At 58.4% G+C, this 115343-nt stretch carries 105 protein-coding genes, 3 tRNA genes and 1 pseudogene (1 of these 109 running past the window's edge); 74 read left to right on the top strand and 35 right to left on the bottom strand.

Features of this window, described 5'->3' with window-relative positions:
- The 7 genes and pseudogenes from DY251_RS17790 to DY251_RS21985 all read left to right on the top strand — a co-directional run.
- Positions 1-376, top strand: the 3' portion of a protein-coding gene (locus DY251_RS17790; protein WP_147307455.1) for a hypothetical protein. It extends 302 nt beyond the left edge of the window; 376 of the gene's 678 nt are visible here — the last part of the coding sequence; its start codon lies beyond the left edge, outside the window; it ends in the stop codon at positions 374-376.
- Between the two features lie 526 nt (positions 377-902).
- Positions 903-1136: a helix-turn-helix domain-containing protein gene (locus DY251_RS17785; RefSeq protein WP_137113829.1), complete on the top strand. Its 234-nt coding sequence runs from the start codon at positions 903-905 to the stop codon at positions 1134-1136.
- Between the two features lie 101 nt (positions 1137-1237).
- Positions 1238-2992 carry a tyrosine-type recombinase/integrase gene (locus DY251_RS17780; protein ID WP_116625237.1) on the top strand — a complete coding sequence of 585 codons (1755 nt, stop codon included), beginning with the start codon at positions 1238-1240 and terminating at the stop codon, positions 2990-2992.
- Complete coding sequence (locus DY251_RS17775; RefSeq protein WP_137113828.1) at positions 2989-4137, top strand: site-specific integrase; 1149 nt, start codon at positions 2989-2991, stop codon at positions 4135-4137. The genes DY251_RS17780 and DY251_RS17775 overlap by 4 nt, the downstream gene beginning before the upstream one ends.
- A gap of 78 nt (positions 4138-4215) precedes the next feature.
- Complete coding sequence (locus DY251_RS21330) at positions 4216-4422, top strand: hypothetical protein (protein WP_137113827.1); 207 nt, start codon at positions 4216-4218, stop codon at positions 4420-4422.
- A 10-nt stretch (positions 4423-4432) separates the two neighbouring features.
- On the top strand, positions 4433-4669 hold the full coding sequence (locus tag DY251_RS17770; protein ID WP_116625235.1) for a hypothetical protein: 237 nt from the start codon (positions 4433-4435) through the stop codon (positions 4667-4669).
- 6 nt (positions 4670-4675) lie between these two features.
- A pseudogene (locus tag DY251_RS21985) lies at positions 4676-5737 on the top strand (recombinase family protein); the annotation flags it as partial.
- 519 nt (positions 5738-6256) lie between these two features.
- Here the strand turns inward: DY251_RS21985 and DY251_RS17750 are convergent.
- The 3 genes from DY251_RS17750 to DY251_RS17740 form a co-directional block, all read right to left on the bottom strand.
- A tRNA-Glu gene (locus DY251_RS17750) sits at positions 6257-6331 on the bottom strand.
- A gap of 91 nt (positions 6332-6422) precedes the next feature.
- The gene (locus DY251_RS17745) at positions 6423-7613 is read right to left on the bottom strand and encodes a D-Ala-D-Ala carboxypeptidase family metallohydrolase (protein WP_245416023.1); all 1191 of its coding nucleotides are present in this window, start codon (positions 7611-7613) and stop codon (positions 6423-6425) included.
- Positions 7614-7862: 249 nt separating this feature from the next.
- Positions 7863-9695 carry a PHA/PHB synthase family protein gene (locus DY251_RS17740; RefSeq protein ID WP_116625232.1) on the bottom strand — a complete coding sequence of 611 codons (1833 nt, stop codon included), beginning with the start codon at positions 9693-9695 and terminating at the stop codon, positions 7863-7865.
- Positions 9696-9783: 88 nt separating this feature from the next.
- Between DY251_RS17740 and DY251_RS17735 the strand changes: the two genes are divergently transcribed.
- The 5 genes from DY251_RS17735 to recJ all read left to right on the top strand — a co-directional run bounded on the left by DY251_RS17735 (position 9784) and on the right by recJ (position 15637).
- On the top strand, positions 9784-10131 hold the full coding sequence (locus tag DY251_RS17735; protein ID WP_116625231.1) for a hypothetical protein: 348 nt from the start codon (positions 9784-9786) through the stop codon (positions 10129-10131).
- Between the two features lie 67 nt (positions 10132-10198).
- Positions 10199-11416 carry an LL-diaminopimelate aminotransferase gene (locus DY251_RS17730; RefSeq protein WP_116625267.1) on the top strand — a complete coding sequence of 406 codons (1218 nt, stop codon included), beginning with the start codon at positions 10199-10201 and terminating at the stop codon, positions 11414-11416.
- A 36-nt stretch (positions 11417-11452) separates the two neighbouring features.
- A complete protein-coding gene (locus DY251_RS17725) occupies positions 11453-12775 on the top strand; it encodes a homoserine dehydrogenase (protein WP_116625230.1) in 1323 nt (440 codons plus the stop codon).
- A gap of 94 nt (positions 12776-12869) precedes the next feature.
- A complete protein-coding gene (gene glpX, locus DY251_RS17720) occupies positions 12870-13847 on the top strand; it encodes a class II fructose-bisphosphatase (RefSeq protein WP_116625229.1) in 978 nt (325 codons plus the stop codon).
- Entirely contained in the window at positions 13844-15637 is a 1794-nt protein-coding gene (gene recJ, locus DY251_RS17715) for a single-stranded-DNA-specific exonuclease RecJ (protein ID WP_116625228.1), read from the top strand. Before glpX ends, recJ begins: the two co-directional genes overlap by 4 nt.
- On the opposite strand, the gene DY251_RS17710 is transcribed toward recJ, so the two are convergent.
- The 4 genes from DY251_RS17710 to folE form a co-directional block, all read right to left on the bottom strand.
- On the bottom strand, positions 15634-16860 hold the full coding sequence (locus DY251_RS17710; RefSeq protein WP_116625227.1) for a tetratricopeptide repeat protein: 1227 nt from the start codon (positions 16858-16860) through the stop codon (positions 15634-15636). The genes recJ and DY251_RS17710 overlap by 4 nt on opposite strands.
- 92 nt (positions 16861-16952) lie before the next feature.
- Complete coding sequence (locus DY251_RS17705) at positions 16953-17909, bottom strand: patatin family protein (protein WP_116625266.1); 957 nt, start codon at positions 17907-17909, stop codon at positions 16953-16955.
- Between the two features lie 106 nt (positions 17910-18015).
- Entirely contained in the window at positions 18016-18429 is a 414-nt protein-coding gene (gene hisI, locus DY251_RS17700; protein WP_116625226.1) for a phosphoribosyl-AMP cyclohydrolase, read from the bottom strand.
- Positions 18430-18433: 4 nt separating this feature from the next.
- A complete protein-coding gene (gene folE / locus DY251_RS17695) occupies positions 18434-19072 on the bottom strand; it encodes a GTP cyclohydrolase I FolE (protein WP_116625225.1) in 639 nt (212 codons plus the stop codon).
- A gap of 234 nt (positions 19073-19306) precedes the next feature.
- On the opposite strand from folE, the gene DY251_RS17690 reads away from it, so the two are divergent.
- The 3 genes from DY251_RS17690 (at position 19307) to thrS (ending at position 22184) form a co-directional block, all read left to right on the top strand.
- Positions 19307-19753: an iron-sulfur cluster assembly scaffold protein gene (locus DY251_RS17690; protein WP_116625224.1), complete on the top strand. Its 447-nt coding sequence runs from the start codon at positions 19307-19309 to the stop codon at positions 19751-19753.
- 3 nt (positions 19754-19756) lie between these two features.
- Positions 19757-20107 carry a membrane protein insertion efficiency factor YidD gene (gene yidD / locus DY251_RS17685; RefSeq protein ID WP_116625223.1) on the top strand — a complete coding sequence of 117 codons (351 nt, stop codon included), beginning with the start codon at positions 19757-19759 and terminating at the stop codon, positions 20105-20107.
- A 112-nt stretch (positions 20108-20219) separates the two neighbouring features.
- Positions 20220-22184 (top strand): threonine--tRNA ligase, encoded by a 1965-nt coding sequence (gene thrS, locus DY251_RS17680; protein ID WP_170971401.1) that lies wholly within the window; start codon positions 20220-20222, stop codon positions 22182-22184.
- 56 nt (positions 22185-22240) lie between these two features.
- On the opposite strand, the gene DY251_RS17675 is transcribed toward thrS, so the two are convergent.
- A complete protein-coding gene (locus DY251_RS17675; RefSeq protein WP_425373317.1) occupies positions 22241-23536 on the bottom strand; it encodes a peptidoglycan DD-metalloendopeptidase family protein in 1296 nt (431 codons plus the stop codon).
- Between the two features lie 280 nt (positions 23537-23816).
- Here DY251_RS17675 and gor point away from each other — a divergent pair, with 280 nt between their 5' ends.
- The 4 genes from gor (at position 23817) to DY251_RS17655 (ending at position 28666) form a co-directional block, all read left to right on the top strand.
- A complete protein-coding gene (gene gor, locus DY251_RS17670) occupies positions 23817-25211 on the top strand; it encodes a glutathione-disulfide reductase (RefSeq protein ID WP_116625220.1) in 1395 nt (464 codons plus the stop codon).
- On the top strand, positions 25208-26344 hold the full coding sequence (locus tag DY251_RS17665) for a gluconeogenesis factor YvcK family protein (RefSeq protein WP_116625219.1): 1137 nt from the start codon (positions 25208-25210) through the stop codon (positions 26342-26344). Before gor ends, DY251_RS17665 begins: the two co-directional genes overlap by 4 nt.
- A gap of 173 nt (positions 26345-26517) precedes the next feature.
- Positions 26518-27891 carry a class II 3-deoxy-7-phosphoheptulonate synthase gene (locus DY251_RS17660; RefSeq protein ID WP_116625265.1) on the top strand — a complete coding sequence of 458 codons (1374 nt, stop codon included), beginning with the start codon at positions 26518-26520 and terminating at the stop codon, positions 27889-27891.
- Positions 27892-27949: 58 nt separating this feature from the next.
- Positions 27950-28666, top strand: coding sequence for a DUF502 domain-containing protein (locus DY251_RS17655; RefSeq protein ID WP_425373315.1), 717 nt, complete (start codon positions 27950-27952; stop codon positions 28664-28666).
- 179 nt (positions 28667-28845) lie between these two features.
- On the opposite strand, the gene recG is transcribed toward DY251_RS17655, so the two are convergent.
- Positions 28846-30954 (bottom strand): ATP-dependent DNA helicase RecG, encoded by a 2109-nt coding sequence (gene recG / locus DY251_RS17650; RefSeq protein ID WP_116625218.1) that lies wholly within the window; start codon positions 30952-30954, stop codon positions 28846-28848.
- A gap of 97 nt (positions 30955-31051) precedes the next feature.
- On the opposite strand from recG, the gene DY251_RS17645 reads away from it, so the two are divergent.
- Positions 31052-31339 (top strand): FAD assembly factor SdhE, encoded by a 288-nt coding sequence (locus tag DY251_RS17645; RefSeq protein ID WP_116625217.1) that lies wholly within the window; start codon positions 31052-31054, stop codon positions 31337-31339.
- Positions 31336-34824: a transcription-repair coupling factor gene (gene mfd / locus DY251_RS17640; RefSeq protein ID WP_116625216.1), complete on the top strand. Its 3489-nt coding sequence runs from the start codon at positions 31336-31338 to the stop codon at positions 34822-34824. The genes DY251_RS17645 and mfd overlap by 4 nt, the downstream gene beginning before the upstream one ends.
- A gap of 66 nt (positions 34825-34890) precedes the next feature.
- On the opposite strand, the gene DY251_RS17635 is transcribed toward mfd, so the two are convergent.
- Positions 34891-35553 carry a DsbA family oxidoreductase gene (locus DY251_RS17635; RefSeq protein WP_116625215.1) on the bottom strand — a complete coding sequence of 221 codons (663 nt, stop codon included), beginning with the start codon at positions 35551-35553 and terminating at the stop codon, positions 34891-34893.
- Between the two features lie 9 nt (positions 35554-35562).
- Positions 35563-37365, bottom strand: a complete 1803-nt coding sequence (locus DY251_RS17630; RefSeq protein WP_116625263.1) for an extracellular solute-binding protein — start codon at positions 37363-37365, stop codon at positions 35563-35565.
- A 213-nt stretch (positions 37366-37578) separates the two neighbouring features.
- Here DY251_RS17630 and DY251_RS17625 point away from each other — a divergent pair, with 213 nt between their 5' ends.
- Positions 37579-38205 (top strand): invasion associated locus B family protein, encoded by a 627-nt coding sequence (locus DY251_RS17625; RefSeq protein WP_116625262.1) that lies wholly within the window; start codon positions 37579-37581, stop codon positions 38203-38205.
- 157 nt (positions 38206-38362) lie between these two features.
- Here the strand turns inward: DY251_RS17625 and hspQ are convergent, their stop codons facing one another.
- Entirely contained in the window at positions 38363-38695 is a 333-nt protein-coding gene (gene hspQ, locus DY251_RS17620) for a heat shock protein HspQ (protein WP_116625214.1), read from the bottom strand.
- 73 nt (positions 38696-38768) lie between these two features.
- Between hspQ and DY251_RS17615 the strand changes: the two genes are divergently transcribed.
- Positions 38769-39731 carry an AEC family transporter gene (locus DY251_RS17615; RefSeq protein WP_116625213.1) on the top strand — a complete coding sequence of 321 codons (963 nt, stop codon included), beginning with the start codon at positions 38769-38771 and terminating at the stop codon, positions 39729-39731.
- On the opposite strand, the gene DY251_RS17610 is transcribed toward DY251_RS17615, so the two are convergent.
- Positions 39708-40922: a UbiH/UbiF family hydroxylase gene (locus tag DY251_RS17610; RefSeq protein WP_116625212.1), complete on the bottom strand. Its 1215-nt coding sequence runs from the start codon at positions 40920-40922 to the stop codon at positions 39708-39710. The two genes, DY251_RS17615 and DY251_RS17610, sit on opposite strands and share 24 nt — an antisense overlap.
- 98 nt (positions 40923-41020) lie before the next feature.
- Between DY251_RS17610 and DY251_RS21900 the strand changes: the two genes are divergently transcribed.
- The 7 genes from DY251_RS21900 to DY251_RS17580 all read left to right on the top strand — a co-directional run bounded on the left by DY251_RS21900 (position 41021) and on the right by DY251_RS17580 (position 47853).
- Complete coding sequence (locus DY251_RS21900; RefSeq protein WP_281004480.1) at positions 41021-41152, top strand: hypothetical protein; 132 nt, start codon at positions 41021-41023, stop codon at positions 41150-41152.
- A gap of 23 nt (positions 41153-41175) precedes the next feature.
- Positions 41176-41982, top strand: coding sequence for a phosphatidylcholine synthase (pcsA, locus tag DY251_RS17605; RefSeq protein ID WP_199498875.1), 807 nt, complete (start codon positions 41176-41178; stop codon positions 41980-41982).
- Between the two features lie 18 nt (positions 41983-42000).
- Positions 42001-42978 (top strand): quinone oxidoreductase family protein, encoded by a 978-nt coding sequence (locus DY251_RS17600; RefSeq protein WP_116625210.1) that lies wholly within the window; start codon positions 42001-42003, stop codon positions 42976-42978.
- A 214-nt stretch (positions 42979-43192) separates the two neighbouring features.
- On the top strand, positions 43193-44758 hold the full coding sequence (locus DY251_RS17595; protein ID WP_116625261.1) for an ABC transporter ATP-binding protein: 1566 nt from the start codon (positions 43193-43195) through the stop codon (positions 44756-44758).
- Positions 44758-45846, top strand: a complete 1089-nt coding sequence (locus tag DY251_RS17590; protein ID WP_170971400.1) for an ABC transporter permease — start codon at positions 44758-44760, stop codon at positions 45844-45846. The genes DY251_RS17595 and DY251_RS17590 overlap by 1 nt, the downstream gene beginning before the upstream one ends.
- Positions 45846-46766, top strand: a complete 921-nt coding sequence (locus DY251_RS17585; protein ID WP_116625208.1) for an ABC transporter permease — start codon at positions 45846-45848, stop codon at positions 46764-46766. Before DY251_RS17590 ends, DY251_RS17585 begins: the two co-directional genes overlap by 1 nt.
- A 19-nt stretch (positions 46767-46785) precedes the next feature.
- On the top strand, positions 46786-47853 hold the full coding sequence (locus DY251_RS17580; RefSeq protein ID WP_116625207.1) for a BMP family ABC transporter substrate-binding protein: 1068 nt from the start codon (positions 46786-46788) through the stop codon (positions 47851-47853).
- A 280-nt stretch (positions 47854-48133) separates the two neighbouring features.
- On the opposite strand, the gene DY251_RS17575 is transcribed toward DY251_RS17580, so the two are convergent.
- Complete coding sequence (locus DY251_RS17575) at positions 48134-49327, bottom strand: DUF945 family protein (RefSeq protein ID WP_137113822.1); 1194 nt, start codon at positions 49325-49327, stop codon at positions 48134-48136.
- A 167-nt stretch (positions 49328-49494) separates the two neighbouring features.
- Between DY251_RS17575 and parC the strand changes: the two genes are divergently transcribed.
- The gene (gene parC, locus DY251_RS17570) at positions 49495-51780 is read left to right on the top strand and encodes a DNA topoisomerase IV subunit A (RefSeq protein ID WP_116625205.1); all 2286 of its coding nucleotides are present in this window, start codon (positions 49495-49497) and stop codon (positions 51778-51780) included.
- 63 nt (positions 51781-51843) lie between these two features.
- On the top strand, positions 51844-53079 hold the full coding sequence (locus DY251_RS17565) for an AI-2E family transporter (protein ID WP_116625204.1): 1236 nt from the start codon (positions 51844-51846) through the stop codon (positions 53077-53079).
- Positions 53080-53088: 9 nt separating this feature from the next.
- Here the strand turns inward: DY251_RS17565 and DY251_RS17560 are convergent, their stop codons facing one another.
- Complete coding sequence (locus DY251_RS17560; protein WP_116625260.1) at positions 53089-53988, bottom strand: DMT family transporter; 900 nt, start codon at positions 53986-53988, stop codon at positions 53089-53091.
- An 81-nt stretch (positions 53989-54069) separates the two neighbouring features.
- Positions 54070-54837 (bottom strand): arginyltransferase, encoded by a 768-nt coding sequence (locus DY251_RS17555; RefSeq protein ID WP_116625203.1) that lies wholly within the window; start codon positions 54835-54837, stop codon positions 54070-54072.
- Positions 54838-55140: 303 nt separating this feature from the next.
- Here DY251_RS17555 and sthA point away from each other — a divergent pair, with 303 nt between their 5' ends.
- A complete protein-coding gene (gene sthA / locus DY251_RS17550; RefSeq protein WP_116625259.1) occupies positions 55141-56535 on the top strand; it encodes a Si-specific NAD(P)(+) transhydrogenase in 1395 nt (464 codons plus the stop codon).
- Here sthA and DY251_RS17545 read toward each other — a convergent pair.
- Positions 56532-57008, bottom strand: a complete 477-nt coding sequence (locus DY251_RS17545; protein ID WP_116625258.1) for an RDD family protein — start codon at positions 57006-57008, stop codon at positions 56532-56534. The two genes, sthA and DY251_RS17545, sit on opposite strands and share 4 nt — an antisense overlap.
- A gap of 54 nt (positions 57009-57062) precedes the next feature.
- Positions 57063-58097, bottom strand: a complete 1035-nt coding sequence (gene hemB / locus DY251_RS17540; RefSeq protein WP_116625257.1) for a porphobilinogen synthase — start codon at positions 58095-58097, stop codon at positions 57063-57065.
- Positions 58098-58260: 163 nt separating this feature from the next.
- Here hemB and DY251_RS17535 point away from each other — a divergent pair, with 163 nt between their 5' ends.
- From DY251_RS17535 to DY251_RS17470, 14 genes are all read left to right on the top strand, one after another.
- Complete coding sequence (locus DY251_RS17535; protein WP_116625256.1) at positions 58261-59295, top strand: enoyl-CoA hydratase/isomerase family protein; 1035 nt, start codon at positions 58261-58263, stop codon at positions 59293-59295.
- Positions 59292-59717 carry a DUF6163 family protein gene (locus DY251_RS17530; RefSeq protein ID WP_116625202.1) on the top strand — a complete coding sequence of 142 codons (426 nt, stop codon included), beginning with the start codon at positions 59292-59294 and terminating at the stop codon, positions 59715-59717. Before DY251_RS17535 ends, DY251_RS17530 begins: the two co-directional genes overlap by 4 nt.
- A gap of 187 nt (positions 59718-59904) precedes the next feature.
- Positions 59905-60420: a transcriptional regulator LdtR gene (gene ldtR, locus DY251_RS17525; protein ID WP_116625201.1), complete on the top strand. Its 516-nt coding sequence runs from the start codon at positions 59905-59907 to the stop codon at positions 60418-60420.
- Positions 60421-60751: 331 nt separating this feature from the next.
- A complete protein-coding gene (locus DY251_RS17520) occupies positions 60752-62023 on the top strand; it encodes a L,D-transpeptidase family protein (RefSeq protein ID WP_116625255.1) in 1272 nt (423 codons plus the stop codon).
- 83 nt (positions 62024-62106) lie between these two features.
- The gene (locus DY251_RS17515; protein ID WP_245416022.1) at positions 62107-63180 is read left to right on the top strand and encodes a D-alanine--D-alanine ligase family protein; all 1074 of its coding nucleotides are present in this window, start codon (positions 62107-62109) and stop codon (positions 63178-63180) included.
- An 89-nt stretch (positions 63181-63269) separates the two neighbouring features.
- Positions 63270-64925, top strand: a complete 1656-nt coding sequence (locus DY251_RS17510) for a Na+/H+ antiporter (RefSeq protein ID WP_116625200.1) — start codon at positions 63270-63272, stop codon at positions 64923-64925.
- Positions 64926-65035: 110 nt separating this feature from the next.
- Positions 65036-66346, top strand: coding sequence for a serine hydroxymethyltransferase (glyA, locus tag DY251_RS17505; RefSeq protein WP_116625199.1), 1311 nt, complete (start codon positions 65036-65038; stop codon positions 66344-66346).
- Positions 66347-66532: 186 nt separating this feature from the next.
- On the top strand, positions 66533-66997 hold the full coding sequence (gene nrdR, locus DY251_RS17500) for a transcriptional regulator NrdR (protein ID WP_116625198.1): 465 nt from the start codon (positions 66533-66535) through the stop codon (positions 66995-66997).
- Between the two features lie 35 nt (positions 66998-67032).
- Positions 67033-68097 (top strand): bifunctional diaminohydroxyphosphoribosylaminopyrimidine deaminase/5-amino-6-(5-phosphoribosylamino)uracil reductase RibD, encoded by a 1065-nt coding sequence (gene ribD / locus DY251_RS17495; RefSeq protein ID WP_116625253.1) that lies wholly within the window; start codon positions 67033-67035, stop codon positions 68095-68097.
- Positions 68097-68714, top strand: coding sequence for a riboflavin synthase (locus DY251_RS17490; protein WP_116625252.1), 618 nt, complete (start codon positions 68097-68099; stop codon positions 68712-68714). The genes ribD and DY251_RS17490 overlap by 1 nt, the downstream gene beginning before the upstream one ends.
- A 71-nt stretch (positions 68715-68785) precedes the next feature.
- The gene (gene ribH / locus DY251_RS17485) at positions 68786-69280 is read left to right on the top strand and encodes a 6,7-dimethyl-8-ribityllumazine synthase (protein WP_116625197.1); all 495 of its coding nucleotides are present in this window, start codon (positions 68786-68788) and stop codon (positions 69278-69280) included.
- Positions 69277-69777, top strand: a complete 501-nt coding sequence (nusB, locus tag DY251_RS17480; RefSeq protein ID WP_116625196.1) for a transcription antitermination factor NusB — start codon at positions 69277-69279, stop codon at positions 69775-69777. The genes ribH and nusB overlap by 4 nt, the downstream gene beginning before the upstream one ends.
- Complete coding sequence (locus DY251_RS17475) at positions 69774-70976, top strand: MFS transporter (RefSeq protein ID WP_116625195.1); 1203 nt, start codon at positions 69774-69776, stop codon at positions 70974-70976. The genes nusB and DY251_RS17475 overlap by 4 nt, the downstream gene beginning before the upstream one ends.
- A gap of 215 nt (positions 70977-71191) precedes the next feature.
- A complete protein-coding gene (locus tag DY251_RS17470) occupies positions 71192-73339 on the top strand; it encodes a sodium-translocating pyrophosphatase (RefSeq protein ID WP_116625194.1) in 2148 nt (715 codons plus the stop codon).
- Positions 73340-73412: 73 nt separating this feature from the next.
- Here DY251_RS17470 and DY251_RS17465 read toward each other — a convergent pair whose 3' ends face one another.
- Positions 73413-73925 (bottom strand): outer membrane protein assembly factor BamE, encoded by a 513-nt coding sequence (locus DY251_RS17465; protein WP_170971399.1) that lies wholly within the window; start codon positions 73923-73925, stop codon positions 73413-73415.
- Between the two features lie 113 nt (positions 73926-74038).
- Here DY251_RS17465 and DY251_RS17460 point away from each other — a divergent pair, with 113 nt between their 5' ends.
- The 8 genes from DY251_RS17460 to DY251_RS17425 all read left to right on the top strand — a co-directional run bounded on the left by DY251_RS17460 (position 74039) and on the right by DY251_RS17425 (position 79643).
- A complete protein-coding gene (locus tag DY251_RS17460) occupies positions 74039-74587 on the top strand; it encodes a ubiquinol-cytochrome C chaperone family protein (protein WP_116625251.1) in 549 nt (182 codons plus the stop codon).
- The gene (locus tag DY251_RS17455; RefSeq protein WP_245416020.1) at positions 74584-75159 is read left to right on the top strand and encodes a YceD family protein; all 576 of its coding nucleotides are present in this window, start codon (positions 74584-74586) and stop codon (positions 75157-75159) included. Before DY251_RS17460 ends, DY251_RS17455 begins: the two co-directional genes overlap by 4 nt.
- Before the next feature lie 92 nt (positions 75160-75251).
- Positions 75252-76334, top strand: a complete 1083-nt coding sequence (gene plsX / locus DY251_RS17450) for a phosphate acyltransferase PlsX (protein WP_116625193.1) — start codon at positions 75252-75254, stop codon at positions 76332-76334.
- On the top strand, positions 76331-77302 hold the full coding sequence (locus DY251_RS17445; protein WP_116625192.1) for a beta-ketoacyl-ACP synthase III: 972 nt from the start codon (positions 76331-76333) through the stop codon (positions 77300-77302). The genes plsX and DY251_RS17445 overlap by 4 nt, the downstream gene beginning before the upstream one ends.
- 101 nt (positions 77303-77403) lie before the next feature.
- Positions 77404-77727, top strand: a complete 324-nt coding sequence (locus DY251_RS17440; protein WP_116625191.1) for an integration host factor subunit alpha — start codon at positions 77404-77406, stop codon at positions 77725-77727.
- Between the two features lie 103 nt (positions 77728-77830).
- The gene (locus tag DY251_RS17435) at positions 77831-78379 is read left to right on the top strand and encodes a MerR family transcriptional regulator (RefSeq protein WP_116625248.1); all 549 of its coding nucleotides are present in this window, start codon (positions 77831-77833) and stop codon (positions 78377-78379) included.
- Between the two features lie 88 nt (positions 78380-78467).
- Positions 78468-78544: transfer RNA gene (locus DY251_RS17430), tRNA-Pro, on the top strand.
- Between the two features lie 436 nt (positions 78545-78980).
- Positions 78981-79643: a glutathione S-transferase family protein gene (locus DY251_RS17425; protein WP_116625190.1), complete on the top strand. Its 663-nt coding sequence runs from the start codon at positions 78981-78983 to the stop codon at positions 79641-79643.
- A gap of 203 nt (positions 79644-79846) precedes the next feature.
- Here the strand turns inward: DY251_RS17425 and DY251_RS17420 are convergent, their stop codons facing one another.
- The 4 genes from DY251_RS17420 to DY251_RS17405 all read right to left on the bottom strand — a co-directional run bounded on the left by DY251_RS17420 (position 79847) and on the right by DY251_RS17405 (position 84442).
- A complete protein-coding gene (locus tag DY251_RS17420) occupies positions 79847-81127 on the bottom strand; it encodes an O-antigen ligase family protein (protein WP_116625189.1) in 1281 nt (426 codons plus the stop codon).
- Positions 81124-82629 carry an undecaprenyl-phosphate glucose phosphotransferase gene (locus DY251_RS17415; RefSeq protein WP_137113833.1) on the bottom strand — a complete coding sequence of 502 codons (1506 nt, stop codon included), beginning with the start codon at positions 82627-82629 and terminating at the stop codon, positions 81124-81126. Before DY251_RS17415 ends, DY251_RS17420 begins: the two co-directional genes overlap by 4 nt.
- A 117-nt stretch (positions 82630-82746) precedes the next feature.
- The gene (locus DY251_RS17410) at positions 82747-83868 is read right to left on the bottom strand and encodes a glycosyltransferase family 4 protein (protein ID WP_116625187.1); all 1122 of its coding nucleotides are present in this window, start codon (positions 83866-83868) and stop codon (positions 82747-82749) included.
- A gap of 7 nt (positions 83869-83875) precedes the next feature.
- Positions 83876-84442 carry a polysaccharide biosynthesis/export family protein gene (locus DY251_RS17405; protein WP_425373314.1) on the bottom strand — a complete coding sequence of 189 codons (567 nt, stop codon included), beginning with the start codon at positions 84440-84442 and terminating at the stop codon, positions 83876-83878.
- Between the two features lie 197 nt (positions 84443-84639).
- On the opposite strand from DY251_RS17405, the gene DY251_RS17400 reads away from it, so the two are divergent.
- Entirely contained in the window at positions 84640-86751 is a 2112-nt protein-coding gene (locus DY251_RS17400) for a GumC family protein (RefSeq protein WP_116625186.1), read from the top strand.
- Between the two features lie 15 nt (positions 86752-86766).
- Here DY251_RS17400 and DY251_RS17395 read toward each other — a convergent pair whose 3' ends face one another.
- Together DY251_RS17395 and DY251_RS17390 are read right to left on the bottom strand one after the other, a co-directional pair.
- A complete protein-coding gene (locus tag DY251_RS17395) occupies positions 86767-87960 on the bottom strand; it encodes a GNAT family N-acetyltransferase (RefSeq protein WP_116625185.1) in 1194 nt (397 codons plus the stop codon).
- Between the two features lie 114 nt (positions 87961-88074).
- Positions 88075-88284 (bottom strand): DUF2842 domain-containing protein, encoded by a 210-nt coding sequence (locus DY251_RS17390; protein WP_116625184.1) that lies wholly within the window; start codon positions 88282-88284, stop codon positions 88075-88077.
- 111 nt (positions 88285-88395) lie between these two features.
- Between DY251_RS17390 and DY251_RS17385 the strand changes: the two genes are divergently transcribed.
- Positions 88396-89487: a COX15/CtaA family protein gene (locus tag DY251_RS17385; RefSeq protein ID WP_116625183.1), complete on the top strand. Its 1092-nt coding sequence runs from the start codon at positions 88396-88398 to the stop codon at positions 89485-89487.
- 7 nt (positions 89488-89494) lie between these two features.
- Here the strand turns inward: DY251_RS17385 and argC are convergent, their stop codons facing one another.
- Together argC and speB are read right to left on the bottom strand one after the other, a co-directional pair.
- Complete coding sequence (gene argC, locus DY251_RS17380; RefSeq protein ID WP_116625182.1) at positions 89495-90433, bottom strand: N-acetyl-gamma-glutamyl-phosphate reductase; 939 nt, start codon at positions 90431-90433, stop codon at positions 89495-89497.
- Between the two features lie 27 nt (positions 90434-90460).
- Complete coding sequence (gene speB / locus DY251_RS17375) at positions 90461-91456, bottom strand: agmatinase (RefSeq protein ID WP_116625181.1); 996 nt, start codon at positions 91454-91456, stop codon at positions 90461-90463.
- Positions 91457-91547: 91 nt separating this feature from the next.
- Here speB and DY251_RS17370 point away from each other — a divergent pair, with 91 nt between their 5' ends.
- Complete coding sequence (locus DY251_RS17370) at positions 91548-91991, top strand: acyl-CoA thioesterase (protein WP_116625246.1); 444 nt, start codon at positions 91548-91550, stop codon at positions 91989-91991.
- Positions 91992-92040: 49 nt separating this feature from the next.
- Here DY251_RS17370 and DY251_RS17365 read toward each other — a convergent pair whose 3' ends face one another.
- Both DY251_RS17365 and DY251_RS17360 read right to left on the bottom strand, forming a co-directional pair.
- Positions 92041-93510 (bottom strand): DEAD/DEAH box helicase, encoded by a 1470-nt coding sequence (locus tag DY251_RS17365; RefSeq protein WP_116625245.1) that lies wholly within the window; start codon positions 93508-93510, stop codon positions 92041-92043.
- 245 nt (positions 93511-93755) lie between these two features.
- A complete protein-coding gene (locus DY251_RS17360) occupies positions 93756-94529 on the bottom strand; it encodes an NAD kinase (RefSeq protein WP_116625180.1) in 774 nt (257 codons plus the stop codon).
- 240 nt (positions 94530-94769) lie between these two features.
- Between DY251_RS17360 and DY251_RS17355 the strand changes: the two genes are divergently transcribed.
- The 4 genes from DY251_RS17355 to DY251_RS21665 all read left to right on the top strand — a co-directional run bounded on the left by DY251_RS17355 (position 94770) and on the right by DY251_RS21665 (position 96044).
- The gene (locus DY251_RS17355) at positions 94770-95003 is read left to right on the top strand and encodes a hypothetical protein (RefSeq protein WP_425373316.1); all 234 of its coding nucleotides are present in this window, start codon (positions 94770-94772) and stop codon (positions 95001-95003) included.
- Between the two features lie 11 nt (positions 95004-95014).
- Positions 95015-95368 carry an EF-hand domain-containing protein gene (locus DY251_RS17350; protein ID WP_116625178.1) on the top strand — a complete coding sequence of 118 codons (354 nt, stop codon included), beginning with the start codon at positions 95015-95017 and terminating at the stop codon, positions 95366-95368.
- Positions 95369-95659: 291 nt separating this feature from the next.
- Positions 95660-95735 (top strand) — tRNA-Thr (locus DY251_RS17345).
- Positions 95736-95876: 141 nt separating this feature from the next.
- Complete coding sequence (locus tag DY251_RS21665; RefSeq protein ID WP_170971398.1) at positions 95877-96044, top strand: hypothetical protein; 168 nt, start codon at positions 95877-95879, stop codon at positions 96042-96044.
- A 3-nt stretch (positions 96045-96047) separates the two neighbouring features.
- On the opposite strand, the gene DY251_RS17335 is transcribed toward DY251_RS21665, so the two are convergent.
- Together DY251_RS17335 and DY251_RS17330 are read right to left on the bottom strand one after the other, a co-directional pair.
- The gene (locus DY251_RS17335) at positions 96048-97205 is read right to left on the bottom strand and encodes an alpha/beta hydrolase (protein ID WP_116625176.1); all 1158 of its coding nucleotides are present in this window, start codon (positions 97203-97205) and stop codon (positions 96048-96050) included.
- Between the two features lie 15 nt (positions 97206-97220).
- On the bottom strand, positions 97221-98678 hold the full coding sequence (locus DY251_RS17330; protein ID WP_116625244.1) for a TrkH family potassium uptake protein: 1458 nt from the start codon (positions 98676-98678) through the stop codon (positions 97221-97223).
- Between the two features lie 87 nt (positions 98679-98765).
- Here DY251_RS17330 and ilvA point away from each other — a divergent pair, with 87 nt between their 5' ends.
- The 3 genes from ilvA (at position 98766) to DY251_RS17315 (ending at position 102312) form a co-directional block, all read left to right on the top strand.
- Complete coding sequence (ilvA, locus tag DY251_RS17325; RefSeq protein ID WP_116625175.1) at positions 98766-100019, top strand: threonine ammonia-lyase IlvA; 1254 nt, start codon at positions 98766-98768, stop codon at positions 100017-100019.
- Positions 100016-100549, top strand: coding sequence for a DUF1697 domain-containing protein (locus tag DY251_RS17320; RefSeq protein ID WP_116625174.1), 534 nt, complete (start codon positions 100016-100018; stop codon positions 100547-100549). Before ilvA ends, DY251_RS17320 begins: the two co-directional genes overlap by 4 nt.
- 299 nt (positions 100550-100848) lie before the next feature.
- Positions 100849-102312 (top strand): DEAD/DEAH box helicase, encoded by a 1464-nt coding sequence (locus tag DY251_RS17315; RefSeq protein WP_116625173.1) that lies wholly within the window; start codon positions 100849-100851, stop codon positions 102310-102312.
- A gap of 294 nt (positions 102313-102606) precedes the next feature.
- Here the strand turns inward: DY251_RS17315 and DY251_RS17310 are convergent, their stop codons facing one another.
- Both DY251_RS17310 and DY251_RS17305 read right to left on the bottom strand, forming a co-directional pair.
- Entirely contained in the window at positions 102607-103947 is a 1341-nt protein-coding gene (locus DY251_RS17310; protein ID WP_245416018.1) for an ATP-binding response regulator, read from the bottom strand.
- Between the two features lie 9 nt (positions 103948-103956).
- Positions 103957-105141, bottom strand: a complete 1185-nt coding sequence (locus tag DY251_RS17305) for an FIST N-terminal domain-containing protein (protein ID WP_116625172.1) — start codon at positions 105139-105141, stop codon at positions 103957-103959.
- Positions 105142-105351: 210 nt separating this feature from the next.
- Here DY251_RS17305 and DY251_RS17300 point away from each other — a divergent pair, with 210 nt between their 5' ends.
- The 3 genes from DY251_RS17300 to DY251_RS17290 are packed head-to-tail and all read left to right on the top strand — an operon-like array spanning position 105352 to position 109060.
- Positions 105352-105855: a (2Fe-2S)-binding protein gene (locus DY251_RS17300; protein ID WP_116625171.1), complete on the top strand. Its 504-nt coding sequence runs from the start codon at positions 105352-105354 to the stop codon at positions 105853-105855.
- Between the two features lie 39 nt (positions 105856-105894).
- Complete coding sequence (locus DY251_RS17295) at positions 105895-108243, top strand: xanthine dehydrogenase family protein molybdopterin-binding subunit (protein ID WP_116625170.1); 2349 nt, start codon at positions 105895-105897, stop codon at positions 108241-108243.
- A gap of 22 nt (positions 108244-108265) precedes the next feature.
- On the top strand, positions 108266-109060 hold the full coding sequence (locus DY251_RS17290) for an FAD binding domain-containing protein (RefSeq protein WP_116625169.1): 795 nt from the start codon (positions 108266-108268) through the stop codon (positions 109058-109060).
- A gap of 39 nt (positions 109061-109099) precedes the next feature.
- Here DY251_RS17290 and DY251_RS17285 read toward each other — a convergent pair whose 3' ends face one another.
- Entirely contained in the window at positions 109100-109474 is a 375-nt protein-coding gene (locus DY251_RS17285; protein WP_116625168.1) for a YciI family protein, read from the bottom strand.
- 112 nt (positions 109475-109586) lie between these two features.
- Here DY251_RS17285 and DY251_RS17280 point away from each other — a divergent pair, with 112 nt between their 5' ends.
- The gene (locus DY251_RS17280; RefSeq protein ID WP_116625167.1) at positions 109587-110198 is read left to right on the top strand and encodes a YitT family protein; all 612 of its coding nucleotides are present in this window, start codon (positions 109587-109589) and stop codon (positions 110196-110198) included.
- Positions 110199-110261: 63 nt separating this feature from the next.
- Positions 110262-111393 (top strand): peptide chain release factor 2 gene (gene prfB, locus DY251_RS17275; RefSeq protein WP_116625166.1). Its coding sequence is split into 2 segments (ribosomal slippage): positions 110262-110327 and positions 110329-111393, totalling 1131 coding nucleotides; the frame shifts between segments, so codons are not numbered across the junction.
- A 4-nt stretch (positions 111394-111397) separates the two neighbouring features.
- Here prfB and DY251_RS17270 read toward each other — a convergent pair.
- Complete coding sequence (locus tag DY251_RS17270; protein WP_116625242.1) at positions 111398-111667, bottom strand: transcriptional regulator; 270 nt, start codon at positions 111665-111667, stop codon at positions 111398-111400.
- Positions 111668-112154: 487 nt separating this feature from the next.
- On the opposite strand from DY251_RS17270, the gene rpsL reads away from it, so the two are divergent.
- The 4 genes from rpsL to DY251_RS17250 form a co-directional block, all read left to right on the top strand.
- Entirely contained in the window at positions 112155-112526 is a 372-nt protein-coding gene (gene rpsL / locus DY251_RS17265; protein ID WP_116625165.1) for a 30S ribosomal protein S12, read from the top strand.
- A 69-nt stretch (positions 112527-112595) separates the two neighbouring features.
- The gene (rpsG, locus tag DY251_RS17260; protein WP_116625164.1) at positions 112596-113066 is read left to right on the top strand and encodes a 30S ribosomal protein S7; all 471 of its coding nucleotides are present in this window, start codon (positions 112596-112598) and stop codon (positions 113064-113066) included.
- A 29-nt stretch (positions 113067-113095) separates the two neighbouring features.
- Complete coding sequence (fusA, locus tag DY251_RS17255) at positions 113096-115186, top strand: elongation factor G (protein ID WP_116625163.1); 2091 nt, start codon at positions 113096-113098, stop codon at positions 115184-115186.
- 64 nt (positions 115187-115250) lie between these two features.
- The coding region (locus tag DY251_RS17250; RefSeq protein WP_147307454.1) for a GTP-binding protein at positions 115251-115343 on the top strand (93 nt) is incomplete at its 3' end.

Below are 115343 nucleotides of genomic sequence, written 5' to 3'. Positions count from 1 at the left end.
GGTGGCTCTACTCCGCATCGGAGACCCGGGCCCGAAGACACCTCGGCATCTGGCAAATATCATGGCGAAGATTTGGAATTCCAAGTTCGGCTTCAGGCCCAGCGACGAGAACTTCGGTAAGCTGGTGGGTCTGGCAGAAGTCTGGCCGGATGGACGCCAGCTTGAAATTTTCAAGCTGGTTATCTCGAAAGAAGGTTGGCCCGAATTCATGTCAGGCGTGAAGGCCGAGATCATGGTGATGGAGGACGCCGGAAAGAAGGTCAAATTCCGGTTCTACAAGCGTCCCGTGATAGGCGTCATGAGACGGTTCGCAGCAGTCGCCGTTGAGTATTATGAGATGACCCAACAGGCCAATTGGAAGGGTTTGCCGTTCTAGAGCTCACAGCATGATCAAACACCCCTTCATATTCACAAAGTGAATATGTTTATTAAGGGGAACGCCTCTTTCCTTCCATCTTCTCTGACAGGACAAGAACATTTGATCACATGGAAGGAATGAGGGCATCGCAGTCGCTCGCTTCGCTCGCACCTCGACGCCAGTGGTTCCCAATCTTCCTATCCTCCTCGAAATATAGGGATATGGAAAAGAGATGTTTGATCATCGGGTATGAAAAGAGTACGTGCGAGGGGTACCGGACATGAGTGATCCCGCTTGGGTGTGCCTGACCAGGCGACATTCGTATCGAGCCCGACAGGGCTGTTCATCGACGGGTTGAGAACCCGGTCGTGGATGCCGGGTTGAACCGGCTGCAAAAATTCTTGTTCCCTTTTCGGAATTGATGCCGACTATCCCTGATCACGCGTGCCGCTGAATGCGCCGACACAGGTGATCCTTGAGCGATCCATCGCCGATCTCCCTGCGGCTGCCGTTCGATGCGGCCGACAACACACGGAGAACGACCATGCCGATCCGAATAGCCAGACCGAAGAACCTGCTCGACGTAGACACCGCCGAACCTTTTCCTGCTCCTGGCAATCCCACTGAACTTCTTTCGATCACGCAGGCTGCCGCCTTTGCCGGTGTCGCGCCGATCACGGTGCGCCGTTGGGTGAAGCAGCGCCTGCTGCCCGCCTATCGCGCCGGCCACCAGATCCGGATCGACAAGGCTGAACTCATCAAGTTCATGTCTCAGTAATTATCACCAATGATCATTGTTAATACCCAATATTACTTCAAGCAGGGTAATATTGACAGGGGTATTAACAAAAAATAACGTATGAATACGGATGGATAACAATGATCACGATTGTACGTAACAAGCGTCTGAAGCCCACCAAAGAAATCTCGACCCTGGGTGATCTCCATGCCTTCATTGGCAATTGCGAGCTTCCGAATACTCGGAGGGCAGAGATCAGGTCGGCGATCAAGCGGGCCGATGATCTCGTCGGGCACGGCGCGCTCGACCTCGCGGCCAACCCTGCCAAACTCCTTACTGCTCTTGAGCGGTATTCCCCGGCGATGGCAGGCATGTCGGTTGGCGGCTTTGCCAATCTCAAATCGCGTTTGCGCGCCGCCTTCAAGCTCGCCAGCCCTCACCTGATCTCGACCCGGACTGTTCGTCTGAAGGGAGAGTGGCTGAAGCTGAATGAACAGCTTGCGGAAAGGGAACAGCGCGATCTCTCGCGTTTCCTGCGTTTTGCATTTGCTGCCGGCTGGAAGCCTGGTGAGATCGGCGACGATCATGTCGAGCGCTTTGCCGTGCATCTTCGCGACGAAGCAATGATCGTGGCGTGTGATGAGGTCGTGCGCGAAACGATCCGCGCATGGAACCGCATGGTTTCCCAGATTCCGCAGACCAGTCTTCAGTCTTTGACGCCTCGCGCGCCGAAAAGGACATCATATTGGATCGATCCGGCCACATTGCCTGAGAGCATGCAGGCCGACATCAAGGCGTTTCTGGCCTATCTTTCCGAGCCCTCCATCTTCGCCAGCCGATCCCGCCAGCGCCTCAAGCCTGCCACCGTCGCGCAGTATCGCCACGGGATCGTGATGCTGATCTCGTCGCTGGTCGAAACCGGCGAGGATGTGGCGTCGATGACTTCCCTCCGTGAAGTGGTCACCGCCGAAAAAGTCGAGAAGGCGCTGTTCTACCTTCACAAGCGCTTCAACCAGCGGATCACCACCGGCATGATTTTGATGGCGGCGCGGGTGCGAAAGATTGCGGCCTGGGCCGACCTGCCCGAGGCCGAGTTCGCGGAACTCGACAAGCTGGTTGAACTCCTGGAAGAGGCGGCACCTCGCGAAAAGGGCCTGACCGCGAAGAACAAGGCGCTTCTCGACCGTCTCGACGATAGCCGGTTTCGCGACCTCGTATATCTCTTGCCGCATACGTTGATGGTGAAGGCTCGCAAGCACCGTCACCCCGGCTGGGGTGCTTGCTTCGCCCGAGCCGCGCTCGCCATCGAACTGCTCCTGACCTGCAGTATGCGGCGCGCAAACCTGATCAGCCTCGAACTGGAACGGAACATTCGCAAGATCGGTAGTGGCCGTGATGCCCATTGGATCATCGAGTTCGAGAAGGATGACGTTAAGAACGAGGAACCATTGCGCTATTCCCTTCCGCCCGAAACTGCCGAGCTGTTGGAGGAATATTTGCAGCACTGGCGTCCCGTCCTGTGCAGCGAAGCCACCTCCTGGCTGTTTCCGCTTCCCGATGGCAGCCGCATGGGCGAACGCAGTCTCTCTGAAGACATCAAGCGCAAGTCCGAAAAGGAATTGGGAGAGCCGGTGACACCGCACCAGTTTCGCCACATCAGCGCCGAGCTCTATCTGCGCGAGCACCCCGACAAACTGAGTGTGATCAGCAGCCATCTGGGTCATCGCGATCCCAACACGACCCGTACCTATTACGCACGCAAGAAGCAGCGCGAGGCGAGCCGCCTGTATCAGGAGCGCCTCGGTCTGGATCGTTCGCGCGCCGCGGAAAGGGTAGGCCAGCGCTCGCGGCGCAAGACAGGCGCGCATCGTCTTCGCAAGGGAGATATGCTGTGACGAAGCCCCTTTGCATGAAAGTCGAAAACTGGCCGGCTCTTGATCGTGAGCGTTGGGAAGCAGCAGAGAAAGCCGGGGCGTTTCTGCGGCATTCCGGTCTCGCGGCAAACTGGAGTTCGTCTCGCCGCCGCATCGCCGAACAGGCATATGGTCAGTGGCTGGCATGGCTTGATCGGGAGGGGCTGCTCAACGCGGAAATGCCGCCGCAGCATCGCGTCACGCCAGAGCGCCTGAACGCGTTCATCTCCGAACTTCAGGGTCGTCTCTCCTCCTATAGCGTCGCGATGATGGTGGGCGCGCTGAAACGCATGCTCGACGCAATTGCACCTGAGACAGATTGGTCGTGGCTCCGTCCGGCCTGCGCCAACCTGAAACGGATCGCGAGGCCCAGCCGCAACCGGCTGGCCCACATGGTTGAGCCGAAGCAGATCTTCGAGTTGGGGCTGTCGATGATGGAGGATGCTAAACGGGACCAGTCCGGGCATCCCATGCGTGTCGCCGCCCGCGCTCGTGACGGGTTGATGATCGCGATGCTGATCTGCTGTCCCATCAGAATGGCTAACCTGATTCAGATCGAGGTCGGCGTGCACCTGCTGCACGACGGAGATCGGTATCGTCTGCATTTTGGGGAGGACGAAACGAAGACCCGGAAGGAATTCGATGGTGATCTGCCACCGATCCTGACGCCTTATGTCGAATGGTATCTGCGGGAGCATCGGGCCATTTTGCTGGCGCTGGGTGAGGAACACTCCACACGCCGGCTCTGGATCGACCGCTGGGGCACGCCGATGTCCGAGCCGGCAATCCGCGCGCAGATCAAATTCCATACTGGGAACGCATTCGGTCGGAGCATCTGGCCGCACCTGTTCCGGGGGATTGCCGCCACAGGCGTTGTCGACGAGGCACCGGAACAGGTTGGCATCACGTCCGACCTTCTTGGCCACAGCAATTTCCAAACGACCGCCAAGCACTACGTCCTCGCAAGTGCCACGCGTGCGCATCAGCGTGTCCAAAGCTCATTCTTGCAGGCCCGGAAAGAAGCCCTCGAACGGCTTCGCAATCGGTCGACCGGCTCCGACAACATGGAGAGGCCGACCGTTCGCCACCGCATAAGGATCGTGCGCAAAGGCGGTAGTCATGGCTGACAAACAGTTGACATCAGCTGTGCAATTAATTGCAAATTTTAATGATCTGGTCTCCGGCATATCCGCTGGGCGGTTGATATGGCCGGCGATAGATCGCGCTTCCGTGTGCAGTCGGGCGCAGTCTTCGCACAGTCACAGGTCGGCCCGCGCCCTTTAACCTTCTGCCTTTACGGACATATTGCCGTCGTGAAGGCGACGACACGACGCCCGCTCAAGTCCATCGTGGATGCGCAGGCATACCAGTGGGTTGGTGTCCCTCTGGTTGTCAGGGCCTTCAGGCCGTAGACAATCGGAGATGGAGCATGGTCTTGGACAGGATGCCGGAAGGCCGCAGGCGCAGGAGGAAATCTCCGGCGCTGAGCCGCGCCTTCATGCCGCCCCATATCATTGCCGCCACACGCCAGACGGCTATGATGTTCTTACCGACATGTCCGAGAACCTGCCCGTTACCCACGAGGAGATCGCTCTGCTTCGCGCCTTCCTCTCCGCCGAAATCAGCGCCATCATCCATGGCGACAACGAAGCAGGATGATTTACCGTGACTGTCAACGCCGCCATCTACGTGCGCGTTTCCACCGCCCGACAGGCGGATGCCGATTTGTCATTGCCCGACCAGTTGGTTCAGTGCCGCCGCTATTGTGAGCAGCGCGGTTGGGAGGTGATTGAGGTGTTTACCGAGCCGGGCGCTTCGGCATTGGACGAAGACCGGCCGGTGTTCCAACAGATGATCGATAGGGCCAGGCAACCTGACCATCCGTTCGATCAGCTGGTCGTGCATTCGCTCAGCCGCTTTTCTCGCGACGCCCTGCATTCGGAGTTCTATGTCCGACAGTTGCGCAAGGCAGGCGTCGAACTCGTCTCGATCACCCAGGACCTCGGCCAGGATGCGAGCGGCGAGTTCATTCGCAAAGTCCTCAATGTCTTCGACGAACACCAATCCAGAGAGACAGCGAAACACGTCCACCGGTCAATGCTGGAAAACGCGCGGCAAGGCTTCTGGAACGGTTCGCGCCCGCCGTTCGGCTACGCCACGGAGATCAAGGAACGGCGTGGGCCCCGCGAAAAGAAGGTCCTGGTCATCAACGAAGAGGAAGCCGACACGATCAGGCTTCTGTTCAGGCTCGCCATTGGCGAGGACAACCGGCCGCTGGGCGTCAAGGCGATTGCGACGTACTTTAACGAACGGGGCATTACCCGGCGCGGACGTCGCTTCTCGACTGGCGGCGTCTATGACCTGCTTACTTCGACAACCTACTACGGCAAACATCACTTCAACCGCACCGACACCCGCAACGGCAGGCCGCGTCCGCCATCCGAATGGATTGAGTTTGAGGTGCCGGCCATTATCGACGAGCAGACCTTCAACACCGTTCAGGCCTTGCTTCAAAGCCGCAGCCCGAAGCGCGTAGCGCCCAGGATCGTCAACGGCCCGACACTGCTCGCCGGCGTTGCACGCTGCGGCTACTGCGGAGCAGGCCTCGTCCTCAATACAGGCAAGGGAGGAGCCTATCGGTATTATTGCTGCTCACGCAAAATGCGCGAGGGAGCGACTGCCTGCTCAGGCATGCGTATCCGCATGGACCGGCTCGACGAGATCGTGGTCGATGAGATTGCGGAGCGCGTCTTGGCGCCCGACCGGCTGGGCGGGTTGCTAGAAACCTTTACAAAGTCGAGCAGCGACCAAGTTGGGCAGATCAAGGACAGGCTGACGCAACTACGCCATTCCCATAAGAAAGCCGAGGCTGCGATCACGCGCCTGCTCGCTCTGGTGGAGAAGGGCGTGATGGACCCGGACGACCCGAACCTGCGGGAGCGCTTGGTTGGTCTGAAACTCCAGCGTGACGAACTGACGGCCGAGATCGCCGATCTGAGCAAGCGCGCCAGCAGCGGCGAGACATCGATAACCCCGGAGAAGATCGACAGGTTGTCGAATCTGCTACGGGATAAACTGCACAACGGCTCGCCCGAGTTGAAGCAAGCTTATGCTCGCCTTGTCGTTCAGCAGGTCACTGTAAGGGGAAAGGAAATTCGTATCAGAGGCTCGAAAGCCGTTCTGGCGCGGGCCGCATCGAACGGAGTTGGCAACAATCCGCCGGCAGTTCTCTCTTTTGTTCGAGGTTGGTACGCCCAAGGGGAATCGAACCCCTGTTACCGCCGTGAAAGGGCGGTGTCCTAACCGCTAGACGATGGGCGCGCTCAGGTGAAGCGCCTTATAGTCAGGTCATACCGTCTCGGCAACCCTTCAAACAGCATCAATCGATAAAAAATTGTGCGGTCTGTTTTCGTCACCGACGGCCACGGCAACGCCAGTTCCAGTCGCGCTCTGGACCCACGTCGATATGCACCGCATTCGTGTGGCAATAGGTGCCAACGCCGCCGCGCCCTTGCATCGAGCGCGCATAACTCGCCAGCTCGAATTTGCTTACGCCCGGCAAGATCACGTCCGCTGCGGCGCAATACATATGCTGCGAATTGCGCGCGCCACGGACGCTGCGGTTGTAGGTGGGGCTGCGATAGCCGGAGGTAATAACCGCGCGCTTGCCGAATCGCCGCTCGATGGTTTTCAGCACGCGCACAAGCGAGGGCTTCAAGCAGGCGACATCAACATTCTCGCGTTGCTTCAACAGGCCATTCGGCGCCAGTCGAGCCATTCCGGCAGCACTTGCCACCTCAAATCCGCCGTCAACGTCTTCGTGCACGTCCACATCGCTATCGTCGTCGATTCCCGATCGACGCTTGATTTCAAACAGCGCGCTTTGGCGAACGCCCGGCAGGCCGGTTCCCTCACCATCGTCAGAAAATGAGACTGCCGATGCTCGCATCGGCTTTTGGCTGGAAAGGTCCAGCGAGGCCAACTGAATTGAGCGATCTTTTTTCGTTGCGGTGGGCGCGGGGTTTTCCAAAATCTGCTTCGGTGCCGGATTTTCGAGAAACTGCGTTGGGGCAGGGGTCTGCTCCGCCAGCTCTGCCGTGGCTTTCACTGCGGGCGTTTGTTTGGCTTCTGCCGCTTTTGCAGGCTTGGCTCCGAAGAACGATGCCAAAAGGCCCTTCGGCTTGGCGGGCTCCACCGCAGCCTCGGCAGGGTTCGATTCCGCATCGATGGCCGCTACCTCTGCCTTTGCAGATTCGGGCTTTGCCGCCTCGACTGCTGTTTCTCCCGCTTTCGTCTCGGCGGGTGCAGCCTCGACACCCGCCGCATTCGGCGTTGTCATAGGCAGTGATGCCACTTGCTCGGGCAGTTGCGGGTCGCCCACCTCTTTCGTTTCGGCCATCGCGAGCGAATTGCTTGCCGCGGTCCCATCTGCTGAAACTTCCTCGACCGCCCCATCTTTCGGTGCTGTAGCGTTGAAGGCGGCGCCATTCGATTCAAGCGTGGAATCCAGCGTGGAAGCGCAGGATGAAATGAAGGCCGACGCCATCAGCGCGGCCATCAAGCGGCACAAAGGTCTGGCGCGTTGGCGCGTTGCTCCTTTCAACCGTATCCCCTTCTTCCAGATCGGAGGACCAGAGGTCCTATCCCCAAGAGACTATATGCGCCCTCGCACATGTCTCGCTAAACCATATGTATTTACCGGCTCAAAATGGACCGGCGCGTCCCGCAATGCTTCGGCGATTAGGCAACGAATGCGGCGAGAACTTGATTTGCACGCGAACATTTCGCCTTGTTTGACGCATCAGTCAACCTTGGCGAGCAATCTCGCACCGAAAACATCCCGATTTTCAGACTAAACCCTTACCCGAACATATGTACCGGGTGCTTCCGCAAGGCTTTTGAGCTTAGAGGCCGTCCTGCGCGCGGGCACGAGTTGCGAATCCTTGCTCTCGATCCATTTGTGCCAATGCGGCCACCATGATCCCGGTGTTTCTGTCGCATTCGCCACCCAGCTTTCAAACGTGCCTTCGGGCTTTCCGTCGGTCCAGTATTGATACTTCTTGAGGGAAGGAGGATTGACTACGCCCGCAATATGGCCAGACCCGGACATGACGTAATCCACGTCGCCGCCGAAATAGCGGCAGCCGAGAAACACTGACCTTGCTGGCGCGATATGGTCTTCCTTCGTAGCAAGGTTGTAGACCGGGATTTTGATGTCGCTGAGCTGAATATTGCGCCCGGCTATGGTCATGCGTCCTGCTGACATGTTGTTTTCGAGATAACAATTTCTCAAATAAAACGAGTGATTAGCTGCTGCCATTCGTGTGGAATCTGAATTCCAGTAAAGCAGGTCGAACGGCATCGGGTCTTTGCCGCGCATGTAGTTGTTGATGACATAGGGCCAGATCAGGTCGCCGGACCGCAGCATGTTGAACGCCATCGCCATCTTGGTTCCCTCAAGATAGCCGCGGTCAGTCATTGCCTTTTCCAGCGCCTGCACCTGCTCCTCATCCACAAACACTTTCAGGTCGCCCGCATAGGTGAAGTCCACCTGCGTGGTAAAAAAGGTCACTGACTGGATGCGGTTGTCGCCTTCCTGCGCCATCAAAGCCAGCCCGGCAGCGAGCAGCGTTCCGCCCACGCAATAGCCTATGGCATTGACCTCCGTCTCGCCGGTTTCCTGCTCAATCGTATCCAGCGCGAATTGAAGCCCTTCGCGGATGTAGGATTCCCAGTTCTTGCGGCCATGCCGTTCGTCGGGGTTTACCCAGGAAATCACGAAAACCGTGTGTCCCTGTTCCACCGCCCAGCGAATGAAGGATTTCTCCGGATTTAGGTCGAGAATATAGAACTTGTTGATCCACGGCGGGCAGATCAGCAGCGGTCGCTTGAGCACCTTGTCTGTCGTTGGCTCATACTGGATCACTTCGACCAGATCGCTTCGGGCAATCACCTTGCCTGGAGTAAGCGCAATGTTCTTGCCGATCTCGAATTTCGAATTGTCCGCCTGCCGCAGCTTGAGATCACCCTTTCCGGCCGCGATATCTTCGGCAAGCATCTTCATGCCGCGAACCAGATTCGAGCCGTTCGCCGCCACTGTCTCACGGAATAATTCCGGGTTGGTCAGAACGAAGTTGGACGGCGAGAGAGCATAGGCGATTTGCTTGACGTAAAAGCTGGCCTTGTGCCGCGTGTGTTCGTCCAGCCCGTCAGCGTGTTCCACCAGGTCGTTCGACCAGCGCGCCATCACCAGATAGGCTTGCTTGAGGAAATCGAAGAAAGCGTTTTTTCCCCATTCTTCATCCAGGAATCGCTTGTCGCCGCGTTCCGGCTTCACCACGTCCTCAACGCCTTCTACGCCGCTTACGCGGTGCGCCGCCGTCTGCCAGACGGTGATAAGTCCTGCGAAAAGTCGGGTCTGCGCCTCAAGGGCGCGGGAAGGGTCCGCAAGCCAATATTCGGTTAGCTTGGAGAATGTCTTGACCATATCCGCAACGGGTTCTGCGACGCTGTCATGCACATCGCCGTTTTCGCGCGGCGCAGCCCAGGCAGCCGCCGCCTTGCCCAGATTCTCCAGCGTGCGCGCCATATTGAGCGCGAACGTCTCCGGATCCCGGACAAGATATTGCTCAACGTCAGTCGCAACGGCAGCGTTAGTGGACACAGGATCGCTGGATTTGTTCATGTTTTGCGCTATTCCTCCCTGCGCTTTCTTGACATGTTATCATGGGAAGACTCTAAGGGTCCAACATCAATCAGGAGCCTGCGCAAAAATGACCGGCCCTTGGAAGTCCATCGCGTCGAATGGCGCACGCGCTGCCGTGATCGTCGCCATGCTTGCGACGGCGGCCTGCACGACGACGCCCGACGATCCTTCAAGCGGCGCGTCGAACACCGGCACCTATCCGAATCTCAACGTCAAGCCAGCCATCGCGACATCCCAGATTTCGCAGGAGGAGCGTGACGCTGCCGTCGCCTCGCTCAAGGGTGCATCCGCAGCGCAGGCAGCAGCGGGCAAGGGTGCCGGAACGACCGCCAGCGAAGCGCAATTGCGCCAGTTGGGTGCCACGCACAGCGACGAAACACTAAAAGAAATTTGTGCCCCTCGACCGACCTGTTGATGGGGTATATAGGCAGCGGACGGCCTGCCGGGCGCGCGGGCAAGCGACGTGAGTACGCGACATGGAAATGGAAGAATTTCATAAGGTCAGGCGGCTGCCACCCTACGTTTTCGAGCAGGTGAACAGGCTCAAGGCCAGCGCCCGTTCTCGCGGTGCCGATATCATCGATCTTGGCATGGGCAACCCCGATTTGCCGACTCCTGCTGCAATTGTCGAAAAGCTCGTCGAAGTCGTGCGCGATCCGCGCACCCATCGCTATTCCGCATCGCGGGGCATTCCCGGTCTGCGCCGCGCGCAGGCGGGTTATTATGCGCGCCGGTTCGGCGTGAAGCTTGATCCTGACACGCAGGTTGTCGCAACGCTCGGCTCCAAGGAAGGCTTTGCGAATATGGCGCAGGCCATCACCGCGCCGGGCGATGTGGTGCTGTGTCCGAACCCGACCTATCCGATTCACGCCTTCGGCTTCATCATGTCCGGCGGCGTCATTCGCTCGCTGCAGGTCGAGCCGAATGACCAGTTCATTCCGGCGCTGGAGCGTGGCGTGCGCCACTCCATTCCAAAGCCGCTCGCGCTCATTTTGAACTATCCGTCGAACCCGACCGCGATGGTAGCTTCGCTGGATTTTTACAAGGATGTCGTCGCCTTCGCGCGCAAGAATGACATCATCATCCTGTCGGACCTTGCCTATTCGGAAATCTATTTCGACGGCAATCCGCCGCCATCGGTGCTGCAGGTGCCGGGCGCGATGGATGTCACGGTGGAGTTCACCTCCATGTCGAAAACGTTTTCCATGCCGGGTTGGCGCATGGGCTTTGCCGTGGGCAATGAACGCCTCATCGCTGCGCTCACGCGCGTCAAATCCTATCTGGATTATGGTGCGTTTACGCCGATTCAGGTAGCTGCAACTTCCGCGCTGAATGGCGACGGCGGCGACATTGCCGAAATCCGCGAGGTCTATCACAAGCGCCGCGATGCGATGGTCGAGTCCTTTGGCCGTTCTGGCTGGGATATTCCGGCGCCGCCCGCGTCAATGTTTGCGTGGGCGCCCATCCCGGAGCAGTTCCGCCATCTCGGTTCGCTGGAGTTTTCCAAGCTGCTGATCGAGCATGCGGATGTTGCGGTGGCGCCGGGTGTCGGCTTTGGGGAGCATGGCGATGATTATGTGCGCCTTGCTTTCGTGGAAAATGAACATCGCATTCGCCAGGCGGCGCGCTCGATCAAGAAATTTCTTCAAGCGTCTGCCAAGCAACCAAACAACGTTGTGTCGCTCTCCGCGCGGCGCTGACGCATCCAAGTTTCATAGATACGAAGAGGACACGCCGTGGCTCGTGTTGCCAACGCATTGCATGTGGGAATAGCCGGGCTCGGCACGGTGGGCGCATCTGTCGTGCGCGTGCTTGCAACCAAGGCGGCGGAACTCACTCGCCAGTGCGGTCAGCCCATTATGGTCACTGCCGTTTCTGCGCGTGATCGTTCGCGTGATCGTGGCGTTGATCTTGGTTCGGCCAAATGGTTCGAAGATCCGATTGAACTCGCCAAATCCGCCGACATCGACGTTTTTGTCGAACTTATCGGCGGGGATGAAGGTGCTGCCCGCGCGGCCGTCACTGCGGCTCTTGAAAGCGGCAAGCATGTCGTAACCGCGAACAAGGCGCTGCTCGCGAAGCATGGTGTTGCGCTTGCCGAAATCGCTGAAGAAAAGGGCGTGCTGCTGAACTATGAAGCGGCGGTCGCCGGCGGCATACCTGTCATCAAGACTATGCGCGAGTCGATGGCGGGTAACACGGTCAGCCGCGTGTTCGGCATCCTCAACGGCACCTGCAACTATATTCTCACGCGCATGGAAGCCGAGGGCATTTCCTTCGAGGAATGCCTGAAGGATGCGCAGCGTCTTGGCTACGCCGAGGCAGACCCTACATTCGACATCGAGGGTAACGACACCGCGCACAAGCTGGCAATTCTCACCAGCCTTGCGTTTGGCTCGCGCATTGCTGCCGACGAAGTCTATATGGAAGGCATTTCGAACATCACGCAGGCGGATATTCGCGCCGCCGCTGATCTCGGCTATCGCATCAAGCTTCTGGGCGTTGCGCAGCAGACCGATAGCGGCATTGAGCAGCGCGTTCATCCCACGATGGTGCCGACGGCATCCGTCATCGCGCAGGTGCATGGCGTCACGAATGCGGTCGCAATCGAAACCGACATTCTTGGCGAATTGCTCCTGTCGGGACCGGGCGCGGGCGGTAACGCCACTGCGTCGGCTGTCGTTGGCGACATTGCCGACATCGCCAAGAGCCAGCCCGGCTTTCAGCACGGCCCCGTTTTCGGGCGCCCCGCGAAAAAGCTCACACCTTACAAGAAAGCTGAAATTCGCTCGCACGCGGGCGGCTATTTCATCCGCCTCACCGTGCATGACCGCCTCGGCGTCTTCGCAACCCTGGCCAAGCGCATGGCAGAAAACGAAATTTCGCTGGAATCCATCGTTCAGCAGGCGCATGGCGAGCCGAACGCCAAACAGAAGACGGTTATCCTCGTTACTCATGAGACAACCGAATCCTTGGTCCGCAAGGCCGTGGATGCCGTCACCAACGACGGCCTGTTGGTCGATAAGGCGCAGGTTATCCGCATTGAACGAGCGGAGTAGTTTCCTCAATCGATTCAATACGCTTGGCTGTCTTGCTCTTGTTGCTTGGCTTTGACACAAGGGCGGCGACCTAAATCATACCGGGGAAACGTAAATGGCGAAAAGCGTGATGGCGGGCCTGGACCGCGTACTGACGATGGAAATCGTGCGTGTAACTGAGCGTGCGGCTGTGGCTGCGGCGCGGTTGCGTGGCCGTGGGGATGAAAAGGCGGCCGATCAGGTTGCCGTCGATGCGATGCGCGCCGAACTCAATCGCCTGCCGATCAAGGGCACCGTCGTTATCGGTGAAGGCGAGCGCGACGAGGCTCCGATGCTTTACATCGGCGAGGAAGTCGGCACCGGCAAAGGGCCGGAGGTCGATATTGCTCTCGACCCGCTGGAAGGTACGACCATCTGCGCGAAGAACCTGCCGAACGCACTTGCCGTCATCGCGGTCGCGGAAAAGGGAAGCCTGCTCTACGCGCCGGACGTCTACATGGACAAGATCGCGATTGGGCCGGGCTATCCGGAAGGCATTATCGACATCGACGCTTCGCCACGCCAGAACATCCATAACCTCGCTGACGCCAAGCACGTGCCGGTTTCGGAAATCACGGCCTGCATTCTCGACCGTCCACGTCACGCCAAGCTCATCCAGGCTGTGCGCGAAACGGGCGTTGCAATCCGTCTCATCGGTGATGGCGATGTCGCGGGCGTCATTCACACCACCAACCCGGAAGAAACCGGCATCGACATTTATATCGGTTCCGGCGGTGCGCCTGAGGGCGTGCTTGCCGCAGCGGCGCTGCGCTGCACCGGTGGCCAGATGCAGGGCCGCTTGATCCTTGATACGTCCGAAAAAGTCGCTCGCGCGGCCAAGATGGGCATTGCCGATCCAAATCGCATCTATCAGGTTGGCGACATGGCGCGGGGCGATGTGGTGTTTGCCGCCACCGGCGTTACGGATGGCAACATGCTTTCCGGCGTGAAATTCGGTCGCAATGCGATCACGACTCACACCATAGTTCTGCGCTCGTCGTCGCGCACGGTTCGTGAGATCAAGGCGCGCCATCAGGATCTGGAGAAGTTTTGACGTCTGAACGCCGCTATTTCCTTGATGTCAGGCGCTCTGCGACCGGCTTGGTCTGGGAGCACCGCCTGACGGAAGCGCAGGAAATGGCAGCGCTCGCAATGGCGCAAGCCGATGGCGTGCCGGAAATTGTGGCGCGCGTGCTTGCGGGCAGGGGCGTGCGCAAGGGCGAGGCTCTTGCCTTTCTCGATCCCACGATCCGCGACCTTCTACCCGACCCCGAAAAGCTCGCCGACATGGAGCGGGCGGGCGAGCGTATCGCCGATGCTGTCCAGCGTGGCGAACGCGTCGCGATCTTTGGCGACTATGACGTGGACGGCGCTTGCTCATCCGCCTTGCTCAAGCGGTTTCTCGCCCATTTCGGCATTCAATCGGAAATCTACATTCCGGACCGCATATTCGAAGGCTATGGCCCGAACCCTGACGCTATGCGCGAGCTTGCAAGCCGCGCGTCGCTCATCATCACGGTTGATTGCGGAACCAACAGCGCGACCTCAATCGCTGCCGCGCGCGAGGCTGGAGCGGATGTGCTGGTCCTCGATCACCATCAGGTCGGCGGCGCGCTCCCTGAAGATACGCCTGTCGTAAATCCGAACCGCGACGACGATCTGTCAGGCCAGGGGCATCTGTGTGCCGCTGGCGTCGTGTTTCTTGCTCTCGTTCAGGTTTCCCGCGTCCTGCGTAGACGCGACGCCACGCCTGCGCCACCCGATTTGCTCACATTTCTCGATCTCGTCGCGCTCGCGACTGTCTGCGATGTCGTGCCGCTTGTCGGCGTCAATCGCGCCTTCGTGGTGAAGGGCCTCATCGCTATCCGCCAGATGCGCAATGCCGGTCTTGCTGCGCTAATCCGCGCTTCGCGAATCTCCGAGCCGGTCAACGCATTTCATCTCGGTTTTCTGCTTGGTCCGCGCATCAACGCGGGCGGGCGCATTGGGGATGCCGCGCTTGGCAGCCGCCTGCTCGCCACCGACGATCCAATCGAGGCGCGCGAAATCGCTGAAACGCTCGACCGTCTCAACCAGGAACGGCAGGCGATGGAGCAGGCGATGGTCGATGCCGCGCGCGCCGAAGCCGATGCGGAAATGGCGGGCGGCGATGGTCCCGCCATCGTCGTAACCGCGAGCGATTCATGGCATCCCGGCATTGTCGGCCTCATAGCCGCGCGCTTGAAGGAGCATACGCGTCGCCCCGCTTTTGCCGTTCACTTCAATCCGAATGGTATAGGCGTTGGTTCGGGCCGGTCTATTTCCGGTTTCGATCTTGGCGGGTTGGTTCGCGCCGCTGTCGCTGAGGGCCTTCTGGTCAAGGGCGGCGGCCATGCAATGGCCGCAGGCATCACCGTTGAGCGTACGCGTCTTGGGGATCTGCGCGCCTTCTTCGAATTGCAGGCGGCGGAGCGCGTCGCCCGGATACGCCATGAGGAAAGCTTGCAAATCGACGGCGCGCTTTCCGCCGATGGCGTCACGCAGGAATTGTACGATACGTTGGAGCGGGCTGGACCATATGGCAGCGGCCATGCCGCACCCATTTTCGTCTTGCCTCGCCATCGGCTTGTGTCTGCCCGCGAGGTTGGCAACGGCCACGTTCGCGCCGAGCTTGCATCGCTCACCGGCAAGCGCGTGCAGAGCATGGCGTTCCGCGCGGCACAATCAGACCTTGGTGCGTTCCTCTTCGCCAATCAGGGCAAGAGCGTTCACGTTGCCGGAACACTTTCCGCCAACCATTGGAATGGCAACCGCACGATCCAGCTTCGCATGATCGACGCCGCCGCTGACGTTCAGCGGTTTTAGAACCCGCTCAATTTGGCGATCCACTCGCCGCTTTCGATCTTTCGCGCATGGACGTTCGGGAAGGGGGAGTCCCACCGCTTGTTGCGAACTGGAATCACATATTCGCACACGGATTCGCCATTCTGATCTGTAATACTTAGCGTCACCGGCGTATCGTCCGGCATATCCAGTGGTCCGCCAATAATATAGGTGCTGAGATTGGCGCCAACGTGATGCCGGGCATCAAGTGAAGCGCCGGGAACATGCGGAAATGGCTCGTTGTTGAAGAATTTGAATTTGCTGTCATGAGAAAGGACGCTCTGGCGCGCGGTCGGCCAGACATGCTTCCTTAGAAAATGTTGATCGACGTACCTTTTCCCGAATAATTCTGGCGTAACGTACTTCAATATTTCTTCGCGCATACTCGGAATGGCGCCGTGGCAGCCGCCCCACATGCCTGCGAGCATCACTTCGGTGTGCGTGTGATAGTCACGCATGACATGGAACCATTTGCCGGAGTCGATCCACGCATTCACCGCCGCAGCTTCCCGCTCTCCAATCAGCGAGTCTGCATCACGCATAAGAAAGTGGGAGACGCTCGAATCATCGGCTGCAAGAAAACGCCACATCAGCGCCGGTATGGTCTTTCGGGTTTCATCGTCGACCAGAACCACCTCGCCGCCCGTCTCCGCTATCCTGCGTTGCACATGGCCCGGCACCGTTTCGTCGCAATAGAATCGGCACTGCCACTGCGGCAGCAACTGGCTCGCGGACTCGCAGTTTAGGATCGCCACCTCGCAATAGCGTGGATTGGCGCCAAACAGCGAAAAGGCGATGATCTTTTTGCCGCCGTCGGGCAGCGCCTCGGGAAGCGCATAATACGGCCCATTCCCGAATTTCCTGTCGCGCACCGCGAGAGCCGCGTTGCCATAGTCGGCCGATTCTTCGGCCTTGCCAAGCGCGCCGCAAATATCCGCCAGCAGGTCGAAATAGTCTTCATCGTCATGCGATGCTGTCACCGAGCGCGCCAGATCATAGGCTTCTTGCGCACGGCCCACTCGGGTAAGACAAAGTGCCTCTGATCGGGCAATCGCTGGAGCGTTGACAATAGTTCGCGCCTGCTTTGCGATTTTAAGCGCTTGCTCGTAATCGCCTTTGGCGAATGCAGACTGGTGCGCTTCAAACAACGCATCAATTTGAGCAGACTTGTTAGCGGTGTTTGGCTGGCGGTCGAACAACAGCATCCCTCATCGACAATTTGCAGTCGATGCCGCCACATCTTTATCCGCACGATTACTTATATAAACAACGTGCCGTAATGCACAAGCCTGAAAGCTTAGACCAATACTGCCTGAAGCCGCTTTACTTCTTCGATTCGCGCCAGCGTGCTCTCATAGCCGAGCTTGATTGCCTCGTCGGCACGGTGGAACTCCGAGAGCCCGATATGGCCGAGCTTGGGTTGCAGCGACATATCTGGCGGATCACCCGCAAGCCGCGCGCGGGAAATGCGATCCTGAATGATGTTGAACGCTTCCACCATAACGCCGGTCACGCCAAGTCTGGCCTGCGCTGGCGGCGTATCCTGCGGATGGCGTGGGTTGGTGTTTTTCTCAATCACCAATTCGCCCGCGCTGTGCTTCAGCACCGCTGAACGTCCGAAATTGTCGTAGTGCAGGTTCACTGCGATCACGAGCGGCTGCTCATACGCCCGACATACCGAAACCGGCACCGGGTTCACCAAAGCCCCATCGACCAGAATGCGTCCGTCACAATTTACTGGCTCGAATACGCCCGGCAGCGCGTAGGACGCCCGCACCGCCCGGATCAAAACACCTTCGCTCAGCCAGATTTCGTGACCTGTGCGCACTTCGGTCGCTACGGCCACAAACGGCTTCGGCAAATCCTCGATGCGGATGCCGTTCATGTGCTCCTGCATACGGGTGTCCAGCTTCATGCCGCCGAAAAGCCCGTTCGCCGCGAATTTAATGTCCAGCAGGCCGAATATGCGCCGCCGCGTCAGGCTGCGCGCGAAATCTTCAAGTTCATTGAGTTTCCCTGCGAGATAGCAGCCGCCAACCAGCGCACCGATAGACGTTCCGGCAATCATCGAAACCTCGATGCCGGCCTCGTCCAGCGCGCGCAATACGCCGATATGCGCCCACCCGCGAGCAGCACCGCCGCCCAGCGCAAGCGCAACACCTGGCTTCTTCTTGGCTCCGGCCACGCCGCCCGCAGAAACGACGCCATCGGCCTCCTTAACGTCGGCCCGCCGGAACGATGCCCATTCGAGCATCATTCAATCTCCCTGTCCCAAGCCCCGATATAGGGTAGTTGAGTATTAGAAACATAAACGCGATTAGCCAGTCGAATGAAATAGTCTGACCATCGGAGATTCAGCGTTACCGCTCGACCTTGAGAACAACCTTGCCGTCCGAAAGGCGTACGCTTCTATAGAAACATGAACGCCTTGCGGTGTGGCAGGTTGCACCATCGCCTGCCACTCGAACCTTGAGCCAAAGCGCGTCCTGGTCGCAGTCGGTGCGCAATTCGGCCACGCTTTGCAAATTGCCGGAGGTTTCGCCCTTTTTCCAAATCGATTTGCGCGACCGTGACCAATAGTGCGCTATGCCTGTCTCCAGCGTCAGCGCAAGCGCTTCGGCGTTCATATGCGCGACCATCAAAAGCTCACCGCTATCCGCATCGGTAACAACCGCCGTCAGCAACCCGCTGGCGTCGAACTTCGGCGTAAAGCTGCTGCCTTCCTCCAGCGCGCCCTTGTCAGTCGGCGGAATGTCGAATGTCAGCGATGTCATGCAATCAGCCCGTTATCGTGCCGCTCTTGATCATCGTCATAAACCGAACCTGCTCTTCCGGATTGTCGCGGAAAGCGCCGGTAAATGTCGCGGTGGTCGTCACTGATCCCTGCTTGCGAATGCCGCGCATCTCGATGCACATGTGATTTGCCTCGATCACGACAGCCACGCCGCGCGGATTGAGCACATCCTGGATCACATTTGCGATCTGTGCCGTCATTGCTTCCTGCGTTTGCAGTCGGTGCGCGAAAATTTCGACAACGCGGATGAGTTTGGAAAGCCCGACGACCTTGCCATCCGGCAAATAGCCCACATGCGCCTTGCCGATAATCGGTACCATGTGGTGCTCACAGTGTGAGTGAAAGCTTATATCGCGCATGACGACCATATCGTCATAGCCCGCGACTTCTTCGAAGGTCCGGCCAAGCTCTTCGGCGGGGCATTTGTCATAGCCTTCGAACATTTCGCGATAGGCTTTCACCACACGGCGCGGTGTATCGATCAGCCCTTCGCGCGTCGGATCATCGCCTGCCCAGCGTAGAAGTGTCAGCACCGCGGCTTCGGCTTCCTCCTGCGTGGGACGATCCGTCACCGGCTTGTCCATATAGGCAGCGGGAAGCATTTTCTTAATTGCGGCGTCCATAAAAGGTCTCCCGTAGTTCCTTTCCAGAAGGAACGAGTTGAACGGTAGCCTGTCTGCGGGTCTATTTTTAGGATATAGCGCCCGAAATCAGCACAGTTTCAGCTTCCGGCCTTTCAGACTTTTGACAGCCTTGTCCAGCAGGAACACGAAGCATTATATAAGGCTGAACGCGACGAAAGATAGGTGTCGAAGCGAGACAATCGTTTCGTCCAGTCGCGACAAACGGAAAAAATCATGATTGACGACGTCTATAACGCGAAAATTCTTGGTTTTGCCGGAAACATCGGCCGAATTGGTCGTCTCGATCATCCAGACGCTACCGCGACGGCGCATTCCAAGCTTTGCGGCTCAACTGTCACCATCGATCTTAATTTGCAGGACGGTGTCGTCACCGATTTCGCCCACATCGTAAAAGCCTGCGCGCTTGGTCAGGCGTCCTCATCCGTCATGGCGTCCCATGTCGTTGGAGCAACTGCCGAAGAACTGCGCGCTGTGCGGCAAACGATGCTGCAAATGCTCAAGGAAAACGGCCCGCCGCCCGAGGGTCGCTTTGCCGATCTGAAATATCTGGAGCCCGTACGCGATTATAAGGCTCGCCACGCTTCCACCATGCTCACCTTCGACGCCGTGGTCGATGCGATCGATCAGATCGAGCGCAAGCGGGCAGGGCAGGCCGCCTGACCGTTGCACGATCACACGCACATAGCTTCGGCCAAACATAAGAGCCGCAACTTCGACGGCGCTTGGCGCAAGACGCCGGGCCGCCTTTTCGGCACTGGTTTCGTGCGACTGTATCAGCTCACGTTGTCGAGCCTCATCGGCAATTCCTGCCGCCACCTGCCGACCTGCTCGGAATACGCCTATGAGGCAATCGCGCGCCATGGGCTCTGGGCGGGCGGCTGGATGGGCGCATTCCGCGTCATGCGCTGCGGTCCGTGGGGAACGCACGGCATCGACCGCGTTCCTGAAGCCCTCGGCCCCCGCTATCGCTGGTTCACACCGTGGCGATACTGGCACATTGGGCGCAAAGCCTAGGCTGCTACCCAGGATCGACTTTACGTCTCCGCTGCTTGCGGCTAAAGCAGCGCCGCGCACTTTTGCGCTTAACCACCCGCGTTCGTATGCGGGACTGGATAGGAGAATGGCATTGTCTAATGTTTCCCTGAAATTTCCCGATGGCTCCGTGCGCGACTACGACGCTGCAATGACAGGTGCCGAACTTGCAGAATCAATCTCGAAATCGCTGGCCAAGAAGTCGGTCGCCTATGCGATAGATGGAACCGTTCGCGATCTGTCCGATCCGCTGGGCGCATCCGGTTCGGTCGAGATTATCACGCGCAGCGATCCCCGCGCGCTGGAACTCATTCGCCATGATGCCGCTCACGTGCTGGCTGAGGCTGTGCAGGAGCTTTGGCCCGGCACGCAGGTCACCATCGGCCCGGTGATCGAGAACGGCTTTTATTATGACTTCGCGCGCAACGAGCCATTCACGCCGGAGGATTTCCCGCTCATCGAAAAGAAGATGCGAGAGATCATTGGACGCAACAAGCCGTTCACCAAGCAAGTCTGGAGCCGCGACAAGGCCAAACAGGTGTTCCGCGACAAAGGCGAGAGCTACAAGGTCGAGTTGGTCGATGCGATCCCCGAAGGTCAAGACCTCAAGATTTATTCGCAGGGCGACTGGTTTGACCTTTGCCGCGGGCCGCATATGGCGTCTACCGGGCAGATCGGCAGCGCCTTCAAGCTCATGAAAGTGGCGGGCGCCTACTGGCGCGGCGATGCCAACAATCCGATGCTGACGCGCATTTACGGTACGGCATGGGCTGAGCAGGCGGAACTCGACGCCTATCTCCACATGCTCGAAGAGGCCGAAAAGCGCGACCACCGCCGTCTTGGCCGTGAGATGGACCTGTTCCATTTTCAGGAAGAGGGGCCGGGCGTCGTGTTCTGGCATGCGAAGGGCTGGAAGATGTTCCAGAACCTCGTTGCTTATATGCGTCGCAGGCTTGCCGACGATTATCAGGAGGTCAACGCGCCGCAGGTGCTCGACCATTCGCTTTGGGAAACATCAGGCCATTGGGGTTGGTATCGCGAAAACATGTTCGCGGTGCAGTCGGCGGGCGACGAGGCGGAAGACAAGCGCATCTTTGCCTTGAAGCCGATGAACTGTCCCGGCCACGTCCAGATTTTCAAGCATGGCCTGAAGTCTTATCGTGAACTGCCTATCCGCCTTGCGGAATTTGGCATCGTGCATCGCTACGAACCGTCGGGCGCGCTGCATGGGCTTATGCGCGTGCGGGGCTTCACGCAGGATGATGCGCACATTTTCTGCACAGACGAGCAGATGGCGGCGGAATGCCTCAAGATCAACGATCTGATCCTGTCGGTCTACGAGGATTTCGGCTTCAAGGAAGTTGTGGTTAAGCTCTCCACCCGGCCGGAAAAGCGCGTCGGCTCTGATGAATTGTGGGACCGCGCCGAGGCCGTCATGATGGACGTGCTCAAGACGATCGAGGAGCAGTCCGGCGGGCGCATCAAGACCGGCGTACTTCCGGGCGAGGGTGCGTTCTACGGGCCGAAGTTCGAGTACACCTTGAAAGACGCCATCGGTCGCGAATGGCAGTGCGGCACCACGCAGGTGGACTTCAACCTGCCGGAGCGGTTCGGCGCGTTCTATATCGGCGCAGATTCTGAGAAGAAGCAGCCGGTAATGATCCACCGCGCGATCTGCGGTTCGATGGAGCGATTCCTTGGTATTCTGATCGAGAATTATTCGGGACATTTCCCGTTGTGGTTTGCGCCGGTTCAGGTCGTTGTCGCAACCATCACTTCGGATGCAGATGAATATGCCGCGTCGGTCGTGAAGAAGCTCAAAGCGGCTGGGCTGGCGGCGGAAGCTGATCTTCGTAATGAGAAGATCAACTACAAGGTCCGCGAGCATTCGCTGCAAAAGGTGCCGGTCATTCTCGTTTGCGGTCGCCGCGAAGCGGAGGAGGGCACGGTCAACATCCGCCGTCTCGGCTCCCGCGATCAGGAATCGATGGCGCTGACCGATGCACTCTCGATGCTGAAGGAAGAGGCTACTCCGCCAGACCTTCGGCGCGTGGAGTGATGTAGCTTTGCGGGCAGGCGGGTGAGGGGTGCGGATTTGATGAGCGGCAGAAAATTTTACAACTGCGCCAGATAGCGCTGTATCCGCTTGCCTGCTGCGAGAAAGTCGGATGGGTCGATCGCTTGTCCGTTACGGCGCACTTCATAGTGCATGTGCGGGCCGGTTGACCTGCCCGTGCTGCCCACTTCGCCAAGCACATCGCCCGGCTTCACCTCGTCGCCAACGCTGACATGAATCGCGCTCATATGGCCGAAGCGCGTCGTGAAGCCATTCGCGTGCTTCACCTCGACCATCTGGCCATAGCCGCCATTCCATCCGGCTTCGACCACGGTGCCATAACCGGTCGCGAGGATCGGCGTGCCGGTTGGTGCGCGAAAATCCATGCCGGAATGCATCGCCGGTGTTCCGAGCAACGGATCGGTGCGCACGCCAAATCTGCTTGAAACGGAACGCCCCGGTGCTGGATTGGAAAAGGGCATCGCGCCTGCTTCCTGCTTCAACGTGCTTACATGCTCCAGAACTTCGTCGAGTTCCTTCACCTTGGCGTCGAACATGCCCGCCTGATCGAGTGGCACGAGCGGCCCGCCGACATCATCCTTGCCGTAATCTTCTTCAACATTCACGCCTGCAGTGCGCAACGCATCGCCAAGGGCGGACGCCTCGCGATAGGCGCTTGTCGCCATCGCATCGAGCTTATGAATCTGATCTGCTTCAACGGCTTGCAGCGATTTGTTAATTGCAACGAAATTGCGGTCTGCCCGGTCGGCAGCGCTATCCGATGTCTCACCATCGCTCTGCGAGAGCAGGGGCATGACGGAGGCCAGTTTCAGCGAGGCGTCGTCGGTGTCGATCATCGCCTGCGGCTTGTCCTGACCGGGCGTTTCAATGCTCGGCGTCTCAATATCCTGCGCGTCGGAACCCTGCGCGTCGGGCTGTTCTGCCGGTGCTGGAGTAACCTTGCCATGCCGCGCGCTGAGCGCGCTTTGACGCGACAGCAGTTCGGTAACCTTGGATTCTACGAGCTGCTGATCCAGCATCTGGCGGCTGGTGATGCGGTCCACCTGTGCGCGCAACGCTGCGATTCGATCTTCGTATGATTGCTGTACTCGAGCTTGATGCGCGGACGCAGCGCTCAAAATATCGTCGCGGAAAACCAGATATGTCGTTGCCGCCAGATAGCCGACGGCAAGCGTTGCTACCGTGCCCATCAGGGCCGTTGCCAGCCAAGGTTTTATTGTGAAGTGGCTAACTTTGTCGCCGCGCGCGATAATGACCGTATGCGGTTCTTTTCGTTTGCCGAATACTGATGTCGAGGAGCTTTTGTTTTTCACGTTAGTGCTCTCATGCCGCATCATTGAAATACGGCATGATTACACTCTATTAAGGTTAACAAAGAGCTTCCGCGCGGCGCGGGAACGGCAGCTTAGTGCCAGAAAAGCCAGAGAAGAATAATAACTGGGATTGGCACGCCCAGCAGCCAGAGCAAAATACTGCGACCCATGATTTCCTCCTGCGAAATTGTTGTTCAAGGCTCAAACGAGCACCGTGGTACTTGGTTCCGCTACCTCATGGCTTCAAAGCCGCATCGTGATGCACTAAGTCTCTGTCGTTGAATCGGAATGAAGGTGCCGCATGGCGAAGTATGATTACGACCTTTTCGTCATTGGCGGCGGTTCTGGCGGCGTGCGCGCCGCGCGCGTTTCAGCGGGGCTTGGCAAGCGCGTCGCCGTTGCCGAAGAATTTCGCTTTGGTGGCACATGCGTCATTCGTGGCTGCGTGCCGAAAAAGCTGCTCGTCTATGCTTCCCAATATTCGGAGTATTTCGGGGACGCCAAGGGCTATGGCTGGTCGGTAAAGCCCGCGCATTTCGATTGGGCAACCTTGATCGCCAATAAAGACAAGGAAATTTCACGGCTGGAGGGGCTGTATCGCAAAGGCGTCGAGGGTGCCGGCGGCGAGGCCATTATGTCCCGAGCAACGCTTCTGGATCGACACACCATTCGGCTTGACGCTGAGGACCGCACGGCTACCGCGGACCAGATCCTGATTGCGACCGGCGGCAGGCCCGCGGCGCATGACGCACTACCCGGCCATGAACATTGCATCAGTTCCAACGAGGTGTTCGACCTGCCGGAATTGCCCAAGGCAATTGTCATTGAGGGCGGCGGTTATATCGCGGTGGAGTTCGCCAATATCTTCCACGGGTTGGGTGTTGAAACCACGCTGGTCTATCGCGGTATGCAGATATTGAGCCGCTTCGACAATGATCTTCGCAAGCTTCTGCATGACGCGATGGTGGACAAGGGCATCAAGATCATTCTGCAGTCCGTGCAGAAGGAGGTCGTCAAGCGCAAGGATGGGCGGCTGGAAAGCCGCCTCTCGACGGGCGAGCAACTCGTCGCGGATCAGGTTTTACTGGCAATCGGGCGCAGCCCAAACACTGACGGGCTCGGTTTCGAAAATGCCGGCGTAAACATCGGTCAAATGGGCGAAGTCATCGTGGACAGCTACTCGCGCACGAATGTCGCGAACATCTGGGCCATTGGCGACGTCACCAACCGCGTTCAGTTGACGCCCGTCGCGATCCACGAGGCCATGTGTCTTGTCGAGACGCTTTGGAAGGACAACCCCACCGAGCCGGACCTTGAAGTCATTCCGACTGCGGTTTTCTCGCAGCCGGAGGTTGGCACGGTCGGCCTGTCGGAAGAGCGCGCGGTGCAGCGCTTTGAGCATGTTGATATTTACCGCGCGCATTTCCGTCCCATGCGCAACATTCTCGCCGGTCGGGATGAGAAGATGCTGACCAAGCTCGTTGTCGATGGACAGACCGGGCTCGTTCTCGGCGCGCATATTTTGGGGCCGGATGCTGGCGAGATGGCGCAGCTGCTGGGCATTTCGCTCAAGGCTGGGCTAAGCAAGGAAGATTTCGACCGGACAATGGCCGTGCATCCCACCGCCGCCGAAGAACTCGTCACCATGTATAAGCCGAGCTACAGCTATCGCGACGGCAAGAGGCTCCAGGCTTGAGCGAAAACGCGCCTCGCATCGTTCTGTTTTCAGGCGGCACAGCCTGCCGCTCCACCAACATTGCGTTGAGCCATCGCGGTGCGTCGCTCACGCGCATCGTTCCGGCTTGGGATAGCGGCGGCAGCTCCAAGGTCATCCGCGAGACTTTCCGCATGTTGCCGGTGGGCGACATCAGGCAAGCGCTCATGACGATGGCTCACGGCGAAGGCAAGGCTGGCGATGTTGTGAAAATCTTCAACGCTCGCCTTTCCAGAGCGTTGGGGCAGGGCGAGGCGGCAGAGGAGTTTCGCTTTTTCGCGAGCGGCGATCATCCGCTGCTTCAGCGCATGGATGCCGCGCAGGCGGACACGATTCTGCACTATCTCGACCTGTTCGGCAGCGCGATCCCGGCGGGCTTCGATTTTGGAAATGGCAGTGTCGGCAATTTCATCCTGACTGGCGCTTATCTTGCCCACGACAACGATATCAACGCTGCGATTCTCGAATTTCGCCGTCTGCTCGGCATCAATGGGCACGTCTGGCCAAGTTCGATCCAGCCGGATGTGGAATTGAGCGCCAGGCTCGGCAGCGGCCATGAGGTTTTCGGTCAACATGTCGTGACCTCGTTGGATGCTGAAGAGGCTGCACTCGGCATCACCGATATTGCGCTGGCCTCAAGGAGCGTCGGCATGGTGCGCGCCAATCCGCTCATTCTGGGCGCCATCGCGCGGGCTGACGCTATCGTGTTTGGCCCCGGCAGCTTTTACAGCAGCATTCTTCCGCATTTGCTGGTGCAGGGCGTGGCGCAGGCATTGGCCTCGAATACCTCGGCGTACCGCATATTTATCGGCAATATTCTGGAATGTGCTGAAACACGCGATACGAATCTTGCCGGGCTGGTCGGGGTGTTTGAGGAACATTTTCGACGCGCCACCGGCACCAGTGCGCCATTTCTCACCCACATTCTTGCGAACCGCGAGTTGTTTCCCTTTGCGAAAACCGTTGGCCGCTTCCGCTATCTGCGAGAAGGTCGCATCGAGGCGCTTGGCGGCGAACTGGGCGCGCAAATCATTCTGTCGGAGTTCGAGGACGCGTGGAACCGCGGCCAGCACGATGGCGAGGAAGTCGCTTCCACGATCCTGCGGATTATTTAGCACTCGTGCTATTGCCCCTCATCCGCCTCCCGGCACCAACCGGATGAGGGTATTTCGAACAGATGTCCGAGCTAACGAATTTATCTGGCAAGAGGCGAGGGCTTCCTTTATAGCAGCGCCTTCCCCATATGAGCGGAGAGGCGGGAAAAAGCCCGCAAATGGCAGGTGCGACAATGAAGAAATGGTCACCGGATTCCTGGAGAGCAATGCCCATCCAGCAGGTGCCGGCCTATCCGGACGGCGAAGCTTTGGTCGAAACCGAGGCCCGTCTTGCCAGCTTTCCGCCGCTCGTTTTTGCAGGTGAGGCGCGCAAGCTGAAGAAGCAGCTCGCGACTGTCGCTGCCGGAGACGCATTCCTTTTACAAGGTGGCGATTGCGCCGAGAGCTTCGCCGAACATGGCGCGGACAACATCCGCGACTTCTTCCGCGTGTTCCTGCAAATGTCGGTCGTGCTCACCTTTGCTGGCGCGCAGCCAGTGGTGAAAGTCGGCCGCGTTGCCGGCCAGTTCGCCAAGCCGCGTTCGTCAGATACGGAAACCGTAGACGGTGTATCGCTGCCGAGCTATCGCGGCGACATCATCAACGGTACGGCGTTCGACGCCAAGTCCCGCATCCCCGACCCGGCGCGTCAGGAAATGGCATATCGCCAGTCTGCCGCAACGCTCAACCTTCTGCGCGCCTTCGCGCAGGGCGGATACGCAAACCTTGAAAACGTGCATCGTTGGATGCTCGGCTTTGTGGAGGATAGTCCGCAGGGTGACCGCTACGAGGCGCTGGCAAACCGTATCACCGAAACGCTTGGTTTCATGAAGGCCATCGGCATCACGTCCGAGTCGACCTTCGCGCTGCGTGAAACTGATTTCTACACCAGCCATGAGGCGCTGTTGCTTGGCTACGAGCAAGCGCTGACCCGCGTCGATTCCACCACTGGCGATTGGTACGCGACGTCCGGCCATATGATCTGGATCGGCGACCGCACGCGTCAGGTTGACCATGCGCATGTGGAATATTGCCGTGGTATCAAGAATCCGCTGGGCCTCAAGTGTGGTCCGTCGTTGGAGCCGGATGGGCTGATCCGTTTGATTGACCTGCTCAATCCTGATAACGAGCCGGGCCGCCTGACGCTCATCAGCCGCTTCGGTGCCGACAAAGTGGGTGATCATCTGCCGAAGCTCGTGCGCGCAGTGCAGAAAGAGGGCCGTTCGGTCGTCTGGTCCTGCGATCCGATGCACGGCAACACCGTCACTGCGGCTGGATACAAGACGCGTCCGTTTGACCGTATCTTGAAGGAAGTGCAGGCGTTCTTTGATGTTCACGGCGCCGAGGGCACCCATCCGGGCGGCATTCACATCGAAATGACGGGCAAGAACGTCACCGAATGCACGGGCGGCGCGCGCGCCATCACCGCTGAGGAATTGCACGATCGTTATCACACGCATTGCGATCCGCGCCTCAATGCGGATCAGGCGATTGAGCTTGCCTTCCTCGTGTCCGACCTTCTCAGGAAGGGTCAGCGCAAGCAGGCGCACACGGAAGCGGCGGAATAGCCGCTTCCCTTTGCAGTCAAAATCTCGATACTAGTGCGCTGCACAACCGGGGGCGGCGATGGAACCAACATTGTCAGGCATGACGCGCGTGAGGAACTACTTCCTCACAGGGCTGATTGTCTGCGCGCCCGTAGCTATAACTATCTATATCGTTTGGTCGTTTATTGGTTGGGTTGATAGCTGGGTCAAACCCTATCTCCCCGACGCTTATAACCCCGACCATTACCTGCCGTTCGCACTGCCGGGCTTTGGGCTCATCGTCGCGCTCATCGTTATCACGTTGATTGGCTTTTTGACCGCGAATTTCATTGGCCGCACCATTGTCGGCTATGGCGAACGGGTGCTGGCGCGCATGCCGCTCGTGCGTGGTATCTACAAAACGCTCAAGCAGCTTTTCGAAACGGCGCTTTCGAACAAGAATGAGATGTTCCGCACGGTCGGGCTGGTGGAGTATCCGCGCAAAGGCGTGTGGTCGCTGGTGTTCGTCGCGGGCGAAAAGGACACGGAAATCAATGCGGTACTCGATCGGCCCGGCGACCCGCTTATAGGCGTTTTCATGCCCTGCACGCCTAATCCGACGACCGGCTTTCTGATGTATGTCTACAAATCCGAGATCGTACCGCTCGAAATGACGATTGAAGACGGCGCAAAATTGATTGTCTCTGCGGGCCTTGTCGCCCCGGCATACAAGCGCAGGGTCAAAAAGGCCGACGGTTCGCTGCTCGAAGTCTCTCTGTCGAACCCGACCGTCAAGGACATGTCAAAGCGGGCGTGAATTGCCCGAACGCGGCTCGACGATCATGCTGCCGGCACCTTCCCCCTCAAGGGGAGAAGGACGAAAACTGCAACGCAGTCTTCAACCTTCGACGCTGAACAATGAGCGGGGCGCTGAGATTGTCCGCTTTCTCCTCTTGAGGGACAAGGTGCCAGCAGGCGGATGAGGGGTGCATAAAATCACCCCGCCTGCAGCAACCGCACCGCCTCGTCTCGCCCAAACACATACAACAGCAATCGCACCGCTGCGCCGCGCGCTGACGTAAGATTCGGATCGCTTGTCAGCAATACCCTTGCATCGTCGCGCGCGATTTCCAGCAAGTCGGCGTGGTCCTCGATGCGCGCCACCTGAAACCCCGGTGTGCCGGATTGGCGCGTTCCCAGCAACTCACCTTCACCGCGCAATTTCAAATCTTCCTCGGCAATAATGAAGCCATCCTCCGTGTCCCGCATCACCGTGAGCCGCTTCTTTGCCGTTTCGCCCAGCGGGTCTTTGTACAGCAGGACACAGGATGATTGCTTCGACCCGCGGCCCACGCGTCCGCGCAATTGGTGAAGCTGCGCTAACCCAAACCGCTCGGCGTGCTCGATCACCATGATTGTCGCGTCCGGCACGTCGACACCCACCTCTATCACCGTCGTTGCCACCAGCACGCGCGTTTCTCCGTCCTTGAAAGCGCGCATTGCCTCGTCTTTTTCCACGCCTTTCATGCGGCCATGCACCAGCCCGATCTTCTCGCCGAACACCGGTTTCAGCGATGCAAACCGATCCTCCGCCGACATCAGCTTGATCTCTTCGGATTCCTCTACCAGCGGGCATATCCAGTAAACCTTCTGTCCCGCCGCCACTGCCTCCGCCATGCGGTGCACCAGTTCGTCCAGCCGCTCCATCGACATTGTAACCGTGCGGATTGGCTGGCGTCCGGCAGGTTTTTCCGTCAGCCGCGAAACGTCCATATCGCCGAATGCGGTCAACACCAGCGTGCGCGGGATCGGCGTAGCTGTCATCACCAACAAGTCCGGCGCGCTGCCTTTTGCGGAAATCGCCAGCCGTTGATGCACGCCGAAACGGTGCTGCTCATCCACAACCGCCAGCGCCAGATCGCGAAACACCACCGCGTCTTGAAACAGCGCATGCGTACCGACCACAATATTGATCGTGCCGTCTTCCAGACCCGCGAGTGTTGCCGCCCGGTCACGACCTTTTTCGCGCCCTGTCAGCACGGCCACTTTCAGCCCCACGCGCTCAGCCAATGGCGCAATTGTCGCGAGATGCTGTCGCGCCAAAATCTCCGTCGGCGCCATCAGCGCGGCTTGCGCTCCGCTTTCCACAGCGCGCGCCATCGCCAGCAGTGCCACGACGGTCTTGCCTGCGCCGACGTCGCCTTGCAGCAACCGCAACATGCGTTCCGGTTTTGCCAGATCCGCATTGATCTCCGTCAGCGCCGTTTCCTGGCTCCGCGTCAGCGAATAGGGCAGGGCGTTGCGCAGCTTTTCGACGATCTGCCCGTCGCCCACTATTGGCCGTCCGGCAGCGCGGCGCACGCGTGCGCGCACCAGCGCCAGCGCGATCTGCCCGGCCAGAAACTCGTCATAGGCCAGCCTGCGCCACGCCACGCTCTCCGGCGAAGTATCAATCGGATCGGCGGGGTTGTGGATGCGCCGCAGCGCAGCCCCGAAATCCGGAAAGGTCTGGCGGCGCATCACGCTTGCGTCCTGCCATTCCGGCAACTCCGGCAGTTTCTCCAATCCAGCCTGAATCGCGCGCCGCAGTACCTTGGTGGAAAGTCCGGCGGTCAACGGGTAAACCGGCTCCACCAGCGGCAAGCCATCTGCCGCGTCGGCGCGTGCGATATGGTCGGGATGCACCATTGAGGCGCGACCGTTGAACCACTCCATTCGCCCACTGACGATCACGCGCTCGCCTTCCGGCAGCATCTTGGAAAGATATTCCGCATGGCCGCGAAAGAAGGTCAGTGTCACCTCGCCGGTGTCGTCATGTGCAAACACCCGGTACGGCACGCTGCGATTTCCGCGCGGCGGCGGTTGATGCCTGTCCACGCGCACATCCAGCGTCACGATTGTGCCTTCTTCGGCATAGGCGATGCCTGGGCGGTTGCGCCGGTCGATGATCGAATGCGGCAGCGTAAACAGCAGATCGCCGATGCGCGCCTCGCGCCCTCCGGTATCGGTCGGCACCACCTTGGTTATAAGGGCGGCAACCTTCGGCCCGATTCCGGGTATCGAAGAGATCGGGGCAAACAGTGGGTCGAGCAGTGATGGGCGCATTGTGCTCAATTGTCCTGCCTTGTGCGGCGTGTTGCAAGGCTGACACCGCGCGCTGTCCACGCTATATGCGCGGACTCTGCAATCAGGAATCCATGAAATGACGGGAACCGAGCGAACGAGCGAAGGGTTGGACGAGCGCCGCAAGCGCCTGCTATTTCGTTCGTGGCACAGGGGAATGCGCGAGCTGGACCTGATTCTGGGGCCATTTGCGGACGCCGAAATCGGCGCCTTGAACGATCAGGAACTTGACCAATATGAATATGTGCTCACCATCAACGACACGGACCTTCTGCCGTGGTTGATGGGGCAGCTTCCACCCCCGGCAGATATCGACTCAGCCATATTAGATAGAATCAGGGCTTTCCGCCCCACAGTTCGCGCATGAAACTCATACCATCCATCACGCTGCCGCAGGGCAAGCCCGGCCAATATATCGTCGATGGCGTAGCCGATGGCTACGAAGCCTTCGCCATTGCGCGCGCCGCCGCCGAGGCTGCACCAGATTCGCCGATTGTGTTCGTCGCGCGTGATGGTCAGCGCCTGCCGGAAATCGCCGAAGCGCTCGCCTTTGCCGCGCCCGGTCTGCCGGTGCTCGAACTGCCCGCGTGGGATTGCCTGCCCTATGATCGTGTTTCGCCGGGTGCAGACGCTGCCGCTCGCAGGCTGGATGCAATGGCTGCAATGGCGGCGCTCAAGAAAAAGCCGCACCGCGCCGTTGTGCTCACCACGGTCAACGCGCTGCTGCAACGCATGCCGCCCGCCGAGGCAATCGAATCGCAGACGCTGCGCGCCAAGGCCGGCAACCAGCTTGAAATGAAGGATCTTGTCGCGCGGCTGGAAATGGCTGGTTTTGATCGGGTCCCCACCGTGCGCGATGTTGGCGAATATGCCGTGCGCGGCGGCATTCTCGATCTTTACGCGCCGTCGTCCGACGAACCCATTCGCCTCGACTTCTTCGGCGACACGCTGGAATCCATCCGCTCATTCGATGTCGCAACACAGCGCACCACCGGCAATGTACCGATCTTCGCCATGCAGTCCATGAGCGAAGTGCAACTCACGCCGCCGTCCATCAGCCGCTTTCGTCGCGCCTATATCGAAGCGTTCGGCGCACCCACGCCGGGCGACGCGCTTTATACGGCTGTCAGCGAAGGCCGCCGCTTTGCGGGCATGGAGCACTGGCTTCCATTCTTCTACGAACGCCTCGAAACCCTGTTCGATTTCCTGCCCGACGCGCCGGTCATTCTCGATCATCTCGCGCGCGAAGCGCTCACCGAGCGGCACGAGCTTATCTTGGACCATTATGACGCTCGCCGAAAACAGGGCGAGCAGTCGCTGAAAGATGCCACACCTTACAAGCCGGTCCCGCCCGCCTTGCTGTTCCTGTCTCCGCAGGAGGTCGCGTCGTCTCTCGCCGACCGCGAGGCAATCGAATTCACGCCGTTCGATGCGCCATTTGCCAGTGGCCGCAGCATTCATCATGCGGGTGCGAAGGCTGGCCGCAGCTTTGCCGAGGAGCGCGCCGATCCAAAGGCTAACGTGTTCGACGTGGTCGCGCGTCATATAGCGGATGAGCGCGCGAAAAAGCGCCGCGTGCTTGTAGCGGGCTGGACGGAAGGCTCACTGGATCGCCTCGGCCAGATTCTCGAGGAGCACGGCCTTGGCAATCTGACGCGTGTCAGCTCAATCGACCAGCTTGAAAAGCTGGAAGACGGGCAGGCAGGTCTAGCCGTCCTCCCGCTCGAAAAAGGCTTTGAAACCGCCGGTCTGGTTGTCGTCGCGGAGCAGGATATTCTTGGCGACCGCCTCGTGCGCCGTACCAAAAAGCGCCGCCGCGCCGCTGATTTCATAGCAGAAGCAACCTCGCTTTCGGCGGGCGACATTGTCGTTCACGCGGACCACGGTATTGGCCGCTTTATCGGCCTGCGCACCATCGAGGCAGCGGGTGCGCCGCATGATTGCATCGAAATCCATTATGCGGGCGACGACCGCCTGTTCCTGCCCGTCGAAAACATCGAGCTTCTGTCGCGCTACGGTTCCGACAATGCCACCGCCGTTCTGGACAAGCTTGGCGGCGGTGCGTGGCAGGCGCGCAAGGCGCGCCTCAAGCGCCGCCTGCTGGATATGGCTGGCCAGCTCATCAAGCTCGCCGCCGAGCGTCAGATGCGCGCTGCCCCCGCCATCCTGCCGCCCGAAGGTGCTTACGGCGAGTTCGCCGCGCGCTTTCCATACGAGGAAACCGACGACCAGCAGAATGCCATCGATGCCGTTATTGACGATCTGTCGCTCGGCAAGCCGATGGACCGCCTGATCTGCGGCGATGTCGGTTTTGGCAAAACGGAAGTGGCGCTGCGCGCGGCATTCCTCGCCGCGATGGAAGGCTTGCAGGTTGCGGTCGTCGTGCCGACGACCTTGCTATCGCGCCAGCATTTCAAGACATTCACGCAGCGCTTTGTTGGCCTGCCTCTGCGCGTTCGACAGGCGTCGCGCATGGTCGGCACAAAGGAACTTGCTGAAACCAAAAAGGGCATTGCGGACGGCACGGTGGACATTGTCGTCGGCACGCATGCTCTGCTCGGCGCATCCATCAGCTTCAATCGTCTCGGCCTGCTGATCATCGACGAGGAACAGCACTTCGGCGTCAAGCACAAGGAGCGGCTGAAGGAACTCAAGAGCGACGTGCACGTGCTCACGCTTTCCGCCACGCCCATCCCGCGCACGCTCCAGCTTGCGTTGACCGGCGTGCGTGAGCTTTCCCTTATCGCCACACCGCCGGTTGACCGCATGGCGGTGCGCACCTTCATTTCGCCATTCGATCCGTTGGTCATCCGCGAAACGCTGCTGCGTGAGCGCTATCGTGGCGGCCAGAGTTTCTATGTCGTGCCGCGCATCGCGGACCTGCCCGAAATTCACGATTTCCTCACTGCCGAGGTGCCTGAACTCAAGGTCGCTGTCGCGCATGGCCAGATGGCGGCCGGCGAGCTCGAAGACATCATGAACGCGTTCTACGACGGCCAGTATGACGTGTTGCTTTCCACCACCATCGTGGAATCCGGCCTTGATATTCCGACTGCCAACACGCTGATCGTCCACCGTGCCGACATGTTTGGCCTTGCGCAGCTATACCAGTTGCGGGGCCGGGTAGGGCGGTCGAAACTGCGCGCCTACGCGCTGTTCACGCTACCGGCCAACCGTAAGCTGACGGACACTGCCGACCGCCGCCTGAAAGTTCTGCAATCGCTGGATACGCTCGGCGCTGGCTTCCAGCTTGCCAGCCATGACCTCGATATTCGCGGCGCTGGCAATCTGTTGGGCGAAGAACAATCCGGCCATATCAAGGAAGTCGGCTTCGAGCTTTATCAACAAATGCTCGAGGAGGCCGTTGCGGAGATCAAGGGCTCCGGCGAGGAGTTGGATAGCGGTTGGTCGCCGCAAATCACCGTCGGAACGGCGGTCATGATTCCGGAAAGCTACGTGCCCGATCTGCAATTGCGCCTTGCGCTCTATCGCCGTCTAGGCGACCTCACGTCAGCAGAAGAAATCGACGCTTTCGGCGCGGAGCTTATCGACCGCTTCGGCCCGCTGCCAGACGAGGTCGAGCATCTGTTGAAGATCGTGTTCATCAAGGCGCTTTGCCGCACGGCAAATGTTGAAAAGCTGGATGCCGGTCCGAAGGGCGTGGTCATCCACTTCCGCAAGCGCGAATTCGCCAATCCGGTCGGGCTGGTTCAATACATCGGGCAGCAGGGCTCGATGGCGAAGATCAGGCCGGATCAGAGCGTCGTCTTCATCCGCGAGTGGCCCACTGCCGAAAAGCGTCTCGCTGGTTCGGCTGTTGTCATGACGCAACTCGCGAAACTGGTGGCCTAGGCAGCTACCCTCGCCGTTGCTTGGCCCTTGCAATTGCCCCTCATCCGCCTGGCAGCCGCAAAAGACCTAAGCTTCCGCGCTCGCCTTTTCCTGCGCGACTTGCCGGATGGCATCGGCCAGAACGGCTGATTCCTGCGCGCCCATCACGGCATATTTGCCTTCCAGCAGGAAGCACGGCACGCCGGTGATGCCCATGCGCGAGGCGGTTGCAATCTCCATCTGCACGGCTTCCCGATCTGCATCGGATGGCAGCAGCGTTTCCACTACGGAAACATCCATCCCGCTCAGCTGCGCGGCCTCCAGCAAGATCGTGGGATCGCCGATATTCTGGCCCTGCTCGAAATAGGCGCTGAACAGGATCCCGACGAGCCTGTTCTGGACGTCCTCGCCAGCGCTTGCCGCCCAGCGGATCACGCGATGCGCATCCAGCGTGTTCGGCGCAACCTTGATCGCGTCGAAATCAAACGAAATGCCCTCAATTGCGCCTAGCTGCACGATGTTGGCGTGGATCTGCTTGATACGATCCTCAGAGCCGAACTTGCCGAGCATGTATTCGCGGCGGTCCTTGCCTTGCGCCGGAATGGTCGGGTCAAGCTGATACGGCCTCCAGCGCACATTGACTTTGACATCTGGTACAGACGCCATTGCGGCTTCAAGCCTGCGCTTGCCGATATAGCACCACGGGCACACCACATCTGACACAACGTCAATCGTCACGGCATCGATCATGCGCGTCTCCTATTGGGCAAACCACCAGGTGGGCAATTGCGGCCCCTGAATGGGCGTAACGCCGGGGTGGTCGATCCGTTTCCAATGCGCAACCCATCTTTCGGGCCGGAAATAGAGTGGTATCACATAAGCGCCCGATAGCAGCACACGATCATAGGCGCGCACGGCGGTCACGAAATCCTCGCGCGTCACCGCTTGCAACATCGCGCTAATCATCGCGTCCACGGCCGGGTTCGCTACCCCGGCGAAGTTGAATGTCCCCGGCTTGTCGCGCGTTTCGGAACCCCAGCGACCAACCTGCTCGACCCCCGGCGAAAGCGAACCTGCATAGTTGAACAGAAACGCGTCGTAGTCGTAATTGATCTGGCGTTGCTGGAATTGCGAAGCGTCCACGGAACGGATCACCAGTTCAATGCCGAGCTTCGCCAGCGTCTGCTGCCACGACACAGCAAGCTGCTCGCCTTCCTTGCCTTTCAGCATGATCTCGAAGCTGACCGGATGTCCGTCCGGCGCGACGAGCCGCCCGTCCTTGAGCGTATATCCCGCCGCCGTCAACGTATCGAATCCCACGCGCAGGAATTTGCGATCACGACCGCTGCCGTCGGATGCGGGTGGCGTCCAGCCATGTTCCATGATGTCCGGCGTCACCGCGTCTGGAAACGGTGCGAGCAGCGCGCGTTCTGCCTCGCTCGCCGGTATTCCGTGGCTGGAAAGCTCGGAATTATCGAAAAAACTCGTCGTGCGCCTGTAGGCCGCGGACAGCAGATTCCGGTTCACCCACTCGAAATCGAACAGTTCCGTCAGTCCGGCCCGCAATGCGCGGTCAGCAAAAATCGGGCGGCGTGTGTTCATCACAATGCCATACATACCGGAGGGCAATCGCGTCTCGAACGTCTCCTTCAGCACGTCGCCGCGCGTTGCCGCCGGAAAGCCGTATTCGTTCTTCCAGCGCCCGCTATTCTCTTCGAGAAACACGTCCACCAGCCCTTTGCGGAACGCCTCGAACATCGCGTTCTCATCGCGATAATAGGTCAGCTTGATCTCGTCGTAATTGTCGAAGCCCCGCTTGGAGGGCAGGTCTTTTGCCCAGTAATCCGGGTTGCGCTTGAAGGTAATGCTGTCGCCGGGGCGAATCTCCGCCATCGTGTATGGCCCGCTGCCGACCATCGGCTTGAGTGTTGATTTGTCGAACGTCGCCGGATCGATCAGATGTTTCGGCAGCACATGCAGCCGCGCCAGAATGAGCGGCAATTCGCGATCCGGCGCCTTGAACGTGAACCGCACGCCCTGCGCGCCAACCTTCTCCACCTTCGCAACCTTGTCGGCGCTGACTGCGTAGCGGGGATAGCCCTTGTCGCGCAGAAGCTCGAAGCTGAAAATCACGTCGTCGGCCGTCACCGGCTGGCCGTCCGAAAACTTTGCCCGCTCATCCAGCGTGAACTCCGCGAAGCTGCGCGCATCGTCTGTCTCGATGCTTTTCGCCAGCAGCGGATACATCGTGAACGGCTCGTCTGCCGACTGCACCATCAGCCGGTCGAACACCAGATCGCCGAACACCGTATCGATTGTGCCGCGTGCCGCGCTCCCCTGAACAATGAACGGGTTCACGCTGTCGAACGTGCCCGGCCACGCATAGCTTATCTTGCCGCCCTTGGGCGCATCGGGATTCGCATAAGGCAGGTGCGTGAAATCTGCGGGCAGCGCGGGCTGACCGTGCATGGCAATCGCATGCGACGGCGCGGCGAATGCCTGCACTATCGGCGCAAAAAAAAGCGCCAGCGCTGTCATCAGTGCTGCGAGTGTGGCCTGCATCGTTCCTTCCGCTGCGATTCGCGCGTAATCTAGCACGATGCGCGCATAAACCTGTCTAACTCGCGGAAAAGTGGGTTCATATTATCTGATGGGCTGGATTTGCTGGCGCATGCAGTGTAACAGGCGCGCCAAGTCATGCTGTTGCCTTATTTGGCCAACAGGTAGCGCCAGACTTTTATTTTGATCTGCGATCTATTTGAAGGAAATGCGAATATGAAGCGCGCTTCGATCACCGTTAATCGCCTGTCGGCAGTGTCCGCGGCACTCGCGACGGTTTGGCTGGTTGCCCCGGCTTCCGCGCAGCAGCAACAGCCGCAGATCCCACAGGGTTGGTTCAAGGCGTGCTCCAAGCAGCAGGATGTTGATGTCTGCAACGTTCAGAACATCACGACCGCTGACACCGGCCAGCTCGTTACCGGCATCAGCCTCATCGAGCTCAAGGGCAAGGTAAACCGCAAGGTGTTTCAGGTCACCGTGCCGACCGCGCGCCTGATTCCTCCCGGCGTCGGCCTCCAGATCGATGGCGGCAAGACGCAGAAGATCGATTACATGATCTGCTTCCCGGACCGTTGCGTGGCGGAAACCGCATTGTCCGACCAGCTCGTCGCGTCGCTCAAGAAGGGTACTTCGCTGACGCTGACCTCAGTCAATTTCCAGAACAAGCCAAATCCTGTGAAGGTTTCGCTGCAGGGCTTCACCGGCGCTTATGATGGCGAACCGCTCAAGCAGTCCGACATCGACGACCGCCAGAAAAAGCTTCAGGACTTCGTCGCCAAGAACAACGAAGACTTTGCCAAGAAGCTCAAGGAAGAGCAGGACAAGGCCAAGCAGGCGAACTGATCGCCGCATCAAATTCGCACATTCAAAGCGGGGCCTTGCGCCCCGCTTTTTGTTTTTGGCGCTGCGTGCGCGCCAACGTTCGAGAATTGGCGGGAGCGTTGAAATTACCCTCCTTCTCCCCTTGTGGGAGAAGGTGCTGGCAGGCAGATGAGGGGTTCTAATGTTTCCGCGCTTGTTTCGGCGAGTACCCGCCATCGGGCGTAATGTCGAACATCTCGTTGATCTGCGGATGGCGCACGGGGTCGCCATTGGAATCGTCGAGCAGGTTCTGCTCGGAAACATAGGCGATATATTCCGTCTCGGAATTCTCGGCGAGCAGGTGGTAGAATGGCTGATCCTTGCGCGGACGCACCTCAGCCGGAATAGACTCGTACCATTCTTCCGTATTTGCAAATTGCGGATCGACGTCAAAAATTACGCCACGAAACGGAAAAATGCGGTGGCGCACCACTTGCCCGATTCGAAATTTTGCGGTCTTGGCGTCAGTCATGGCATACCTCGCTCCTTATTTGGCGCAGTCGTGCCAAGCTTGCAAGTAACCGCCAATCGAGGCCGAAATAACAATGTCCGATCTCGTTGGCCTGGTCTTTCCCTTTTTCGGATTGATTTTTCTGGGGTTTTTCGTCGCGCGCGTGAACCGCCGGCCGCTTGAGGCACTCGGATGGATGAATTTGTTCATCATCTATGTGGCGTTGCCGGCACTGTTCTTCCAGCTCCTTTCGCAAACACCGATCGAGCAACTGACCGAGTGGCGCTATATATTTGCGTCTGTCTTTTCGACCTTCATCATATTCGCCACCATGTTCACCGGCTCGTTCCTGCTGTCTCGGGGCGAAATTGCAGAATCAACCATCAAGGGTCTGGCGTCTGCATATGGCAATATCGGCTATATGGGGCCGGGGCTTGCATTGTTGGCCTTCGGTGAAAAGGCGGCGGTTCCCGTCGCACTTATATTCTGCTTCGAGAACATCATGCATTTTGCCATCGCGCCCACCATGATGGCGCTGGCTGGCGACGAGAAGGGTAGTTTCGGCACGGTCGCCCTTGGCGTCGTCAAGAAAATCGCGCTGCATCCCTTCATCATCGCCACGGCTGCGGGTGTCCTGGGTGCATATTTCCATGTCGATCCGCCGGTGCCCATTGCGCGCCTGCTCGACATGCTGGCGCGCGCCGCGGCTCCGTGTGCGCTTTTCGCGATGGGTGTCACGCTGGCGCTTCGCCCGCTCAAACGCGTGCCGACAGAACTCGGCCCGATTGCCGCGCTCAAGCTCATCATTCACCCAGCTCTCTGCTACGTCATGATGAGCCTGCTCGGAAATTTCGACCCGACATGGGTGTTTGCCGCGGTACTGCTCGCGGGCCTGCCCACCGCGACAAATGTTTTCGTCATAGCGCAGCAATACGGCGTTTGGGTTCAGCGTGCGTCGGCCAGCATCCTGCTCACCACGGTGCTTTCTGTCGGCACTGTCACAGGGCTGCTTTATCTGATCCGCAGCGGCATCCTACCGCCGGATTTGTTCCCGTAGGTCGGAAAACAATCCAGAAAATCCGCTGCCGGGCCGCAATCCCTCGCGCATGAATATTGCGCGCAGTGGCGCAATTCCGTCCAGCGCTCCGAGCCCCACGCTCCGCGCGAACTGCGATGGCAGCATACTCGACAACAGCGATCTATTCAGCAGCGTTACCGCCGTTGTTCGTGCCATGATGTCCGGTCTGCGCTTGCGGTCAAATGCGCTCAGCTTCGGCTCGGCGCCGGGGTCGTCGGCATTATTTGTAACAATGTCAACCAGATCGCGAACATCTCTAATGCCGAGATTTAGCCCCTGCGCACCAATCGGTGGGAAAATATGCGCCGCCTCGCCAACCAGCGCCACGCGGTTTTGCGCAAACCTTCGCGGTGTTGCGTTCGATAGCGGATAGACCTGTCGTCCCGGCTCGACACTCACCCGGCCAAGCATGGACTGCATGCGTTCTTCAATGCGCGCGGCGAGCGTCGCGTCATCCAGCGCCATCAACTCGTCAGCTTGCTGCGGCTGCACCACCCACACGAGGCTGGAGCGGTCGCCCTTCAGAGGCACCAGCGTAAATGGTCCGGTCCGCGTGTGGAATTCTGTCGAAATCGAGCCATGCGGACGGCTATGCGCAAAGTTCAAAACCAGCGCAGATTGCGGCAGGCGCGTCGTTGAGATGGAAATGCCAGCCGCTTCGCGCGCTGGAGAAGACCGGCCATCGGCCGCCACAACCAGCTTCGCTGTCAACGTTTCGCCATTCGCAAGCCGTGCCGTCGCGCGGTCCGCGCCAAGCGTCCATTGCTCGACAAGTGTCTCGTGCCAGACGATCTTGCTCTCGGCGCGCACGGCGGCATCGAGCGCTGTATTCAGCGTCTTGTTGCCAATGTTCAGGCCGAAATAGGGCTCGCTGATTTCGGCTGCGCTAAAGGTCACGACCGGCGCGCGGATCAGCCTGTCCGTAGCGTCCACGATCCGCATTTTCACCAGCGGCGCAGCTTCCGCTTCCAGCGCATCCAGCACACCCAGACTGTCGAGAAATTGCAGTGACGGCACCATCAACGCGGTGGTGCGGCGGTCCGCTTGGTTCACCTGCGGTCCCACCAGCGAGATCGCAAAACCCTTGCGAGCCAGCGCAAGCGCTGCAATCAGTCCAGCCGGCCCGGTCCCGGCAACAATGATTGAACTGTCGCTATTTGCGTTCTTCATGGTTTTCGTTTGCCATGAATGGCCACATGTTGTGAAGCGTCCGGCGTTGCGTCTTTTCGGCTCATGAATTGATTTTTATCGTGCTTTGCCGTGGATCAATGCAAGAAACGTCAATCGGCCTGTTTCCGTACGGCATTTATGCGGCATACTATTTGCGCCTGCATGAGGGGACGACGATGGGTATTCGGGACGAAGTGTTGGCGGCTGAGTTGGATCGGCTTAGCTCGTGAAGAACAGGCAGCCGAGAGCGAAGTTGGCGGCAAAGAAGCTCGTCGCGCGTCTTCCGAAGCCAAAGAAGCAGGTTACGTGGCCGCAGGCGCGCGCCTTTCTGGTGCATTGCCTCACTGCTTCAGGCTCCTTCCTGGCCTTCCTTTCGCTGGTCGCGGCAAGCGAGGAACGCTGGACCGCGATGTTCTGGTGGCTCGGTCTTGCGCTGCTGGTGGACGGAATTGACGGCCCAATCGCGCGCAAGCTGGAAGTCAAGGAAGTGCTGCCCACATGGTCAGGCGAACTGCTGGACAACATCATCGATTACGTGACCTACGTCATCATTCCCGCCTTCGCGCTTTATCAGCGCGGTTTCATGGGCGAGGGACTTTCCTTCTTGTCTGCGGCCATCATCGTGGTTTCCAGCGCGATCTACTACGCCGACACAGGCATGAAGACGAAGGAGAACTTCTTCAAGGGCTTTCCGGTCGTCTGGAACATGGTCGTGTTCACGCTTTATGTCATCGAGCCGGGGCAGTGGGTGGCCTTCGCAACCGTGTTGATTTGCGGCATCCTCACCTTTGTGCCGATCAATTTTCTGCATCCGGTACGCGTCAAGCGGTTGCGCCCGATCAATCTCGGCGTCACCATTGCCTGGTGCGTGTTCGGCATGCTCGCGCTGGCGCAGTCCGCCATGGCGCAGTTCTACAACCAGATCGGCGTGCTCGGTGAACATGTCGATATTTTCACAAAGACTGGCATTACCGTCGCCAGCCTCTATCTGTTCTGTATTGGCGCAGTGCTGCAATTCTTCCCCAGGCTTGGTGCAAAGAATACGGCTACCACGCTGTAAGAATCACTGGAGTTTCCCATGACCAAAGCAATCCGCGTCCATGAAACGGGCGGTCCCGAGGTCCTGAAGTATGAGGATGTTGAGGTCGGCAAGCCGGGTGAGGCGGAAGCGCTCATCCGCCAGACGGCCGTAGGGCTGAACTTCCTCGACATTTACTACCGCACCGGGCTTTATCCTGCGCCGGGCGGTCTGCCGTTCATTCCGGGCGGTGAGGGCGCGGGTGTGGTGGAAGCTGTCGGTCCAAAGGTCTCGGGCGTAAAGCCCGGCGACCGCGTCGCTTATGTGTCTGGGACTGGCAGCTATGCCGAGCAGCGTCTCATCGCGGCTGACCGGCTTGTGCATGTGCCGGACGGCATTTCTGACAGGGAAGCGGCGGCTATGATGCTCAAGGGCATGACCGCCGAATATCTCTTGCTGCGCACCTTCAAGGTAAAGCCCGGTGATACGGTGCTGTACCATGCAGCGGCTGGAGGTGTTGGCCTCATCCTCGGCCAATGGGCGAAGCATCTTGGCGCGACTGTCATCGGCACGGCCAGCTCGCCGGAAAAGATTGCGCTGGCCAAGGCGCATGGCTTCGATCACGTCATCAACTATCGTGATACGGATTTCGTCGCTGCCGTGCGCGAGATCACCGGCGGCAAGATGTGCGATGTCGTCTACGATTCGGTCGGCAAGGACACCTATATGGGCTCGCTCGACTGCCTGCGCCCGATGGGCATGTTCGTGACCTTCGGCCAGTCGTCCGGCCCTATCCCGCCATTCAACACCGGGCTTCTGTCGCAAAAGGGTTCGCTGTTCATGACGCGCCCGACGCTGTTCACCTACGTCGCCAAGCGTGCGGATCTCGAAAAATCCGCTGCCGCGCTTTTCGCCATCGTGAAAAGCGGCGCGGTGAAGATCGAAATCAACCAGACCTACGCGCTGAAGGACGCCGGGCAGGCGCAGTCTGATCTCGAAAGCCGCGCCACCACCGGAACCACGATCCTGCTGCCGTAAAGCGAGAACCCTCATCCGCCTGCCGGGTGAGGGGTAAAGGGCGGGAGACAAGACAGACGAAACGTCAAAGCCCATTCTCTGCCGTCATCCTCGGGCTTGTCCCGCAACATTTTTACTGCTTGGTACAAATTTTGATTGCCGCGATGTGACAATTGCGTAGTCTGCCATCAGGGAACAAAAAATATAGCCTGATGGGGGCGTCGTGGAGTCTGTGGTGAAGTCTGCCGGAGAGGCAGCAAACCTCATCGAGGTGCGCGGTCTTACCAAGGTTTTCGGTACGCTCACCGCCTGCAATCATGTCGATCTGGGTATCCGCCAGGGCGAGATCCACGCGCTTCTGGGTGAAAATGGTGCGGGCAAATCTACTCTCGTAAAAATGCTCTTCGGCTCGCTCGAACCCACTTCCGGCGAGATTTTCTGGAAGGGCCAGCCGGTCAAGATCACCAGCCCAAGCGTTGCAAGATCGCTCGGCATCGGCATGGTTTTCCAGCATTTTTCCCTGTTTGAAGCGTTAACCGCAGCGGAGAATATCGCGCTTTCGGTGGATGACGGCACGTCGCTGGACAAGATCGCTGCAAAGGCGCGCGATCTGTCCAAAACCTACGGCCTCCCGCTCGATCCTGATTCGTTAGTCGGCGATCTCTCCGTTGGCGAACGTCAGCGTATTGAGATCACGCGCTGCCTGTTGCAGGAGCCGGATCTCATCATTCTCGATGAACCCACTTCGGTTCTCACGCCGCAGGAAGCCGACAAACTATTTGAAACGCTGGAGCGGCTGCGCGCCGAGGGCAAGTCGATCCTCTATATTTCGCACCGCCTCGAAGAGGTGAAGCGCCTGTGCGACCGCGCCACCGTCATGCGTCACGGCAAGGTGGTCGGCGCGTGCGATCCGAGCAAGGAAACCGCGGCATCGCTGGCGCGCATGATGGTTGGCGCGGATGTCGCCACCGCCGAGCGCACGCCGATTGAACTCAAGGATGCGCCCGAACTGCTTGGCATTTGCGGTCTGAGCCGCAAGCCCGCCGGTCCGTTTTCCATGCCGCTCAAGAACATCTGGCTTTCCCTGAAAGCTGGTGAGGTGCTTGGCATCGCCGGTGTTGCGGGCAATGGTCAGGGCGAGTTCTTTGAAGCCATATCGGGCGAGGTGCTTCAGGAAAGCGCCGACTCGGTGCGCATTCGCGGCAAATCGGTCGGGCGCATGGGCATTTCGGCGCGGCGCAGTCTTGGCGCAGCATTCGTGCCGGAAGAGCGACTTGGCCACGGCGCTGCCCCACGAATGCGGCTGTCGGAAAATCTGCTTCTGTCTCGCCATGCGACCGATAGAAAGGCTTTCATCGCTCCCGGTGGCTTTGTCAAAAATGGCATGATCCAGCACGCCACGCAGCGCATCATCGAGGTGATGGATGTGCGCAAGAGTGCGCCGGACCCCGAAGCCGCCTCGCTGTCAGGTGGCAATCTGCAAAAATTCATCATCGGCCGTGAACTGGATCGTCAGCCTGCCGTCATGGTCGTGAACCAGCCCACATGGGGCGTCGATGCCGGCGCTGCCGCGCGCATCCGGCAAGCGCTTATTGCGCTGGCGCGCGCCGGCTCCGCCGTGCTTGTCATAAGTCAGGATCTGGACGAATTGTTCGAGATCTCGGACTCCATTGCCGTCATGCACAATGGGGAATTGTCGAAGCCGCTGCCGCGCGCCGAGGCCACCTATGAGCGCATCGGTTTGCTGATGGGCGGCGCCGAACCTGGCCATACCGACCCGCATCGTCCGGAGGCCGCGTGATGCGCATCGAACTCGTCAAGCGCCCGGAGCGCTCAAAGCTCTTTTCCGCGCTTTCGCCCTTCATCGCGTTCGCGCTCACCATCATCGCGGGCGCGATCCTGTTTGCCGCGCTTGGCAAGAACCCGCTGACGGCGCTCTACACATATTTCATAGATCCGATTACTCAGGTCTGGCAGTTGCACGAACTTGCCATCAAGGCTGCGCCGCTCATCCTCATCGCCGTCGGCCTTGCTGTTTGCTACCGCGCGAATGTCTGGAATATCGGCGCGGAAGGCCAGTTCGTCATGGGCGCTGTTGCCGGTTCCGTTCTGCCGGTCATGTTTCCTGAAACGGTTGGTTGGTGGGTGTTGCCCGCCATGTTGCTGATGGGCGCAGCGGGCGGTGCGGCCTATGCCTCAATCCCCGCGTTCCTCAAAACACGCTTCAACACCAATGAAATCCTGACGAGTCTGATGCTCGTCTATGTCGCGCAACTCTTTCTCGATTGGCTGGTGCGCGGCTGGTGGAAGGACCCGGCGGCTTATAATTTCCCGCAGTCGGTGCAGTTCAACCCGTCTGCCGTGCTGCCCGAACTTGCGCCCATGTCGGGCCGCGCAAATTGGGGCTTTATCTTCGCAATCATCGCCGCTGTGCTGGTCTGGCTGATGCTGTCCAAAATGCTCAAGGGCTTTGAAATCCGCGTGCTTGGTTCCAGTCCAAGGGCAGGGCGCTTTGCAGGTTTTCAGCAAAGCCACGTGGTGTTTTTCGCCTTCCTGATTTCGGGCGCGCTAGCTGGGCTTGCGGGCATTTCGGAGGTTTCGGGCGCCATTGGCCAGTTGCAGCCGTCCATCTCTCCTGGCTACGGTTTCACGGCCATCATTGTCGCGTTCCTTGGGCGGCTCAATCCGCTTGGCATCGTCGCTGCCGGTCTGGTGCTGGCGCTCACCTATCTGGGCGGCGAGGCGGCGCAAACCGCGCTCGGCGTCTCCGATAAGGTCGCGCGCGTCTTTCAGGGCATGTTGCTTTTCTTCGTGCTGGCCTCCGACACATTGATCCACTACCGCATCCGCATTGCCGGTCTTGGTGCAAAATCCAGCGAGGCCGCGTAATGGATATCACCGTCAACATCCTGCTCACCATCGCCACAGCCGCCACACCGCTGCTTATCGCGGCTATTGGCGAACTCGTGGTCGAGCGCTCTGGCGTGCTGAATCTCGGCGTCGAGGGCATGATGATCATGGGCGCGGTGTGCGGCTTTGGCGCGGCCTATCTGACCGGTTCGCCGTGGATCGGTGTGCTCGCGGCGATCGTCGCGGGCGCGCTGTTTTCGCTGCTTTTCGCCTTCATGGCGCTGACGCTCGCCACAAATCAGGTCGCGACCGGCCTTTCGCTTACCATTCTCGGCCTTGGCCTGTCGGGTATGATCGGCACAAATTTCGTCGGTCTGCCGGGCGTGCGTCTGCCGAATCTCTACATTCCCGGCCTCAGCGACCTGCCCATCGTCGGCAAGCTTCTGTTCGGGCAAGATCCGCTGTTTTACGCATCCATCGCGTTGGTTTTCGCCGTCTCGTGGTTTTTGTTCCGCACCCGCAAGGGGTTGATGCTGCGCTCGATCGGAGACAGCCACTCCTCCGCCCATGCGCTTGGCATTCCCGTCATTCGCTACCGCTATCTTGCGGTCATGTTCGGCGGGGCTTGCGCTGGCCTTGCCGGTGGTCACCTTTCGCTGGTCTACACGCCGCAATGGGTGGAAAACATGACTGCCGGCCGCGGCTGGATTGCGTTGGCGCTGGTCGTGTTCGCCTCGTGGCGCCCGCTGCGGGTTTTGGCGGGGGCTTATATTTTCGGCGCGGTCTGGATTGGCCAGCTTCATGCACAGGCATTCGGGATTCCGGTGCCGTCGCAGTTCCTGTCCGCGCTTCCCTATCTGGCCACGATCGTGGTTCTCGTGCTCATATCGCGCAACAAGCGATTGACGATGATGAACACACCGGCATCGCTGGGCCAGGCATTTGTACCTGATAGATAACAACCAACAGAGGCAGATTATGAAAAAACTCATCGGTGCATTGATGCTAACAGTGGGAGCGCTGGCGCTCTCCACCGCTGCAAACGCACAGGACAAACTCAAGGCTTGCTGGGTCTATGTCGGCCCGGTTGGCGATTTCGGCTATTCCTATCAGCACGATCAGGGCCGCCTGCAGGTCGAGAAGGAGCTCGGCGACAAGGTCGAGACGGCATTTCTGGAAAACGTGCAGGAAGGCCCCGACGCTGAGCGCGCTTTCGAGCGCTTGGCTCGCGAAGGCTGCAAGATGATCTTCGGCACGTCATTCGGCTTCATGGATCCCGAATTGAAGGTCGCGGCCAAGTTCCCGGATGTGAAGTTCGAGCATGCCACCGGCTTCAAGATGGCCCCGAACCTGGGCATCTACAACGCGCGCTTCTATGAAGGCCGCTATATCCTCGGCCAGATCGCCGCGAAGCAGTCGAAGGCTGGCCTTGCCGGCTACATCGTCTCCTTCCCGATTCCGGAAGTTGTGATGGGCATCAATTCCTTCATGCTCGGCGCCCAGTCCATCAATCCGGATTTCAAGGTCAAGATCGTTTGGGTCAACACCTGGTTCGATCCGGCCAAGGAAGCTGATGCCGCCAAGGCGCTGTTCGATCAGGGTGCAGACATTATCGTCCAGCACACGGATTCGACCGGCCCGTTGCAGGTTGCTCAGGAACGTGGCCTTCATGGCTTCGGTCAGGGATCGGATATGGCCAAGTTCGCACCAAAGTCGCAGTACACCGCAATCGTTGATGATTGGGGTCCGTACTATGTCAGCCGCGTCAAGGCCGCGCTCGATGGTACATGGAAGCCGGAAGATCGTTGGGAAGGTTTGAAGGAAGGCGCAGTCGTTATGGCGCCTTATGCGAACCTGCCGGAAGACGTCGTGAAAATGGCGCAGGATACCGAAGCCAAGATCAAGGGCGGCTGGAACCCGTTCACGGGTCCGATCGCCAAGCAGGACGGTTCCGAATTCCTCGCCGCTGGCGCGGTTGCCGACGACAAGACGCTGCTCGGTATGAACTTCTACGTGAAGGGCGTGGACGACAAGCTGCCGCAATAGTCACACCACGTTCAATGGCCGCATTTGCGGCCATTCTCCATCACCCTCGGGCTTGTCCCGAGGGTCTACAGCTTGTGAGGCGTTGAAACAGCTCGCCCCGCTCATTTTGCAACGCCTGCGATTCAAGCCAAGGTTGCGAAATTTGCGAGGCGTTGAAGCCTCTTGTCCTCTCCCTGTTTACGGGGCGAAGGCAGAAAACTGAGATATCTCGCGACATCCCGTAGTGGTTGTATTTGAAACCTGAGCGGTGACAGGCCGAGCCAAACGCCCCGATATAAACCTACTCGTTCGCGGTCACCGTCATACCCAGTGCGGTGGGCAGCGAAGCTGGGTCGGTTTGCCCCAGAGCGCCGAGAATAGCAAAGGGCTGCGGTGTTGCGGGGTTGGCGCGGATTGTCAGGTTCTTCGGATCGTCCAAATATTTCACCACTGCTTCCGCAATGTTCTTCTTCAGCATTTCGTCCTTGATCGGAGATGAGGCGAGCAGGAAGGGCACAATCGTCTTGGTTTGTTCGCGAAGTTGCGCCGGGTCGGTTCCCTGTTGCTGAGCAACGAAATTCAGCACTTTGTTCGTAATTGAAGCGTCATCGAACCGGATGGACGCACCGTTTAACACCAGCGCTTGCGCCAAATTGACGATCTGCGCGGTTTCCTGCTGATTGTCATCCGCCTGAGGGTTTTCGCTCATCTTCTTTGTAAGCTGCTGCATGGTCGTCAGAAATTCCGGCGTGTAGCCGCCCAGATCGAATGTCATGCCCAGCTTGCCGGCATTGTCCACGGCGATGTCATATTTTGACAGCTGCAACCGTCCGTCCTGTGGGTTCCACGTTCCGTTGATCTGCATGTTTCCGCTAATCTGGTCATAGCCAAGTGCTTGCGCAGTGGCTTTGGCCTTTGGGTCGGGCATGGTGGTCAGGTCGACCGAAAACTTGTCGGCTCCGCCCGTGAAATTCATCGGGGCGCCAACTGGCGGCGTCATGTTGAAGTGAATGCCTTCAACCATCGCAATCTGCTTGTCGCCCTGCTTCACTTCCGCCCGGTCGATCTTGCCGCTTTCATAAAACAGCATGTTGGAAAGGTAATCCGTACCGCCCGGAGGAGGCACCTTGACGCCCGAAAGCGTAGCGGGCGTAACGTCGAACGACATTCCGCTATCATTCAGCGAAATAGGCGCGAATGTCATCGTTGCGATGTTGTAGCCGCCATTGTTTTCGACCACGCCGTCCAGCGTCACCTTGCCGACCGGCAGCTTTTCGGCTCTGCCCGACGCGCCATAGGTCACACCGTCGAGTACAACCTGGCTGCCACTTCCGGTGGCGGTCGTCCATGCCAGGTCAACGCCCTGATATGCCAACACATCCTTCAGCCTCTGCGCGACGGCAGTTGCATCCTGCGCATATGTGCTCGCAGTTGAAAACGCGGTCACGAACATAAAGGCCGCCGAAGCCAGGACGCGGCGCGAGTGATGATGCATGGATGCAATCCCTTTTACTTTTGCAATGCTGTCGGTTTTCGAGATCATTCTGGACCGAATGAAGGCGTTCAAGAGCAATAAATTGTCATTCGCCAATGCACAACGCCGGTAAACATGGGAATCGCGCGGGACTTGCCGCGAATCATTGACTCGGTTAACGCAACTTTATGGGAAAAAGCCTTGTCCCGCCGTCATCCGGTGGTGGGGAACATATTGAAGCGGTCGATCTGAAGGCAGCGCTGGAAGAGCGCTATCTCGCTTATGCCTTGTCCACGATCATGCACCGCGCCCTGCCTGATGTCCGCGATGGCCTGAAGCCGGTCCACCGCCGCATCATGCACGCCATGCGCTTGCTGCGCCTCAACCCCGATCAGGGCTTCGCGAAGTGCGCGCGCATCGTCGGTGAGGTCATGGGTAAGTTCCATCCGCACGGCGACCAGTCCATCTATGATGCGCTGGTGCGCCTGGCGCAGGATTTTTCCATGCGTTACCCGTTGGTGGACGGGCAGGGCAATTTCGGCAACATCGATGGCGATAACGCCGCCGCCATGCGCTACACCGAAGCGCGCATGACCGAGGTCGCGAGCGAAATCCTCTCCGGCATCACGGAAGATGCAGTCGATTTCCGCCCCACTTATAATGAGGAAGACGAGGAGCCGGTCGTGCTTCCCGGCGCGTTTCCCAACTTGCTTGCAAATGGCTCGTCAGGCATCGCGGTCGGCATGGCCACTTCGATTCCGCCGCACAATGCCGCGGAGCTTTGCAAGGCCGCGCTGTATCTGATCGACAATCCCGACGCGACAGTCGAGGACTTGCTCACCCGTGAGCCGCACCCGACAGATCCGGACGAAAACATGGTGCGCGGTCCGGACTTTCCGACCGGCGGCATCATCATCGACAGCTACGCTTCCATACTGGAAGCCTATAAAACAGGTCGCGGCGGCTTTCGCGTGCGCGCCAAATGGAATGTTGAGGATCAGGGGCGCGGTACCTATCAGGTCATCGTCACCGAGATTCCTTACGGCGTTCAGAAGTCGCGGCTGGTCGAGAAGATCGCCGAACTCCTGCTTGCTCGCAAGCTGCCGCTGCTGGACGATGTGCGCGACGAAAGCGCCGAGGACATTCGCCTCGTGCTGGTGCCGAAAAGCCGCTCGGTTGAGGCTGCGATCCTCATGGAATCGCTGTTCAAGCTCACCGATCTTGAGAGTCGCTTCCCGCTCAACATGAACGTGCTTTCGCGTGGCAAGGTGCCGAATGTGCTCTCGCTACGCGATGTGCTGCGCGAATGGCTCGACCATCGCCGCGAAGTTCTCATTCGCCGTTCGAAGCATCGGCTGGCCGATATTGAGCGACGGCTGGAAATCCTCGCCGGTTTCCTCATCGCTTATATCAATATCGACGAGGTCATCCGCATTATCCGCGAGGAGGACGAGCCGAAGCAGGTGATGATGGCCAAGTGGTCGCTCACCGATGTGCAGGCCGAAGCCATCCTCAATCTGCGCCTGCGTCAGTTGCGGAAGCTGGAGGAGATCGAAATCCGCAAGGAATTCGATGCTCTGACGAAAGAAAAAGCGCAGATCGAAGCGCTGCTCGCATCCGAGGCCAAGCAGTGGAAGACCATCCGCTGGGAAGTTGAGAAAATCCGCGACAAGTTTAGTTCGCACACGGATATTGGCCGGCGTCGCACACAGTTTGCCGACGCGCCGGAGCATGACGACACCGAAATCCATCACGCGATGGTCGAGAAAGAGCCGGTCACGGTCGTCGTGTCGGAAAAGGGTTGGCTGCGCGCCATGCGCGGCCACATGTCCGATTATAGCACCTTGACCTTCAAGGAAGGCGACGGCCTCAAGCTCGCTTTCCCGGCGCAGACCACGGACAAAATTCTCGTCCTTACCACCGGCGGCAAGTTCTACACCATCGGTGCAGATCGTCTGCCCGGCGGGCGCGGTCACGGCGAGCCCATCCGCATCATCGTGGATATGGAGAACGATCAAGATATCGTGACCGCGTTCGTGCACGATCCCAAGCGCAAGCTGCTCATCGCCTCGCATGAGGGTTACGGCTTCGTCGTGCCTGAAGCGGAAGTCGTTGCGAACACGCGCAAGGGCAAGCAGGTCATGAACGTCAAGTCGCCTGACGAGGCCGTGCGCTGCGTTGTCGTCGATGGCGACCATGTAGCGATCGTCGGTGAAAACCGGAAATTGCTGGTGTTTGCGCTCACCGAGATACCCGAAATGGTGCGCGGCAAGGGCGTGCGCCTCCAGCGATACAAGGATGGCGGCACACTGGACATCAAGGTGTTCACGATGGCTTCCGGCCTGTCATGGCAGGATTCCGCCGAGCGCAATTTCGTCAAAACTCGGGAAGAACTTGGCGAATGGCTGGGCAATCGCGCCGCCGCCGGTCGGCTTGTGCCAAAGGGCTTCCCAAGGTCCGGCAAGTTTGCCTAGTCCGTTATATTTATGCTTTGACTTTTACTGCGTTGGTATTTTAGGCTAACGTAATAGAATGATATGGTGGGGCAGGCTGACGTGAGCCGACCGGGTACAACCAGGGCTGAAAGAGAGCCACGTTTCTTCGGGCAAGCCGCGCCGTTGCGTGCGGCGCTTGTGTCACCGCTCAGTCTGGCGCGCTGGTTGCTGGTGCTCATCTTCGCTGCCGGCGTGTATTTCTTTCACGGCTTTCTCGTGCCCGTGCTTGCCGCGTCGGTCATCGGTTTTGCGAGCTGGCCGATTTATCGCCGCCTGCTTCACACGGTCGATGGCAGCCGCAACCTCGCTGCAACCATCGCCATTCTTCTCATCGTCGTCGGTCTGGTTATCCCGATTTCCTATGCAGCCAGCTATGCGGCAAATGAAGTCAGCGAGTGGCTGGCGTGGGCGATTGAAACCAATCGCCACGGCGCGCCAACTCCGGCGTGGATCGCGCATCTGCCTGGTGTCGGTGAGTGGCTGGATCAGCAGTGGCGCGAGCATGTCGGCCCGCCTGGCGCAATCGGTGAGCTGATTTACATCGTCAGCGGCGCGAATGTCGGCAGCATTTATCGCGGCGTGCTGGCTGCGGGGGGTAGCGCATTCAACAGCTTCCTCACCATGCTGTTTTTGCTCATCACCCTGTTTTTCATCTATCGCGACGGCGAAGATTTCGTCGCCAAAATGGATCGTCTGGGCGAGCGCATTTTCCCGACGCGTTGGGAGCGCCTTTCTCGCGTTGTGCCTGCCACGATTAGCTCCACCGTCACGGGCATGACGCTTATCGCCATCGGGGAGGGCGTCGTCCTCGGCATTGCTTACTGGCTCGCGGGTGTTCCATCGCCCGTCACGCTCGGTGTGCTCACCGGTCTCATGGCCATGATACCCGGCGGTGCGCCGCTGTCGTTCACGCTTGTGTCGCTCTATCTTGTGTCCAGCGGTTCGCTCGTTGCAGGCATTGCGCTGTTCGCGTGGGGTTCCATCGAACTGTTCATCGTGGACAAGACGCTTCGTCCGCGGCTCGTCGGTGGGCCGATCAAGCTCCCGTTCCTGCCAACCTTCTTCGGCCTCATCGGCGGCGTGAAGACAATGGGCCTGCTTGGCCTCTTCATCGGCCCTGTGCTCATGGCACTGCTTGTGGCGATCTGGCGCGAATGGCTGCGCGAGCTTGAATTGATCGAGCAGGTCGAGCCCGGTGTGGTTTCTTCGTTGCCTGCGGCGGATGCGCTTCCGCCACCTGAAACCGCCGAACCGCGCCGCGTGGCGGCGCAGGTTTGATCTGAATCGTTACGCCGGGTAGCGCATCACCACGCTGGCGCGTCGCTTGCGGCTTTCCATCAACTGCCACACCGAATGCGCCACCAGCGCAACAATCAATATCGCGCCGCCGATAAGGCTGTTGCGGCTTGGCTGTTCGGCGAAAATCATCCACACCCAGATCGGAGCCAGCACGGTTTCCAGCAGATAGAACATGGCGACTTCGGGTCCAGACAGATATTTCGGCCCGGTTCCAAGGCAGTAAAATGCAATCGGCATCACGACTGCGCCGTTGAGCACGATCCACCACGGCGCGTCGATGCGGAATCCGCTTCCCGACACCATTACTGCTGCAACGACCAGGGGCAGCCCGACGCCCACGAGTGAGGCCATGCCCATTTCCTTGCCGCTTGCGCGCGTAATGGTAATTGCGGTTGCGATCAGGAAGGAGGACGCGAAGCCCGCTGCGTCGCCGATCAAATTGCCTGATCCGAACGAATCCCAGACAATAATCAGCACGCCGAAGATCATGGCCGCCATTGCCAACAGCGTTCCATTGCGTGGCTTTTCGCCAAGAAATATCCATGAAAGCAGCGCGGAAAATGTCGTGTTCAGCGCCAGTATGAAAACGAGGTTCGCAGTCGATGTGTTGTAAACGCCGGTGATAAAGAACACCGAGCTGACACCATAGAGCGCGGCCACGATCAGACCCGTTTTGCCGGGAATGAGTGCAGGCGCATTGCGGTCAAATGCCCGCCAGATCAGCCAGCCCACCAGGCCCACCAGCAGGGTCATCGTGCAGCGAACCATCAGCACGGGCCATGGGTCGCCGGAGGCCAGTTTGACCAGCGGAATGTCGACCGTGATCGCCAGGCCGCCAATGGCGCAAAGGATCAAGCCTTTAAGATGATTGTCATGTTGTGAGGGCAATTTGCGCACCAAAGGGAGGTATTCGCCCGTGCTTTACGCACAAAATCCCAAATTAGAAAGTGCCTGCCGGGCAAAACAGTTTTAACCGGCGTCCGTTTCGGGCTCGGCATAACGCTCCCAGCCACGCGCGCCCAGATGTTCCTGCGGCAGAAACCGCACCTTGTATCCCATCTTGCGCGAGCCGTTCACCCAATAGCCGAGATAGACGTGGGGCAGTCCCGCTGCGCGTGCGCGGCTGATGTGGTCGAGGATCATGAAAGTGCCAAGCGAGCGGTCTTCCATCTCCGGATCGTAGAAGGAATAAACCATCGACAACCCGTCAGCCATGCGGTCGGTCAGCGCCACGGCCAGCAATTCGCCTTCGCCGCGTCCGGTGATGAAGCTGTCCGGCCCGCGCCGCCTGTATTCGATCACCTTGGTTTCGACATGCGTGTCTTCGACCATCATCGCGTAATCCAGCACGGTCATGTCAGACATGCCGCCGCGCCTGTGGCGTGCGTCGAGATATTGTCGGAATAGCGAATATTGCTCTGTCGATGGCTCGGCATCGTGCATTGCGCCGATCAGGTCGGTGTTGCGGCGCAGAATGCGCTTCATATTCTTTGTCGGCTCGAATTCGCTGGTCAGAATGCGCACCGAAATGCAGGCGCGACAATTCTCGCAAGCCGGTCGGTAGGCGATATTCTGCGAGCGCCGGAAGCCGCCTTGCGTCAGCAGATCGTTCAACTCGGGGGCCTTGTCGCCAACAAGATGCGTGAAAACCTTCCGCTCGAATTGCCCTTCCACGTAGGGGCAAGGCGAAGGTGCGGTCAGAAAAAACTGCGGCGACTGAGTCGGATGCTGGGTCATGTCTCGTTCAAACTATAGCTCTACCCTCATGAATCGTGAAGCGTTTCTCTTTTCTACTTGTGGCTGAGTTTGATGCATGTGGCGTCCCGTTGCCAAACCTTGCTTGAGTTCGCGAAACCGTGCCACCATTCTTCCCCCCTCGTAAACGAGGAGAAGGAAGAACCAGATGCGCCGCCCGTAGGGGACGTCACCTGCGAAAAATATATCGCGCCGCACAATGCATTCAAACGGTTGAAATCCGTTTTATGTTCACGCAATCTAGAGCTACCTTCGCCGTTGCGAAGTAAACGGATGAGGCGCTGCATGGATCCGATTGATCTGGTGGTTGTTGGCAGTGGTCCGTCCGGTCGGCGCGCCGCTATTCAGGCCGCAAAGCTTGGCAGATCGGTTGTGGTGGTTGATCGGGGCAGGCGGCTTGGTGGGGTTTCAGTCCACACCGGCACAATTCCGTCCAAGACCCTGCGCGAGACAGTGCTCAATCTTTCCGGGTGGCGGGAGCGCGGCTTTTATGGGCGTGGCTACCGGGTCAAGCAGGACATTTCGATTTCCGATCTCGTGCAGCGGTTGCACAAAACGCTCGACCACGAGGTCGAGGTCTTGCAGCATCAGTTCATGCGCAACAGCGTGCGCAGCATTCGCTCGACGGCGCGGTTTGTGGAGCCGCACAAACTCACATTGGTCAACGACCATGGCGACACCAGCACGCTGCATTTTGAAAACGCCTTGATTTCCGTCGGCACGCGGCCGCATCGGCCCAAGGAAGTGCCCTTTGATCGCAAGTATGTTTTCGACAGTGACGAGATGCTTGAAATCGAGCGTCTGCCGCGCACCCTCACCGTCGTGGGCGGTGGCGTTATCGGTGTGGAGTACGCAACGATCTTTTCCGCGCTGGATGTGCCGGTGACATTGATCGAGCCGCGCCCAACGATCTTGGATTTCATCGACCGTGAAATTGTCGACGACTTCATCCATCAGATGCGGGATCGCGGCATGCAGATCCGGCTCGGCACGGCGGCAAAATCGATTGAAGTCAAAAATGGGCAGGCCGAGGTTACACTGACGGATGGACGAATGGTGCGCTCGGAGGTCGTGCTTTATGCGGCGGGCCGAAGCGGCAATGTCGAGTCTCTCGGTTTGGATGTGGTCGGCATCGAAACCGACAATCGTGGCCGGGTCAAAGTCGATCCGCTCACCTTTCAAACCACCGTTCCCAATATCTACGCGGCGGGCGATGTGATCGGTTTTCCCAGTCTTGCCTCCACTGCGATGGAACAAGGCCGCGTTGCTGCCTGCCACGCCTGCGGCGCATCGCTGCCGCCCGCGCCGGAAACCTTTCCCTATGGCATTTATGCCGTGCCTGAAATTTCGACGGTCGGTCAACCGGAAGAAGAGGTGCGCAAAAGCGGCGTGCCATATGAGATCGGCGTTGCGCGTTTTCGCGAAACCTCACGCGGCCACATCATGGGCGTCGATAGCGGTTTTCTGAAATTGATCTTCGATCAGGATACGCGCCGCTTGCTTGGCGCGCATATCGTTGGAGAGGGGGCGACGGAACTCATCCACATCGGGCAGGCCGTCATCAATCTCGGCGGCACTGTGGATTTCTTCGTCAACAACACGTTCAACTATCCGACGCTTGCCGAGGCGTACAAAATCGCCGGCCTTGACGCGTGGAACAGGATGGCGCGCGCCAGTTAAACCCTGTCGCGCAACACCAGTGTGCCAAGCAACAGATCGTGCACCGTGCGCTTGTAGTCGGTGAACAGCGTCGCCAGCAGAATGAGCGGTGTCAGCACCACGTTGCCCGCCCAGAACAGCACCGAATACACAACCGCCGTCATGCCGTCAATAGGCGCGCCGTCCATGCGGTAGATTCTAAGGCCCATCATTTTCATGCCGATGGTTGCCTGATCCGGGCCACCCATCGTGCGCCAAATGTAGGTCAGCACGATTAAGACGGTCGCGGGGCCGAAAATGAAAAACAGCAGCCATCCCGCGCCGAGCGTAACGACACCGAGGATGAAAAACGCGATGGCCAGTGCAACTGTCAGCGCGCCCACGATCAAATAGTCGATCACGAATGCAAGCATCCGCCGCGTCAACACGCCGTCCAGCGCGCGCGGATCGTCCAGCGCGAATGGTGCGGTTGGTGCGAGCACATCAGTGTTCATCGGCAGGCTCTCCAGTCGGTTCATGCCGAATAGATGGGAATTTTGCCCGCGTGTTCAAGCGGTAAGAAGCTTGGCTGCTTGCGGCGCGAAATAGGTCAAAATTCCATCGCAGCCCGCGCGCTTGAATCCCAGCAGACTTTCCATCATGGCGCGCTCGCCGTCGATCCAGCCATTCGCCGCTGCTGCTTTGATCATCGAATATTCGCCGGAAACCTGATAGGCGAACATCGGCACATTAAACTCATTCTTCAACGTGCGAATAATGTCGAGATAGGGCAGGCCAGGCTTGACCATCAGCATGTCCGCGCCTTCCGCCAGATCCTGCTCGGCCTCGCGCAGCGCTTCCGCCGCATTTGCCGGGTCCAGGTAATAGGTCTTCTTGTCGCCTTTCAGCAGACCGCTGGTGCCGATTGCCTCGCGATACGGTCCATAAAACGCCGACGCGAATTTCGTGGCGTAGGACATGATCGCAACGTCCTGAAACCCGCCGGCGTCGAGCGCGTCACGGATCGCGCCAATGCGCCCATCCATCATGTCCGAAGGCGCTATAATATCCGCGCCTGCGGCCGCCTGCATCACTGCCGCCGCCGCAACTTGTTCAACCGTCTCGTCGTTCACGATCACGCCGTTGCGCAAAATGCCGTCATGGCCGTGGTCGGTAAACGGATCGAGTGCTGCGTCGGTGATAACGCCGATCTGCGGCACGGCTTCCTTGATCGCGCGTGTGGCGCGGTTGATAAGATTGTCCGGGTCCAGAATATGCGAGCCTGTCAGATCCTTCCGTGCGCCATCGACGCGCGGAAAGGTAGCGAGTGCGGGAATACCGAGCTTTGCCGCGCGTTCTGCTTCCTTCACCGCCAGATCGATGCTCACGCGCTCGACGCCCGGCATTGCGTCAATCGGCTCGCGCACATTCACGCCGTCCACAAGAAAAATCGGCCAGATCAGATCGTCCACCTTCAGGTGATTTTCCTGCACCAGCCGCCGCGACCAATCCGCCTTGCGCATACGGCGCAACCGACGCGATCCCGTGATCTCGTCAACGCTGCGGCCACCGATTGCGGCCTTGAGGGGGCTGTGCTTGTTCATGGCTGCCTCTGGCATTCGCTGAATGTCGGGGCTTGTAGCATGTTGCGCGCGTCCACTCCAATGCGGCGCACCGCCGCCCTGCGGCATTGACGTGCAATGCGCCTCCGCGTAACTCGCAAGCTTGTGTTTTTGGGGAGGCGTCATGGCAATTGAAGCCAAGGTTCTGGATTTCGACGGTGGCGACGAAGTGCGCTTTGAGCATATGGGCGCCGCTGGCGTCATAACCATGACACGCCCGCAGGCGCTCAACGCTTTGAACCATCGCATGGTAAAGGCCATGTCGGCCGCTCTGCATCATTGGGAACGTGAGGCAAATGTCGCGTTGGTCGTCATCAAGGGCGAGGGCAGGGCGTTCTCCGCAGGCGGCGACCTCATGGCCATATACAATGGCCGCGAAAATCCGCCCATCGAGTTCTTCGCAGACGAATATCGCCTGAATCGCCAGATCGAGCGGTTCCGCAAGCCATACATCGCGCTTATCGATGGCATTGTCATGGGTGGCGGTGTCGGCGTCTCGTTCCACGGTTCGCACCGTGTTCTCACCGAAAACGCTCAGTTCGCCATGCCGGAAGTCGGCATCGGCTTTTTCCCCGATGTCGGCGGCAGCCATTTGCTGCCAGACCTTGCCGATAATTTCGGCATGTATCTCGGCCTCACCGGCACGCGCGTCAAATGGGGTGATGCGCTTTGGTCCGGGCTCGCGACCCATCCCGTCAAGTCCGAAAACCTCGGTGCCTTGCTCGAGATGCTGGCGCGCAATGGTGAAGCCGAAGGCGTGCTGCGCAACTTCTTCACCATGCCCCCGCGCGAAACGCCGCGTGATGTGTGGGAAAAGATCGACACATGGTTTGGCGAAACCAGCCTGCATGGCATCTTCGCCGCGCTGGAGAAAAACGCCGGCAACACGCAGGCTGATAGTTTGCTCGCAACCATGCGCACGAAATCGCCGACCAGTATGCGCGTAACCTTCCACGAAATTGCGCAGGGATTGTCGCGCTCGATGGAAGACTGCATGCGGATGGAATTTCGCATTGTCAGCCGCATGCTGGCTGGGCATGATTTCTATGAGGGCATTCGCGCGGCAATCGTGGACAAGGGCTCCAAGCCACATTGGAAGCCGGGCTCCATCAAGGAGGTTTCGGATTCAGATGTTGAAGCCTATTTCGCGCCGCTGCCTGGTGGGGATTTGACCTTTTGAACGCGTTCTCGACACGCCGCGCCAGCATTGAACCGTCCAGCGCAGACCTGGCGTTCATGTGGTTTCAGCGTGTCATTGCGGGCTACTGCCTGCTGTTCGGCGTTCTTTACTGGATCAGGCTGATCGGCTTTCATCCCGGTTCGTTGTGGCGGTTCGACCTTATGCCGATCCACTGGCAGGTCGCGAGCGTGTGCCTCGCGGCGTTCTTTCCGTTCGCTGCTATCGGCCTTTGGATGAACGCGTCATGGGGTGCCGTGATGTGGTTTATCTGCGCCGTGGCAGAAACGACGATGTATCTCGTCTATCCGCATATGTTCGGCTATCGGCTACCGATTGTCATCGCACATACGGCGGCAATAACCATCTATGCGGCGCTCTGGTATCTTGTTTATCGCGAGCGTAAAGCAGCGCAGGAAGACTAGCCCGCGGGCAAATAGTTAAAAAAGTATATTTTCGGTACAAATTTTTAACCATGTTCAGAAACCACTGGTCTTTAACCTTTTATTAAGGCTGGCGTTTAAGTCGAATTTTAAAGGTGGCCGTTACCGTTCGGGGCAAGGTGGCACAAAAAACAAAAAGCCACCGGGCGACAAACGAAAGGTAATAACCATGATCAACTCGCGTCCGGCGGCGACACCCGCCCCCGCGTCTGGCGATCGCCGCGAGGCTATTCGCACGCTATACATGGAATCACTTCAGCTTGTTGAACGTCTTCATCGGCGTTTGCTTGACGTTATCAAAGATGAGTTTGACCGCGCTGGTCGCTCAGACATCAATGCCATTCAGGCGCTGCTGCTATTTAACATTGGCAATGCAGAACTGACGGCGGGCGAGTTGCGTTCTCGCGGTTACTATCTTGGCTCGAACGTTTCTTACAATCTCAAGAAGCTAGTCGAACTAGACTTCATAAATCATCAGCGCTCGCGCATTGACCGTCGTTCGGTCCGCATAAGCCTCACCCCGAAGGGGCAGGACATCGCTGAGGTGGTCGGCAAGCTCTACGAGCGTCACATCGGCTCCATCGAGCAGGTCGGCGGCATCAATCAGGATGAGTTCAAGCAGATGAACCGGGCCCTTCAGCGTCTGGATCGTTTCTGGAACGACACCATCGCATACCGCATGTAAGCGCTCGCGCGCATCATATCTCTTGTCGCCTAAGGGGTGCCTTTCGAGGCGCCCCAAGGCCATTTCCTTATCCAGCCATTTGTGATGCAGCATTGCCACGCGCTGGTGCCCAGTTGCGCGTTCACGCCCGCTCTCACGTCATTGTAGGTTGAGCGGGCCAAACTAAGGCCATATTCGCGTGGATACCGAGATTTCATTGAGGGAAATCGCGCCAATTGACCCGACGGCAAATATATCAGTCGTCTAATGGGTGGCGTGCGGTGAAACAATGTTAAGGTTGACGTTTTAAAAACGGGCAACCGACATTTCGTTACAGGTGGACGCTGTGGATTTGAATAAGAGCAGACGGTTTTTCCTTGCTGGGACTGGCGCATTGGCGCTCTCGGCTGTTGCAAAGGCCGCGATGGCGCAGGCACAAGAGCAGGATTTCCTGAGCGATGTACTGTCCTCGCCGCGTCGGGGCAATTGGGATGACACGTTTGACGCCCAGGTTTCGGCCAGTGGCCAGCAGGGCAAGATTTCGACCACGCAGCCGATCTTCTCCCCGCAGACGATTGCGTACACCCAGCAGGCCATCAACGATTATCGCAATCTTGCTTCCCAGGGTGGTTGGCCGCAGGTTCCGGCCACCAAGAAACTCCAGCTTGGTGTTGACGATCCAGACGTGCAGGTGCTTCGCCAGCGGCTCATCGCGTCGGGTGATCTTGCGCGCGAAGCCGGTGTCTCCTCTGCGTTCGATACATATGTTGATGCCGCGCTCAAGCGTTTCCAGAAGCGTCATGGCCTTCCGGCAGACGGCGTTACCGGCAAGTACACTTTCGCTGCGATGAATATTTCTGCGCAGGTTCGTCTTGGCCAGTTGGAAACCAATCTGGTTCGCTTGCAGTCAACGACGGATCTCGGCCAGCGCTACGTGCTGGTCAATATTCCGGCAGCACAGATCGAGGCGGTCGATAATGGTCGCGTTGTGCTTCGCCACACCGCTATCGTCGGCAAGATCGATCGTCAGACCCCGATTGTGAACTCGCGGATCAACGAGATCATCATCAATCCATATTGGAACGCGCCGGAATCGATCATCCGCAAGGACATCATTCCGCTGATGCGCAAGAACCCGAATTATCTGACTGACAACAACATCCACATCATCGGGCCGGACGGGCAGGAAATTCCGCCGACGTCAATTGACTGGAGCACGGAAGACGCAGCGCGTTACCGCATGCGGCAGGATCCGGGCAAGATCAACGCTATGGCATCGATCAAGATCAACTTCCCGTCGCCGGATGGCGTCTACATGCACGATACACCGTCGCAGAGCCTGTTCAACAAGCTGATGCGTTTCGACTCGTCGGGCTGTGTGCGCGTTCAGAACGTGCGCGATCTGGTTACATGGATTCTCAAGAATACGCCGGGCTGGGGCCGCCAGCAGATCGAAGATGCGATCAAGGCTGGCGAGAACCACCCGATTGCGGTTGCCGATCCGGTTCCGGTGCATTTCCTGTACATTTCGGCGTGGTCCACCGGACCGGGCGTTGTCCAGTTCCGCGACGACATCTATGGCCGCGACGGTGTTGACGAGTTGCAGATCACTTCCGCACTCTAAATATTCGAAATTGACGAAAAGCCGTTCGAAATGTTTGGACGGCTTTTTTCTTTTGCGCGCACCTGCCGTGGAGGAAAATTCTCGTGACCGAAGGTGAGAAGCTGCGCATTGGCGTTCTGTTCGGGGGGCGATCGGCAGAGCATGATGTTTCAGTGCTGTCTGCAACCAACGTCATGAGCGCGCTTTCCCCGGAGGCATATGATGTCGTGCCCATTTACGTTACGCGCGAGGGCAGGTGGCTGCTAAGCAGCTTCGAAGCAGGTGTTCCGGCGAAACCGTCCAGCGGGACGCAGCTATGTCTGTTGGCGGGCGGACGTGGCGAGGTGATAGCTGTCTCAGAAGAGGGCATATCTCACCCGTTTCCGAAGCTCGACATTCTGTTTCCGGTTTTGCATGGCCTCCACGGAGAAGACGGCGCGGTGCAGGGTATGGCAGAAGTGGCGGGCTTACCACTTGCTGGCTGCGGCATCCTCGGCTCCGCGAACGCGCTCGACAAGGATATCGCCAAACGCCTTTTCAACGAGGCGGGTATACCTTCCGCGAATTCCATCACCATCTATCTCAATTCCTCGCCCACATTCGATGAGTTGCGGCAAAAGCTTGGCTTGCCGGTTTTTATCAAGCCTGCGCGCCAAGGGTCCTCGGTGGGGGTCAGCAAGGTCTCGAGCGAAGCAGATTACAATTCGGCGCTTGCGGAAGGCTTTCGCCATGACAGCAAGCTAATCGCAGAAGAGTTTATTCAAGGCCGCGAAATCGAATGCGCCGTTTTGGAAGACGAGCATGGCGGTCTGTTCGTATCCAGGACTGGAGAGATTGCACCAGCGCTAAGCCACGGCTTCTACACCTACGACGCCAAATACATTGATGCAGATGGTGCGGCGCTGATGGTTCCTGCGGATATTTCGAACGAGATCGAAGATGAAGTCCGCGCGCTTGCGCTAAGGGCCTTCAGCGCACTTGGCTGCGACGGCATGGCTCGAGCGGATTTCTTCCTCACGGCCGACGGACGAATCTTCGTCAACGAACTCAACACAATTCCCGGTTTTACCGACATCAGCATGTATTCCAAGGTGATGGGCGCTAGCGGCGTGAGCTATCCAGAAATCATCGATCGCCTCGTCGCGCATGGAATTGCCCGAGCGAAACGCACTCTGTAGCCTGACAAATAGAATTTGCTCGCAAATTCACCCGTTTCGCGACAGAACTGTAGTGCATTCAACTTGCCGCAAAGGCAGTGTTTTGAAGCATGGCAACAGTCACGCTAATCCTCGTTCTACTATTAACGGTGGCCGTATCGGGTCTGTTGATCCGGTTTGTGAAAATTCCGCTTCCGATCCTCCAGATTATCCTCGGCGTGATCCTAGCGCTGGGCGGCATGAACATCAGCATGAACCCGGAATTGTTCATGCTCATTTTCGTGCCTCCGCTGCTGTTTCTTGACGGGCATCTCGCGCCAAAGCGCGAACTTCGCGAGCTGATGTACCCGATCCTTGGGCTTGCGTTTGGCCTTTCACTTATCACCACACTTGTGTTCGGCTACGCGCTCAACTGGCTCATTCCGGCTGTTCCGCTGCCAATCGCGTTCGCCTTGGCCGCGGTGCTGTCGCCAACGGATGCGGTTGCCGTCAGTGCGATTGTGGACAAAGAGCGCGTATCGGCCCGCGTGTTTCACGCGCTGGAAGGCGAGTCGCTGCTCAATGACGCGACAGGCCTGGTGATTTTCCGTTACGCAGTTGCCGCCGCGCTTACCGGACAGTTTTCCCTCGTCGATACTGCCGGCAGTTTCGTAGGTGCCGTGACCGGCGGCGTGTTTTGTGGGCTGTTCGTATTCTGGGGAACAGCGGCGCTGCTCACCTATGTAGCGCGCGTGGGCGAAGTTCGGCCGCAAGTGCAAGTGGTATTAGTCATGCTGGTGCCTTTCGCGGCCTATTTGCTGGCGGAATATTTCCACGCGTCCGGTGTTCTGGCGTCCGTCACTGCTGGCCTTTCGTTCGGTGTTTCGAGCCTGCTGTCGCTGCGGCATTTGCCGCTCAATCTTCCGCTCAGCGTGCCTGCGCGAATGCAAAACGCTGCCTTGACCGAGTTGCTGTCCTTCATTTTCAACGGCGCGATCTTCATTCTTCTCGGGCTTCAGTTGCCCGAGATAATACGACGCACACCGCCTGAACTGTCGCTTTATGGCTCGCGCCCTGAACCTTTTCTGGCCGTTTTAGTTCTGACGATTATCCTGCTTCTCATCCGGTACATCTGGATTGATCAAACCTCGAATATTCGGGCTTGGATCGCGAAGCGTCGGGGTATCAATCGCCCGCGTCTCAGTTATGTGGGCAAGCTGGTCATGGCATTTGCGGGTGTGCGCGGTGCCATCACTTTGGCCGGCATTCTCTCCCTGCCGCTTGCAATGCCGGATGGCACGCCGTTCCCAGCGCGCGATCTCGTTATTTATATCGCTGCGGGCGTGATCATCTGCTCAATGATCATCGCCAGCCTGGCGTTGCCGCCGCTTATTGGTCACATGCCGTTGGAAAGCTCGGATGTTCTGGCGAATGAAGAGCGATCGGCGCGCCTTGCTGCGGCCGAGGCTGCAATTGCCAAAATCGAGGAGCTCGCCGAAACGGCGACCGATAGCGTGGAGGAGGCCGAAGCGCGCCGGTCGGTCGCTGCGCAACTCGTCGCGACTTATCGCCAGCGCATTATTTCCATGCAGGCGGGTGCGCTTGCCGCTCGCACTGTTTCGCCGGTCATGACCGAGATGCAACAGGCTGCGCTGGTGGCGGAGCGCGCCGTGCTTGTGCAACTTGCTGCGCGGGACGAGATCAACGACACCACCATGCGCGAGATTCTGTCTGAAATAACAATGCAGCAGGCGCTGCACGGCGGGCGGAAAAATCCGCTGAAATAGGCAGTCGCAAAAGAGCCAGCAAAATTCGGATTGCGGCGGTGACTTTCACTGTCCGGTCGTGATATTGCGCACCAATTCCCATTGCCCGACCATTATAGAGGGGAGCCGACATGTCACAGGCGCAAGCGGCATCAAATGCCGATACATTTTTCACTGCTCCGCTTGAGGAAATCGATCCGGAGATTTTCGGTGCGATCCGAAAGGAGCTCGGTCGCCAGCGTCATGAGATTGAGCTGATCGCGTCGGAGAACATCGTTTCCCGCGCGGTGCTTGAGGCGCAAGGGTCGATCATGACCAACAAATATGCCGAGGGTTATCCGGGCAAGCGCTACTATGGCGGCTGCCAGTTCGTGGACATTGCCGAGGAACTGGCTATCGACCGCGCGAAAAAGCTGTTCGATTGCAAGTTCGCCAATGTGCAGCCCAACTCCGGCAGCCAGATGAATCAGGCCGTGTTTCTCGCGCTGCTCCAGCCGGGTGATACCTTCATGGGCCTCGACCTCAATTCGGGCGGCCACCTCACCCACGGTTCGCCGGTCAATATGTCGGGCAAGTGGTTCAAGGTTGTTTCCTATGGTGTTCGTGAGGACGACCACCTGCTGGACATGGACAAAATCGAACGTCTCGCTCACGAGCACAAGCCGAAGCTCATCCTTGCTGGCGGCACTGCCTATTCCCGTATCTGGGACTGGAAGCGCTTCCGCGAAATCGCCGATTCCATCGGCGCTTATCTGATGGTCGACATGGCTCACATCGCTGGTCTTGTTGCCGGTGGTCAGCATCCGTCGCCGCTGCCCCATGCGCATGTCGTCACCACCACCACCCACAAGTCCCTTCGCGGTCCGCGTGGTGGCATGGTGCTGACCAATGACGAGGACATTGCCAAGAAGATCAATTCGGCAGTTTTCCCCGGCTTGCAGGGCGGACCCCTGATGCACGTCATCGCTGCCAAGGCCGTTGCTTTCGGCGAAGCCTTGAAGCCTGATTTCAAGGTTTACGCTCAAAACGTCGTTGCCAATGCGAAAGCGCTTGCTTCCTCCTTGCAGGAAACCGGCCTCGACATCGTTTCCAACGGCACCGACAACCATCTGATGCTGGTCGATCTGCGTCCCAAGAATGCCACCGGCAAGCGTGCCGAAGCTGCCCTTGGTCGCGCGAACATCACCTGCAACAAGAATGGTATCCCGTTCGACCCTGAAAAGCCGTTCGTAACCTCCGGCGTGCGTCTCGGAACGCCTGCTGGAACCACCCGCGGGTTCGGTCAAGCCGAGTTCCGAGAGATCGGCAAACTGATCTCTGAAGTGCTCGACGGTTTGAAGGCTGCGAACTCGGATGAGGGCAATGCATCGGTCGAAGCGGCGGTGAAGGCCAAGGTCGAAAAACTGACCGGACGCTTCCCACTTTATCCGTATCTCGGCTGATTTTAAGCGCAAAATCCGGTTTTTACGGCCGTATTTTTCTCTAATTCGGGCGTTTTGCGGCCAGAAGCACTGGTTTTACGGTGCAAAAATCGCAGTTTTGGCGGGCTGGGAGCCATTCTCGGCCCGCTTTTCGTTTCGGCGAATATCCACTAAGTCATAGTTCAGAGATTCCCCGAAAGGTTTTGAATGCGCTGTCCCTACTGCCAATCGGAAGACACACAGGTAAAGGATTCCCGCCCTGCGGAGGACGGTTCCGCGATTCGTCGCCGCCGGGTCTGCCCGGATTGCGGTGGTCGGTTTACAACCTTCGAGCGCGTGCAATTGCGCGACCTGACGGTGGTCAAGAAATCGGGCCGCAAGGTTCCCTTTGATCGTGATAAGCTATTGAGATCAATGCATATTGCGGTTCGCAAGCGCAATGTCGATCCGGATCGGGTAGACCGTGCGGTGACCGGTATCGTGCGGCAATTGGAAAGCTCTGGAGAAACCGAAATCGCATCCGAGGAAATCGGCAAGCTTGTAATGGAAGCCCTGAAATCCCTTGATGAAGTCGCCTATGTGCGGTTTGCCTCAGTGTATCGAAACTTCCGGGAAGCCAAGGATTTCCACGAAGTTCTGGGCGAATTGCGCGGCGATGAGGAACCGGAGTGAGTTCAGTTGCCGATCCTGAAACCGACCGCCAATTTATGGCGGCGGCGATACGCTTCTCTCGTCGGCATCTTAGCCTGACCGGCACGAATCCTTCGGTCGGAACGCTAATTGTCCGCGATGGAGTGATCGTCGGCAGGGGTGTTACGGCGCTTGGCGGACGGCCCCACGCTGAGCCTCAAGCCATTGAAGAAGCAGGCGAATTGGCGCGCGGAGCTACCGCATATGTAACGCTGGAACCTTGCGCGCATCATGGCCGTACACCACCATGTGCCAATGCGCTGGTCGCTGCTGGCGTCGCCCGCGTGGTGGGCGCGGCGAACGATCCTGACGAGCGTGTTTCCGGCAAGGGCTATGCGATTTTGCGCGCCGCCGGCGTCGAAGTCACCGAGCGCGTGCTCGCCGATGAAGCTGCCGATTTGATGTCCGGCTATCTGGTTCGCTCGGTCAGAAAAAGACCGGAAGTCATTCTAAAGCTTGCACTTTCTTCTGACGGAATGATTGGCAAGAGGGGTGCGGGGCAGGTGAGTATAACTGGCCCTGTCGCGCGTGCGCAGGTGCATCTCATGCGTGCCGAATGCGACGCTGTGCTGGTTGGTGTTGGCACTGCAATCGCTGATGATCCGGACCTTACCGTTCGGCTTTCGGGCCTTCAAAGCCGTTCGCCTTCAAGAATTGTGCTTGATCCATCGTTGCGCCTGCCTGTCTCGGCAACGCTGGTGCAAACTGCGAACTCGGTTCCTACATATCTCACGCCTGATCAGAATGCAGATCAATCAAGGCGTGAAACCCTTGGCTCGCTTGGTGTTCGGTTCCTCGCCAGCGAAATGCATGAGGGTCGGATTGCCCTGCCGGAACTGCTGGAAGATCTGGCCGGGCAGGGCATGTCCCGCATTTTTGTCGAAGGCGGTGCCGATACCGCAAGAGCGTTTTTGATGGACGATTTGGTGGACAGAATAATTCTGTTTCGCGGACCTGATGCGATCGGTTCCGAAGGAATTCTGTCGCCTCTGGATGAAAACAACATACCGCAAGGCTTTGAAATGAAACGCAAAGAGCATTTTGGTGCTGATCTTTGCCGCGAATGGGTCAGGAAGCTCTGATGTTTACAGGCATTGTCACAGATGTCGGGCGCGTCGCGTCGATCAAGCCGCTGGCCGAGGGTATTCGGCTGCGTATCGAAACTGCATATGACCCGGCAACTATTGAAATCGGCGCTTCCATTGCCTGTGCCGGTGTTTGCCTGACCGTTGTCGGGCTCCCGGAAGCGAATTCGAATTCCCGCTGGTTTGAGGTCGAGGCGTGGGAGGAAGCGCTGCGCCTCACAACTGCCTCTTCATGGCGCGAAGGAACCTGCATCAATCTTGAACGGGCGTTGAAGATCGGCGACGAATTGGGTGGCCACATCGTCTCCGGCCATGTTGATGGCATGGCAGAAATCGTCAGCCGGGAAGCCGAGGGCGATGCGGTGCGTTTCACGCTCGAAGCGCCGCGTGAGCTTGCAAAATTCATTGCGCCGAAAGGCTCTGTTGCGCTCGACGGAACGTCGCTCACCGTCAACAAGGTGGATCGCCAGCGTTTCGACGTGCTGCTTATCCAGCATTCGCTGGGCGTGACGACATGGGGCGAACGGCAGGCCGGGGACCGCGTAAACATCGAGATCGACACGATGGCGCGATATGCCGCACGGTTGGTTGAGGCTGGAACACAAGGATTGTGAAATGTGGCGTTACGAGGCGCTTGCTCTCGTGCTGGCTTCGGCCTAAGTGACCCGCGTTTCTGGAGTACTCAATGGCTGGCATATCAGACCACGGCAAAGCATTCATTCGTCCATCGCGACCGGCGCATTTGCTGATAGTCGAAGCGCGATTCCATGACGATTTGGCGGATGCACTTCTGGATGGCGCGACAAACGCGCTTACCGAAGCTGGCGCGACCTATGATGTCGTGACAGTTCCTGGTTCGCTGGAGATTCCGGGCGTCATCGCGTTTGCGCTGGATGGCGCTGTTGATGGCGGTACTGTGTATGACGGCTATGTCGCGCTCGGCACCATCATTCGCGGCGACACATATCATTTCGACATTGTTGCGAATGAATCGAGTCGTGCGTTGATGGACCTTTCGGTTCAGCAGTCGCTCGCTATCGGCAACGGTATTTTGACCACCGAGAATGACGAGCAGGCTTGGGTGCGGGCGCGCAGAAGCGAAGGCGACAAGGGCGGCTTTGCTGCGCGCGCTGCACTGACCATGATCGCGCTGAAAGAGCGTCTCGGAGGTGGGGCGTGAGCGAATCTGGCGAGAAAGGCGGCGCAACCGTTCGTCACGCAAACAAGCGTGGCGCGGCGAGACTCGCGGCCGTGCAAGCTCTCTACCAGATGGATGTAACCGGCAGCGGGCTTTTGGAAACCACTGCCGAATATGAATCCTTCCGTCTCGGCAAAGAGTTGGATGGTGCGCTTTACCGTGAGGCCGATGCGCAATGGTTTCGTGCCATTCTTTCGGGCGTCGTCGAGAATCAAAAAGCGGTCGATCCGCTGATCGGGCAATCGCTGACCGAGGACTGGCCGCTTTCGAGACTGGATTCCACACTGCGCGCGATCCTGCGCGCGGGCGTGTATGAATTGATGAAGCGCGACGATGTGCCGGTTGCTGTGATCGTCTCGGAATACGTCGATATCGCCAAGGCGTTTTACGACGAGGACGAGCCGAAGCTCGTCAATGCCGTGCTGGATCGTGTAGCGCGCCGGGTGCGTGGCGAGGGTCGGGGCAAGGGGGCGCAATGAGCCTTTCCGCCGCCGATGCCAAGAGAAATGCATTGGTGCTTTCGGCAGCGCAAGCCATTATCGGGTCTGCCAATCCGGTGGCTCTCTCCGTAGGCGGTCTGGTGGGATACGGCCTGCTTGGGCAGGATAAGTCGCTCGCGACCGCGCCGGTAACCGCATTCATTTTCGGCATGGCTGTCGGTGCGCTTCCTGCTGCCGCGCTTGTGCGCGCCGTTGGGCAGCGCAACGGATTTTTGACGGGCACGATTGTCACTGCGCTTGGTGGAATCGTTGCGACCATGGCGCTGCTGCATTCGAACTTCTGGCTGTTCGCGGGAGCGCTGGCGATCCTTGGTGTCGGCAACTCGTTTGTCCAGCAGTTCCGCTTTGCCGCTGCGGACAACGCGCCGCATGAATTCAAAGCGCGCGCGATTTCGTTCGTGCTGGCTGGCGGGGTGGTGACCGCGCTGCTCGGGCCGCAAATCGTGATTTTCACGCGCGAGCTTCTTCAGCCGGTCATGTTTGCCGGGTCGTTTGCTTCGATTATTGTGCTGGCCGCAGTCGGGGCGGCTATCCTGATGTTTCTCAGGCAGCCCTCGAAAAACGCCCAATCGTCTGGAGCGGCGCAATTGCCTGCGCGGCCGCTCGGAGAGATCGTGTCTGAACCACGCTTTCTCGCAGCAATGATTTGCGGCGTTGGCTCTTATGCGCTGATGAGTTTTGTTATGACCGGCGCACCTCTGGCGATGGTCGGCTGCGGCTTCACGACAGACGAAGCGACGCTCGGTATTTCATGGCACGTCATGGCTATGTTCGGGCCAAGCTTTTTCACGGGCAGGCTGATCCAGCGCTTTGGCGCGGAAACGATCGTTGCGATTGGTCTGGGCCTGCTCATCATGTGCGCCGTGGTGGCGCTGTCGGGTATCGAGCTTTGGCAGTTCTGGACGGCGCTGATCCTGCTCGGCATTGGATGGAATTTCGGCTTTATAGGCGCGACGGCGATCGTCTCCGAAACCTACCGCCCGTCCGAAAAAGGCAAGGTCCAAGGCTTCCACGATCTGGTGCTTTTCTCCAGCGTCGCATTTGCGTCGCTGATGGCCGGCGCGACGTATAATGCGTGGGGCTGGGATATGCTCAACTGGATCGTATTCCCCGTTTGCTTCGTGTGCATCGCCGCTCTGGCGGTCGTTACCTATTCGCGCAAGCGCAAGCTGGCCTGAGGGGTGTGGAATTTCATAGTTTGGATGAAGAGCGCGCGGCCGTGCCTGATGCAAATTCGGCAAAAGCTGGGCAGAATTGCATCCAACATTTGACGGCGACTTGACCCGTTCGGTAAAAGCCGCAACGAATGGGTGAGAGGCGTTTGGCCTTTTCAAAACTTCGCACGGCCCGTGGAGAGGATCTTAGGGGCCATATCCTGAGGAATGTTCCGCAAATGACAATGCTTTACGTAGTCATTCTCTGCGGCGTGCTGTCCATCGTTTACGCGATCTGGGCAACCCAGTCGGTCCTGGCGGCCGACCAAGGCAATGCACGCATGCAGGAAATTTCAGCCGCCATCCGAGAGGGGGCGCAAGCTTACCTGACACGTCAGTACACAACGATTGCGATTGTGGGCGTCGTCGTCTTTTTGCTTGCATGGTGGCTGCTGTCATCGACTGCCGCGATCGGTTTTCTGATCGGTGCGGTGCTTTCGGGCGTCGCCGGATTCATCGGCATGCACGTTTCGGTTAGAGCCAATGTTCGCACCGCGCAGGCCGCATCGAACAGCCTTTCGGCTGGCCTCGACATCGCGTTCAAGTCGGGCGCTATCACGGGTCTGCTGGTGGCTGGTCTCGCGCTGCTCGGCGTGTCGGTCTACTTCTGGATCCTGATCGGACCGATGGGGCACCAGCCGGCTGACCGCGTTGTGATCGATGCGCTGGTCGCGCTCGGTTTCGGCGCATCGTTGATCTCGATCTTTGCACGTCTTGGCGGTGGCATCTTCACCAAGGGCGCAGACGTCGGCGGCGATCTCGTCGGCAAGGTTGAAGCCGGCATTCCGGAAGATGATCCGCGTAACCCGGCAACCATCGCGGACAATGTCGGCGACAATGTTGGCGATTGCGCCGGTATGGCTGCCGACCTGTTCGAAACGTATGCCGTGACGGTTGTGGCGACAATGGTGTTGGCCGCGATCTTCTTCGCAGGAACCGCAACGCTCGGCTCCGTGATGATCTATCCGCTGGCGATTTGCGGCGCGTGCATTCTGACCTCAATCGTCGGCACGTTCTTCGTCAAGCTCGGCGCGAACGGGTCCATCATGGGCGCGCTCTACAAGGGCCTGATCGTGACGGGTCTGCTGTCCATCGTCGGCCTTGCTGCAGCAACGCAGATGACGATTGGCTGGGGCGAGATTGGCAGTGTTGGCGGAATGCCGATAACAGGCACGAGCCTGTTCACCTGCGGTCTGCTTGGGCTGGTGGTTACGGCGCTGATCGTTGTCATCACCGAATATTACACCGGAACCAACAAGCGCCCGGTGAACTCCATCGCACAGGCTTCGGTAACGGGCCACGGCACCAACGTCATTCAGGGTCTTGCGGTTTCGCTGGAATCGACGGCGCTGCCTGCGCTGGTGATCGTTGGCGGCATTATCGGAACCTACCAGCTCGCGGGCCTGTTCGGCACGGCCATCGCAGTTACGACCATGCTCGGCCTTGCCGGTATGATCGTCGCGCTGGACGCGTTTGGCCCGGTCACGGACAATGCCGGCGGCATCGCCGAAATGGCCGGCCTGCCGAAAGAAGTGCGCCAATCGACCGACGCGCTCGACGCGGTGGGCAACACGACCAAGGCCGTGACCAAGGGCTATGCGATTGGCTCGGCGGGCCTCGGCGCGCTCGTGCTGTTTGCTGCCTATAGCTACGATCTGCGGTTCTTCACGGAAAATGCCGCCCAATATCCGTACTTCGCGGATGTCGGGACGGTGTCGTTCGATCTGTCGAATCCCTATGTCGTCGCGGGCCTGATCTTCGGCGGTCTGATCCCTTATCTGTTCGGTGGCATCGCCATGACGGCAGTTGGCCGTGCGGCGGGTTCAATCGTCGAGGAAGTGCGCAAGCAGTTCCGCGAAGATCCGGGCATCATGAAGGGCACCTCCAAGCCGAACTATGCGCGCGCTGTGGACCTTCTGACCCGTGCCGCGATCAAGGAGATGGTCATTCCGTCGCTTCTGCCTGTGCTGGCCCCGCTCGTCGTTTATTTCGGCGTGCTGTTGATCTCGGGCTCAAAGGCTTCGGCTTTCGCGGCGCTCGGTGCATCGTTGCTTGGTGTCATCGTGAATGGCCTGTTCGTGGCGATTTCGATGACCTCCGGCGGTGGCGCATGGGACAATGCGAAGAAGTCGTTTGAAGACGGCTTCACTGACAAGGACGGCGTGAAGCACCTCAAGGGTTCGGAAGCTCACAAGGCTTCGGTCACAGGCGATACGGTCGGCGATCCTTACAAGGATACGGCTGGTCCGGCTGTGAATCCGGCGATCAAGATCACCAACATCGTCGCGCTGTTGTTGCTCGCTGTGCTCGCGCACGGCGCAGCGTAAACCCACCGACGAAACGGAAAACCCGCGGGAGCGATCCCGCGGGTTTTTGTTTGGTTTGCTGACTGAAACCGGATCAGCCGCCGAGCAGCGTCTTGGTCAGGTCGGTGTCGTCGCCGGGTCCGGCGAGAATCTGGCCGAGGAAGGTGCGGTCCTTGCCGCCCGTCGGCGTGGTGCGCGACACGAAGTCGAACAGCTTGCCGTCTTTCATGCCGTAGTTCGCAATCTGCGTCACGCGGTCGTCGGGGCCGAAATACACGGCGAGAACGCGCTGATCGACAAGCTTGGGCTTGGAAAACGCAACGGAACGCCGGCGCGTCTGCGAAATGTAATAGAACGCTTCGTTATCGAAGGTTGCAGTGGTGGAGGGGCTGCCGAGCGCCAACATCACCTGCTCGCGGCTGGAGCCGATTGGAACCATATCGATGGCCTGCTGATCCACGACATAGCCCTGGCTCAGCGTTTCGGATGGCGTGAGATCGCCGAATGTCTTTGCAGTATTGCAGCCTGAAACCAGACCTGCCGCCAGCAGGCTCGCCGTTAACGCGAAGCCGCGTCCCGCCGGGCTCTTGAAAACCGATGCGCTCAACAACAACTCCCTCAGATGCCCAATGCCCTTGCACGGTGCCGCAGAAGCGGTAAACCAGCTTTTTGTCCTATGCAACCAGCGCGGACCGCAATCGAAAGGCCCGACCAATTGTGATTTTCCAGCGTTTTTTCAATCGCGAGCGCGAAAGCAACCGGGAAGTCACCGGCGCCCTTTACGCAGCAATCGTGGCGGCGGCGCGGCAACCGCACTTTTATTCGGCCTGGAATGTACCGGATACGCCGCTGGGTCGATTCGAAATGATATCGCTGCACATGATTCTCGCAATGCGCAGGCTTATACATGGTGTGCAGGCCGAGCGTGACATTGCGCAGGAGCTGACCGACACGTTTTTCACCGAGGTCGATCACTCATTGCGCGAGTTGGGAATTGGTGACGTTTCTGTTCCCAAGCGTATGAAAAAGCTTGCGAAAATGTTTTATGGGCGCGCCGGGTCTTATGGTGATGCGCTTGATGCAAATGATGGGCCTGCGCTGGCGGCGGCCCTGGCCCGCAACGTTGTGCCGGGGCAGCCGGAATGGATGTTTGGAGGGGCGTTGGCGCGCTATGCCTTGGAGGCCGACGCCACGCTTCGTGCGCAAAGCGAAGCGGACGTTCTTGCGGGTCGTCTACGGTTTCCAACAGCGGGATCGACGGGAGAATGATGTTGCGCGAACGTGAACCACATATCGAACGAAGCCCGGTTTCGTTTACGGTAAATGTCGCGCGGCTACCGCAAAAAGGGATGCCCGTGCGCATTGATGCAACCGAAAAACAGCGCGCGGAGCTGGCCGAAGTTCATGAACTTCAACAGGTTGATTCGTTTGTCGCGAATCTGCTGGTTGCGCCGTGGAAGCGCAACGGCGTGAAAGTGACGGGCCGCGTGCAGGCCAAAATCGTTCAAAGCTGTGTCGTTACGCTGGAACCGGTGGAAAACAAGATCGATGAGGAGATCGATTCCGTTTTTCTGCCGGAAAGTTCGAAGCTCGGCCGGGAAGGCTTCGGAATTGGTGGCGAGATCGTGCTGGATGCAGAGGGACCAGACAGCCCTGAAACATTTTCAGGTGATTTAATTGATGTTGGAGCTTTAGCCGAAGAATTTTTCGGGCTAGGGATCGATCCGTATCCACGCAAGCAGGGTGCTTCGATTGAGGCCTCGGAAGAGGAAGATGCGCATGAGGCAGAAGAGGGCGGCTCTTTTGCAGAGAAGTTGCGCGAAGCATTATCTAAGAAGTAAGTGGAGATTCGGCGGTTGTGCAGAAGCGCAAAAGCGCTATTTTCGCGCCACGCAGGCAGGAGACTGCCTGTCAATGAACAAAGGTTAACCGGTTGATCCGAATTTCCATCGATGCAATGGGCGGGGACCACGGTCCGCAAACCATTCTGCCGGCGCTCGCGCAGGTGGCGGAACGGCGCGGCGATGTGCGTTTTCTCATTTACGGACGCGAGGAGGCCATCCGGCCCGTACTGGAGAAGCATCCGCGCATAGCGGCTGTGAGCCAGGTGTTTCATTGCGACGTTATGGTCAAGATGGACGACAAGCCCAGCGCTGCGCTACGGCATGGGCGCTGGAAGTCGTCCATGTGGAAGGCTATCGAAGCGGTGAAAACCGGCGAGGCGGATGCATGTGTCTCAGCGGGCAATACCGGCGCGCTGATGGCGATGTCGAAATTCTGTCTGCGCACAATGGCGAATATCGAGCGCCCGGCGATTGCGTGCATCTGGCCGACGCTGCGCAGCGAGAGCGTGGTGCTGGACGTCGGCGCGACAATCGGCGCGGATGCGCAGCAGCTCACCGATTTTGCGATTCTCGGCGCAGCCATGGCGCGCGCGCTGTTTGAGATCGAGCGTCCGACCGTGGGGCTGCTCAACATTGGCGTCGAAGAGGTGAAGGGGCAGGAAGAGGTGAAGGACGCCGGGCGTATGCTCAAGGCGTCGAACCTCGCATCGCTCGATTACATCGGCTTTGTCGAAGGCGACGACATTGGCAAGGGCACATCTGATGTGGTCGTGACCGAAGGTTTCGCCGGAAATATTGCGCTCAAGACTGCGGAAGGAACGGCGAAGCAAATGGCTTCCTACCTGCGCAGCGCCATGAGCCGCACGCTGATGTCGCGCATCGGCTATGTGCTGGCCAAGGGAGCGTTTGATTTCCTGCGCGAGAAAATGGACCCGCGCCGCTCCAATGGCGGTGTTTTTCTGGGCCTCAATGGCATTGTGGTGAAAAGCCATGGTGGCACCGATGCCGAAGGTTTCGCGGCTGCCATTGAGGTGGCCTACGATATGGTTCGAAACAGGCTGCTCGACAGGATCGAAGCCGATCTCGACCTTTTCCATGCAAAATATCCGCAATCGGCAGGTCTGGGGCCTGAGGACGAAGCGGAAGATACTGATATAGGAACAGACGCTTGATCAGGTCGATTGTGCGCGCAACCGGTTCGGCGTTGCCGCGCCGGATTATGAAAAATACGGATTTCGAAGGTGTCGTTGAGACTTCCGACGAATGGATCGTGCAGCGCACGGGCATTCGGCAACGCCATGTGGCGGCGGATGATGAGACGACGGCCTCACTCGGCGAGGCGGCTGCGCGTGCAGCACTTGCCAATGCCGGGCTTGAGGCCAGTGATCTCGACCTCATTATTCTGGCGACCTCGACGCCGAACAACACGTTTCCTGCGACGGCGGTGGAGATTCAACACCGTCTCGGCATGAGCAATGGCTTTGCGTTCGATATGCAGGCCGTGTGCAGTGGTTTCGTCTATGCCATTACGACCGCTGATCTTTATATCCGCGGCGGGCTGGCAAAGCGCGTGCTCGTGATCGGTGCGGAGACTTTCTCGCGCATTCTCGACTGGAATGACCGCTCGACCTGTGTGCTGTTCGGCGACGGAGCAGGCGCGGTGCTGCTGGAAGCGGCGGAGGGCGACGGCGCTGTGTCGGATAGTGGCATTCTCGCCGCGAGCCTGCGCTCGGACGGACAGCACAAGGACAAGCTGTTCGTTGATGGCGGGCCTTCAACCACGGGCACGGTCGGCCATTTGCGGATGGAAGGGCGCGAAGTTTTCAAGCATGCGGTGGGCATGATTACCGATGTGATTGAAGCGACGTTCTCCGCAGCGGGAATTACGGCTGACGATCTGGACTGGTTTGTGCCACACCAAGCAAACAAGCGGATTATTGACGCTTCCGCCAAAAAGCTTGGAATTGCAGAAGAAAAAGTAGTTATCACGGTAGATTTGCACGGAAATACATCGGCGGCGTCGGTTCCGCTGGCACTTTCGACCGCTGTAAACGATGGCCGCATCAAAAAAGGGGACCTTGTTTTGCTGGAAGCTATGGGCGGCGGGTTCACTTGGGGCGCGGTTCTGCTTCGCTGGTGAAATAAAGAGTGTTTGCAGTCCTTGACCTAGCGGCGGCATTTTTCTAACGTCGCGCGGTTTCATTTTGACCTGTAATTTCAGAACAATAGGGCGACGGCTCCATGAGCGGTAAGACTGTCACACGCGCTGACCTCGCTGAAGCCGTTTATCGAAAGGTGGGACTTTCCCGCACGGAATCCGCGGATCTTGTCGAGTCTGTGCTTGATGAGATTTGCGACGCTATCGTTCGCGGTGAATCTGTAAAGTTGTCGTCGTTCGCGACATTTCAGGTTCGCGACAAGAACGAACGCATCGGCCGCAACCCGAAAACGGGCGAAGAAGTGCCGATTCTGCCGCGTCGCGTTATGACGTTCAAGGCGTCAAACGTGCTTAAGAACCGCATCCTGCGCTCGCATAATCAGCGCAAGGCCAAGGCGGCCAAGTAAAATCTCTCGAACTATCCACTGGCTCTTTTGTGCGTTTGGGTTGAATATCGGCGCGTAAGCCGCTGAAATAGAGTATCGATTCGCCCCACGGAGGTGCGCCGTGATCGAGAAGAGCCCAGACGCGTTCAGAACAATCAGTGAGGTTGCCGAGGATCTCGACCTGCCGCAGCATGTGCTGCGCTTTTGGGAGACGCGGTTTAACCAGATCAAGCCGATGAAGCGCGGTGGCGGCAGGCGCTACTATCGCCCGCAGGACGTCGAGCTTATCAAGGGCATTCGCTACATGCTCTATGATCAAGGCTATACGATCAAAGGCGTCCAGAAACTGCTGAAGGAAAACGGCAACCAGTTCATTGTGGCTTTGGGCAACGGCGATCTGGCGGCAGTGGATGCTATCACCCAGCGCAAACAGGCTGAGGCCGCAGCCGAGGCGGCGGCGAACGCATCGCCTGCGTTGCGCTCTTTGGACGATGAATTGCTGGTTGGCGAATCGAAGGTGAAGCCTTCGAAGCGCTTTTTTGGGCTGGGAAAGTCCGAAGATGGGCCGGTTACGGCGGATTCCGGCAAGCTCTCGCGCGACAACCGCGCGTTATTGCAAGAAGCGCTGTTCGATTTGCTTGAATGCAAGCGCTTGCTGGATCAGGTTCGGTAACTGCGCGCAAATTTGCTGCAACTAAATCGTCCAAAGCCTTATTTGCGCTTGCGGCGGGCGAAGCGAAACGCTAAGCGTTTGCCCGGTTCGGAGCGTAGCGCAGCCCGGTAGCGCACTTGACTGGGGGTCAAGGGGTCGCAGGTTCGAATCCTGTCGCTCCGACCATTTAAATCAATAATTTAGCCCCATGTTTATGTCCTTTTGGACGATTTTTATATTTGGGTCGCCACCGGGTAACGAAGTACGAGAATATTTGAGGAAAGCAGGACAGGGGAAACCCTGTAGCCCTTTCGGACACAAATGACAGAAATGGCTTTATTCGGCTCGTGAACGGCGGGGTGAGAGGCGTTGCGCTACCTTGGGGTTGCGGATCGACTTAAAACCCGTCTGTTCTCGCGTTCTCGGGTCATATTTGGAGGCCCGCGACCCAAGGATTGCGCGCTCCGTTGCAGAGGGGTCATGCAATGAAGCCTACTTCAACGATGAAAAAAATGGTCTGCTGTCGGCGTGACGACTCTTCGCGCGTCCTTGGGTAGATTTTAGAGCGGCAGAATCGCGAACTGACCGCTTGCGTAGCTAACTTTCATAACTGGAGCCAAACATGACTATTGTGCTTTATGGCCATCCATTCGCGTCTTTTGTCTGGAAACCGCTAATTGCTCTGTATGAGCGCGATGTGGCATTCGAATTCAGAATTGTTGATCCTGATCACCCTGAGCATCAGAGGCGTATTGCTGAACTATCGCCTACGGGACAATTTCCCGCGTTGGTCGACGGGGAAAATGAGATCACCGAGAGCAACGCTGTGATCGAATACCTCGACCTCTTTCATGGAAGTGCCGTCCCGATGATCCCAATAGGGGAGCCGGGCAAAGCAATTGAGGCTCGCATGATGGCGGACATATTCGATGATTATATCCATGCTCCGATGCAGAGAATTGTCGGGGATAGCTTGCGCGCTGAGCAAGAGCGCGATGCACGCGGCGTTACCGACGCCCACACGTTGCTGGATCGAGCATATGCTTGGCTCGAACCCCGCTTGCAAGGGAAAGAGTGGGCAACCTGTGATCGGTTTACGATTGCGGACTGTGCCGCCGCACCTGCGCTCTTTTACTCCGACTGGGTACATCCGATTTCAGAGCGCTTTAGCGCAGTCAGAGATTACAGAGCGCGGCTTTTATCGCGCCCTTCCGTCGCCAGGGTCGTTGACGAGGCGCGGCCATATCGCAAATTTTTCCCACTAGGCGCGCCCGACAGAGATTAATCCTACCTGGTGGTGTGATCCACCGCTCACTCGCCTGCGCGCGCGCCTGGAGGAATTGGCATAAATGCTTCGGACCATGCTTCGATGGGCAATTGTCTTGGGAGCTATCGGCTTCTTAGGTGGATTTGTCGGTCCCGTGATCGTTACGCCCGAAGCAAATCAGGGCCCGTTGCTTGGCCTGCTCATAACCGGGCCGCTCGGGTTTATTCTTGACTTGCTAGTCGGTCTGGGGATTTCGCTCTGGCAGGGATACTGACCACGTTTTTTGGCGCTGCTGAGGATGCACTGCGCGCATCGAGCGCAATCGCACCCCAGACAAGGCCGACCAACACGTAGAAGTGCCGCCAGTGGTCGGTGTCGATGATCGAGCCAAGCAGAACATGGCCGAGCAGCGTGACATAGGCACAGATAAAATATGGCTGCCACCAATGCTGCTTGAACAGCAGCTTTGCGCCCACCGCAAGCGTGATGATGATGAGCAGCGCATAGGCCGCAAAGCCTATCCAGCCGTAATCCAGCAAAGCTTTCAGCCAGATATTATGGGTGTCTTCGCCCAGCAGCTTGCCAAATACGAGCGGCCCGATTCCGAAGGGGTTTTGCATCGCCATATCAAGCCCGATGCTATAGCGGCCGAAACGGCCAAACTTGCCGCCGTCATAGTCCTGTTCGAGATGGGCGCGTGCGCTGAACAATTCACCGACGCCCGGCAATTGAAGGATTGCCAGAAGCGCAAGAACTGCGCCGGCTGTAGCCAGAATGCAGAGCACGACAATGCGCAATTTGGTGGCGCCGCGCGTGCGCTGCCCTAGCAGGATGATGGTGAGCAGCAGCGCCGACAGCAAAAACAGGCCCCACGCGCCGCGCGAGAAGGAGAGAAAGATGCCTGCGAGCAGGACAAGGAAAAGCGGGACGTAAATCACAAACCGCGACAGCGCGCCCGTATAGAGGCGGTAGAGCAGGAACGTTGCAGGGGCGACGAGGAACGGGCCGAAGACGTTCGGGTCCTGGAACGCGCCGCTGGCGCGGCCATAGCGGGTGAAAACCTCGCTGCCTGGCAGCAGTCCGAAATATCCGTTGATCGCCAGAAAGGACGTGAGGACAGCAGCGGTGATCCATGCCTGAAATACCGTCGCGTAGAGGTTTGGATGCTTTTCCAGGGCTGCGGCAAAAAATACGGATGTCAGCCCGAGGAACAGCGAAACGGCGATGTAGAGCGGCGCGTCGTCCGGGTGCGCCATCTGCAGAATGGCAAGCGCACCGCCGACATTGAAGACAGTGACGATGCAAAGCAGCACTGCAACCGTGCGCGAAATCGCGAGGCCGAACACGAACCAAACACCGATCAGCGCTGCCATGTAAATCTCGTACGGCGCAGGCTCACCCAGCACGAAGCCGGAAAGACCGACGCCGAGGAAGATCGAACCGGCGGCAGCAAGCGAGATGAGCTTCGCTTGATGCGCCTGCTCTGACACCTGAGCGGTCAATACGCATTCTCCGTATTGAGCAGGCTCAGTGGCGTGAGCAACAATATTTTCAAGTCGAACCAGATCGACCAGTTCTCGATGTAATAGAGGTCGTGCTCCGTGCGCATACGGATCTTTTCGACCGTATCCGTTTCGCCGCGCAGGCCGTTGATCTGTGCCCAGCCGGTGATTCCGGGCTTGACACGGTGGCGGGCGAAATAGCCTTCGACAACCTCGTGATAGAGCTTGTCGCGAGCGACAGCCGACATGACGTGTGGACGCGGGCCAACAAGTGAAAGGCTGCCGTTCAGCACGTTGAAAAGCTGGGGCAGTTCATCGATCGAGGTCTTTCGGATGAAGCGCCCGACGCGGGTGACACGCGGATCGCCGCGACGAACTGCGTTGCGGCCAGTCGGGTCCGCGCGGTCGGTGTACATCGACCGGAACTTGTAGACGTCGATGACTTCATTGTTGAAACCGTGCCGCTTCTGCCGGAAAAACACCGGGCCCTTGCTGTCGAGTTTTATGGCCAGCGCCGTGAGCAGCATGATCGGCGAAACAAGCAGCAGCGCGAAAAGGCCGAAAATGAGATCGAAGCAGCGCTTGGCGACGGAGTCCCAATTGCTGATAGGCCGGTCGTAAAGATCGAACATCGGGACGTTGCCGATGTAGGAATAGGTGCGTGGACGGAAGCTCAGATCGCCGGCGTGAGCTGACAGGCGGATATCCACCGGCAGCACCCACAAATCTTTCAGAAGCGAGCGCACGCGGTTTTCTGCGGTCAGCGGCAGAGATACGATCAGCATATCGATGCGCGCGATGCGGCCAAATTCGATGAGTTCGGCGATTGTGCCGAGCTTTGGATGACCCGCGACCAGAGACGGCGAGCGCTTGTCGTCGCGGTCGTCGAAGATACCGCAAATGCGGATGTCGCTCGCGGGCTGCTGTTCCAACGCGCGGACAAGGCTTTCGGCGCGCTTGCCGCCGCCAACGATAATGGCGCGGCGCTCCATGCGGCCATTGCGCACCCAGCGGCGCGCGATGCGCGAAATGACCAAACGAAGGACGAGAATGGCCGCGAGGCCGAGGAAGAACCAAGCGACGTACCAGACACGCGAAAACTCGTTCGACATGCGCGTGAAAAAGGCCGCTGTCGCCATGAGCGCGAAGGTTGCGCTCCACACCATCAGCAGCGCGCGCAGGATCGTTCTCGGACGGAGCAGGGCTGGAACCTCGTAGGCATCTGCCTGATCGAGCATCAAAACGGCGAATACTGCTGCACCGAGCGAAACGCCCAGATAGTTCCACAGAAGAGCCGGTTCATTGCCGACATAGGCGATGTAAAGCACGAAGCCCAAGATGGAGAGCAGGGCGGTTTCGCCAAGCTGCATGAAGCCGCCGAGCATGACAGGCGATAGCTTGTCTCTTCGATAAAGCTGCGCCACCTGCTGGGCGACAGGATTTAGCCCCGAATGTTCTGCTCGTGACGCTACCGTTTTGACGGTTGAAACAACGCTGGTCATGCTCATTACTGGAAGTCCGCACAATGCTAGGTTGCTGCAATGTGTGGTCAGTACACCTCCGCGACAAGGTCGGCCTTAGGTGGGTCTAGACATAATATAGTATTATATTTAGACGGTTTACCGCTTTTGGAGGTAGGTCGAGACGATGGCTTCATCCATCGCTTTCAGGCTGAAGCGGCGTTGCAACTCTGCGTGGTTTGGCATCGCAGCTAGAAGGGCCGCGCGGTTCGCGTCGAAGGTGATGAGCTTTTCGGCCAAGCCCTGCGGGGTAGGGCTGCACAATACGGGGTTTTCTGCGCCCATAATCTCCGGAATGCCGCCAACGCGCGTGGCAATGACTGGCATTTGTGCGGCCAGTGCTTCGAGCACGATGTAAGGGAAAGATTCGGCGCGTGACGGAACGACAAGCGTATGCGCCAGCGCGAATGCAGAACGTGCAGGCATTGCCGGGCGGAAGTCGATCTGGGCGGTGAGGCCGCGCTGTGCAACGAGGTTTTTGCAGTTAGATTCCCATTCGCCGTCGCCGACGATGACAGCCGTTAGCTTGCGGTTGGCCGATTGCTGCGCCAGCGCGAGCGCTTCGATGAAGATGTCAGGGCCTTTCAACTGGCGTAGTGTGCCGATGAAAAGCAGGTCGCGCGCGTCTGCGACGGGCTCGACCGGAATGAATTCGTCGGGTCGAAGGCCATTATAAGCAATGCGGCTTTTGGTTCGGATGGGGCCGACCTTGCGGATATAGGCTTCGCGCTCGTATTCGCAGACGAAGAACAGGCCGTCTGTGATGCGCTCCAGCATTCGCTCGGTTGAGAAATACGCCTTGCCTTTCAGCGAATGCTCATCGAAGTGCAGGCTGCCGCCGTGAGGCGAATAAAAACGACCGACGCGCTTTACGCGGCGTAGCGCCGTGCCGAACAGCCGGGCGTAGAGCCCGCCCTTCGCGCCGTGCCCGTGCAGGACATCCGGGCCAAGCGCCTTAAGGACACGGTAGGTGCGCAGCGCAGCGCTGACGTCACCGGGGCCAATCTGCCGCTGCATGGGAATGCGCGTTATGCCGAGCGCAAGGCGCGGCTCGATTTCCGCAAACAGTCGGGCTTCATAGTCGCCGCCGGTGGTGGAATCGCAGACAAAACCGACCGCGTGGCCATCGGCGGCTTGGGCTTCAGCAAGATCTCTTACGTGGCGGAATACACCGCCGACTGGAGCGCGGAAGCAGTGGACAATGCGCAATCGCGTTTCCAAGGCGGCATCAGAACAGGCGTTCGCGGATATAGATCGTATCGCCGGGCAGGAGCGGGTCGCTGATTGGCACTCTGCCCGTCATCACTTTGCCGTTGATGTCTCGCGTCACGTCTACATCGCTCTGGTTTGCGCGCGGCGTGTAACCGCCCGCTGTCGCCACTGCCTTTTGCACCGTCAGGCCCGGAACATACGCATACTGCCCGGCTGCGCCAACTTCGCCCATGACAAATATCGGGCGATATTGGTCGACTTCCACCGAAACATCAGGATCGCGCAGATAGCCCTGCCGCAACTTTTCGGCGAGCGTCTTTTCAACCTGCTTGGTGGTTTGCCCGCGCGCGGGAACGGCACCGACAAGCGGGAAGGAGATATAGCCGGACTGGTCAACGGCATAGCTGTTCGTGAGGCTGGCCTGCTCGAATACTGTTACGCGCACCCGATCACCAGCGCCGAGCACATAAGGCTGTTCCAGCCCTTGGTGAAAGGCTGGCGGAGCGGGGCGATATCCCGAACATCCGCTTGCGATAAGTGCGGAAAGCAAAAGACTCGAAAGAGCGATGTGCTGTTGCTTCAACGATAGAATCCCCGGCAGCAGGTGCGGCAGCTGGGTTCGTTATCCGACTGTTAAGGTTAATGGGTCGTAAAGGCGGGTCGTTCTAGCCTGTAAATGTTGGATTTTTCGCAGTTCCTAATGCTTCGTTAATGAGACGTTAACCCTCAGCTTACCATGAATGTTCACCATATATCTGCCGAGTCTAGTGGGTAGGCGTAATGCCAGGGTTTCAGAACACCGCCGACAATGCCGACATTGATCTGGGCAGGCTATTCGCCAGCCTCGGACGGCATTGGTTTCGCATATTGCTCGGCGCGCTGCTGTTCGTGGCGGCGGCATTTCTTTTTACATGGACCGCGACGCCGCTTTATCGCGGGGAGACGCGCTTGCTGATCGAGGCGCGCGAGTCGGTTTTCACGCGGCCGGATGCTTCCGGCGAGAACGAACGGCCTTTGCTTGATGAAGAAGGCGTCACCAGTCAGGTAGAAGTCATTCTCTCGGCCGACAATCTTCGCAGAACGGCGGACAAGCTGAACCTTGCCGCAGAGCCGGAATTCGGCGCAATTGGCGATGTGGGGCCGGTCAAGCAGTTCCTGATACTGACAGGACTTGTGACTGACCCGTCGCAGCTTCCTGTCGATGAGCGCGTGATGAAAACGCTGCGTGAGAACTTGAGCGTTTATCGCGTTGAGAAATCGCGCGTAATCGTTGTTGAGTTCACGTCTTCAAACCCCAAGCTGGCTGCATCAGTGCCGAATGCCCTGGCCGATGAATTCGTCGCTGCAAGTCAGGCCGCGAAGAGCGCTTCCAACGTGGATGCAACCGACTGGCTGGCGCCGGAAATCGCAGACCTCACCAAGCGCGTGAAGGATGCGGAAGCGAAGGTGGCCGAATATCGCGCGAGGAACGGGCTGATTGTCGGGCAAAACGACACTGTTCTCTCAACGACGCAATTGTCTGAGCTTTCGAGCGAGCTTTCACGTGTTCGCGCCAACCGCGCGACGGCTGAGGCCAACCTGGAAAGTGTTCGCAAGGCGCTGGATAGTGGTTCGACGCTGGACGCGCTGCCGGAAATCGTGGCATCGCCGCTGATCCAGAATTTGCGTGACAGGCTTGCGCAGACTCGCGCGCAGATCGCTGACCTTTCAATCACGCTGCTTCCGAATCATCCTCGTATTCGCTCGCTGAATGCGCAGATCGCGAATCTGGAACGCCAGATTCGGGCAGAAGCAGGCAATGTTCTGAAGGGGCTGACGAATACGGTTGATACGGAGCGTGCGCGCGAGCAGCAACTCGTCGCGGATCTGAACCGCCTGAAAGTCGAGTCGGGCCGCGCTGGCGAGCAGGAAGTGGATTTGCGCGCGCTGGAGCGTGAGGCTGCGGCGCAGCGTGATTTGCTGCAATCCTACATGACCCGGTATCGCGAGGCATCATCGCGGCAGGACCGGAATTACGTGCCGGCTGACGCGCGCATATTCTCGCGGGCGACGGTGCCGTCTGAGCCGTATTACCCAAAGAAGCTGCCGATTATTGGCGCGTCATTCGGTGCGGGATTGCTGGCAATGTCTATTCTGACGCTGCTGGGAGAGCTTTTCTCCGGGCGCGCAACTGTTCCAGCCGGTGGCGCTCGTCTTGAACCGGCACGCGAGCCTGAACTGATCGAAGCGATTGCGCCGCCTTCGGAACCATTGGCCGTGCCGATGCGGCCTGTCGCTGTGGAAATGCAGACGAACGAGCGCGAGACAGGCGTTGCCGGTGCTGCACGCAAGCTGGTTGAACTCGGATCGGGCAGAGCGCTTTTCGTTTCTCCTGAAGGGGATGAGGCGGCAGCATCATCCGTGCTTGTGGCGCGCGAGATTGCCGACGCCGGCGTGCGTGTTCTGCTGATCGACCTGACAAGCAGCGGTGTTGCGGGCAGGCCAATGTTGGACAGCAGCGCATTGCCGGGCATTACCAACCTGCTGGCTGCGACGGCGCAGTTTACCGACGTGATCCACATGGACCTCTACTCGGATGCGCATGTGATTCCATCCGGCACCGTGGATGCCGAAATTGCGATGCGCGGGATTGGTCGGTTGCCGATGATCCTCGATGCGCTGGATTCGGCCTATGCAATCGTGGTTGTGGAATGCGGACCGGCGAGGGCGGAATCAATCCGCAGGCTGGTGGGCAATGGCTGTCAGCTATTCGTGAGCGTGATCGACCGCGCGGACGACCTGGTTGAGCAGGCGACAAAGGCGCTTGAAGCTGAAGGCTATAAGGACCTGACGATCGTTACGCCCGTTGGCCATGTCTCGCCACCAACGGTGCCGGGTCGCAATGCGGCCTAAGGTCAGGACCTAGCGCTATGCGTTGCCTTTGACGATTTGCCGCAAGCGCTTGGCCTGCTGCCAGATGTGTGGCTGAGATTTCAGCCAACGCTTCGCGGATGAACCGGCGCGCAAGCCCGCAGCAGCGATGCGGCCTCTAAGTGTCAGCGGTACGACCACGTCGAATTGCTTGATTTCAGCGTCGCACCACTGACGCTTGTAAGGCTCGTCGCCCACGCTGAAATCATAAAGCCGGTAGTCATTCTCCGCGGCTTTCTTGATGACTTCAAAAAACAGGTAAGAGCCGGGGCTGTAATTGCTCAACTCGTCATTTGCGAAGGCGCAAAATTCGCAGACAAGCCGCGCGCCATCATGGCTGTGGCCTGAAACCGCGCGCAACTTGCCGCCAATTTCCAGACCTTCCAGCGTGAACAAGCGGACTTGCCCGCTGAGAGCCTCGCTGAACAGGTTGCGGAAGGCGGCACGCACAGACATCGGGGCGAACGGATCGTCAATGCCAAGCGCGGCGAAGCGTTCGGCCTTCATTTCAAAGAAGCTGGTGAGTAGGCGATCCACTTCAACCGCAGTCGAAGCATAGATCATGCGGACTTCGCCGGATTCACTGAATTTGCGCACCTGCCGCCGGTGCTTCTTCCATTTGCTGCTGCCGCCGGTGCGCGCAACCAGCGCGTCAAACCCATCGGTGAGGTCGGCTGCGAGGGCGATATTGGCGCTTTGCTGATGGTTCAGCGCGAGAAAAGGATTAGCCTTGCCCGCGCGCGAATGCGACATGCGTTCAAGAGAAACAAGGTCGATGTCGGGCCGGGCCGTCGAGATGGATTCGAGCAAGGCATCGAGCAAACCGGGCTCGATCCTGTCAATCGATTCATAGGAGCTGAGCGGAAAATTGCCGTTGGCGTGACGATGGCCGACATAACGCGCGATGCACATTGAACTGGTGCGCACGACTTCCAGCGCCAGCGCAAGCACACATTGGCCTTGAGCCGCGTGAACGCGCGCGATGATGATGTCAGTGCCGGACTTCGCCCAGGCTTCAATCCATTCCGGGCTTTGAGCCGGCGCAAAAATGGCATGCATGCTCGCGCGCTCATAGGCCGCGAGATCATTGTCTACCCGAAACTCCCAACGGGAGCCGGCCAGTTTTTGATGGTGATGACGCGAAATTCTTGGTGCGCTTAGTGCGTCTTCACGAAAAGCAATGTCTGCCATTCCATAGTTCCGCCATGCTCCGCCCCTCCGCAGTGCCCTGCGAAAGTAGCTGAAATTCAATTCCCGAGGGTTTCGGCGAAAGCTAAAATGCAAAAAATCCGGCGGAAGGGGATTTTAACCCTTCGGCGAAATCATCATCCATTTGATGAGCAGCATAGCCGGTAATATCCACAAAAGGCCTGATATGAGGAAGAAAAGGAGGTGTACCACCGGACCGGAATCACCCAGCCGGGCCACTGCGACGGCGGTTGCCAACAGTGAATAGATGACGACGAGCGCCACCAGCAACACAGTTCCAATCAGTTTTTTCAGGCGAATGGGCATGGCAGAGGCAATAAACCTTCTGGCGGCGCGCCGCAACAAGGACGCGACCGCATGTCGCGCGGCATGCCTCGCCCTTGCAACGCGCTTCGCGATGGTTCACCAACGCGCCCCATGAGCAGCATAGCAGTCACTTCTTCTCCCTCCACAGCCACAAACACAGTGCAGCGAAATCGCGCGCTTTTGCGCGGGTGGCTCTATGTCGTGCTGCTGGTGTTGTTCGCGCTCGTGCTGGTTGGCGGCGCGACGCGGCTGACGGATTCGGGGTTGTCGATCACGGAATGGAAGCCCATCCACGGCGTGATTCCACCGCTGAACGACGCCGAATGGCAGGAAGAATTCGCGAAATATCAGCAGATTCCCGAATATTCCCAGATCAACAAAGACATGGATATTGCTGCTTTCAAAAAGATTTTCTGGTGGGAGTGGGCGCATCGCATTCTGGCGCGCAGCGTGGGCGCGATCTTTGCGCTGCCGCTTCTGTTTTTCTGGCTGACGGGTCGCGTTGAGCGGCAGTTGAAGCCTAAACTGGCGGGCATTCTGGCGCTTGGCGCATTTCAGGGAGCGGTAGGCTGGTGGATGGTATCTTCCGGGCTCGTGGAGCGCACGGACGTGAGCCAGTACAGGCTGGCGACGCATCTCACCATCGCAGCATTGATTTTCACGGCCACGATGGTGGTCGCGCGGGGGCTGTTGCCGTCGCAAGGTGCGGCAGCAACGCGCTTTACGCAGAGGTTTGCGGGCGTTCTGGTACTGGCCGTGCTCGTGCAGATCTATCTCGGCGGACTGGTTGCCGGCTTGGATGCCGGTTTGAGCTACAATACCTGGCCGCTGATGGACGGAACAATCGTGCCGGGTGATATGTTCGTAATCGAACCGGTATGGCGCAATTTCTTTGAGAATCCCAAGCTGGTGCAGTTTGTACACCGGCTAGGCGCCTACACCGTTTTTGCGCTGGCGCTGTGGCACATGATTGCCGTGCGCAGACGCGATCCGGGTACGCTGCACGCGCGGCGCGCTCTGATCCTGTTCCATCTGGTCTTGCTGCAGGCAATAGTGGGCATCGTAACGCTGCTGACGCAGGTGCATTTGCACATTGCGCTGACCCATCAGGCGCTCGCGTTGATAGTGCTGGGCTATGCGGCCGCGCATTGGCGCGCGACGAAGGGCAGCTATCCGCTGCCGGCTGCGGCTTCTGCGAATTAGCTCGGGCTTAGTGCGCGCGACCGAGCATCAGATCCATGTTCTGAACGGCGGCGCCCGAAGCGCCCTTGCCTAGATTATCCAGCAACGCAACGAGGTTTGCCTGGCCCTGGCCTTCCGTGCCGAACACGTAGAGCTTCATGCGGTCGGTATCGGCTAGTTCGGTCGGGTCCAGACGCGCGATTTTGGCGCTCTCGGCCAGCGGCACGACTTCTACGATGGACTGACCGGCATAATGCTTCTCGAGTGCGTTGTGGAGATCGGCCAGCGTTGGCGAGCCATTGAGATCACCAAGGAAAACCGGCACCTGCACGATCATGCCTTGCGGAAATCTACCGACGGATGGCGAGAAAATCGGCTTGCGGTCGAGCAGGCCATGCGTTTTCATTTCCGCGACGTGCTTGTGCGTGAGCGGAAGTCCATAGACGAAATACGGCGAATCGATGTGATCCGGGTTCGCCGGGTCTTCCATCTGCGCAATCATCTGTTTGCCGCCGCCGGTGTAACCCGACACAGCGTTGATCGTGACGGGATAGTCAGCCGGCAGAATGCCAGCCGCGACAAGCGGACGGGTCAGCGAAATCGCGCCCGTGGGATAGCAGCCGGGATTTGCCACAAGCCGCGCGCGCTCGATGCGCTCGCGCTGGGCAGCCTCCATTTCAGCAAAGCCGTAGGTCCAGTCCGGGTGAACGCGGTGCGCCGTTGAGGTGTCGATGATGCGCGTCGAATTCTTGCCCTCAAGCATGGCGACCGCCTCGCGGGAGGCATCGTCCGGCAGGCAGAGAATGGCGATGTCCGCCTCGGACAGCATGGAGGCGCGCATGTCACGATTGCGCCGCTCGGCTTCCGGGATTGAAAGGATCGCAAGATCGTCACGCGCGGCCAGCCTCGAACGGATTTGCAATCCGGTCGTACCATGCTCGCCGTCGATAAAGATCTTGGGTTTCATTTCAATCCCACTCCTGAATTGGCGCTCTCATATGCCGCCTGCGTCTTGCAGTCCAGCGGAGTTGCCACTGTCCTCGAAGCGCGCGCGCCGCTCGGCCAGCAGACCCAGATAATGCATCGCGACTGATGACGCTGCGATGGCAGTTATATCGGCATGATCGTAAGGCGGTGCAACCTCGACGACATCGGCCCCGACAATATCCAGATGCGTGAGCTGCCGCAGCACGGAGAGGATTTTCGCAGAGGACGGGCCGCCCGCGACCGGCGTGCCGGTTCCCGGCGCGAAAGCTGGGTCAAGGCAATCAATATCGAAGGTGACATAGCATTTGCGCCCGCCGGTGCGGTCCGCGATGGCGTAGGCAATGTCCGCCGCGCGCATCTCCTCCACCTCGTTGCCGTAAATAATCTTGATGCCGCAATCGTCTGGCGCGTGGGTGCGGATGCCGATCTGGATGGAGCGATCTGGGTCGATGACGCCGGCGCGCACCGCGCGGCCAACAAAGCTGCCGTGATCGATGCGCTTGCCATCATCGAACCACGTATCCTGATGCGCATCGAACTGCACCAGCGCGAGCGGGCCGTGAATGGCAGCGTGCGCTTTCAGGATTGGCCACGTCACGAAATGATCGCCGCCCAGCGTGAGCAGGAACGCGCCGCTTTTGAGCAGCTTTGCGGCCTCGCGCTCGATGGTACCCGGCGTTTTCTGGTGGTTGCCGTTATCCAGAAGGCAATCGCCATAGTCGACGACAGCCATTTTCTCGAACAGGTCGCGGTTGAACGGATATTGTGGATCATTGTCGAAAATGGCCGATGCGCGGCGTATCGCTTGCGGACCAAAGCGCGCGCCGGGGCGGTTCGTAACGGCCGCGTCAAACGGCACGCCCCAGACAATGACGTCTGCGCCCTTGACGTTCTTTGTATATTTGCGGCGCATGAAGGAAAGGACGCCAGCATAAGTTGGGTCGGACGCCGCGCCGGTTAATCCGCGCGCCGTGACGGCATGGTCGATTGACGATGACGGCATTGAGTGTCCCTCGGTTAATCGAGGCGTCTTTATTCGATATTATTTTCAGGATTGCGACCCCTAAATGGTGTCGATCTGTTCGGAGATTTTGATGAGCAACGCGAAAGAGCGCGACAAGCGCAGCGATTATAAAGTGTTCAGGACCATAACCACGCGCTGGGCGGACAATGACGTCTATGGTCACATGAACAATGTGGTGCATTATTCGCTTTTCGACACGGCGATAAATGGCTGGCTGTTTGAGGAGGGTGCGCTAGATTTCACGCGCGGGGAAACGATTGGGCTCGTGGCGGAAACGGGCTGCCGCTACTTCGCGGAGATGGGATTTCCCGACGTCATAACGGCTGGCATCCGGGTTGGTAAAATCGGCAATACGTCGGTGCGATACGAGATCGGACTATTCCGCAATGAAGATCTGGAGGCTTCGGCCCAAGGCTTTTTCGTGCATGTTTACGTGGAGCGCGCAACGCGCAAGCGGGAACCTATCGCGGGAAAATTCAGGGATTTGTTGGAAGCAGCAGCCATAAACGAATAACGCCGCTGGATGGCGGCGTTACATAAAATCATATAGTTGCGATGGTTCGCTAAACTTTAGCGGAAACCATCATGAAGGCCGGGGTTTCGTCGCCAAAGCCCACAGTCGTGTTGATATCGTCGTCGTCATCGCGGTGGCGACGATGATTGCGGGCAGGGCGGTCGCGCTGCTCCGGCTGAACCTTGCGGTCGGCATTGTCGTTGCGGATGGCATCCTTGCGGCTGCGCCGTTCCGCGGCAACATCAGGCACCTCGGCGGTTTCCGGCTGCGGGTTCTTCTCCGGCTTGGCCTCTAGTCGGCTGCCGCGTGCATCTTTGCCTCTCGAACGAGACTTCGCGTTGCGGCCACGCGGGCGTTCGTCCTGCGTATCATCGCTTGGTGCGACGGTCGACAGGTCGCCGCTGTGCCAGTCGATCGATTTGCCGATCAGCTTTTCAATGGCATCGACATAGCGCGCATCGCTACGCGTTACGATGGTGAACGCCTTGCCGGTGCGACCGGCGCGACCGGTGCGGCCAATGCGATGCACATAGTCTTCCGAATGGATCGGAACATCATAATTGAACACATGGCTGACATCTGGAATGTCCAGTCCACGCGCGGCAACGTCCGACGCTACAAGCAGCTTGAGCTTGCCGTCGCGGAAATTCGCCAACATGGTCATGCGCGCGCGCTGATCCATGTCACCGTGCAGCGCGCCCGCATTGAAATCGTACTTCACCAACGAGCGGAACAGCTCCGACACATCAACCTTGCGATTGCAGAAGATGATGGCGTTTTTGATTGCTTCGTCTTCTTCCTTGATGAGGTCGCGCAGCACCGCGCGCTTGTCCCAAGGCTTGGAACCGGATTTGACGAGAGCCTGTGTCACCGTGGAAGCGGTCGACGCGGGGCGAGCCACTTCGATGCGCACCGGCGCGTGAAGGAATTGCTCCGTGAGCTTGGTGATTTCCGGCGGCATGGTGGCCGAGAAAAACAGCGTCTGCCGCGTGAAGGGGATAAGTTTGCAGATGCGCTCAATGTCAGGGATGAAGCCCATGTCCAACATACGGTCGGCTTCATCGATGACGAGAATTTCGACGCCGGTGAGCAGCAGCTTGCCGCGCTCAAAATGGTCGAGCAGGCGGCCCGGAGTTGCGATCAGCACATCCGCGCCGCGTTCAAGCTTCTTTTCCTGATCGTCAAACGATACGCCGCCGATAAGCAATGCGACCGTCAGGCGATGGTTCTTGCCGTATTTGACGAAGTTCTCTTCGACCTGGGCTGCAAGTTCACGCGTAGGCTCAAGAATGAGTGTGCGCGGCATACGTGCGCGAGCGCGACCCTTTTCCAGTCGGGTGAGCATCGGCAGCACGAAGGAAGCCGTTTTGCCTGTGCCGGTCTGCGCGATGCCCAAAACATCCTTGCCTTGCAGCGCCTGCGGAATAGCCCCGGCCTGAATCGGTGTCGGGTTCAGGTAACCGCTATCCGTAACTGCGGAAAGCACCTTTTGCGAAAGACCAAGGTCGGCAAAAGACACTTGCTCGGTCTGTGTTTCTGGTTCGGTGGTCACGCCCGATACGGACTCTGTAGCTACTGACAATGTGTAATTGCGCCCTTATTGGCGAGAGAGCGGCCATGCCGCGTAAGGCGCAATGCGCCTGTTTTCCTGCCGCGACGTAGGCTCAACCCCAATATTTGTCAACTAAACCTGATAGGCTGATTAGAACTTTCAATCGATCTAGCTAAAAAAGTCACGCACAAGTGTGCCAATTTGTTCGGTTGTCAGTAACGAAACTGCTCCGAGAGGATTCTTTCGTTCCACGAATGATCGGGATCAAACAGCAAAGTTGCCGTGTGCTGGCGTGATTCCCGGACGGTTACGCTGACCACGCTTTTGACCTCTGTGTGATCTGCCGCAGCGTTTACCGGGCGCTTTTCAGGTTCGAAAATGTCGAAGCGCACGGTGGATAAATCGTGCAGCAGCGCCCCGCGCCAGCGTCTTGGCCTGAACGGGCTGACGGGTGTTAGTGCCAGCAACGGCGCGTCGAGCGGCAGGATCGGCCCCTGCGCGGAAAGATTATATGCGGTCGAGCCAGCGGGCGTCGCGACCATCACCCCGTCGCAGTTCAGTTCTTCCAGCCTGACCTTGCCGTCCACCGTTATGCGGATCTTCGCGGTCTGGTACGATTGTCGCCAAAGCGCGACCTCATTGATCGCCAACGCCAAAGTGGTGGTGCCGTCGGCCTGAAGTGCTTCCATCTCCAGCGGGCGGATGGTTTCGGGTTCGGCGGCAGCGATGCGCTGCGGCAGATCATCTTCAGAATATGAATTCATGAGGAAGCCGACCGTGCCGCGGTTCATGCCGTAAACGCGCTTGCCGGTGGACATGGTTTCACGCAGCGTCTGCAGCAGAAATCCGTCGCCGCCGAGCGCGACGATGACGTTCGCATCTTTTGTCTCGGTCTGCCCATAGCGCGCGATTAGATTCGCTGCCGCTTCTCGTGCATCGGGAGCATCAGAAGAAACAATGGCAAGCTTCTGCCGGTTTGAATCCATTTGGTGTCGTGAGCCGATTCAATTGACGTCGGCTGACGCCTAGCACGCGGCTTATCGGCTGCAAAGCGGCGCGGCGGCAGAACTTTGACCGAAAAATCCTGTGTGCGTAGATACGTTTGTTTCTAATTTAATACAATTTGTGGTAGTTGGCCTTGTGGCCAGCTGAGGGGTGCCGGCTGGAACTTTCCGGTAAAGAATTCGCAGAAACATTTGGAGAGCAAAATGATAAAGCGAAGAATTCTGGCATTGGTTTCGACCGCTGTATTGATGGCGGGCTGTCAATCTCCAAGTTCCGACCCGCAAGTGCAGGCAAAAGAGCATGAATTTGGCTGCATGGCCGGAACCGTTGGCGGTGCAATCGTAGGTGGTCTTGTCGGCAGCACGATTGGTGCGGGAACCGGAAATGTGCTGGCTGTTGGCGCCGGCATTGGCGCCGGCGGTTATATCGGCAATCGCCTGACCTGCAGCAGCTAAGGGAGACGGATATGAAAAACTATGTTCTTTTCGCTGCGATTGGCTTGCTGAGCGCAACAGGAATCGCCGTTGCGCAACAGGCGCAGCCCATGAATCAGGGCGAACTCAACCAGATTGACACGGACAAAAATGGCGCTGTGAGCGCGTCCGAATATCAGACCTTCATGAATGGCGCTTTCACGAACCTGGACGCCAACGGTAATGGTTCCCTGAGTGCGGCAGAAACGTCGAAGGTGCTCACGCCCGCCCAGTTTTCTACGCTCGATGCAAACGGAAATGGCTCTGTGGACAAGAAGGAATTCATGACGCAGGTCATGAAAGATTTCGCCTCTGCCGATAAAAGCGGCGACGGACAGCTTAAATAAGGGCGATTTTGCCCTGATTTTGCGCAGGCTAGCGGCAAGTGCATAAAGGAAGATGCATCACCAAACGGCTGAATTGCTCAATTTTTATGCTGGGTTAGCATTCACTTGCTCGTGATGACCCTTCCGCCCGAAACCTGTCACGGCAAACCCGCTGACCCCGGTCAGCGGGTTTCTTTATTTGAAGTTGCGGCAGCACGCATTTACGCTTTGCGACAGCAATTCAAAGAGCTGCTCGATATGTGCTGATTGCCATTGAGCTTGCTCATATATCTATGCTAAGCGGCCCACGCTGCCCTTGTAGCTCAGTTGGTAGAGCACCTGATTTGTAATCAGGGGGTCGTCGGTTCGAATCCGGCCGGGGGCACCACCGAATATCTGGCATTAGCGGGTCGGTTCAGGACATGCGCAGGTGACTGGGCCTGCGCTTTTATTTGCATCCTGAAATGCAATTCCTACATCAATGATGGCGCGGTTGCGTCGATGGCATCAAGGTCTTGAGGGAAGGGCTATGATCCGCTTCGTCATAATGGGTTTGCTGTTCGTCGCGGCGTGGTTTCTGGTGACGCGAGCCATCCAGTTTGCCCGCACACGGCAGATAGACTGGACCGGAGTGGCCTTCATGGTCGGCTTCGTCGTGGTCGCTCTGTATCTGCGTCACAAGACCGGGATTGGCTAGGCGCTACTCCCCAACGACCACGCGCAGCGCCGTTAGCGGCGTGGTGAGCACGATCTCAGCGGCTGTACCAAGCGACTCGCCCAAGTGACGGCCAAGTTGGTTTATGCGGTCGGTTATTGCCTGCTCGCCACTAACCGGCTCGCCCTCATAATTCAGGCCAGCGCCGATGAGCCTTATGACGACAGGATTGGCCGCGAACTTACTGTGCCCCAGACGGTCACCTTTAACGGCCGTCAGGTCCACAACGTTCACACCATATTTTGCAAGGTCTGCCGAGTCAGCATAGTCGCCCACGCGCGGACGCACGCCGGCCAGGAAGCCTGAAAGCTGAAGCGCACGGTCATTGCCCGACAGCAGCAAGGTGAACGGCTTTTTAGGCTTGCCGTAGCGCAGCATCTGAGCCTTGAACACGTCGACGTCGATATCAGGCGAAGCAAGGATGACGTCGCCAAGCTTGCCGTTGATCGTTGGGTTCCCAACAATGGCTAGCTGCCGGAGCGCTTCCATGGTGATCCAATTGCCCATCGAATGCGCGATGATATCTACACGCGTGGCGCATTTGGAAACAAGGCGAAGGGTTGCTTCCAGCGAATCCCGGGCAGCGGTCGCGCTGTTGTTGTCGTAGACATAATCGACGACCTTGCCGCCGGATGCCCACGAGAAAAGGATAGGCGTGCCTTCATATCCCGCGTCATGCACGATTTGAGTTATGCGATAGACAGCGGCATCGAAACTCGTCTTGTAGCCGTGAACGAAGACAAGCGCACGGCCTGAATGCTTCGCGATGTTGGCACAGGTCGCTTTCTCGAAGGCGGGCTCGGAGTATGCCGTGATGGATGCGGCGGTGAAGTATTTGGATGCGTCTGCAACACGCCCCTTGCGCCGCTCGATATTTCCCACCTTGTGAATAGCAGGCACGGTTATATCGACTTTTGCGAAGTCGGTTTTCGGGGCCCGCACACCGCCGAAATATTCCAGCTCGTCTTTGGAGCGCTCGCGCGTGGTCGCAACGAAAATCTCATGCGTGGCGGCTATCTGATCGGCGCGGGTCTGCTTGGTTTGCTGGGTCAGCAACTCGCGCCCACCCTGACTTGCGCAGGCGGCAAGCAGCGCGAAGGCGGCGGCGAGCAAAACGCTCTGTATTGTTCGCTTCAAAAACATCAGGATTTTCCAAACTCACGCGCGCCAGAACACGGGTGAGAAGATCACCAATACCGACAGAATTTCAAGACGCCCAAGCAGCATTGCTGCAGAGCAAATCCATTTTGCAGCGTCTGGAATGTCGGAGTAATTCCCTACTGGACCGATTTGCGCGCTGAGGCCGGGGCCCACATTGGTGAGGGAGGCCAGCGCACCACTGGTCGCGCTGAGGAAATCCATTCCAGTCGCACCGAGCAATATCGTGATAATGGCCCACAACACGAAGAACAATGAGATGAAGAGCACAACGGCACGCTGCATATCGGGATCTATCGTGCGGTCACCATAGCGCACCGCCTGCACCATGTTTGGATATATCAAGCGGCGTATGCCATTGCCCATGAGCTGGAATAGGATCAAAAAGCGGTAAGCCTTTATGCCACCCGTCGTTGAGCCGGAACAGCCACCGAGGAATGTTGCGACGTAAATGCAGGTAACGGCGAACGGCCCCCATAATAAATAATCGTCGCTGCTGTAGCCTGTCGTGGTGATGATTGAGATCAGATTGAAGGTCGAATGCGTGAGCGCGTCGAAAAATGAAATATCGCGTGTGGCGCGCAGGTAAATCGCGACCATCAGGGCAAAGGCGATGCTGTAGCCGACATAAACGCGGATTTGAGGGTCGCGAATGGCGTCGTAGCGCCCGCGCACTGCAAACAGGATCATGACCGAAAACGGCAGGCCGCCAATCAGCATGAAAATGGACGAGGTCCAGAGAATCGCAGGGTTGTTTGCGTAGCGCAGAAATGATGTGTCGTGGGTCGAAAAGCCGCCCGTCGCGACGGTGCTCATCGCGTGGTTGATTGCATGAAAGCCGGGCATTCCACTGGCGTTGTAACAAAGCGCACAAATGGTAACGAGCGCGGTGTAGATGCCGATGAGACTCAACGCGAATGTCTGGAAGCGCTCGAATGGGCGGTCGGCAATGTCGGACGATTCGATTCTAAAATAGGAAACGCCGCCGATGTTCAGGAAGGGCAGCAGGAACAGGCCCAAGGCGATGACGCCCAAACCGCCCATAAATGACAGAAGCGAGCGCCACATGATGATGCCGGGCGGGGCGTTGTCGAGGCCGCTTATGACCGTAGAGCCTGTTGTCGTGACACCGGATACGGATTCGAATAGCGCGTCGGTGAAGCTTAGCTCGAGCGACGACATCATGAAGGGAACAGCGCCTGCAACGGCGAGTGTGAGCCACAGCAAATTGACCAGAAGAAAGCCGAAACGCGTGTTTGGCTGGGGTTTGCTGCCGCGTGTGGCCAGCATGACCGCAGTGGCGGCGCCACCCATGATGAGCGCGGAAAATGCAAAAACCTGCCAGTCGCCGCTGCGATAATGCAGGTCTATTGCCGCCGGGATAAGCATCGCCGCCGACAGATACATAGCAAAGACAGCAGCGACATGGATCGCCGCACGAATGGCCAGTCGGTTCACGCTTGCAAACACCCTCTCATGGACGCGACAGTGGCTTCACTGCCGCCAATATGCAATACGCGCTGATGTCATGGAGTTCCAAGCACAATGAGCTTTGCACAACGCGTTTTGCGCGCCGAAGCTGCCGTCCGCGATTTGTTTTCCGAAACACCGTTGCAGGAGAATGACTATCTCTCGCGAAAGTTTGGCGCGCGCGTGTTTTTGAAGCGCGAGGATCTTACGCCCGTGCGGTCGTACAAGATACGTGGCGCGTTCAACTTCTTTCGCAAGGAAATTGCGCAGGCCAAAGAGGGCAGCATTTTCGTCTGCGCGTCGGCCGGAAATCACGCGCAGGGCTTTGCGTTTGTTTGCCGCCATTTCGGCGTGCGCGGCGTTGTTTTCATGCCGGTGACGACGCCGCAGCAGAAGATCGACAAGACCAAGCTTTTCGGCGGGGAATGGATCGAAATCCGCCTGATTGGTGACTTTTTCGACGATTGTTATCGCGCAGCGATGGATTTTGCGCAGAGCGGCGGTGGTCACATGGTGCCGCCATTCGATCACAAGGACATCATTGAAGGCCAGGCGACGGTGGGCGCAGAGATACTGCAGCAAATGCCGGAGGGCAGGGCGCCCGACATGATTTTCGTGCCAGTGGGCGGCGGAGGTCTTTCAGCGGGCGTTGCTCGCTATTTTGCCGATACGGGAGCGAGGACACGGTTTGTATTCTGCGAGCCGCAGGGCGCGCCTAGCCTCAAGCAATGTCTCGTCGAACAAAAGCGCGTGAAGTTGGCGAAGGTGGACAATTTTGTCGACGGCGCTGCGGTTGCCGAGATTGGTCGCGAGCCGTTGCGAACTTTGAAGGAGTTCTCACCCGATGCCGTGCGGCTGATTCCAGAGAATCGCCTCTGCGCGACGATGATAGAATTGCTGAATGTCGAGGGCGTCGTGCTGGAGCCAGCGGGCGCACTTTCCATCGACGCGCTCAAAGATTTTCCCCGTCGTGAACTGAAGGGCAAAACGATTGTCTGCATCGTTTCGGGCGGCAATTTCGATTTTGAGCGCCTGCCCGATGTGAAGGAGCGCGCGCTGCGTTTTGAGGGGTTGAAGAAGTATTTCGTGTTCAGATTTCCGCAGCGTCCGGGCGCACTGCGCTCGTTTCTGGATTTGCTCGGTCCCGACGATGACATCGCGCGCTTCGAATATTTGAAGAAATCGGCGCGCAATTTCGGTTCCGTACTGATCGGCATCGAAACCAAAGAAGCGAAAAATTTCGACATTCTGGCGAAGCGGTTTCATGAGGCCGGATGGGCCTATCAGGACATTACCGACAATGAAACGCTGGCCGGCTTCATAATATGACAATCTATATTCTGTTGTTTCGAGGCGTGGGAGGTGCGACGCAACTGCCTGTGGCGCGGCTGCGCGAAGCGCTGGGCGAAGCCGGGTTTGAAAACGTCGCTACCTACATCAACAGCGGCAATGCGGTGCTGAAAAGCGAACTCTCGCGCGAGAGAATGATCGCGAAGGTTGGCGACATATGCCGGAAGGAATTCGCTTTCGAAAAGCGAATATTTGCGCCGACGCTTGAGGAGTGGCGCAAGGTGATCGAGCAAAACCCGTTTGCCGATGTGGAGAAGGGCAATCTCGTTCACGCAGCGCTTCTGGCGGAACGGCCGAAATCGGAATCCGTCAATCGACTGAAAGAACTGGCTGTGAATGGCGACCGATTCGAGGTCGTCGGCGATGTTGCTTACCTTCATACGCCCAATGGCGTTTCCAATTCAAAGCTTGGCGAGCGGTTTGATAAATGGATCGGCGTGGAGAACACCGCGCGGAACTGGAACACCACGAGAAAGCTGCTGGAACTCGCGGAAAAGGCGCGCGGCTGAGTTTGTGCGCCGCACAATCAGCTTGCATTTTCAAGGCAAATCATCCATATGCGCGGCAGACAGGCGCATGGGCCGGTTTCCGGCTTTCCCAAGGTTAGGACTGAGTTGCGTCTTGCTTCGCTCTTCCAGATGGACCGAGTCCATCAATCGAGCGAACAGCCCCATTCCAAATGGAGTGGGCACGACAGCGCAACCGTGCGAACTCTGTTCGCCGCCTTGTCGTTTTCGAATTTTGTTTTGAGCGCTGCAGGTATGCGCCCTGCGGTGCGTATGGCAGTGGCGCTTGAGCCACGCGAAAGATGTGTGAATTGACTATTGAGAATAATGAGGCGCCCGAAGGTTTCGAGGCGCTCGGCATTGGTGGGCAGCTTCTGAAAGCAACGGAGGCAGCAGGTTTTGCTGCTCCGAAGCCGATTCAGGAATTGGCCATTCCGCCGCAGCTTGCTGGCCGCGATATTCTGGGCATTGCTCAGACCGGCTCCGGCAAGACGGCGGCGTTTGCCTTGCCGATCCTGTCGAAGATTCTGGCGCTCGGTACGAAGCGTCGCCCCAAGACGGCGCGCGCGCTGATCCTTGCGCCGACGCGCGAGCTGGCCGTGCAGATCGAGGACACGATCAAGCTGCTGGCCAAGGGCGCGCATATTGCGACGGCGCTTGTGCTTGGCGGTGTTTCGAAGAGCACGCAAGTGCGCAAGATTGCGCCTGGCGTTGACGTGCTGGTAGCGACGCCGGGGCGTCTGATGGACCTCCTGCGGGACCATGCGGTTGTGCTGAGCGAAACCACATGGCTGGTGCTTGACGAGGCCGACCGGATGCTCGACATGGGCTTCATCAATGACGTGCGCCGCATTGCGAAGGCGATCCATCCGGCGCGGCAGACCGCGCTTTTCTCGGCGACCATGCCGGCTGAAATCGCTTCGCTGGCGCATGACCTGTTGCGCGACCCGGTGCGCGTTGATGTGGCCCCGCAAGGAACCACCGCAGCCGAAATCAAGCAGAGCGTTATCATGGCGCGGACGAAGCAGAAGCGCCGCTTGCTTTCGCAGATGCTGGCGAACCCGGACATGAAGTCCGTGATGATCTTTGCGCGCACCAAGCACGGCGCAGACCGCGTGACCCGCGATCTTGAGCGTGACGGGTTTGAGGCGGCCGTGATCCACGGAAACAAGTCTCAGAACGCGCGGCAGAAAGCGCTGAACGGTTTCCGCGACGGTTCGGTTCGGATTCTCGTTGCGACGGACATTGCAGCGCGCGGTATCGATGTGCCCGGCATTTCGCATGTCGTGAACTTTGATCTGCCGGATGAGGCGTCCAGCTACGTACACCGTATCGGGCGCACCGGCCGCAATGGCGCAGACGGCATTGCGATTACGCTTTGCGATCCGACTGAAGCGTCGAAACTGCGCTCTGTCGAAAAGATCATTCGCATGAAGCTGCACGTGGCGGCAGATCATACCGGCGAGCCTGATCCGAAGCCTGAGCCGGGCGTTCAGCGTATGCAGCAGCCTGCAAATGATCGCGCACCCCGCGAGCAGCGTGACGGGCAGAAGCATCGCGGACAGCCACGCGACGGCGCTCATCGCGGACATGGCAATGGCGAGGGCGGTCGCGGTCGCGGTCCGCAACGTCAGGGCAACGCGCCACGCGGTGCCGGTGCTGACGTTCAAGGTGAGCGCAACAGCGGCAAGCCTGCTGGCAAGAAGCCCTTCCGCCGTAAGCGCTTCGGCGGCGGCGCCAAGCGATTTGGTAGCAAGGCTGCGTGATTGTTTGGGGGGCGGGCGCGTAGGTTTGCGCTGCCCGTCACCCTTACCCTTTCCCCGTGAACAGGGAGAGGGAGACATAAGCGTGGTGCGAGCCTTTTAACGCGCTCGTTGTGGGCGCAGTGCTCTCAATTCCCTCTCCACCCGTAAACAGGGAGGGGGGACGTCTCCGTAGCGACAGAATCAGAAGCACAGTGCTGAATGATGCGCGCGGCGCGTCTGTCTCCCTCTCCCTGTTTACGGGGCGAGGGTACGAGTGAGGGGCCATGCGAGACTATGAGATTAAGCGGGCTGACCCTACGCCAGCATGTGAGCCAGCAGGGCGCGAAGCCGTGCCGGTCTGATCGGCTTGACGAGAAGCTCCGCGCCCATTTCAGCGACGATTTCCTCAAGGAGCGGGTCGGGGTCGGCGGTTGTTACAAGCGCCGGGATCACTCGGCCAAGCCACGCGCGGATGCCAATGATCGTCGCACTGCCAAGGTCGCCACGGTCCAGATGCTGATCTGCGATTACGATGTCAGGAATCCAGGCCGTATCATTGAGTTCGTTGAGAGCCTCTTCGGTCGTGCCCGCCGCGCGGACATCGCATTGCCAGCTTTCGAGCAAACCGACCATTGCGATCACGACGTCGGGGTCATTCTCGACGAGCAATACTTTTGCGCCGAATAACCCATAGCCGCGCGGCTGCTCGATTTGGGCAAGCATCTGCGAAGGTTCATTCGGCGTGATGCAGGAGGCCGGAATATCAAGGTGAAACACCGTGCCCTGGCCGATGCGGGAATCGAGGCTGACGCGGTAGCCGAGCGTTTCCACCATGCGCCAGACGATGGCGAGCCCCAGCCCCAGCCCCGCGCCGGAAAGGCCGGACTCATCCACCGCCACGCCGCGATGAAACTCCTCAAAGACGCGATCGCGCTGATCCTCCGGAATACCGCATCCGGTATCTGCAATTTCAATTCTGAGATTCGCACCATGACGGCGCACGCCAACCAGAACGCCGCCGGTCGTGGTGTAACGGATAGCGTTGGCGACGATGTTTTGCAGGATGCGGCGCAGCAATGTGCGATCGGTTTTCAGCGTCAAAGATGTGGGCGCAAAGCGGAGCCGCAAGCCCTTGCGTTCTGCCAGAGGAAGGAAATCCGAGCGCAGACCTTGCAGCAACTGATCCAGCGAAACGCTGGTGAATTCCGGCTGCACGACGCCAGCATCGAGGCGAGAAATATCCAGTAGCGTACGCAGCAATGTTTCCATCGTTTCGAGCGAACGCTCTACTTGACGCACAAGACGTTTGCCCTCGGTGCTGGTCTGCACATCCGCCAAGGCGGAGACAGAAAGATGCGCAGCGTTGAGCGGTTGAAGCACGTCGTGGCTGGCGGCGGCGAGAAACCGAGTCTTTGAAACATTGGCCTGCTCGGCGCGGTCGCGCGCTTCAATGAGTTCGGCGTTGGATTGCTCCAAACGGCGCAGCGCGGAATGAAGTTCGTCGGTGCGGCTGCGCACAAGGCTTTCAAGGCTGATCGCGGTCTGGAACAGCGAAAAGGCGTTGCCCTGCTGATCCATCGAGCGCTCAACGCGATTGATGAGTGCTGCATTGATTTTTTTCAGCCGTTCGATGTCTGCGATGTGTTCCAGCGCCACGGCGAAATCCTATTCAGCGGCCTGGCGACGATGTCCGAACGCAATGCCGGTGAAAGTCTGGTTCAGGTGCAAGGACTGATATTGCTCGCCATAGGTGCCGAAGCCGACAACATGCTTTTTCTTGTAAACGTCCGACAAGTCCCGAACCGACTGGCGGTTGACGGCATCGAGACGACGCAAAACGCAATCGAAGCCAAGGATGACATCGGTTCCGCCCAGAACATTTTCGACCTCGTTGAGCGCGGCCTCGGTGGACTCCACAAGATCGACCGCTCGCGCGATTGACAGCACAATACCGTCATCGATTGCGCAGAAGAAGGAGAGCGAACCGTCTGGATTGCTCTTCTGAATAGAGCGGCAGAAATATTCGCCGCCGACGCGCACGACCGTTGGGTGTGACGCGAAGCTGAGCGGTGTGAGATCATTCGGCAACAGGCCCACCGCGCCCGCATATTCTTCTGCCGCTGGGGTGGCGTTGAACTCGCGCACGATGCGGCGCGCGGGATCGGATGCTGTCACTACGAGCTTGTTTTCGGTCGCGATGAAATTGTCGGTCTTAAATGTGTGGAATGGAATATCGGTCGCGAACAACACGACGACAGCGCTGTCGGTATAAACGCCGCCATTCCAGAGAAGGCTGGTTTTCTCGAACTTCAATTCATCACCGGCCGAACCGCCAACAAGCGGGATATCTTCAAGCTCCCAGTGGATTGCCGATGTGACGGACTCTTCCGAATAGGACAGGCCATCGATCAGGCAGATCGCAAAAATGTTAGTCTCCTTGCGGTCAGGACCAGCGGTGAAGGAGCGACGAAGCGCATCGACCTGTGCGGAAACGGTTTTGATATCTGAGGTCGAAATGCTCTGGAGTAGGGTGCCCGAAGCCGCGAACCCATTCGATGGGAAAAGCAGCGCGACGGCTTGGCCTTCATGCAGACCATCGGGTGTGATTTCGCCTGCTGTCGTGCATCCCGCATGGGGCAATGCCGGTAGCCGACGCTTGAGCGATTCGGCGAGGCGGCCCGAATCGAAAAGCGAGCGCGAATAGAAGAAGAGAGCAAAGCCGGTCTGCGTCGCCGCAACTTCGGCAGCAACGTTCTGAATGAACGTGTCCTCGTCCGGTGAATCCGTACTCAACGCGACAAGTCCACAAGCATAGCTCGTGCGCGAAACTGCCAGTGCTTCCTCCCGCATTCATCCGCGCGTTGGGTGGCGTGCGAGCCGTCGAACGACCCTTCTATGCCCGCTTGCCAATGCAGAGCATTTTCTGACCTAAAGTACAATAGAACGCTGCATTAGCCAGCGGCACAGTCCGCATGTTGGGTTCACTACCATTAGCCGATCGCGGCGGCACAGAACCGCCAGTGCTGGGGCACCACTCCCGGCACAGCCAGGGGAGGAACAATGTCCGAAATTTCCATGACCGTGAACGGTCGCAAGGTGCAAGGAACGGTCGAGGACCGCACCTTGCTTGTGCATTTTCTGCGAGAAAATCTCGGCCTGACCGGCACCCATGTCGGGTGTGATACATCCCAATGCGGCGCATGCCTTGTGCATGTCGACGGCAAGGCGATGAAGTCCTGTACGCTGCTTGCGGTGCAGGTGTCGGGTTCTGAAATCATGACTATCGAAGGATTGGCGAACGGCGCGGATCTGCACCCTGTGCAGGCAGCGTTCCGTGAGCATCACGGCCTGCAATGCGGCTTCTGCACGCCGGGCATGATTATGTCGGCTATCGATATGATCAATCGCCACCCTGAAGGACTGGACGAAGCCACCGTTCGCGCCGAACTGGAAGGCAATATCTGCCGCTGCACGGGCTATCATAACATCGTCAAGGCAGTGCTTGCTGCGTCAAAGGAAATGGCCAAGAGCACTAAAGGCAAAGGCCGGGCCAAAGCGGCCTGACGCGCTACCCACTGTTCTTACGGTTTGGAGGAAAACCTCATGGGAATGGAAGGCATTGGCGCCCGCGTGGCGCGTAAAGAAGATAAGAGATTTATCACCGGTTCGGGCCGCTACACGGACGACATGGTTGTTCCCGGCATGAAGCATGCCGTGTTTGTGCGCAGCCCCCATGCACACGCAGATATCAAGAAGATCGACGTGAAGGCGGCGCAAGCCATGCCCGGCGTCGTTGCAGTGCTGACCGGCAAGGAGTTGAAGGCCGATGGCATCGGCAATCTGATCTGTGGATGGATGATCCATTCCAAGGACGGCACGCCGATGAAGATGGGCGCATGGTCGCCGCTGGCGGTGGATCGCGTGCGCTATGTTGGCGATGCGGTGGTGATCGTGATTGCCGACACCAAAGGACAGGCGCGCGACGCGGCGGAAGCCGTCAACGTAACCTATAAGGAGCGCAAGGCCGTTACCACAGCTGTTGACGCGCTAAAGGCAGGTGCGCCGCAGCTTCACCCGGAAGCGGACAACAACCTGATCTATGATTGGGAAATCGGCGATGCGGCTGCGACCGATGCGGCGCTGAAAAAGGCGGCGCACATCACCAAAATGCACATTGTGAATAATCGCCTCGTGCCGAACGCAATGGAGCCGCGCGCAGCGCTCGCCCAGTACGACAAGGCGGAAGATCACTTCACCTGCTGGACCACCTCCCAGAATCCGCATGTGGCGCGCCTCGTGATGAGCGCGTTTTACAATGTCGCGCCGGAGAACAAGCTGCGCGTGATCGCGCCGGATGTCGGCGGCGGATTCGGATCAAAAATCTTCATCTACCCGGAAGAGGTGGTGTGCTGCTGGGCTTCCAAGAAGGCTGGCGTGCCGGTGAAGTGGGTTGCCGACCGCACCGAGAGCTTCCTGACTGACGCTCATGGCCGCGACCACGTAACGGAAGTGCAGATGGCCTTTGACAAGGACAACCATGTCATCGGTCTTAAGGTCGATACGATTGCAAACTTCGGCGCATATATGTCGCTGTTCTCGTCGTCGGTGCCGACATATCTTTATGCGACGCTGCTTTCGGGCCAGTACAATTTCCCGGCTATCCACGCCAATGTCCGGGCGGTTTATACAAACACCTCGCCGGTCGATGCGTATCGCGGGGCAGGGCGTCCAGAAGCAACCTATGTGCTGGAACGCACCATGGAAACTGCCGCGCGCGAACTTGGCGTTTCTCCCGCAGAACTGCGCCGCAAGAATTTCATCACGCAGTTCCCGCACCAGACGCCGGTTATCATGAACTATGATGCGGGCAACTATGCCGCTTCGCTGGATGCGGCGTTGGAAGCGATCAACTACAAGGGCTTTGAAAAGCGCAAAGCCGAATCTGCCAAGCGCGGCAAGCTGCGCGGCATCGGCATGAGCAATTATATCGAAGCTTGCGGCATCGCGCCGTCTGCCGCGGTTGGCTCGTTGGGTGCAGGCGTGGGCCTTTGGGAATCTGCCGAGGTGCGCGTGAACGCCGTTGGAACCATCGAGGTTTTGACCGGCTCGCACAGCCATGGACAGGGTCACGAAACGACCTTCGCGCAGCTTGTTTCCGAGCGTTTTGGTGTGCCGCTGGATAGCGTTTCAATCGTACACGGCGACACCGACAAGGTGCAGATGGGTATGGGTACGTATGGGTCGCGCTCCGGCGCGGTCGGCATGTCGGCCATCGTCAAGGCGCTGGACAAGGTGGAAGCCAAGGCAAAGAAGATTGCCGCGCATCTGCTGGAAGCGGACGAGAGTGATATCGTCGTTGAAAACGGTGCGCTGAAAGTGGCAGGCACGGACAAGAATGTTCCGTGGTTCCAGATGGCGCTCGCGGCCTACACCGCGCACAATCTTCCGGGCGGCATGGAGCCGGGTCTTAAGGAGACAGCCTTCTACGATCCGACGAACTTCACGTTCCCGGCTGGCTGCTACATCTGCGAGGTGGAAGTCGATCCTGACACCGGAAAGACCGACATTCTGGCATTCGTTGCGGCTGATGATTTCGGCAACATCATCAATCCGATGATTGTCGAAGGTCAGGTGCATGGCGGCATTGCGCAGGGCGTTGGTCAGGCGCTGCTTGAAGGCGCAAACTACGATCCATCCAGCGGGCAGCTTTTGACAGCCAGCTATATGGACTATTGCATGCCGCGCGCAGACGATCTGCCGTCGTTCGAGGTTTCGCACCAGAATACGCCATGTCCGGGCAATCCGCTTGGCATCAAAGGTTGCGGCGAGGCTGGCGCCATTGGCTCCACGCCTGCGGTGATCAATGCGATTACCGATGCAATCGGCACCAACAACCTTGAAATGCCTGCCACGCCACAGCGCGTGTGGCGCGCACTTCAGGCCAAGAACTGAGCGCGAGGAAGGAGACACGACCATGTATGCAGTCAACTATCATCGCGCGAAATCGGTGGCTGATGCCGCCAAGCTCGGCAAGGGTGACGCGAAATATCTGTCGGGTGGCATGACGCTTATCCCGGCAATGAAAACGCGCCTTGCCGCGCCGTCAGACCTTGTGGACCTGACACACATCAAAGACCTGAAAGGCATCACCGTTTCAGGCAAGACAGTGACCATCGGCGCGGGCACCACTCATTATGAAGTGGCGACCGATGCCAAGCTGGCGAAAGCCTGCCCTGCGATTGTCTATCTGGCGGGGTTGATTGGCGATCCGGCTGTTCGCCATCGCGGCACTATTGGCGGCTCGATTGCCAATAATGACCCGGCGGCCGACTATCCGGCGGCTATGCTCGCGCTTGGCGCAACGATCACTACGAACAAGCGGTCGCTTCCGGCTGACAAATTCTTCAAGGGCCTTTTTGAAACGGCTTTGAAGGATGGCGAAATCGTAACCTCCGTCAGCTTCACCGTACCTGCTAAGGCCGGCTACGCAAAGTTTCCCAACCCAGCGTCGCGCTACGCCATGACCGGCGTTTTTGTAACGAAGGGCAAGGATGGAGTTCGCGCCGCTGTGACGGGCGCAGGGGATGACGGAGTTTTCCGCTCCAAGGAAATCGAAGCAGCGCTTTCGAAGAAATTCGAAGCATCAGCACTGGAGGGCGTGAAAGTGCCATCCGGCTCGCTGATGGAAGATATGCACGCTTCGTCAGACTATCGCGCAGCGCTGATCTTGGCGATGGCGAAGCGCGCTGTCGCTCAGGCAAACGCATAAAGCATAAACAGGGTGCTCGGGGGCGGAAGCCTCCGAGCACTAATCTCCGGCTAGCGATACGCCTGGCGCGAAATAAGAAATGGGCCGTATTTCGTAAGTCGCGCTGGGGTTCACGGCCTTGAACTCCTGCGCGATTGCCACGGCCTCATCGCGCGATGCGCAGTTTAAAATATATAAGCCCAGCAACTGCTCCTTCGTTTCTGCGAACGGTCCGTCAAAAACATCTGCGTTGGATTTGCCGCGCACGGTCACGGCACTCTGTGTGAAATCGAGCCGTGCTGCAGGGCCGAGTTTACCCTCACTTTCCAGCCGCGTATTGATGTTGATGAGATGCTTCATCAACTCAGCGTCTTCTTCTGGCGAGAGCTGCGTGATTGCCCCTTCGACGTGATAAGCTAATATCGCATAAAACATTTCGTATATTCCTCTGAAGATCGCGAACGTGTGCGCAGGTTCGAAATGCGACTTTCGCTTTGCTCTGCGACCTTGTAGTTGGCACCGACGAGATTCTCACCGGACCGCATTCATGTCCAAAGCTGCCTTGGAACGCCACACCTTATTTGAAGACGCGCAAGCCATACTGACAGGCTCGCTGATCGTTTCGCTGGGCGTTGCCATGTATTCACACGCAATGCTGGCGCTGGGCGGCAATTCCGGCCTGGCGCTGCTGCTGCAGTATTCGACCGGCTGGAGCTTCGCTGTCGTCTTTTCGCTGGTGAATTTGCCGTTCTATATTCTTGCGGTCTGGCGTATGGGCTGGCCGTTCACATTGCGCACATTCATTGCGGTCAGTCTTGTTTCGCTGTTTGTGCGCTACACGCCCCAATGGGTGCAGTTTTCTGAACTTTCGCCACTTTACGCGAGCGTTGCGGGCGGATGCTTGATCGGCATGGGAATGCTGATCCTGTTCCGACATCGCACCGGGCTTGGCGGCATCAATATTCTCGCCATCTGGATGCAGGAAAAGCTCGGCTGGCGCGCAGGCTATGTGCAGCTTGCGATCGATCTGGTCATTCTGGCCATAGCGCTTTTCATTTTGCCCGCGGATAAGGTCGCGCTGTCCGTGCTTGGCGCAGTGATCATCAATATGATTTTGGCGCAAAATCATCGGCCCGGACGGTATGCCGGCTACAGCTGAGGCAGCTTTACACGTCGCGTCTCGCCCCTTATGTAGCGGCCACACAACGGAAGAATCTCGCTGATGCGTGCGGAAACTCAAAACCTCATCGATGAAATCAAGCAGGGCGTAACCCTGCTGAGGAGGCATCTTTGACTGGGATCAAGCCGTAAAACGACTTGAGTACCTGAACGCGCGCTCTGAAGAAGCCGATCTTTGGAACAATCCGCAGGAAGCGCAAAAGCTGATGCGCGAGCGCCAGACGCTCGATGACGGCATTGGCGCGGTGAAGCGATTGCAGCAATCGCTCTCCGACAATATGGAACTGATCGAACTTGGCGAAATGGAGGGCGATCAAAGCATCGTCACAGACGCCGAGGCTTCCATCAAATCGATGGCCGGCGAGGTGCGCGAGCGCCAGATCGAAACGATGCTTTCCGGCGAAGCCGACGGCAACGATACTTATCTCGAAATTCATGCGGGCGCCGGCGGCACCGAAAGCCAGGATTGGGCGAACATGCTGTTGCGCATGTATACCCGCTGGGCTGAGCGGCGCGGCTTCAAGGTTGAAGTGCTGGAAATGCATGACGGTGAAGAAGCTGGCATCAAATCCGCAACGCTGCTTATCAAGGGGCAGAGCGCCTATGGCTGGCTGAAAACCGAGTCAGGCGTGCATCGGCTCGTGCGCATTTCGCCTTATGATTCGAATGCGCGGCGGCATACATCGTTTTCCAGCGCGTGGGTCTATCCGGTTATCGACGATACGATCGAGATCGATATTCCTGAATCGGAAGTGCGCATCGACACCTACCGCTCGTCAGGTGCGGGTGGTCAGCACGTCAACACGACCGACTCGGCCGTGCGTATCACGCATATTCCGACAGGAATCGCTGTTGCCTGTCAGGCTGGACGTTCGCAGCACCAGAACCGCGCGAAGGCGTGGGAGATGCTGCGCTCACGCCTCTATGAAGTTGAACTGGAAAAGCGCGAAGCTGCCGCAAATGCGGAGCAGGCGTCCAAGACCGATATTGGTTGGGGTCACCAGATTCGCTCTTATGTGCTGCAGCCGTATCAGCTCGTGAAGGATCTTCGTACAGGCGTTGAATCCACCAGCCCGTCAGACGTTCTTGACGGTGACCTTGATGGTTTCATGGAAGCCAGCCTCGCGCACCGTATTGAAGGTGGGGCGGGCGTCGAGGTCAAAGACCTCGACTGAGCGGTCACGCCATTACAATAGCGACTTCGCCTTCAAGCGCGCCCTGATAGGCGGACAGATAGGGCTCGTCATCGGGCTCGTCTTCCAGTTCGCCGATCTGGTCGAGCTGCGCTTCCGCAAATCCTTCGCTCTGCAATCCGTTGAGAGCGATGCGCACGGCCGAATCTTCATCCGGCGCCTGCAGCAGCACATGCACTTCTGATTCCTCCCCGCCTTTGCGGCGGGTGACTCGCCCTACGATGATCCAGATGACCGGCGGCTCGTTGTCATTCATTTGAAAATGATTCTCTTTCTGCTTGGAATCAGTATGGAATTTCCATCTGACCGAATCCATATAGGCATGGTTCGCGGGCATTCCTACTGTGGGCTTCTGAGCCGTTGTTATTTTGTTGCTGTGACTGCTGAAATACGAAACAAAGTTGCGTTCTATTTTTGCATGGCTGGCAGTTGGTCCGAGATCGCGTTTTTTCGGACCGCGGACTTGACGGGGCAGGGGCTTACGAGTAGAAGCCGCGACGTCTGAGCCGATGTGAGGCTTTCTTTTCCGGGGCGTCCCGCTCTGGAGTTTGCCTCAAACAGGGTTCGTTTTACGAACGAAAGACATTTCCGGCGTGCATGAAGCAGTAATGCTTCCTCTGCGATTTGTTCGGGCGGGAACCGTGATTACGGTTTTGTGCCCGAATTTGCGTATGGATCTGCGACGTTCAAAGCGGCCTCGAAAAGGCTTGTGACACGAGATTGAGAGACAAGAGGAAGGTTTAATGCCTACCGTAAACCAGCTGATCCGCAAGCCGCGCACCGCGCCGGTGAAGCGCAACAAGGTCCCTGCGATGCAGCAGAACCCGCAGAAGCGTGGCGTTTGCACGCGCGTCTATACCACGACGCCGAAGAAGCCGAACTCGGCATTGCGCAAGGTTGCGAAGATCCGCCTGACCAATGGCTTCGAAGTGATCGGTTATATTCCGGGTGAGGGGCATAACCTCCAGGAGCACTCGGTTGTTATGATCCGCGGCGGTCGTGTGAAAGATCTTCCGGGTGTGCGCTACCACATCATTCGTGGCGTGCTCGACACCCAAGGCGTGAAGAACCGTAAGCAGCGCCGTTCGAAATACGGCGCGAAGCGTCCGAAGTAAGGAATTCCTCCCGGCTTCGGCGCTTTCTTTTTGAAGCGTCGGGTCGACGAAGATTGAGAGACACAGACTATGTCCCGACGTCACAGTGCAGATAAGCGTGAGATCAACCCGGATCCGAAGTTCGGTGATCTGGTTGTTACGAAGTTCATGAATGCCGTCATGTATGACGGCAAGAAGTCGGTTGCCGAAACCATCGTCTATGGCGCGCTGGATCAGGTGCAGGCCAAGACCAAGCAGGAACCGGTTGGTGTGTTCCACCAGGCGCTCGACAATGTCGCGCCGCACGTTGAGGTTCGCTCGCGTCGTGTTGGTGGTGCCACCTATCAGGTGCCGGTCGATGTTCGTCCGGAGCGCCGTCAGGCTCTTGCGATCCGCTGGCTGATCAATGCAGCGCGCAACCGCAACGAGACGACGATGGTTGATCGTTTGTCGGGCGAATTGATGGATGCTGCGAACAATCGCGGCACCGCCGTCAAGAAGCGTGAAGACACCCATAAGATGGCTGAGGCCAACCGCGCCTTCGCTCATTACCGCTGGTAATTGGCGCGCGAGAGACAAGAGGCAGCATTATGGCCCGCGAATATAAGATCGAAGACTACCGCAATTTCGGCATCATGGCTCACATCGATGCTGGAAAGACGACGACCACTGAGCGCGTACTCTACTACACCGGCAAGTCGCACAAGATCGGCGAAGTGCACGACGGTGCTGCGACCATGGACTGGATGGAGCAGGAGCAGGAACGCGGCATTACGATTACGTCTGCTGCGACCACGACCTTCTGGAAAGGCCGTGACGAAAAGATGCGTCGCTTCAACATCATCGACACGCCAGGCCACGTTGACTTCACCATTGAAGTTGAGCGTTCGTTGCGCGTTCTCGATGGCGCGATCGCGCTTCTCGACGCAAATGCTGGTGTTGAGCCGCAGACCGAGACCGTTTGGCGTCAGGCTGACAAGTATCACGTCCCGCGCATGATCTTCTGCAACAAGATGGACAAGATCGGTGCAGATTTCTACCGCTCCTACGAGATGATCAAGAGCCGTCTTGGCGCGACGGCGGTTGCCGTTCAGTTGCCGATTGGCGCTGAGAATGATTTCAAGGGTGTTGTCGATCTGATCGAGATGAAGGCGTACGTCTGGCGCGATGAATCGCTCGGCGCACAGTGGGATGTTGTTGAGATTCCCGCTGATCTTCAGGCTAAAGCTGAAGAATTTCGCGAGAAGATGATCGAGATCGCGGTCGAGATGGACGAAACTGCCCTTGAGAACTATCTCGAAGGCAAGATGCCGACCAATGATGAGCTTCGCGCTTTGATCCGCAAGGGCACCATCGCGGTTAAGTTCTTCCCGATGTTCTGCGGTTCGGCTTTCAAGAATAAGGGCGTCCAGCCGCTTCTCGATGGTGTGGTCGACTTCCTGCCTTCGCCGGTTGACGTTCCTGCCATCAAGGGTATCGACCCGAAGACTGAAGCTGAAGTCGAGCGTCGCTCGTCTGACGATGAGCCGCTTTCGATGCTGGCGTTCAAGATCATGAACGACCCATTCGTTGGTTCGCTGACGTTCTGCCGCATCTATTCGGGTAAGCTCGCAAAGGGCGTTTCGCTCGACAATACGGTCAAGGGTAAGAAAGAGCGTATCGGCCGCATGTTGCAGATGCACTCCAACTCGCGTGCAGATATCGACGAAGCCTTTGCTGGCGATATCGTTGCCCTCGCGGGTCTCAAGGAAACCACCACAGGCGATACGCTTTGCGATCCTCTGAAGCCGGTTATCCTTGAGCGTATGGAATTCCCGGATCCGGTTATCCAGATCGCGATCGAGCCGAAGACCAAGGGCGATCAGGAAAAGATGGGCCTCGCGCTTAATCGCCTTGCTGCTGAGGATCCGTCTTTCCGGGTCAAGACCGATGAAGAATCCGGCCAGACCATTATCGCTGGCATGGGCGAACTTCACCTCGACATCATCGTCGACCGCATGCGTCGCGAGTTCAAGGTTGAGGCAAACGTTGGTGCGCCTCAGGTTGCTTATCGTGAGACGATCACGCGTTCGCATACTGAAGATTACACCCACAAGAAGCAGACCGGTGGTACGGGTCAGTTCGCTCGCGTCAAGCTCGTGTTCGAGCCGAACTCCGAGAGCGAAGAATTCGTATTCGAATCCAAGATCGTCGGCGGTGCAGTTCCGAAGGAATACGTGCCGGGCGTCGAAAAGGGTATCCAGACTGTTCTGTCTTCCGGTCCGTTCGCTGGCTTCCCGATGATCGGCGTGAAGGCGACGCTGATCGACGGCGCTTACCACGATGTTGACTCGTCGGTACTCGCATTCGAAATCGCTGGTCGTGCCTGCTTCCGTGAAGCTGCATCGAAGCTCGGTGTTCAATTGCTCGAGCCGATCATGAAGGTCGAGGTTGTGACGCCGGAAGATTATGTCGGCAACGTCATCGGCGACCTCAACAGCCGTCGCGGTCAGATCCAGGGTCAGGAAACGCGCGGCGTAGCCGTTGTCGTGAACGCAATGGTTCCGCTGGCGAACATGTTCAAGTATGTCGACAATCTGCGCTCGATGTCTCAGGGCCGCGCCCAGTACACGATGCAGTTCGACCACTATGAGCCGGTTCCGACCGCAGTGGCGCAGGAAGTTCAAAAGAAATACGCGTAAGTCCAAGGGCTTATCTTAGAAAGCTAATTCGCCCTGATGGGCTGGAAGGAAATGGAGACCTCACATGGCAAAAGGTAAATTTGAGCGTAACAAGCCTCATGTGAACGTTGGCACGATTGGTCACGTTGACCATGGCAAGACGTCGTTGACGGCGGCG

This window comes from Mesorhizobium denitrificans, assembly GCF_003403035.1.
GTDB classification, from domain to species: Bacteria; Pseudomonadota; Alphaproteobacteria; order Rhizobiales; family Rhizobiaceae; genus Mesorhizobium_G; species Mesorhizobium_G denitrificans.
The sequence above is the reverse complement of the archived record's forward strand: the minus strand, read 5'-3'. Positions and strand labels throughout refer to the sequence as shown.

What these genes read in the sequence shown, in the direction of transcription:
- DY251_RS17785 (WP_137113829.1), top strand. Translation starts at nt 903, where the DNA reads ATGCCGATCCGAATAGCCAGACCGAAGAACCTGCTCGACGTAGACACC.
- DY251_RS17780 (WP_116625237.1), top strand. Translation starts at nt 1,238, where the DNA reads ATGATCACGATTGTACGTAACAAGCGTCTGAAGCCCACCAAAGAAATC.
- DY251_RS21330 (WP_137113827.1), top strand. Translation starts at nt 4,216, where the DNA reads ATGGCCGGCGATAGATCGCGCTTCCGTGTGCAGTCGGGCGCAGTCTTC.
- DY251_RS17770 (WP_116625235.1), top strand. Translation starts at nt 4,433, where the DNA reads ATGGAGCATGGTCTTGGACAGGATGCCGGAAGGCCGCAGGCGCAGGAG.
- DY251_RS17740 (WP_116625232.1), bottom strand. Translation starts at nt 9,695, where the DNA reads ATGAACAAATCCAGCGATCCTGTGTCCACTAACGCTGCCGTTGCGACT.
- DY251_RS17735 (WP_116625231.1), top strand. Translation starts at nt 9,784, where the DNA reads ATGACCGGCCCTTGGAAGTCCATCGCGTCGAATGGCGCACGCGCTGCC.
- DY251_RS17730 (WP_116625267.1), top strand. Translation starts at nt 10,199, where the DNA reads ATGGAAGAATTTCATAAGGTCAGGCGGCTGCCACCCTACGTTTTCGAG.
- glpX (WP_116625229.1), top strand. Translation starts at nt 12,870, where the DNA reads ATGGCGAAAAGCGTGATGGCGGGCCTGGACCGCGTACTGACGATGGAA.
- DY251_RS17710 (WP_116625227.1), bottom strand. Translation starts at nt 16,860, where the DNA reads ATGCTGTTGTTCGACCGCCAGCCAAACACCGCTAACAAGTCTGCTCAA.
- DY251_RS17705 (WP_116625266.1), bottom strand. Translation starts at nt 17,909, where the DNA reads ATGCTCGAATGGGCATCGTTCCGGCGGGCCGACGTTAAGGAGGCCGAT.
- hisI (WP_116625226.1), bottom strand. Translation starts at nt 18,429, where the DNA reads ATGACATCGCTGACATTCGACATTCCGCCGACTGACAAGGGCGCGCTG.
- folE (WP_116625225.1), bottom strand. Translation starts at nt 19,072, where the DNA reads ATGGACGCCGCAATTAAGAAAATGCTTCCCGCTGCCTATATGGACAAG.
- DY251_RS17690 (WP_116625224.1), top strand. Translation starts at nt 19,307, where the DNA reads ATGATTGACGACGTCTATAACGCGAAAATTCTTGGTTTTGCCGGAAAC.
- DY251_RS17675 (WP_425373317.1), bottom strand. Translation starts at nt 23,536, where the DNA reads ATGCGGCATGAGAGCACTAACGTGAAAAACAAAAGCTCCTCGACATCA.
- gor (WP_116625220.1), top strand. Translation starts at nt 23,817, where the DNA reads ATGGCGAAGTATGATTACGACCTTTTCGTCATTGGCGGCGGTTCTGGC.
- DY251_RS17660 (WP_116625265.1), top strand. Translation starts at nt 26,518, where the DNA reads ATGAAGAAATGGTCACCGGATTCCTGGAGAGCAATGCCCATCCAGCAG.
- DY251_RS17655 (WP_425373315.1), top strand. Translation starts at nt 27,950, where the DNA reads ATGGAACCAACATTGTCAGGCATGACGCGCGTGAGGAACTACTTCCTC.
- recG (WP_116625218.1), bottom strand. Translation starts at nt 30,954, where the DNA reads ATGCGCCCATCACTGCTCGACCCACTGTTTGCCCCGATCTCTTCGATA.
- DY251_RS17645 (WP_116625217.1), top strand. Translation starts at nt 31,052, where the DNA reads ATGACGGGAACCGAGCGAACGAGCGAAGGGTTGGACGAGCGCCGCAAG.
- mfd (WP_116625216.1), top strand. Translation starts at nt 31,336, where the DNA reads ATGAAACTCATACCATCCATCACGCTGCCGCAGGGCAAGCCCGGCCAA.
- DY251_RS17635 (WP_116625215.1), bottom strand. Translation starts at nt 35,553, where the DNA reads ATGATCGATGCCGTGACGATTGACGTTGTGTCAGATGTGGTGTGCCCG.
- DY251_RS17630 (WP_116625263.1), bottom strand. Translation starts at nt 37,365, where the DNA reads ATGCAGGCCACACTCGCAGCACTGATGACAGCGCTGGCGCTTTTTTTT.
- DY251_RS17625 (WP_116625262.1), top strand. Translation starts at nt 37,579, where the DNA reads ATGAAGCGCGCTTCGATCACCGTTAATCGCCTGTCGGCAGTGTCCGCG.
- hspQ (WP_116625214.1), bottom strand. Translation starts at nt 38,695, where the DNA reads ATGACTGACGCCAAGACCGCAAAATTTCGAATCGGGCAAGTGGTGCGC.
- DY251_RS17615 (WP_116625213.1), top strand. Translation starts at nt 38,769, where the DNA reads ATGTCCGATCTCGTTGGCCTGGTCTTTCCCTTTTTCGGATTGATTTTT.
- DY251_RS17610 (WP_116625212.1), bottom strand. Translation starts at nt 40,922, where the DNA reads ATGAAGAACGCAAATAGCGACAGTTCAATCATTGTTGCCGGGACCGGG.
- DY251_RS21900 (WP_281004480.1), top strand. Translation starts at nt 41,021, where the DNA reads ATGCAAGAAACGTCAATCGGCCTGTTTCCGTACGGCATTTATGCGGCA.
- DY251_RS17600 (WP_116625210.1), top strand. Translation starts at nt 42,001, where the DNA reads ATGACCAAAGCAATCCGCGTCCATGAAACGGGCGGTCCCGAGGTCCTG.
- DY251_RS17590 (WP_170971400.1), top strand. Translation starts at nt 44,758, where the DNA reads ATGCGCATCGAACTCGTCAAGCGCCCGGAGCGCTCAAAGCTCTTTTCC.
- DY251_RS17585 (WP_116625208.1), top strand. Translation starts at nt 45,846, where the DNA reads ATGGATATCACCGTCAACATCCTGCTCACCATCGCCACAGCCGCCACA.
- DY251_RS17580 (WP_116625207.1), top strand. Translation starts at nt 46,786, where the DNA reads ATGAAAAAACTCATCGGTGCATTGATGCTAACAGTGGGAGCGCTGGCG.
- DY251_RS17575 (WP_137113822.1), bottom strand. Translation starts at nt 49,327, where the DNA reads ATGCATCATCACTCGCGCCGCGTCCTGGCTTCGGCGGCCTTTATGTTC.
- parC (WP_116625205.1), top strand. Translation starts at nt 49,495, where the DNA reads ATGGGAAAAAGCCTTGTCCCGCCGTCATCCGGTGGTGGGGAACATATT.
- DY251_RS17565 (WP_116625204.1), top strand. Translation starts at nt 51,844, where the DNA reads ATGGTGGGGCAGGCTGACGTGAGCCGACCGGGTACAACCAGGGCTGAA.
- DY251_RS17555 (WP_116625203.1), bottom strand. Translation starts at nt 54,837, where the DNA reads ATGACCCAGCATCCGACTCAGTCGCCGCAGTTTTTTCTGACCGCACCT.
- sthA (WP_116625259.1), top strand. Translation starts at nt 55,141, where the DNA reads ATGGATCCGATTGATCTGGTGGTTGTTGGCAGTGGTCCGTCCGGTCGG.
- DY251_RS17545 (WP_116625258.1), bottom strand. Translation starts at nt 57,008, where the DNA reads ATGAACACTGATGTGCTCGCACCAACCGCACCATTCGCGCTGGACGAT.
- hemB (WP_116625257.1), bottom strand. Translation starts at nt 58,097, where the DNA reads ATGAACAAGCACAGCCCCCTCAAGGCCGCAATCGGTGGCCGCAGCGTT.
- ldtR (WP_116625201.1), top strand. Translation starts at nt 59,905, where the DNA reads ATGATCAACTCGCGTCCGGCGGCGACACCCGCCCCCGCGTCTGGCGAT.
- DY251_RS17510 (WP_116625200.1), top strand. Translation starts at nt 63,270, where the DNA reads ATGGCAACAGTCACGCTAATCCTCGTTCTACTATTAACGGTGGCCGTA.
- glyA (WP_116625199.1), top strand. Translation starts at nt 65,036, where the DNA reads ATGTCACAGGCGCAAGCGGCATCAAATGCCGATACATTTTTCACTGCT.
- nrdR (WP_116625198.1), top strand. Translation starts at nt 66,533, where the DNA reads ATGCGCTGTCCCTACTGCCAATCGGAAGACACACAGGTAAAGGATTCC.
- ribD (WP_116625253.1), top strand. Translation starts at nt 67,033, where the DNA reads ATGGCGGCGGCGATACGCTTCTCTCGTCGGCATCTTAGCCTGACCGGC.
- DY251_RS17490 (WP_116625252.1), top strand. Translation starts at nt 68,097, where the DNA reads ATGTTTACAGGCATTGTCACAGATGTCGGGCGCGTCGCGTCGATCAAG.
- ribH (WP_116625197.1), top strand. Translation starts at nt 68,786, where the DNA reads ATGGCTGGCATATCAGACCACGGCAAAGCATTCATTCGTCCATCGCGA.
- DY251_RS17475 (WP_116625195.1), top strand. Translation starts at nt 69,774, where the DNA reads ATGAGCCTTTCCGCCGCCGATGCCAAGAGAAATGCATTGGTGCTTTCG.
- DY251_RS17470 (WP_116625194.1), top strand. Translation starts at nt 71,192, where the DNA reads ATGACAATGCTTTACGTAGTCATTCTCTGCGGCGTGCTGTCCATCGTT.
- DY251_RS17455 (WP_245416020.1), top strand. Translation starts at nt 74,584, where the DNA reads ATGATGTTGCGCGAACGTGAACCACATATCGAACGAAGCCCGGTTTCG.
- DY251_RS17440 (WP_116625191.1), top strand. Translation starts at nt 77,404, where the DNA reads ATGAGCGGTAAGACTGTCACACGCGCTGACCTCGCTGAAGCCGTTTAT.
- DY251_RS17425 (WP_116625190.1), top strand. Translation starts at nt 78,981, where the DNA reads ATGACTATTGTGCTTTATGGCCATCCATTCGCGTCTTTTGTCTGGAAA.
- DY251_RS17415 (WP_137113833.1), bottom strand. Translation starts at nt 82,629, where the DNA reads ATGACCAGCGTTGTTTCAACCGTCAAAACGGTAGCGTCACGAGCAGAA.
- DY251_RS17400 (WP_116625186.1), top strand. Translation starts at nt 84,640, where the DNA reads ATGCCAGGGTTTCAGAACACCGCCGACAATGCCGACATTGATCTGGGC.
- DY251_RS17395 (WP_116625185.1), bottom strand. Translation starts at nt 87,960, where the DNA reads ATGGCAGACATTGCTTTTCGTGAAGACGCACTAAGCGCACCAAGAATT.
- DY251_RS17390 (WP_116625184.1), bottom strand. Translation starts at nt 88,284, where the DNA reads ATGCCCATTCGCCTGAAAAAACTGATTGGAACTGTGTTGCTGGTGGCG.
- DY251_RS17385 (WP_116625183.1), top strand. Translation starts at nt 88,396, where the DNA reads ATGAGCAGCATAGCAGTCACTTCTTCTCCCTCCACAGCCACAAACACA.
- argC (WP_116625182.1), bottom strand. Translation starts at nt 90,433, where the DNA reads ATGAAACCCAAGATCTTTATCGACGGCGAGCATGGTACGACCGGATTG.
- speB (WP_116625181.1), bottom strand. Translation starts at nt 91,456, where the DNA reads ATGCCGTCATCGTCAATCGACCATGCCGTCACGGCGCGCGGATTAACC.
- DY251_RS17370 (WP_116625246.1), top strand. Translation starts at nt 91,548, where the DNA reads ATGAGCAACGCGAAAGAGCGCGACAAGCGCAGCGATTATAAAGTGTTC.
- DY251_RS17360 (WP_116625180.1), bottom strand. Translation starts at nt 94,529, where the DNA reads ATGGATTCAAACCGGCAGAAGCTTGCCATTGTTTCTTCTGATGCTCCC.
- DY251_RS17350 (WP_116625178.1), top strand. Translation starts at nt 95,015, where the DNA reads ATGAAAAACTATGTTCTTTTCGCTGCGATTGGCTTGCTGAGCGCAACA.
- DY251_RS21665 (WP_170971398.1), top strand. Translation starts at nt 95,877, where the DNA reads ATGATCCGCTTCGTCATAATGGGTTTGCTGTTCGTCGCGGCGTGGTTT.
- DY251_RS17335 (WP_116625176.1), bottom strand. Translation starts at nt 97,205, where the DNA reads ATGTTTTTGAAGCGAACAATACAGAGCGTTTTGCTCGCCGCCGCCTTC.
- ilvA (WP_116625175.1), top strand. Translation starts at nt 98,766, where the DNA reads ATGAGCTTTGCACAACGCGTTTTGCGCGCCGAAGCTGCCGTCCGCGAT.
- DY251_RS17320 (WP_116625174.1), top strand. Translation starts at nt 100,016, where the DNA reads ATGACAATCTATATTCTGTTGTTTCGAGGCGTGGGAGGTGCGACGCAA.
- DY251_RS17315 (WP_116625173.1), top strand. Translation starts at nt 100,849, where the DNA reads ATGTGTGAATTGACTATTGAGAATAATGAGGCGCCCGAAGGTTTCGAG.
- DY251_RS17305 (WP_116625172.1), bottom strand. Translation starts at nt 105,141, where the DNA reads ATGCGGGAGGAAGCACTGGCAGTTTCGCGCACGAGCTATGCTTGTGGA.
- DY251_RS17300 (WP_116625171.1), top strand. Translation starts at nt 105,352, where the DNA reads ATGTCCGAAATTTCCATGACCGTGAACGGTCGCAAGGTGCAAGGAACG.
- DY251_RS17295 (WP_116625170.1), top strand. Translation starts at nt 105,895, where the DNA reads ATGGGAATGGAAGGCATTGGCGCCCGCGTGGCGCGTAAAGAAGATAAG.
- DY251_RS17290 (WP_116625169.1), top strand. Translation starts at nt 108,266, where the DNA reads ATGTATGCAGTCAACTATCATCGCGCGAAATCGGTGGCTGATGCCGCC.
- DY251_RS17285 (WP_116625168.1), bottom strand. Translation starts at nt 109,474, where the DNA reads ATGTTTTATGCGATATTAGCTTATCACGTCGAAGGGGCAATCACGCAG.
- DY251_RS17280 (WP_116625167.1), top strand. Translation starts at nt 109,587, where the DNA reads ATGTCCAAAGCTGCCTTGGAACGCCACACCTTATTTGAAGACGCGCAA.
- DY251_RS17270 (WP_116625242.1), bottom strand. Translation starts at nt 111,667, where the DNA reads ATGAATGACAACGAGCCGCCGGTCATCTGGATCATCGTAGGGCGAGTC.
- rpsL (WP_116625165.1), top strand. Translation starts at nt 112,155, where the DNA reads ATGCCTACCGTAAACCAGCTGATCCGCAAGCCGCGCACCGCGCCGGTG.
- rpsG (WP_116625164.1), top strand. Translation starts at nt 112,596, where the DNA reads ATGTCCCGACGTCACAGTGCAGATAAGCGTGAGATCAACCCGGATCCG.
- fusA (WP_116625163.1), top strand. Translation starts at nt 113,096, where the DNA reads ATGGCCCGCGAATATAAGATCGAAGACTACCGCAATTTCGGCATCATG.